At 63.6% G+C, this 114,978-nt stretch carries 102 protein-coding genes and 1 pseudogene (2 of these 103 cut by a window edge); 52 read left to right on the top strand and 51 right to left on the bottom strand.

The features are described 5' to 3' along the window. Together ACSQ23_RS11240 and ACSQ23_RS11245 are read left to right on the top strand one after the other, a co-directional pair. On the top strand, window positions 1-192 hold the final stretch of the coding sequence (locus tag ACSQ23_RS11240; protein WP_436090666.1) for a hypothetical protein. It extends 438 nt beyond the left edge of the window; the window shows 192 of its 630 coding nt (coding positions 439-630); its start codon lies off the left edge, out of view; the stop codon is at window positions 190-192. A 135-nt stretch (window positions 193-327) separates the two neighbouring features. After that, the gene (locus ACSQ23_RS11245) at window positions 328-1,188 is read left to right on the top strand and encodes a hypothetical protein (RefSeq protein WP_436090667.1); all 861 of its coding nucleotides are present in this window, start codon (window positions 328-330) and stop codon (window positions 1,186-1,188) included. Here the strand turns inward: ACSQ23_RS11245 and ACSQ23_RS11250 are convergent. The 9 genes from ACSQ23_RS11250 to ACSQ23_RS11290 form a co-directional block, all read right to left on the bottom strand. Continuing rightward, window positions 1,164-2,438: a DUF4238 domain-containing protein gene (locus tag ACSQ23_RS11250; RefSeq protein WP_436090668.1), complete on the bottom strand. Its 1,275-nt coding sequence runs from the start codon at window positions 2,436-2,438 to the stop codon at window positions 1,164-1,166. The two genes, ACSQ23_RS11245 and ACSQ23_RS11250, sit on opposite strands and share 25 nt — an antisense overlap. Window positions 2,439-2,594: 156 nt before the next feature. Further along, the gene (locus tag ACSQ23_RS11255) at window positions 2,595-2,945 is read right to left on the bottom strand and encodes a hypothetical protein (protein WP_436090669.1); all 351 of its coding nucleotides are present in this window, start codon (window positions 2,943-2,945) and stop codon (window positions 2,595-2,597) included. Continuing rightward, window positions 2,942-4,909: an AAA family ATPase gene (locus ACSQ23_RS11260; protein ID WP_436090670.1), complete on the bottom strand. Its 1,968-nt coding sequence runs from the start codon at window positions 4,907-4,909 to the stop codon at window positions 2,942-2,944. The genes ACSQ23_RS11255 and ACSQ23_RS11260 overlap by 4 nt, the downstream gene beginning before the upstream one ends. After that, window positions 4,910-5,098, bottom strand: a complete 189-nt coding sequence (locus tag ACSQ23_RS11265; protein WP_436090671.1) for a hypothetical protein — start codon at window positions 5,096-5,098, stop codon at window positions 4,910-4,912. Then, window positions 5,091-7,253, bottom strand: coding sequence for a DEAD/DEAH box helicase family protein (locus ACSQ23_RS11270; RefSeq protein WP_436090672.1), 2,163 nt, complete (start codon window positions 7,251-7,253; stop codon window positions 5,091-5,093). Before ACSQ23_RS11270 ends, ACSQ23_RS11265 begins: the two co-directional genes overlap by 8 nt. A gap of 3 nt (window positions 7,254-7,256) precedes the next feature. Then, on the bottom strand, window positions 7,257-8,051 hold the full coding sequence (locus tag ACSQ23_RS11275; protein ID WP_436090673.1) for a helix-turn-helix domain-containing protein: 795 nt from the start codon (window positions 8,049-8,051) through the stop codon (window positions 7,257-7,259). A 99-nt stretch (window positions 8,052-8,150) separates the two neighbouring features. Continuing rightward, the gene (locus ACSQ23_RS11280) at window positions 8,151-11,948 is read right to left on the bottom strand and encodes a DNA methyltransferase (RefSeq protein WP_436090674.1); all 3,798 of its coding nucleotides are present in this window, start codon (window positions 11,946-11,948) and stop codon (window positions 8,151-8,153) included. Between the two features lie 223 nt (window positions 11,949-12,171). Continuing rightward, complete coding sequence (locus tag ACSQ23_RS11285; protein ID WP_436090675.1) at window positions 12,172-14,496, bottom strand: hypothetical protein; 2,325 nt, start codon at window positions 14,494-14,496, stop codon at window positions 12,172-12,174. 408 nt (window positions 14,497-14,904) lie between these two features. Beyond that, window positions 14,905-15,762, bottom strand: a complete 858-nt coding sequence (locus tag ACSQ23_RS11290) for a DUF3883 domain-containing protein (protein WP_436090676.1) — start codon at window positions 15,760-15,762, stop codon at window positions 14,905-14,907. A 257-nt stretch (window positions 15,763-16,019) separates the two neighbouring features. Between ACSQ23_RS11290 and ACSQ23_RS11295 the strand changes: the two genes are divergently transcribed. From ACSQ23_RS11295 to ACSQ23_RS11315, 5 genes are all read left to right on the top strand, one after another. Then, the gene (locus ACSQ23_RS11295) at window positions 16,020-16,619 is read left to right on the top strand and encodes a hypothetical protein (protein WP_436090677.1); all 600 of its coding nucleotides are present in this window, start codon (window positions 16,020-16,022) and stop codon (window positions 16,617-16,619) included. 177 nt (window positions 16,620-16,796) lie between these two features. Next, the gene (locus ACSQ23_RS11300) at window positions 16,797-17,579 is read left to right on the top strand and encodes an SOS response-associated peptidase (RefSeq protein WP_436090678.1); all 783 of its coding nucleotides are present in this window, start codon (window positions 16,797-16,799) and stop codon (window positions 17,577-17,579) included. Window positions 17,580-17,706: 127 nt separating this feature from the next. Beyond that, the gene (locus ACSQ23_RS11305) at window positions 17,707-18,681 is read left to right on the top strand and encodes an HNH endonuclease (RefSeq protein WP_436090679.1); all 975 of its coding nucleotides are present in this window, start codon (window positions 17,707-17,709) and stop codon (window positions 18,679-18,681) included. Between the two features lie 102 nt (window positions 18,682-18,783). After that, a complete protein-coding gene (locus tag ACSQ23_RS11310) occupies window positions 18,784-22,092 on the top strand; it encodes an error-prone DNA polymerase (RefSeq protein WP_436090680.1) in 3,309 nt (1,102 codons plus the stop codon). Window positions 22,093-22,096: 4 nt separating this feature from the next. Next, a complete protein-coding gene (locus tag ACSQ23_RS11315; protein ID WP_436090681.1) occupies window positions 22,097-22,480 on the top strand; it encodes a hypothetical protein in 384 nt (127 codons plus the stop codon). 206 nt (window positions 22,481-22,686) lie between these two features. Here ACSQ23_RS11315 and ACSQ23_RS11320 read toward each other — a convergent pair whose 3' ends face one another. Both ACSQ23_RS11320 and ACSQ23_RS11325 read right to left on the bottom strand, forming a co-directional pair. Next, complete coding sequence (locus ACSQ23_RS11320) at window positions 22,687-26,361, bottom strand: calcium-binding protein (protein WP_436090682.1); 3,675 nt, start codon at window positions 26,359-26,361, stop codon at window positions 22,687-22,689. Further along, a complete protein-coding gene (locus ACSQ23_RS11325) occupies window positions 26,358-27,038 on the bottom strand; it encodes a hypothetical protein (protein WP_436090683.1) in 681 nt (226 codons plus the stop codon). Before ACSQ23_RS11325 ends, ACSQ23_RS11320 begins: the two co-directional genes overlap by 4 nt. A 91-nt stretch (window positions 27,039-27,129) precedes the next feature. On the opposite strand from ACSQ23_RS11325, the gene ACSQ23_RS11330 reads away from it, so the two are divergent. Further along, a complete protein-coding gene (locus tag ACSQ23_RS11330; RefSeq protein WP_436090684.1) occupies window positions 27,130-27,396 on the top strand; it encodes a hypothetical protein in 267 nt (88 codons plus the stop codon). On the opposite strand, the gene ACSQ23_RS11335 is transcribed toward ACSQ23_RS11330, so the two are convergent. Together ACSQ23_RS11335 and ACSQ23_RS11340 are read right to left on the bottom strand one after the other, a co-directional pair. Then, a complete protein-coding gene (locus ACSQ23_RS11335) occupies window positions 27,393-28,007 on the bottom strand; it encodes a hypothetical protein (RefSeq protein WP_436090685.1) in 615 nt (204 codons plus the stop codon). The genes ACSQ23_RS11330 and ACSQ23_RS11335 overlap by 4 nt on opposite strands. A 54-nt stretch (window positions 28,008-28,061) precedes the next feature. Beyond that, on the bottom strand, window positions 28,062-28,289 hold the full coding sequence (locus ACSQ23_RS11340) for a helix-turn-helix domain-containing protein (protein WP_436090686.1): 228 nt from the start codon (window positions 28,287-28,289) through the stop codon (window positions 28,062-28,064). A 282-nt stretch (window positions 28,290-28,571) separates the two neighbouring features. Between ACSQ23_RS11340 and ACSQ23_RS11345 the strand changes: the two genes are divergently transcribed. From ACSQ23_RS11345 to ACSQ23_RS11355, 3 genes are read left to right on the top strand one after another with little or no spacing between them, the layout of a single operon-like run. Further along, window positions 28,572-29,210 carry a hypothetical protein gene (locus ACSQ23_RS11345; RefSeq protein WP_436090687.1) on the top strand — a complete coding sequence of 213 codons (639 nt, stop codon included), beginning with the start codon at window positions 28,572-28,574 and terminating at the stop codon, window positions 29,208-29,210. A gap of 10 nt (window positions 29,211-29,220) precedes the next feature. Further along, window positions 29,221-29,541 carry a DUF6634 family protein gene (locus tag ACSQ23_RS11350; protein WP_436090688.1) on the top strand — a complete coding sequence of 107 codons (321 nt, stop codon included), beginning with the start codon at window positions 29,221-29,223 and terminating at the stop codon, window positions 29,539-29,541. Next, on the top strand, window positions 29,541-31,589 hold the full coding sequence (locus tag ACSQ23_RS11355; RefSeq protein WP_436090689.1) for an AAA family ATPase: 2,049 nt from the start codon (window positions 29,541-29,543) through the stop codon (window positions 31,587-31,589). The genes ACSQ23_RS11350 and ACSQ23_RS11355 overlap by 1 nt, the downstream gene beginning before the upstream one ends. A 6-nt stretch (window positions 31,590-31,595) precedes the next feature. Here ACSQ23_RS11355 and ACSQ23_RS11360 read toward each other — a convergent pair whose 3' ends face one another. Further along, a complete protein-coding gene (locus ACSQ23_RS11360; RefSeq protein ID WP_436090690.1) occupies window positions 31,596-31,949 on the bottom strand; it encodes a hypothetical protein in 354 nt (117 codons plus the stop codon). Between the two features lie 73 nt (window positions 31,950-32,022). On the opposite strand from ACSQ23_RS11360, the gene ACSQ23_RS11365 reads away from it, so the two are divergent. The 6 genes from ACSQ23_RS11365 to ACSQ23_RS11390 all read left to right on the top strand — a co-directional run bounded on the left by ACSQ23_RS11365 (window position 32,023) and on the right by ACSQ23_RS11390 (window position 38,939). Beyond that, window positions 32,023-32,454 (top strand): hypothetical protein, encoded by a 432-nt coding sequence (locus ACSQ23_RS11365; protein ID WP_436090691.1) that lies wholly within the window; start codon window positions 32,023-32,025, stop codon window positions 32,452-32,454. A gap of 25 nt (window positions 32,455-32,479) precedes the next feature. Beyond that, window positions 32,480-32,899 carry a hypothetical protein gene (locus tag ACSQ23_RS11370; RefSeq protein ID WP_436090692.1) on the top strand — a complete coding sequence of 140 codons (420 nt, stop codon included), beginning with the start codon at window positions 32,480-32,482 and terminating at the stop codon, window positions 32,897-32,899. Between the two features lie 219 nt (window positions 32,900-33,118). Then, on the top strand, window positions 33,119-33,850 hold the full coding sequence (locus tag ACSQ23_RS11375) for a TnsA endonuclease N-terminal domain-containing protein (RefSeq protein ID WP_436090693.1): 732 nt from the start codon (window positions 33,119-33,121) through the stop codon (window positions 33,848-33,850). A gap of 1 nt (window position 33,851) precedes the next feature. Continuing rightward, the gene (locus ACSQ23_RS11380; protein ID WP_436090694.1) at window positions 33,852-36,035 is read left to right on the top strand and encodes a Mu transposase C-terminal domain-containing protein; all 2,184 of its coding nucleotides are present in this window, start codon (window positions 33,852-33,854) and stop codon (window positions 36,033-36,035) included. Between the two features lies 1 nt (window position 36,036). Then, window positions 36,037-37,074, top strand: coding sequence for an AAA family ATPase (locus tag ACSQ23_RS11385; protein WP_436090695.1), 1,038 nt, complete (start codon window positions 36,037-36,039; stop codon window positions 37,072-37,074). After that, complete coding sequence (locus tag ACSQ23_RS11390) at window positions 37,074-38,939, top strand: TniQ family protein (protein WP_436090696.1); 1,866 nt, start codon at window positions 37,074-37,076, stop codon at window positions 38,937-38,939. The genes ACSQ23_RS11385 and ACSQ23_RS11390 overlap by 1 nt, the downstream gene beginning before the upstream one ends. Window positions 38,940-39,742: 803 nt before the next feature. Here the strand turns inward: ACSQ23_RS11390 and ACSQ23_RS11395 are convergent. Then, window positions 39,743-44,947: a sacsin N-terminal ATP-binding-like domain-containing protein gene (locus tag ACSQ23_RS11395; protein ID WP_436090697.1), complete on the bottom strand. Its 5,205-nt coding sequence runs from the start codon at window positions 44,945-44,947 to the stop codon at window positions 39,743-39,745. Between the two features lie 348 nt (window positions 44,948-45,295). On the opposite strand from ACSQ23_RS11395, the gene ACSQ23_RS11400 reads away from it, so the two are divergent. The 7 genes from ACSQ23_RS11400 (at window position 45,296) to ACSQ23_RS11430 (ending at window position 51,091) form a co-directional block, all read left to right on the top strand. After that, window positions 45,296-46,225: an aldo/keto reductase gene (locus ACSQ23_RS11400; protein ID WP_436090698.1), complete on the top strand. Its 930-nt coding sequence runs from the start codon at window positions 45,296-45,298 to the stop codon at window positions 46,223-46,225. Window positions 46,226-46,386: 161 nt separating this feature from the next. After that, on the top strand, window positions 46,387-48,462 hold the full coding sequence (locus ACSQ23_RS11405) for a mechanosensitive ion channel family protein (protein WP_436090699.1): 2,076 nt from the start codon (window positions 46,387-46,389) through the stop codon (window positions 48,460-48,462). A gap of 185 nt (window positions 48,463-48,647) precedes the next feature. Beyond that, window positions 48,648-48,983, top strand: a complete 336-nt coding sequence (locus ACSQ23_RS11410) for a hypothetical protein (protein WP_436090700.1) — start codon at window positions 48,648-48,650, stop codon at window positions 48,981-48,983. 215 nt (window positions 48,984-49,198) lie between these two features. Next, entirely contained in the window at window positions 49,199-49,585 is a 387-nt protein-coding gene (locus tag ACSQ23_RS11415) for a GFA family protein (RefSeq protein WP_436090701.1), read from the top strand. A gap of 281 nt (window positions 49,586-49,866) precedes the next feature. Beyond that, window positions 49,867-50,220 (top strand): DUF4189 domain-containing protein, encoded by a 354-nt coding sequence (locus tag ACSQ23_RS11420; RefSeq protein WP_436090702.1) that lies wholly within the window; start codon window positions 49,867-49,869, stop codon window positions 50,218-50,220. Between the two features lie 11 nt (window positions 50,221-50,231). Continuing rightward, on the top strand, window positions 50,232-50,648 hold the full coding sequence (locus tag ACSQ23_RS11425) for a hypothetical protein (RefSeq protein ID WP_436090703.1): 417 nt from the start codon (window positions 50,232-50,234) through the stop codon (window positions 50,646-50,648). 23 nt (window positions 50,649-50,671) lie between these two features. Continuing rightward, the gene (locus tag ACSQ23_RS11430; protein ID WP_436090704.1) at window positions 50,672-51,091 is read left to right on the top strand and encodes a hypothetical protein; all 420 of its coding nucleotides are present in this window, start codon (window positions 50,672-50,674) and stop codon (window positions 51,089-51,091) included. A gap of 10 nt (window positions 51,092-51,101) precedes the next feature. Here ACSQ23_RS11430 and ACSQ23_RS11435 read toward each other — a convergent pair whose 3' ends face one another. Genes ACSQ23_RS11435 through ACSQ23_RS11445 form a run of 3 tightly spaced genes read right to left on the bottom strand, consistent with a single transcriptional unit; the run spans window position 51,102 to window position 52,471 of the window. Next, a complete protein-coding gene (locus ACSQ23_RS11435; protein ID WP_436090705.1) occupies window positions 51,102-51,650 on the bottom strand; it encodes an AAA family ATPase in 549 nt (182 codons plus the stop codon). A 45-nt stretch (window positions 51,651-51,695) separates the two neighbouring features. Then, window positions 51,696-52,157, bottom strand: coding sequence for an NUDIX domain-containing protein (locus ACSQ23_RS11440; RefSeq protein WP_436090706.1), 462 nt, complete (start codon window positions 52,155-52,157; stop codon window positions 51,696-51,698). Between the two features lie 17 nt (window positions 52,158-52,174). Further along, window positions 52,175-52,471 (bottom strand): YciI family protein, encoded by a 297-nt coding sequence (locus tag ACSQ23_RS11445; protein WP_055878054.1) that lies wholly within the window; start codon window positions 52,469-52,471, stop codon window positions 52,175-52,177. A gap of 257 nt (window positions 52,472-52,728) precedes the next feature. Here ACSQ23_RS11445 and ACSQ23_RS11450 point away from each other — a divergent pair, with 257 nt between their 5' ends. Further along, window positions 52,729-53,436: a gamma-glutamylcyclotransferase gene (locus ACSQ23_RS11450; RefSeq protein ID WP_436090707.1), complete on the top strand. Its 708-nt coding sequence runs from the start codon at window positions 52,729-52,731 to the stop codon at window positions 53,434-53,436. 199 nt (window positions 53,437-53,635) lie between these two features. On the opposite strand, the gene ACSQ23_RS11455 is transcribed toward ACSQ23_RS11450, so the two are convergent. Beyond that, window positions 53,636-53,950 carry a DUF1905 domain-containing protein gene (locus ACSQ23_RS11455; protein ID WP_436090708.1) on the bottom strand — a complete coding sequence of 105 codons (315 nt, stop codon included), beginning with the start codon at window positions 53,948-53,950 and terminating at the stop codon, window positions 53,636-53,638. Between the two features lie 115 nt (window positions 53,951-54,065). Here ACSQ23_RS11455 and ACSQ23_RS11460 point away from each other — a divergent pair, with 115 nt between their 5' ends. Next, entirely contained in the window at window positions 54,066-54,485 is a 420-nt protein-coding gene (locus tag ACSQ23_RS11460; RefSeq protein WP_055878060.1) for a VOC family protein, read from the top strand. 40 nt (window positions 54,486-54,525) lie between these two features. Here ACSQ23_RS11460 and ACSQ23_RS11465 read toward each other — a convergent pair whose 3' ends face one another. After that, a complete protein-coding gene (locus tag ACSQ23_RS11465) occupies window positions 54,526-55,329 on the bottom strand; it encodes a phosphodiesterase (protein WP_436090709.1) in 804 nt (267 codons plus the stop codon). 132 nt (window positions 55,330-55,461) lie between these two features. Here ACSQ23_RS11465 and ACSQ23_RS11470 point away from each other — a divergent pair, with 132 nt between their 5' ends. Both ACSQ23_RS11470 and ACSQ23_RS11475 read left to right on the top strand, forming a co-directional pair. Continuing rightward, on the top strand, window positions 55,462-56,484 hold the full coding sequence (locus tag ACSQ23_RS11470) for an LLM class flavin-dependent oxidoreductase (protein WP_436090710.1): 1,023 nt from the start codon (window positions 55,462-55,464) through the stop codon (window positions 56,482-56,484). A gap of 25 nt (window positions 56,485-56,509) precedes the next feature. Beyond that, entirely contained in the window at window positions 56,510-57,085 is a 576-nt protein-coding gene (locus ACSQ23_RS11475; protein WP_055996192.1) for an SOS response-associated peptidase, read from the top strand. A gap of 195 nt (window positions 57,086-57,280) precedes the next feature. Here the strand turns inward: ACSQ23_RS11475 and ACSQ23_RS11480 are convergent, their stop codons facing one another. After that, complete coding sequence (locus ACSQ23_RS11480; protein ID WP_436090711.1) at window positions 57,281-58,300, bottom strand: TerC family protein; 1,020 nt, start codon at window positions 58,298-58,300, stop codon at window positions 57,281-57,283. A gap of 271 nt (window positions 58,301-58,571) precedes the next feature. On the opposite strand from ACSQ23_RS11480, the gene ACSQ23_RS11485 reads away from it, so the two are divergent. Further along, window positions 58,572-59,720, top strand: coding sequence for a diguanylate cyclase domain-containing protein (locus tag ACSQ23_RS11485; protein WP_436090712.1), 1,149 nt, complete (start codon window positions 58,572-58,574; stop codon window positions 59,718-59,720). Here the strand turns inward: ACSQ23_RS11485 and ACSQ23_RS11490 are convergent. Both ACSQ23_RS11490 and ACSQ23_RS11495 read right to left on the bottom strand, forming a co-directional pair. Further along, complete coding sequence (locus tag ACSQ23_RS11490) at window positions 59,717-60,964, bottom strand: NAD(P)/FAD-dependent oxidoreductase (RefSeq protein WP_055878071.1); 1,248 nt, start codon at window positions 60,962-60,964, stop codon at window positions 59,717-59,719. The genes ACSQ23_RS11485 and ACSQ23_RS11490 overlap by 4 nt on opposite strands. 61 nt (window positions 60,965-61,025) lie before the next feature. Beyond that, window positions 61,026-61,514 (bottom strand): Lrp/AsnC family transcriptional regulator, encoded by a 489-nt coding sequence (locus tag ACSQ23_RS11495; RefSeq protein WP_055878073.1) that lies wholly within the window; start codon window positions 61,512-61,514, stop codon window positions 61,026-61,028. A 102-nt stretch (window positions 61,515-61,616) separates the two neighbouring features. On the opposite strand from ACSQ23_RS11495, the gene ACSQ23_RS11500 reads away from it, so the two are divergent. From ACSQ23_RS11500 to ACSQ23_RS11535, 8 genes are all read left to right on the top strand, one after another. Continuing rightward, the gene (locus tag ACSQ23_RS11500) at window positions 61,617-63,983 is read left to right on the top strand and encodes a transketolase (RefSeq protein WP_436090713.1); all 2,367 of its coding nucleotides are present in this window, start codon (window positions 61,617-61,619) and stop codon (window positions 63,981-63,983) included. Between the two features lie 274 nt (window positions 63,984-64,257). Beyond that, entirely contained in the window at window positions 64,258-65,865 is a 1,608-nt protein-coding gene (locus ACSQ23_RS11505) for a peptide ABC transporter substrate-binding protein (RefSeq protein WP_436090714.1), read from the top strand. 188 nt (window positions 65,866-66,053) lie between these two features. Beyond that, window positions 66,054-67,649, top strand: a complete 1,596-nt coding sequence (locus ACSQ23_RS11510; protein ID WP_436090715.1) for a peptide ABC transporter substrate-binding protein — start codon at window positions 66,054-66,056, stop codon at window positions 67,647-67,649. Window positions 67,650-67,705: 56 nt separating this feature from the next. Further along, a complete protein-coding gene (locus ACSQ23_RS11515) occupies window positions 67,706-69,475 on the top strand; it encodes an ABC transporter ATP-binding protein (protein ID WP_436090716.1) in 1,770 nt (589 codons plus the stop codon). A 13-nt stretch (window positions 69,476-69,488) separates the two neighbouring features. Then, window positions 69,489-70,421, top strand: coding sequence for an ABC transporter permease (locus tag ACSQ23_RS11520; protein WP_436090717.1), 933 nt, complete (start codon window positions 69,489-69,491; stop codon window positions 70,419-70,421). After that, window positions 70,418-71,317 (top strand): ABC transporter permease, encoded by a 900-nt coding sequence (locus ACSQ23_RS11525; protein WP_055996170.1) that lies wholly within the window; start codon window positions 70,418-70,420, stop codon window positions 71,315-71,317. Before ACSQ23_RS11520 ends, ACSQ23_RS11525 begins: the two co-directional genes overlap by 4 nt. A 1-nt stretch (window position 71,318) precedes the next feature. Then, window positions 71,319-72,524 carry an aminotransferase class V-fold PLP-dependent enzyme gene (locus ACSQ23_RS11530; protein WP_436090718.1) on the top strand — a complete coding sequence of 402 codons (1,206 nt, stop codon included), beginning with the start codon at window positions 71,319-71,321 and terminating at the stop codon, window positions 72,522-72,524. 60 nt (window positions 72,525-72,584) lie between these two features. Next, entirely contained in the window at window positions 72,585-73,391 is an 807-nt protein-coding gene (locus tag ACSQ23_RS11535; protein ID WP_436090719.1) for a FadR/GntR family transcriptional regulator, read from the top strand. Window positions 73,392-73,422: 31 nt separating this feature from the next. Here the strand turns inward: ACSQ23_RS11535 and ACSQ23_RS11540 are convergent, their stop codons facing one another. After that, window positions 73,423-73,932, bottom strand: a complete 510-nt coding sequence (locus tag ACSQ23_RS11540; protein ID WP_055878088.1) for an HPP family protein — start codon at window positions 73,930-73,932, stop codon at window positions 73,423-73,425. 145 nt (window positions 73,933-74,077) lie between these two features. Further along, complete coding sequence (locus tag ACSQ23_RS11545) at window positions 74,078-74,539, bottom strand: YaiI/YqxD family protein (RefSeq protein WP_436090720.1); 462 nt, start codon at window positions 74,537-74,539, stop codon at window positions 74,078-74,080. Window positions 74,540-74,618: 79 nt separating this feature from the next. Here ACSQ23_RS11545 and ACSQ23_RS11550 point away from each other — a divergent pair, with 79 nt between their 5' ends. Next, a complete protein-coding gene (locus ACSQ23_RS11550) occupies window positions 74,619-75,056 on the top strand; it encodes a hypothetical protein (protein ID WP_436090721.1) in 438 nt (145 codons plus the stop codon). A gap of 9 nt (window positions 75,057-75,065) precedes the next feature. Here the strand turns inward: ACSQ23_RS11550 and ACSQ23_RS11555 are convergent, their stop codons facing one another. Further along, entirely contained in the window at window positions 75,066-75,440 is a 375-nt protein-coding gene (locus ACSQ23_RS11555; protein ID WP_055878093.1) for a VOC family protein, read from the bottom strand. 101 nt (window positions 75,441-75,541) lie between these two features. Between ACSQ23_RS11555 and ACSQ23_RS11560 the strand changes: the two genes are divergently transcribed. After that, a complete protein-coding gene (locus ACSQ23_RS11560; RefSeq protein WP_436090722.1) occupies window positions 75,542-75,991 on the top strand; it encodes an L-2-amino-thiazoline-4-carboxylic acid hydrolase in 450 nt (149 codons plus the stop codon). 10 nt (window positions 75,992-76,001) lie between these two features. Here the strand turns inward: ACSQ23_RS11560 and ACSQ23_RS11565 are convergent, their stop codons facing one another. The 3 genes from ACSQ23_RS11565 to ACSQ23_RS11575 form a co-directional block, all read right to left on the bottom strand. After that, a complete protein-coding gene (locus ACSQ23_RS11565) occupies window positions 76,002-76,358 on the bottom strand; it encodes a hypothetical protein (protein ID WP_436090723.1) in 357 nt (118 codons plus the stop codon). A gap of 26 nt (window positions 76,359-76,384) precedes the next feature. After that, entirely contained in the window at window positions 76,385-77,386 is a 1,002-nt protein-coding gene (locus tag ACSQ23_RS11570; RefSeq protein ID WP_436090724.1) for a P1 family peptidase, read from the bottom strand. 121 nt (window positions 77,387-77,507) lie between these two features. Then, complete coding sequence (locus ACSQ23_RS11575; RefSeq protein ID WP_436090725.1) at window positions 77,508-78,803, bottom strand: tetratricopeptide repeat protein; 1,296 nt, start codon at window positions 78,801-78,803, stop codon at window positions 77,508-77,510. A gap of 220 nt (window positions 78,804-79,023) precedes the next feature. On the opposite strand from ACSQ23_RS11575, the gene ACSQ23_RS11580 reads away from it, so the two are divergent. After that, on the top strand, window positions 79,024-79,800 hold the full coding sequence (locus ACSQ23_RS11580; RefSeq protein ID WP_436090726.1) for an alpha/beta fold hydrolase: 777 nt from the start codon (window positions 79,024-79,026) through the stop codon (window positions 79,798-79,800). Between the two features lie 133 nt (window positions 79,801-79,933). Here ACSQ23_RS11580 and ACSQ23_RS11585 read toward each other — a convergent pair whose 3' ends face one another. From ACSQ23_RS11585 to ACSQ23_RS11625, 9 genes are all read right to left on the bottom strand, one after another. Continuing rightward, window positions 79,934-80,674, bottom strand: a complete 741-nt coding sequence (locus ACSQ23_RS11585; RefSeq protein ID WP_055878103.1) for an SDR family oxidoreductase — start codon at window positions 80,672-80,674, stop codon at window positions 79,934-79,936. 4 nt (window positions 80,675-80,678) lie between these two features. Beyond that, window positions 80,679-82,133 (bottom strand): aldehyde dehydrogenase family protein, encoded by a 1,455-nt coding sequence (locus ACSQ23_RS11590; protein ID WP_436090727.1) that lies wholly within the window; start codon window positions 82,131-82,133, stop codon window positions 80,679-80,681. A gap of 28 nt (window positions 82,134-82,161) precedes the next feature. Next, on the bottom strand, window positions 82,162-83,781 hold the full coding sequence (locus ACSQ23_RS11595) for an ABC transporter ATP-binding protein (protein ID WP_436090728.1): 1,620 nt from the start codon (window positions 83,779-83,781) through the stop codon (window positions 82,162-82,164). After that, a complete protein-coding gene (locus ACSQ23_RS11600; RefSeq protein ID WP_436090729.1) occupies window positions 83,781-84,647 on the bottom strand; it encodes an ABC transporter permease in 867 nt (288 codons plus the stop codon). Before ACSQ23_RS11600 ends, ACSQ23_RS11595 begins: the two co-directional genes overlap by 1 nt. Next, window positions 84,644-85,591: an ABC transporter permease gene (locus ACSQ23_RS11605; RefSeq protein ID WP_436090730.1), complete on the bottom strand. Its 948-nt coding sequence runs from the start codon at window positions 85,589-85,591 to the stop codon at window positions 84,644-84,646. Before ACSQ23_RS11605 ends, ACSQ23_RS11600 begins: the two co-directional genes overlap by 4 nt. 204 nt (window positions 85,592-85,795) lie before the next feature. After that, window positions 85,796-87,286, bottom strand: a complete 1,491-nt coding sequence (locus ACSQ23_RS11610; RefSeq protein WP_436090731.1) for an ABC transporter substrate-binding protein — start codon at window positions 87,284-87,286, stop codon at window positions 85,796-85,798. 270 nt (window positions 87,287-87,556) lie between these two features. Further along, window positions 87,557-88,867: an acetylornithine deacetylase/succinyl-diaminopimelate desuccinylase family protein gene (locus tag ACSQ23_RS11615; RefSeq protein ID WP_436090732.1), complete on the bottom strand. Its 1,311-nt coding sequence runs from the start codon at window positions 88,865-88,867 to the stop codon at window positions 87,557-87,559. Next, window positions 88,839-89,015, bottom strand: coding sequence for a hypothetical protein (locus tag ACSQ23_RS11620; protein ID WP_436090733.1), 177 nt, complete (start codon window positions 89,013-89,015; stop codon window positions 88,839-88,841). The genes ACSQ23_RS11615 and ACSQ23_RS11620 overlap by 29 nt, the downstream gene beginning before the upstream one ends. Before the next feature lie 44 nt (window positions 89,016-89,059). Next, a complete protein-coding gene (locus ACSQ23_RS11625) occupies window positions 89,060-89,443 on the bottom strand; it encodes a VOC family protein (protein WP_055878116.1) in 384 nt (127 codons plus the stop codon). Between the two features lie 74 nt (window positions 89,444-89,517). Between ACSQ23_RS11625 and ACSQ23_RS11630 the strand changes: the two genes are divergently transcribed. Further along, the gene (locus ACSQ23_RS11630) at window positions 89,518-90,153 is read left to right on the top strand and encodes a 5'-methylthioadenosine/S-adenosylhomocysteine nucleosidase (protein ID WP_055996123.1); all 636 of its coding nucleotides are present in this window, start codon (window positions 89,518-89,520) and stop codon (window positions 90,151-90,153) included. On the opposite strand, the gene ACSQ23_RS11635 is transcribed toward ACSQ23_RS11630, so the two are convergent. After that, window positions 90,154-90,468, bottom strand: coding sequence for a hypothetical protein (locus ACSQ23_RS11635; protein ID WP_055996120.1), 315 nt, complete (start codon window positions 90,466-90,468; stop codon window positions 90,154-90,156). 255 nt (window positions 90,469-90,723) lie between these two features. Here ACSQ23_RS11635 and ACSQ23_RS11640 point away from each other — a divergent pair, with 255 nt between their 5' ends. From ACSQ23_RS11640 to ACSQ23_RS11650, 3 genes and pseudogenes are all read left to right on the top strand, one after another. Beyond that, window positions 90,724-91,527, top strand: coding sequence for a DUF2189 domain-containing protein (locus ACSQ23_RS11640; protein WP_055878122.1), 804 nt, complete (start codon window positions 90,724-90,726; stop codon window positions 91,525-91,527). 148 nt (window positions 91,528-91,675) lie between these two features. After that, window positions 91,676-92,011, top strand: coding sequence for a hypothetical protein (locus tag ACSQ23_RS11645; RefSeq protein WP_055878123.1), 336 nt, complete (start codon window positions 91,676-91,678; stop codon window positions 92,009-92,011). 133 nt (window positions 92,012-92,144) lie between these two features. Then, window positions 92,145-92,555, top strand: a pseudogene (locus tag ACSQ23_RS11650) (cell wall hydrolase); the annotation flags it as partial. 152 nt (window positions 92,556-92,707) lie between these two features. On the opposite strand, the gene ACSQ23_RS11655 reads toward ACSQ23_RS11650, so the two are convergent. After that, window positions 92,708-93,391, bottom strand: a complete 684-nt coding sequence (locus ACSQ23_RS11655) for an exopolysaccharide biosynthesis protein (protein WP_055996114.1) — start codon at window positions 93,389-93,391, stop codon at window positions 92,708-92,710. A gap of 53 nt (window positions 93,392-93,444) precedes the next feature. Next, window positions 93,445-94,101 carry a DUF2076 domain-containing protein gene (locus ACSQ23_RS11660; protein ID WP_436090734.1) on the bottom strand — a complete coding sequence of 219 codons (657 nt, stop codon included), beginning with the start codon at window positions 94,099-94,101 and terminating at the stop codon, window positions 93,445-93,447. A 175-nt stretch (window positions 94,102-94,276) separates the two neighbouring features. On the opposite strand from ACSQ23_RS11660, the gene ACSQ23_RS11665 reads away from it, so the two are divergent. After that, window positions 94,277-94,936 (top strand): sulfite oxidase-like oxidoreductase, encoded by a 660-nt coding sequence (locus ACSQ23_RS11665; RefSeq protein ID WP_436090735.1) that lies wholly within the window; start codon window positions 94,277-94,279, stop codon window positions 94,934-94,936. A gap of 61 nt (window positions 94,937-94,997) precedes the next feature. Here the strand turns inward: ACSQ23_RS11665 and ACSQ23_RS11670 are convergent, their stop codons facing one another. Together ACSQ23_RS11670 and ACSQ23_RS11675 are read right to left on the bottom strand one after the other, a co-directional pair. Next, window positions 94,998-95,501, bottom strand: coding sequence for a DUF1993 domain-containing protein (locus ACSQ23_RS11670; protein WP_436090736.1), 504 nt, complete (start codon window positions 95,499-95,501; stop codon window positions 94,998-95,000). Between the two features lie 31 nt (window positions 95,502-95,532). After that, a complete protein-coding gene (locus ACSQ23_RS11675; RefSeq protein ID WP_436090737.1) occupies window positions 95,533-96,066 on the bottom strand; it encodes a hypothetical protein in 534 nt (177 codons plus the stop codon). A gap of 124 nt (window positions 96,067-96,190) precedes the next feature. Between ACSQ23_RS11675 and ACSQ23_RS11680 the strand changes: the two genes are divergently transcribed. The 4 genes from ACSQ23_RS11680 (at window position 96,191) to ACSQ23_RS11695 (ending at window position 99,968) form a co-directional block, all read left to right on the top strand. Beyond that, entirely contained in the window at window positions 96,191-96,889 is a 699-nt protein-coding gene (locus tag ACSQ23_RS11680) for a hypothetical protein (RefSeq protein ID WP_436090738.1), read from the top strand. Window positions 96,890-97,046: 157 nt separating this feature from the next. Beyond that, window positions 97,047-97,529, top strand: coding sequence for a hypothetical protein (locus ACSQ23_RS11685; protein WP_436090739.1), 483 nt, complete (start codon window positions 97,047-97,049; stop codon window positions 97,527-97,529). 340 nt (window positions 97,530-97,869) lie between these two features. After that, window positions 97,870-99,345, top strand: coding sequence for an AMP nucleosidase (locus ACSQ23_RS11690; RefSeq protein ID WP_055878137.1), 1,476 nt, complete (start codon window positions 97,870-97,872; stop codon window positions 99,343-99,345). Window positions 99,346-99,359: 14 nt separating this feature from the next. Next, entirely contained in the window at window positions 99,360-99,968 is a 609-nt protein-coding gene (locus ACSQ23_RS11695; RefSeq protein ID WP_436090740.1) for a hypothetical protein, read from the top strand. Between the two features lie 11 nt (window positions 99,969-99,979). Here the strand turns inward: ACSQ23_RS11695 and ACSQ23_RS11700 are convergent, their stop codons facing one another. The 4 genes from ACSQ23_RS11700 to aspS form a co-directional block, all read right to left on the bottom strand. Further along, window positions 99,980-100,270, bottom strand: a complete 291-nt coding sequence (locus tag ACSQ23_RS11700) for a Dabb family protein (protein WP_436090741.1) — start codon at window positions 100,268-100,270, stop codon at window positions 99,980-99,982. Next, window positions 100,270-102,561, bottom strand: coding sequence for an NADP-dependent malic enzyme (locus ACSQ23_RS11705; RefSeq protein ID WP_055878144.1), 2,292 nt, complete (start codon window positions 102,559-102,561; stop codon window positions 100,270-100,272). Before ACSQ23_RS11705 ends, ACSQ23_RS11700 begins: the two co-directional genes overlap by 1 nt. 233 nt (window positions 102,562-102,794) lie before the next feature. Continuing rightward, window positions 102,795-104,384 carry an EAL domain-containing protein gene (locus ACSQ23_RS11710; protein WP_436090742.1) on the bottom strand — a complete coding sequence of 530 codons (1,590 nt, stop codon included), beginning with the start codon at window positions 104,382-104,384 and terminating at the stop codon, window positions 102,795-102,797. Between the two features lie 250 nt (window positions 104,385-104,634). Next, a complete protein-coding gene (aspS, locus tag ACSQ23_RS11715) occupies window positions 104,635-106,407 on the bottom strand; it encodes an aspartate--tRNA ligase (RefSeq protein WP_055996726.1) in 1,773 nt (590 codons plus the stop codon). 222 nt (window positions 106,408-106,629) lie between these two features. Here aspS and rnd point away from each other — a divergent pair, with 222 nt between their 5' ends. Then, on the top strand, window positions 106,630-107,796 hold the full coding sequence (gene rnd, locus ACSQ23_RS11720; RefSeq protein WP_055878149.1) for a ribonuclease D: 1,167 nt from the start codon (window positions 106,630-106,632) through the stop codon (window positions 107,794-107,796). A gap of 220 nt (window positions 107,797-108,016) precedes the next feature. On the opposite strand, the gene ACSQ23_RS11725 is transcribed toward rnd, so the two are convergent. The 4 genes from ACSQ23_RS11725 to ACSQ23_RS11740 are packed head-to-tail and all read right to left on the bottom strand — an operon-like array spanning window position 108,017 to window position 113,577. Then, a complete protein-coding gene (locus tag ACSQ23_RS11725; protein ID WP_055996087.1) occupies window positions 108,017-109,555 on the bottom strand; it encodes a Ppx/GppA phosphatase family protein in 1,539 nt (512 codons plus the stop codon). After that, window positions 109,552-111,765 carry an RNA degradosome polyphosphate kinase gene (locus tag ACSQ23_RS11730; protein WP_436090743.1) on the bottom strand — a complete coding sequence of 738 codons (2,214 nt, stop codon included), beginning with the start codon at window positions 111,763-111,765 and terminating at the stop codon, window positions 109,552-109,554. The genes ACSQ23_RS11725 and ACSQ23_RS11730 overlap by 4 nt, the downstream gene beginning before the upstream one ends. Then, window positions 111,719-112,459: a hypothetical protein gene (locus tag ACSQ23_RS11735; RefSeq protein WP_436090744.1), complete on the bottom strand. Its 741-nt coding sequence runs from the start codon at window positions 112,457-112,459 to the stop codon at window positions 111,719-111,721. Before ACSQ23_RS11735 ends, ACSQ23_RS11730 begins: the two co-directional genes overlap by 47 nt. Then, the gene (locus ACSQ23_RS11740; protein ID WP_436090745.1) at window positions 112,456-113,577 is read right to left on the bottom strand and encodes an AI-2E family transporter; all 1,122 of its coding nucleotides are present in this window, start codon (window positions 113,575-113,577) and stop codon (window positions 112,456-112,458) included. The genes ACSQ23_RS11735 and ACSQ23_RS11740 overlap by 4 nt, the downstream gene beginning before the upstream one ends. Window positions 113,578-113,685: 108 nt before the next feature. On the opposite strand from ACSQ23_RS11740, the gene purM reads away from it, so the two are divergent. Then, complete coding sequence (gene purM / locus ACSQ23_RS11745) at window positions 113,686-114,762, top strand: phosphoribosylformylglycinamidine cyclo-ligase (protein ID WP_436090746.1); 1,077 nt, start codon at window positions 113,686-113,688, stop codon at window positions 114,760-114,762. Beyond that, window positions 114,762-114,978, top strand: the start of a protein-coding gene (locus ACSQ23_RS11750; protein WP_436090747.1) for an AAA family ATPase. It continues 266 nt past the right edge of the window; 217 of the gene's 483 nt are visible here — the first part of the coding sequence; the start codon lies at window positions 114,762-114,764; its stop codon lies off the right edge, out of view. Before purM ends, ACSQ23_RS11750 begins: the two co-directional genes overlap by 1 nt.

Raw genomic sequence — 114,978 nt, forward strand, 5'->3', positions numbered from 1 at the left:
CTCGACAGGCGCGTCTACTACGGGTTCATCAGCGATGCCGAGATGGCAGCAAGCAAGCTCACCGAGGATGACCTGCGCGATGCCCCGTCGTTCGTTATGACGCCGCGGATCGACGGCGAATCCGATCGAACCGCGCAGATCATCAGCGTGCGGCTCAAGCGGATCGTCACCTTCAAGATCACGAAGGCGTAAGCGAATCGCCTTGAGCTTTCCACCCTTCTCGGCCAACCCCCGTATGTCTGAGGCCGGGAAGCTGGCATCACCACAAGGCAAGGCGCCACCAGAATGATATCGTACTCGGATACCGCACTCACAATTTCGGAGACGTTGCAGACCAACGCGATCATCTGGATCCACTCGCTGCCGGAACGCGAGATGGGTCCGAGCCGGCGTATCATCGAAGACCTTGAGGGCCTCGCTAGCGCCGGCGGTTTCCCCGTCTTCGCGTATGCGGTTACAGATCGTGCAGAACTGAGCAAGCTCTTCAGGCAGTTGACGACGCAGGCCGAGCAGGGTTTGAGGCCGGTGCTCCATGTCGACGCTCACGGAACGGTCGCCGAGGGACTCCTGCTTGCGCCGAGCGGCGAACGTGTCGGCTGGGTCGATGTCATCGAAGACCTCCGGGCCCTCAATGTTGCGACGGGCAACAATCTCACTTCAATCTTTGCTCTGTGTTTCGGGCTGCATCTCTACAAGCAGGTGAGCCTCAAGCGGCCCGTGCCGTCCTATCTCTTCTGCGCGCCGCCCGCAGAAATCAGCGTCGGCTTCCTCGAGGCGCAAACACTGGCCTTCTACCGGGAGATGAACCGCACCGGGAATGTGACAGCTGCCTTCGACGCGACCCTCGGCGCGGCCATGCAGTCGTTCCATTGCCAGGGGTTGTTCCTGCAATCGATACTGCGATACATTCGTACCTACTGCATCGGGCGGCCGCGGCAGGATCGCCTGGAGCGCATGGTCACGGCAGTTCTGCAGCGCGACGGCATCGTGAACCCTTCCAGCGCACAACTGAAACAGGCCCGTCGCAGGATACGCGAACCTCTCAAACCAGGGCAGCAGGTGATCGACGTCTTCGCGCCTTCGTTTCTGATCGGGCGCGCCCCGGCCTTCATCTACGCCGATCTCGACCGGATCCTGATGCGATCTGTCCCCTCCGGGCGATCTCAACGGCGCTCGGCATCGATCTGAACGCTGAGCGATCTCAGGCTCGGATCGCGATGGACGACACGAAACCAGCCGGATGCCGGTTCTCCAAAACGCTCTACCATTACCTGGTTCATTCCACGCCTCACCCGCCGGTCAACATAAAGGTCGGCCCGCAACATCCCCCTGTCGGCAGCGACCTGCGCGAGCAGATCGACCTGCCTAGTCCGTGCCGTCAGACCTTCACCCGCCTCGTCGATCTCTTCAATCGCCAGCGTGCAGTGATCGAGGGGGCCGAAGATGACGAGGTGCGTGCCCGCGGGCATGCCGGATCGCGGCGGGGGCGCATGCCCCATCTCTCCCAGCTCGGTATGCGTGTCGACGCTCCGCAGGTCGCCGTCCTCCCGCAGCATCTCGCGTGCGAAGTCGAACGCATCGGTCTCGGCATAAAGATAGCCGGCGCTTTGCGAGACCTGGAGACCGTTGAGGTAGCGCACCATGTCGCCGTCCACGCCGATCGGTTCGCCGGACCGCAGGCCATCCCGGTAGCGGATCATTCCTGCCTTGCGCTCAGGCTCGAGATTCGCGCTCGCCGCCAGTTCGTAGCGTTGGACGATCGTCGGACAGTGCAACGCAATCGTCAGGCCCGGTGAAACCGGCAGCATCACCACAACGCCAGGCGAGGCGAGCCCCAAATCCCCGTAGGGGAAAGCGTTGATGCGACTGACGGGATGGTCCGAGATGATGAAGCGATGCTCGCCTTCGCTCGCATAGAGGGCGGGATGAAGACCAAGCAGTGCGATGGTGTGACCTTCCCGTTCAAGGAACGCCTTGACGGCACCAAGCCTCACTGCGGCGTCTGAGGGCATGGCCATGCGCGGATCGGTGTCCGGATCGAAGCCAACCTCCCGCGTCATCTCCCGCAATTGGCTTGCCAGACGCTTTGGTCCCGTGCGGCTGAAATGCGTCCGCAGCATCTGGGTCGCGAAGAAATCGGCTAGTGCGATACGATCCTGCGCCGTCATCCACGCCAGCGACCGTCGCGAGACGATTTCTGAGACAAGGCGGGCGGAGCGCGCATCAACGTCCTGGAACAGATCTTCGAAATTCCATTTGCTCTCGCCCAGGCTCACCGTATTGAAGTCGTTCTCGGAGCCAGCGTTGGCAATCGACGTCAAAAAGGACCGGTCGGACCGCTTGGCGAAAACGAAGATGGAGCGCCGTTCTGAATCGGCGGCAAAGTGCCGAAGCTGCGCCTGAGGAACAAAGTGATGCTTCTTAGATGGTCGATTCATCGTTTCCCCGTGACGTTACCTCGGCGCTGTTGATGACTTGGCGCCAAAGCCTGTCAGCCTGGATGACTTGAAGTGTTGCGAATCAATCACACGCAAAGGTGCCCCAGCCGGAAGACCTTGGAGGCTGGGCGTTTCGGCGCCGCACTCCAGCGGCCGTTATCTAGCCGGCAGTAACTCCCCGAATACGTCAGGCGATACACCGTCGCCCTTGTCCAGCAATTCGAGTCCTCGGTTGATCAAGCATTCGATCAGCCGATACGGCTCCGGAGTGTCGTCGAACATTGCAGCCACGATCAAACGAAGGCTCTGGTCGCTATCGAACGAACCGGCTGCCCACTTGGTATCGGCCCCCTCCGCCGTTCCGACCGCGACTCCCCTCTTGGCGGCGAGGGCGAAGGCGAACTTCGCCGCGTCGTTCTCCGTGGCAAAGGTTCCCTCCGCTACCAACTTTTTCAAGACGGGTTGATTGCGGGGAATGATCCCAATCGTCTTCTTGTCCGTGCTCATGCGTCCACCTGTTGGGTCAGCTCGGTATGGCGAGAGGAAATGCGTTTCAGCTTGAACTCGGCCTTCATGTGCCCGGTCAATGCCTTGCGGGCGCGCGCGGGCGACATCTCGTCCTCGTAAACGAGCATAATAACCTGCGACGCGAAGGTCGGCAGAGCCTTCATGATGCTATCCTTGTGCCCCCCGTCCAGGCGGACGAAAGCCGAGTCCATCACGATGGGCCCCCGCAGCGGAGCATTGTTCTGAAGAGCGGCGATTAACGCGAACGCGACGATGTGCTCAGCGCCGGCAGAGCGCAACGGGATGTCGCTGCCGTCCTTATGAACGATACTCAGACCATAGCTGTCGTTGATCCGCAGCCCGACGTATTCCTCCTCGGTGGTCAGACTCAGAAAATGCTTGGTCGCGTCGGCTTGCACTCGATGCCGGAGCCGATCCCGATAGTGCGCAATCGCCTGGTCGAAGAGGTCGTGCAGGTCACTATTCATCCGCACGTAGTCCTGGGCGGCCACCACCGATGTGCCTGCCTGTTTCGCGAGCTTGCTCTGCAGCGACTCGCGCTGGGTCTCGTTCTCGGCCAGCCGATCTCGGGTCGCCTTTATCCCTTCTTCGACTACCTGCGTTTCGCGTATCGCAGCTTCATAATCGTGACGAACCTTCCGCAGGCCCTCTTCATCAACGCCGGAGAGTTGGTTGTTCAGATCCTTGATCTCTCCTCGTTTGGTATGGATGCTACGCCGCGTGTCTTCGAGATTGTCGATGAGCAGCTGCAGCGTCTTAGGGCTCGCGGTATCGATTTGGAGTTCGAGCGCTCCCATCTGGCGAGCGACTTCGGACATCTCCTGATCTAGGTCGCGCCCATCGCTGTCACTGTCACTTTCTGCGATCAAGCCTCGCAGGTGCACCAGCGCATCCTCCGCAACCCCTTGACCACAGGTGGGACAGGTCTCGATGTGCTTGTCCGCTAGGTCCTTCAGAACGCTGCGGCGCAATACGGCGTCGCGAAGATTCGCATGTCTCTCCCGAACCCGAACAAGCGTGTCCTTCATCTTGTCCCGGAGCACGACGGACCACGCCGCCGACATGCTGGCGCGAAGCGCGTCGCCATCCGCGGCAACCTTTTCTGTCAGGTCCGCGAGTTCACCCTCAAGGAATTCCTTACGATCGAGGATGGCCCGGATGCGTTCGTTCTTGCGCATCTGCTCCTCGAGAAGAGCTCGCTGGCCTCGAACGTCGGCAAGGTCACTCTCAAGCCTCGCCAGATCTTCCGTCATCACTTGGCTCTGCGCCAGCAGCTCGCTCAGCATGACGCCGAATTGGCGCGTGCGCTGGTCTCCTTGGGCCGCCGAGGCCTGTTCCTTCTGGGCCGCTTCCTTGGTTGCAGCCAAGGTGGCCCTGGCATTGGTGAGAATGGGCATTCCGAGCACGCGCTCGATCGCACGAGCAATATTGTCGCCAGCAGTGCTCTCGTCGAGAAGTAGCTCTTCATATTCCTGAAGCAGCTCACCGTCGAACAGGAAGAAGCGGGAGATCTGTTCGGGCAGAATTCGCTCAAGTTCGCGAGCGCCATCGCTGGTCCCTAGTATGACTCCGTCCTTCTCAAGGTAGTAGTTGACCACAAAGTCGTCATCCTCGGATGGCGCAGCCACGCCTACGCGCGGCTCGCACGACCGAGTCAGTCGATACTTAACCCCTTCGTACATCATCTCAAGCTTCACCTCGAAGCCATAGGTACCGACAGCCGCGGCCTCCCAGTTGCCGACCTTTGATAGTGGGATAGCTTTGCTACCGCGTCCCACGAACTTGCCGAAGAAGGCGAAGCGGATCGCGTTCAAGAGCGTGGTCTTGCCACGCATGTTCTCGCCGTAGAACATGATTACGCCGTCCTCGTCGGGGAAGGCGACGCGCTGCTTGCCCTTGTAAGGGCCGAAGTTCTCGACTTCCAATGACCTCAGTCTGAACATCTATTTCTCCTTGGTCACTCGCAGCCTGATCTCAGCGCCGACCTTGCTTGTGAGGGTCTTGGAGTCCTCGGTCAGATCGGCGTGCAGGCGGAGGATCTCGCGAACCAGCGCCTTGTCCAGGTGGGGGAATTTCTCGGCACGCAGCCTTTCGACGGTGTCCCCGAGGGTTTCGCTATCGGTTTCAGGCAACTGCTTCTCCTGTCTCTATGGCGGGGGTCTCGTCGACCTCGAAGCCCGCCGAAAGCTCGTCCCAGTCGATTTTCATTCGGGCCGCGATCCGCTTCAGGTCGGACACGGCGGCGGGATTGACTGCGTTGGTTCCGAATTCAATGGCCCGAAGGAGTTCTCCTCTCAACATGGAGTCGAACTCGCCATGGCCGTCATCCGCATCGGCGGGTGTGATGAGCACGTCGTGAATATGCGCCAGCAATTTTCCAGGGTGTCGCCGCAGAACCCGACCGCGACGTTGGATAAATTCGCGTGGATTCCTCGACGAGGCCAGGATCAGGGCGTGGCTGACCGAGGGTATGTCCACGCCTTCATCGAGGCATCTGATCGCCACCACGATTCCGCCGCTCCGCTGGAAGACGTTCAGCGTTGCCTTCGCATCCCCAATCATCGCCGAGTGGTACTCGTAGACGTCAGGCACGCCCGCGGATCGCAGGGTATCGGCGACTTCATTCAGCTGATCCTGGTCATCGCAGTACACGATCCATCGCTGGCCCGGCGAATACGCGGTTTGCAGAATCTCGAGAGCCTTCGCCGTCTTGCGGCGAGCGCCCTTCGCGATCCGAGCCCGGGCGATGAGCAGCATCTTGAACCGTGCCTCGGCGCCGTCGCCCCAGCCGCTGCCAGCGAGATGTCCCCTTGCGTAGGTTCGTTTGATCTGGGCGGTCAGTCTCGACCACTCGTCCTGCTCATCCGGCTCCAACTCCACAGAGTGCGGGTGATAGGCGTAGGGAGTGAGTGTCCCCGAGCGAATGGCATCCTCCAGGGTGAAGGGCGGCGGCACGATCCCACCGAAGTAGCCAATTATCGCGGCGGTGCCAGCAGGATCTCCAGCCCGCCGCGGTGTCGCACTCAGCCCCAGCCGAGGGCCGGTTTGAAGGGTGAGTACGTTCTGTGCCTCTGGTGCGCCCAGCCGATGGACTTCATCGCCGATTAGGAACAAGTGATCCCCTGACGCGCACAAGCCGATGAACTGGGGGCCCGAAGCCGTCTGCATCGTCGTCAACACGGCCCTGGGCGGCTTACCCGGGGATGGCGGTCGCGTCCAACTCCTCAGCAGCGCGGAGTGACGCCAGCCGTCGTTCCCTCCCCCGCAAACCAGAAGTTCGACTCCCGAAGCGGCGAAAGTCGTATGAATCTCGCGCTCCCATTGATCGAGGAGCAGGTCGCTCGGCACAGCTACGATAGGTATTTCATTGAGATGGAAGGCCGCCTGCATGGCGCAAAGAGCGGTGAAGGTCTTTCCGGAGCCGGTGGCGTGCTCGAGTATCCCGCGTCGCCCGGCATCGGTCCATGCGTTGAGCGCGGCTACCTGATGGGGACGAGGAAGCCGCCCGCCTGGCTGCGACGCCTCCGGGGACCACTGCGCGGCGGACTCGAGCTCTTCGCAGATTTCGTCCACCAGCGACGGCCAATCGGCGGAGCGAGACGCCGATATGATCTCGGATCGCGCGCTTTCCGGGAGCGGCTTCACGACGACCCCTGGCCAGCGCCCTTCCCACAGGTCCTCGAAATAGCGAGCTTCGTCGCGGATACGGCTCTTCTCGCCCTCGTCGCGCCAGCTCGCGAACACGTCGATGGATTCGATGTTGCCGTCCAGCGACAGAGCCGGCCACGTCTCGTTCATTGAACCCTTGAAGACCACGCGATCACCCGCATCGTCCTCGAGAAGTCCCATCTTGTCGTGGAAGATGCGTGACGTGCGACCTTCCGCAGCGTTGGACAGCCAGGCCACACGACAATCGATCACGCCGTTCGCCACGAGGCTTGCAAGAACAGTCACTGGCTTGGCCAAACCGGGGGACGCTAGAAGCTCTGCGAACTGTTTCTTGATTGTGTCACCGAGCTCGAGGTCCGCCTGCTCGGAGTAGCCCTGCCTCATCGCGAGTTCGTCCTGCTCGGAAAGGACCGGTGAGCAGATGAGCCGCATACGCCCACCATTGCTCACAAAACGCTTGAGGCTAGGCCAGGCGAGCAGGAAGATACTGCTGCTGAAGTAACCGACCGCGCGATCATAGCGACGCGCGGTCGCGATGGCCGGCAAGTAAAAGTCGGTGGCGATGTCGTCCTTGCCCTTGTGGTAGGCGCGTTGGACGTCGAGCTCGCGCAGCGCCATGCCCTAGTCCTCCTGCAACCTGGACACGGTCAGTTCGCTGCGACGAACCAATGCCTCGCCGAGATGGGATGTATCGGAGGCGAGGACGATCTCCGTGGTTGGGTCCGCGCCCTTGGGTCGAAGCATTCGCAATTGTTCGGCGACCGTTCCGATCGACGCGGCGGTTATCGTTTCGGCCTTAATCTGGACGTTCCTCGAGTAGGCGAAGTCGTCGTACAGGCCCGCGTCCCACAGCGCGAACACCTCGTCCTCGGCGGCGTAACCGGCAAGGATCACGAAACGCCCATCGTCGTGAGCGAATTTCCCGCGCGCTCCTCTCTTCTGATCCGGAAGGATCAGTTGGATCTTGTGCTCCCCGACAGGACGTCCACCGGCTGGTCGCGTCGCGTTGAAGAGGTATAGGCGAACGCGCCGAGGCAGGGGATGCGCCAGGTCAAGGTCGAGGGGTTTCTTCGCCAGGTCGGAGTGCGAAACGACCTGGTCGCCGAGCGCGCCAACGAATTTCCGGTGCATGTCCTCCACCGTGAGGCGGGGAGTCAGGAACGGTCGCTCCTCGGAGGTGGTTGCGATGGCCGGCTCCATAGGAGGAGCAGGTTTGACGAGGGAGACGGCAGGCGCGGGTGATGCACCCGACGAGGACAACGCATCCAGCCACGTCTCGAACGCCTCGCGCCGCAGGCGCCATTGTCCCCGGATCTTGAATCCCGGCATCTCCCCGGCAGCCAGCATCGCATAGACGGTCCGGTCGGCAACCTTAAGTCTGAGGGCAACCTCGGCGACGGTGAGGATATCGTCCATCATTACGATCCTTAAGCTGTCAGCTTATGTTATATGCGGTGGATTGCACAGCATAGTTAGCTGACAAGGATCGTAATGTCAAACCTGGCAACGTTTCGTTTACTTCTTTGCGCCCTCGTATGCCGCCCGCACTTCACTGAAGTCAGGAAATTCGGACACTCCCACGCTGGCGAGCTGCCTCATTATCTCGGCGTGAACACCTTGCACGCCGCGAGCGGCAACACCCGGGACTTCCTTGGCGGCATTGACCAACGCAAGCAAGTCGAAGGCCGAGCCAGCCGTGTCCGGGCGGGCCATTGTTGCGGCTTCCGTCATCGGCTTCCGCAGGTTCATCACCACATCATAGTGAGCAACGTCCTCGGCCCCGCTTCGCCCCTTGTACCCTTTATGACTTTGCTGCTTCCGGTCGAGCGATGAGGCCTCATGAAACTCGAGTCCTGCCGCTCTAGCGGCGTCGCTGAGCGCCCTCCAAACATCCTTGTCCGTGTTGTGGAACACCACCGTGGCCCACCCACCGGGTTTGAGAACGCGTACGATTTCCCTCATCGCCTGGTCCATCAGGTCGCCATAGTCATGGAGCGACTTGCCCCCCGCGGCCGATGGCAGCGACTTGTTCACCACGGCCTCAAGGGTCACGTCGGTGATCCGGCCGAGCCAAGCCTCCCACACTAGATTGCAGTCGGCGTAGAAGATGTTGGAACCGAACGGCGGATCCGTGAACACATAGTCCACGCTGCCGCTCTCGACCATCTTGAGATCGGTCGCGCTGCCCAGCGACAGAGATGGAGGAAGGTCGACCTTAGGCACGAACGCATCATAGTAGGTGCCCAGCTGATTGATCTTGTTCTTCATCACCTGGAGCACGTTCGCCTCCGATGACAACTGCGGCACATAGAGAGTGCCGGTCATCGGCCGATGGCCTCCTCGAGCATTAAAGCGCCGCATCCGGGTCCCGTGCCATGCGGTATTGGTGAACGCGAAGGACAAGGCCTTCCGGAGACGAAGATCCTGGACTGCTCCTATTTCGCGCCAGATCAGCCCCAATGCTTTCAGATTCCGCCGCGTGTAGAGGTCGGAGACGTCCCTGACGCCTTGCAAGTGCAAGGCGCAGCGCAGATACATTTCGCGGTCAGATCCAAGTGATTGCGACGGCACCCACAGATCACCCGGAACTTCCACCTGGGTGGCCTGATCGATGTCGGCCTGGGTCGTCGGTCTCTCCCCCATCGATCCATCTGCCCGCGTGAAGGCAAGCCATGCAGGAACATTGCCGACCACCTGAAAGTGGCGACGATCGGCTTCGTGCTTACAGGTCGGACACTGCGTTGATCGTCCGATCTTGCCGCTCTTCTGGTCAACGACGTCCCAAAGACTGAAGGCGGTGCTGCACGCGGGGCACTCGTGTCGAGTGCTCCACACGGTCCATCGGATTGTGGCTGGCGCACCATGCTCGTCGAGAGTCGAATAGAGGCTACCAATCTCATCGGCGAGCTTGGTCTCCAGCGTCGCAAACTCCTCCCTCAACTCTGCCGGATCGCACGCCCGAGTGTGGTTCCATGCCAGATGCATGGCGGCCGGCGAAAGATCGTTCAAAATTGCACGCCGACCAGCGAGCGACGCTGCAACGCCGGTCATGCCGGATCCACAGAAGGGATCGAGCACCACGTCGCCCGGTTTCGTAAAATGCTCGATGAACGGACGAATGGACTCAGGAGGGACCTTGGTATGGTAGCTGTGAGCCAGGTAGAACGGCGAACCCCGGCTTCCCTCGACCATTCTGCCGTCGAACGGCACGGACGTCGCAGGCGAATTCTTTGACTTCGGAATTGCTGCTGGACCAGACAGATATTCGGCCACAACGTCTTTGGCCCGTGCGCTCGGTGCTATCGCCAATCTGCCCTCGGCGGCCACTCTGAGACGCTCGATTTCGGGCATTGTTATCCCACTGACGGTGACATTCGACTGCAGGGCGTCCCTTAATACGGAAGCGTATATGTGGTCAGCGCGCTGCTCCCCGGCATCGACCGCGTTCCGCACCGAAGACTCAATGAATGCTGGCGTGGCGGTCGCCCTATCCTGCCTGGCAGTTGACGATTTCTTCTCGAGGTTAAGCGCGAGATCCAGGCGGGTGACAAACTCCTGCCCCAGCTGACCCTTGACCCCTTTTATCGATGGCTGCCCCTTGTCCAGAATGTGAACGCGCGACACAGCCATCCCCGCATCCGAGATCGCGTCCTGCAGTGCTTCCCAGACCTTATCGTTCGAGTTCGAGAAGGCGACAATAGCCCTACCACCCGGTCGAAGCACTCGATTCACCTCAGAGAATGCTTCGGTCAACAAGGAGCCATAGCCCTGAATATCCTTGCCACCGGCAGACGCTTGTCGGCGTTGATTGACAACGATCTCAAGCGTTTGATCTGAGCTCAAGCCGAGCCACGCATCCCACAGCAACGAGCTGTCCGCGTAGTAGATGTTCGAGCCAAACGGCGGATCGATAAAGGCCATGTCCACTGACTTGTCGTCGAGACACGAAAGATCGGTTGCCGACCGCTGATACACTTCGGAAGTGACGTCGACCTGTTTGAGCGTTCGATAATAGCGGATGACATCGGCCGCTTTGCGCTTGAACAGGCTCCAGACATTCCACTCGTATCGCAGAGATGAGATGTAGAGCGTGCCCGTCATCACATTGGTAGGCCGCTTCTCGTTCCATTGATATCGGCGCGATGCTCTGTTCACGCAGGCCGTGAACGCAAACATCAACGCCTCCCGGAGACGGGTATCTGGCTCCTGAGCGATAGAGTGGCGCAGCGCGGCCAAGCCATGAAGGTTTCGCTTGGTGTAGAAATCGGACGCCAGCTTGATGCCCATAGCCGTATGGGAGGCCCGCCACATTTCGCGGTCGGCGCCGAATGACATATGCGGCGTCCAATGAAGGATAGAGGCATCCTCTATCTCCTCGATAAGATCCATCTCGGCGCGCGTTGGCCGATGGACACCCATGCGGCTGCCTGGCTTCGAGACATGCGTCTCGACCGGTACCTCTCCGACCCACTGCATTTGGGACTTTGTGGCCCTTGCCCCACAATGGGAGCACTCGATCGTGTCGGCTGCCGCGCCCCGCACGTCCCAGTACACGACCTGCTTCTCGCAATGAGTGCAGCGGAAAACGTCGCTCCAGGTCGTGTACTCGACGAGTTCGTCGTCCTGACCCAGCGGCTTATAGAGCCACGCCATCGTGGGCCGGACAGACGCAGCAACGCGACCCACTGCAGCCTCGAGATGGTCTGGATCGCAATAAGTGTTGTAGTTCCGCGCGATATGGACTGCCGCCGGAGACAGGTCGGACAGCAGGCTGTGTCGGTTAATTGCACGAGCGGCCACGCCGGTCATTCCAGACCCACAGAAGGAATCCAGCACGACGTCACCCTCGTTGGTGAACGCCTCAATGAACGGCGTTATCGCCGCAGGTGGCACCTTCGTATGGTAGCTGTGCGCCCGATATGAGCTCGTGGACTTGGTCACGTGGATCAAGGCTGGGATTTCGCCACCGTCCCGGACCGTTCGCCGGCGACTCTTGCTCAACGGAACGGTGTTGGGTGCCGTGGGATAGACCACAGGAGTCTGTTCGGTCGCGGTGCGGATTGCAGTCGTCGCCGTAGCGGCATCGATAACCTCCACGTCGGGTGGACGCTTGTTCCCGCTGACCATCACCAAGTCAGACGGGATGTCCAACAAGGTCGCCAAAGCCGTCGCCTGGTCAGGCGTCAAAGCCTTTCGACCGTGCTCAACCTGGCTGACGTAGGATTTTGACACGCCCAGATGTGCTGCTATCACGTCCTGCGACAGCCCTTTGGCTTCGCGACGCTTCTTAATTTGATCTGCAGCATGCCACACGATGAATCTCCTTCACATGAAGGGTCGTCCGGTTAACCGCATGAGTCAACTCACGTTGGCCGGAATAATGCTATCCAGGATTAACGCTCAATTCGCGCGACCGAAGCTGGCTGAGCGTTCAACCAAGGACCGTTTGCTGGGAGTTCGGGGCGATATGTGCCGATAAAACGTGCAAATTCAGTGTCTTACCAGACTGCCGAGGGTGGCAATCACTTTCCTAAGTCTATGCATCGTCCCACACCCTGTTCAGCACCTGCGCCGCGATCGCTGCCTTGTCCTGGGGTAGAAACCGGCCATAGTGCTGCTGCACCATGTCCGGCGTGTCCTGGATGGCGTAACTCGCCTGCTCATAGCTTCCGGTCTTCTTGAGGATATGGGTGGCCAGCACATCGCGGACGTTGTGCGGGCCATGCGGTAGCAAGCCTTTGACGGCTCCGCGACCAGTGTACGGATTGTAGATCCCATAGCGCTGGATGATCAGTCGCCAGGCATCGTAGAACGTCGTCTGGTCATAGCGGGCCGTGCTGCTCCGCTGCTTGACGCTCTTGACGAAGAAGGTCCCGGGATCCTCGGCGCTGGCCAGCAGTCGCGCCCGATGCCGGTCGACATAGGCGTCGATCATCTCGTACAGGCCGGCCATGTCGGGCAGGACCAGGCGGAAGGGTTTCTGGCCGAAGAACGACGAGTTGGCGTTCTTGAAAGCCACGGAGGGGATCAGGATCTCCCACCCCTGCTCCCGCGTGCTCCAGCGCAGTTCCCCGCACTTCATATCCTCGAGGTTCCGCTCCGAGGTCGGCACGCGTCCGGGCGGGCAGATGAGCAGCTCACGCAGGTTCTTCTGCCGCAGGCCGGTGTGCAGACCAATCCGCAGCATCAGGAACGATCGCACCGCCTCAGCCGCCGGTCGCGGGTATAGCCGCTCGTCAGGCATGTACCGGATGATCTCCTCGGTGATGCGCCGGTATTCTCCAACTGGGCTGTCGGCTTCGAGGATGGGCAGGATGGGTTCGAACGGATCCCGATGCACACGGGCGACGCGCTCGATCTCCTTGAGTCGTTGCCGGGCATGGCGGTACATCTTATCGCATGCCCCATGCCAGTCGCCGCGCACGCGGACGATGTCCTCCTCGGTGAACAGGCCGTTGATCGGGAGCAGCCGGTCGGCCAGCGCCGGTGTCTGCCTGACCCAGCCCGTGTCCGTCTTCAGGATCGACGTCAGCAATGCCAGCATGCCGACCTCCCACTTCGTGAAGAAGCCCCTCCTCTGCTCGCGCCACTGCAGGTACCAGTCCCAAACCGGGGGAAAGACCAGCATGGCGAAGCACAGGGATTCCAGCGGAGCGCCATAGCCCCGAACCGGTCCATCGGCAGCAGCAGTCAGGGAACCGAACATCAATCCCAGGTGCTCGACCTTCTGGCTGGCCGTCTCCTCGCCCCAAACTCCGCTGCGCTGGAAACCAAACTGGGTTAGCGTGGACGTCTTGAACCTAAGCAGCCCTGCCATCTCGCGCTCGAGCTCGGCTGGCGCGTCCACGACGCTTGAGACCAGTTCCTGGTCGACGTCGTCCGATGCCGGCTGCTTCTTCGAAAATCCCTTGCCCTGGAAGGCACGGAAGCGGACCGCGTACCGGTTCTTGATGGCGGCCGCCTGGAACGCCCTGTAGTCGGTCGAGCCGGCGATGATGACCCGGTTCACCCAGTCGAGGATCTCGTCCTGATCGGCGGCGGAGCGGGTGTTGAAGTCGTCCGGCAGATGCCATGCCAACCGGCGGCGCTCTGACGGCGTGAAGTCCTCGAGCATGTGCCCGGTGCGGGCGCGCACCAGGTAGGGCAGCTTCGCCTTGAAGTACCCTTCTGGAAGCCGATACCTGCGCTCGATCCTGGCCAGCACCTCCAAGCTCTGGATGGACCGAGGAGTCAGTTCCCCAGTGGCCCATTTCATCAGGGTCCTATGGTTCGTCGCCTTGTCGTCCCGGGCCACCGCATGGAACAGGTGCCGGACGCTGTCACCGTGGCGCCGGATATGCAGGTTCAACGCATCGGCGAAACCATCGACGTCCTCCCACTCGGTCCAGAGCGGCTCCGGGAATTCGACGATCGGTCGGCGTTGATACGGACGCTTCGCTCTGGTCGGCTTAGCGGTCTCGGACTTCGGCTCGGTCGCTCCGGAGAGGACCCGATTGGCACGATCGGTTACGTCCAGGCTGCGCCGGGGCGCGAGTTCGGCCTTGACCGCCGTGGGTCTGGCCGGCGCAGGATGCCTTGCGGATCGCTTGGCTTTCCCGACAATCGACCGTCCGATGGCATCGAGCAGGGGCACGATGTGGCGCCCTGCCCCGACCAGCCTGTCGGCGGGCACATTGGTCAGCATGCCCATGGCCGTCCAATCGTACTTGCCGGCATACCTCGGGATCCCGACGCCAGCATCGACCGACGAGAGCAAGAACTTCCGAAGCGCCTCGGTGTGCACCGGCGGCAGGTGTGGAGCGATGCGCTTCCGACAGAAATCGGAAATCATGCGTTCGGTGATCGGGGAACTGGTCGGCATTGTGGTCTCCGGCACGAGGGCCGGCTGACATAGAGCTTTGTTGGCTGACATCTACCCGGACAGATGTCCGGGTTTCCTCCGTCTAGGAGATTTGACCTGGCCGATTCCAGCGAGTGATCGCCGACTGCCTATCTCCGTTGGCCGATCCTGATGCCGCCGCCCGGCGCCCCGCAATCCGGGCAGATGAAGGAACGCTTCAGGGCATAGTCGATCTCGACATCAGGACCATGCTCAGTAATCAGCCCCACGAGATCCACCGAATGACTGTGGCCCCTGCCACCCGAGCAGAATGATCGAACGTCTAGACCGGCGTCGACATAGTCCTGCAAGGTGCGTATGGGCCTGGCCGAATGTGGCGGATGGTCTGGGACCCGACTCAAGGGATCCACCACCGGTTTGTCGCGCCGGTCATGTGGACACCGCATCGGGGGTTGAGGCCGGTGCCGCTCGCCAAGTTTCGGTGTTCAACCTCAGCACGCTCTCGAGCGGCGGCCTGACGGTGTAGATCCTCGGCTGCTGGGCGAACAGGTGAACCCGATAGAGGTGCCAATGCTCGCGCCGTTCCGCCGCGACTGCCATCTCGTTCCTGGTCAGGTAGAAGGGCGTGACCGCGGCACCGTTCGTGGTTTTTACCTCGATGAGGCGTTCGTGGCCGGCTGTGTCGAAAGACAGTACGTCGAAGCCGGCGCCATCGCCGTCCTCCATGGCGACCCATCGAACCTTTCGAGCCAGGTCCGGGCGATCCTCCCTGGATAGGCGATCTCTCTCCAGGTCGACGACGAACTCCTCGCCTGCCTTGCCGAGCTGACGATTCCGGAAATCCCGCACGACCGGGTCGAACTTCCGCACAAGGCGCTCCAGGCCCTCCTTCCGGGGACGCGCAATCGCCACCGGCATCGCCGTGAAGACGTCCTGCAGCTCTACCGCCGCCTTGGGCAATATGATGGGTTGGAGATCGAGAACGTGGCGATGGCCGGACAGATATCGGTCCACGGCGTCGAACAGCGCGTCCTGGTAGTTCAAGGCGGGCTTGTATCCCCAGATCCAGGGGAGCCCCAGTTCCTGCAGGACGGCCGAGACATTCCGATGCTTGAATTCGATCGACGGAGCCGACCTTCCGATCAGATGCATCAGGGCGACGCGATGTTGGGCCTTCACGAAGGGCTTTTGCGCCAACTCATCGCCCAGCATGGCGAAGTAGTCGGCGATGATGGCATCGAGCTCACCAGCATCCCAGTCTTCGCCACTTCGTTCGAGCGCAGCCATTCACTTCCCCCGGCGCGCAACATGCTAGACTTATCTGGGGAAGTGAATGGCTGCCAGTTTCCCCCCGGGAGCAGTGGCGGCGATCGGCGCCCCTAGAACGTCGGCATCGAGACCGCTCTTCCGAAATAGCAAGTCACGCTCGGCGTTGGCGTTGCCCTTGCGAAGCATCCTCGTCGCGCATATCTTGGACAGCAGCTGGGGCCGAAATCCCGGTCAGAGGCGGAAGCCTCGATGACATCCACGAAATGGAGTTGGCTATGGCCATTCAAGCGCCGGCGTATTCACGCCTATTTTCCTGCATCCACGACGAACCCGGACCGGTTGGGAATATCGGTCGCGGAACCCACTACTCTATCTTCCGCGCCGCTGAGTGGCACGACGTCATGCGTCGGCCGCTTCCTGTCGCACAGGTTCACGACTTCGCGGTGATCTGGGACGAGGACCACGACACAAGGGTCATCGAGGCGATCGAGAAGCTATACATGAGGTCCTTGCTGTCCCCGGTTCAGTTCATCGGCGAGCGGAAGGGCGGGTTGAGCGTAATCCTGGCCGCGAAGTTCTACTACGGCATCGACGACGCTGATCTGCGCGCCTATCAGGCCGCGGTCGAGACAGAAGTATCGTTGGTCGGCGGCGACTATTGGAGCGTCGAGATCGGCTCGTTCGATCGGTCCGAGATCGACCACCAAACGGATGTCGGCACGATCATCCAGGATACCGACTTCAGGGCCAAGACCTATCTGCGCAACATAGACGCCTTGTGGCATCTTGGAACACGCAACTACGTCCCGCCGCCGGTGGTCGAGACCGTTCACTTCCCCACCGAGTCGCTATTCGCGGCAAACCGCGCGACTTGATCGGACAGCTTGCTGGGTCGGGGCAGAACCGCCCCGACCCAGCCTAATATACTGGTAGCCACGCTGGTCGAGTAGGCACTGGTCCTAGACCGTTTCGGTCCGCCGCCGAAATAGCTCGCTGGTGCGAGACCGGCATCACCTTGGGCGCGAGCGAAGCGTAGTCCGTACGAGAGCAGCATGTGCCACGCCTATTCCATCACGACGAACCTCGAAGCGCTACGACGCCTCCGCTTCACGTTCGACATCGCGGTCAATATCGGGAACCTGCCGCCGCAGACCGGCATCTATCCCGATATGCTGGCGCCGATCATCCGAAACGCGCCCGGCGGATACCGCGAGCTCGTCAAGGTGCGCTGGGGCATGCCCAGCTCGTCGAGGGCTCTCTACCTGGCTGCCAAGGAGCGCGCGAAGAAGCTCATCGAACGAGAGGGCCGATCGATCAGTCCCGACGAGTTCGACGAGATGGTGCGTCTGGAACCCGACCGCGGCACCCACAACGTCAGGAACACCGACAGTGGGCACTGGAAGCGATGGCTGCGGCCGGAGTTCCGCTGCATCGTTCCATTCACCAGCTTCGCCGAATTCAGTTCGGCCATCGGTCCCAACGGCAAGAAACGGGGCAACACTTGGTTCGCCTACGACGCCGACCGACCCTTGGGGTGGTTCGCTGGCATCTACGCACCCCAGTGGACGAGTGTTCGGAAAACCTCAGAAGGCCTGATCTCGACAGACCTGTTCGCCTTCCTGACGACAGAACCCAACGATGTCGTCGCCAGCGCCAATCCGGATTCAATGCCGGTGATCCTGACGACCCCGGAGGAGATCGAGACGTGGCTGACGGCGCCCTGGGAGGAGGCGAAGGCGCTTCAACGCCCCCTGCCCCCAAGCGCGCTGCGGGTGGTGTCGGTTGGGCCGAAGGAAGACCCAGAGCCGGTGCCGGATCAAAGTAGCCTGTTTTGACGGTGGGCCGAACAGCCACCCAGGGGGCGCCGGCCCTACTCAATGAAAACTCTAGCGCGCCCCGTTGGACTCGGGCCTTGTTCGAACATATCTGTCCGTCTGCTGAGTGAGCGCTTGAGGAGATCCAATGGCAACGCGTGACGAGGTGCAGCAGTTCTACGTCGACAACTATGATTTTCTCGGACAGTGGATCGTGCGCCCGGGCGACAAACTGGAGCTCGGCGAAAAGAGCGACCGGGTTTGCAGGTTCTGCGGCAAGAAGGAGCCAGAGGTCACCTTCAGAAAGGTCGCGCACGCCATACCGGAGTCGCTCGGGAACAAGAGCATCACGAGCTACTACGAGTGTGACCCTTGCAACGAGCTCTTTGGAATGGGGATCGAGAACGACCTAGGCAACTGGTCGAAGCCGATGCGAACGATGGCGCGTATCCGCGGCAAGAGCGGCGTGCCCACACTTAAGAAGGGAGGTGACGGCCCGGGCTGGCGCATCGAGTTCGTGGATGGCGGGTTCGAAATCAAGTCCTACGAAGACGATCCCGTTTTCGAGATGGATGAGGCCAACAGCCGTGTCACCTTCAAGCTCAAGCGTGACCCGTACACGCCAGTGGCCGTGCTGAAGGCCTTTATGAAGATCGGATTGACCTTGATGCCCGCCGGGGAGATGCGCAACTTTGAACACCTCCTCGCCTGGATACGGGACGCCGACCATTCGCGCCCCTTCGCCGACAAGTGCCCCATAATGTACACGTTCTCGCCGGGGCCACGACCCAACGACTCGATCGGGGCAATGATCCTTCGGAGAAAGCCGGCGATCGTCGACCAACCCTATGCCTATCTGATCCTGACGTACGGCAACGAGCAGTTTCAGGTCCAACTGCCTTCGGAGGAACACGACGGCACGAACGCTCAGTATTCCATCCACCCGTTTCCGCCGCCACGCTCGGCCGACCCGCAATTCGATAGGGCTGGTCGGGCCCTCCTGGACCTGACCAGCCGAGAAGTCGTTCGCGGCGAAGTCTTCCCCGTTACCATGGGCTTCACCCGTCTGGAGAAGAAAGAAGCGGTCGGTGGAACGCCAGGGGACGCCCCGGAGACACCATAGCTCCGGGGATGGTGAAAGACCTGTGCTGGGCCACCATCCCTAGCGGCTTGCGTTCTTGTTTCGTTCTTGCTTTGCTAGGCAGCCTGTCCTCAAGGATACGGCATGCCTTACGTCGAACTCGTTTCGGCCAGCAACTTTAGCTTTCTCCGCGGCGCCTCCCATCCGGGGGAACTGGTGCAGCAGGCGGCTGCGCTGGGCTTGGGCGGCATCGGCATGTGCGACCGCAACAGCTTCGCCGGCGTCGTTCGCGGGCACATCGCCGCCCGCGACGTCTGGAAGGACAACCCTGATTTCCGCTACCTGGTCGGCGTACGCCTGGTCTTCACGGACGGCACACCCGACATCGTCGCCTACCCCACCGATCGCGGCGCCTATGGCCGCCTATGCGCCCTGCTCACCACCGGCAACCGGCGAGCTCCCAAGGGTGAGTGCCATCTACGCTTCGACGACCTGAAGTGGTTCGCCGAGGGCCAGCTCTTCATCCTTTCGCCAGAGCGCTACGACGAGGGCGACGAGGAGGCGCTACGCCGTCTCGCAGCCATAGCGTCCGGTCGCGTCTGGTTCGCGGCACGCTGCGAGTTCAAGGGCAACGATAGAGCGACGCTCAATTGGATACGGCATGTATGCGGCCTGGTCGGCGTGCCCATGCTGGCCGTGAACGACGTCCAGTTCCATCACGCCGAGCGGAAGATACTCCACGACGTCGTCACCTGCATCCGTGAGCACGTCACCATCCATGAGGCAGGTCGCCGGCTGCGGCAGAATGCCGAGGCCCACATCAAGCCCGGTATCGAGATGCGCCGGCTCTTCATGGAGCACCCCGAGGCAATCGCCGAGACGGAGCGCTTCGCCGACCTGATCCACTTCTCCCTCGACGAGCTGAAATACAACTATCCCGAGGAGACCATCGGCAACGGCGAGACCGCCCAGGAGACCCTGGAACGGCTGTCTTGGGCAGGCGCCAGACGCCGGTATCCCGATGGCGTTCCGGACCGAGTAAGGAAGGGACTGGAGCACGAACTGCAGCTCATCGACCAGATGAAGTACGCCGCCTACTTCCTTACGGTGCATGACCTTGTTCGCTTCGCGAGGGAGGAGCGGGGCATCCTGTGTCAGGGGCGCGGCTCGGCGGCAAACTCGGTTGTCTGCTTCTGCCTTGGCGTCACCGAGGTCGACCCCATGCTGGTCGATCTGCTGTTCGAGCGCTTCGTCTCGACCGAGCGCGACGAGCCGCCCGACATCGACGTCGACTTCGAGCACGAGCGCCGCGAGGAGGTGATGCAGTACCTCTACGAGAAGTACGGTCGGCACCGCTGCGCCCTGACGGCCACCGTCACCACCTATAGAGCCAAGGGTGCCATCCGCGAGGTCTGCAAGGTCTTCGGTATCTCCGACGACATGATCCAGCGGCTCAACGGAATGAACTGGGGCTGGAACGACACCGGCATCACCCCCGAGCGCCTCCGCGAAAACGGCTTCGATCCCTCGGACGTCACCCTGATGAACGTCATGACCGTGGTCGGCGAGCTCATGGGCTTCCCGCGCCACCTCGGCCAGCATGTCGGCGGCTTCGTCATCACCAGGGACAGGCTCGACAACCTGGTGCCTGTCATGAACGCGGCCATGGCCGACCGCACCACGGTCGAGTGGGACAAGGACGACCTCGACGCCTTGGGCATCCTCAAGGTCGATGTGCTGGCCCTTGGCATGCTGAGCTGCATCCGCCGCGCCTTCGAACTCATGCACGTCCACTACGGCACGGACCTGACGCTGTCCTCGGTGCCGGCCGAGGATCCGCGCACTTACGCCATGATCCAGCGGGCCGATACGATCGGCGTCTTCCAGATAGAGAGCCGGGCGCAGATGTCCATGCTGCCGCGGCTCAAGCCGGCGAAGTTTTACGACCTGATCATCGAAGTCGCCATCGTGCGCCCGGGGCCGATCCAGGGCGGGATGGTCCATCCGTACCTGAAGCGGCGCTTAGGCCTGGAGCCAGTGAGCTACCCCAGTCCGGAACTCGAGGCCGTGCTCAAGAAGACCTACGGGGTGCCGCTCTTCCAGGAACAGGCGATGAAGATTGCCATCGTCGGCGCCGGCTTCTCCCCCGGCGAGGCCGACCAATTGCGGCGATCCATGGCGACGTTCAAGCGCACGGGCGGTGTGGGCAAGTTCAGGGACGCCTTCATCGGCGGCATGCTGAAGAACGGCTACCAGGCCAACTTCGCCGAGGCCTGCTTCAAGCAGCTCGAGGGTTTCGGTAGCTACGGCTTCCCGGAGAGCCACGCGGCTTCATTCGCCTTGCTGGTCTACGTCTCCTGCTGGCTCAAGTGCCACTATCCGGATGCGTTCGCCTGCGCCCTGCTCAACAGCCAACCCATGGGTTTCTACGCGCCGTCCCAGATCGTTCGCGACGCCCAGGAGCATGGCGTGGAGGTCCGAAACGTGGACATCAACCGCTCGGATCTCGTCTCCGTGCTGGAGCCGGGAACGTCGGGCGAGGACCGCGTCTGGCAGCAGCACGCCACAATGCGCGAGGATATCCGATCGACTAACGCCATTCGGCTCGGCCTTGGGTTCGTGAAGGGACTGAGCGACGGCGACGCCAACCTGATCGTGGCCCGTCGTGGCACGGGTTACGATAGCGTTCGGGATCTCTGGCTGCGCACCGGGATGAACCCAGCGACCCTGGTCAAGTTGGCCGAAGCCGATGCCTTCAGGTCATTGGGCCTCGATCGCCGCGATGCGCTTTGGGCAGTCGGTGGTCTCCAAGGTGGCGACGGAGCCGAGAACTTGCCGCTCTTCGTCGCGGCCGGCAGGCCCGAGGCGCATCCGGAGATGGACGCCTCGCTGCCGCCCATGCCGATCGGTGAGCAGATCATCCACGACTTCCGCACCCTGAGCCTGTCGTTGAAGGGGCATCCGTTGAGCTTCCTGCGGGATCGGCTGACGGCGAAACGCATCGTCTCGGCGGTATCGTTGCGCGATGTCTCAGCGGGCCGGATCGTGACGGTCGCCGGACTGGTCCTGGTGCGTCAACGCCCCGGCACGGCCAGTGGCGTCATCTTCGCGAGCCTCGAGGACGAGACCGGCTTGGCCAACATCATCGTCTGGCCCAAGGTCTTCGAGGCGAACCGTGGCGTTGTGCTGGGAGCGCGCATGATGGCGGTGACCGGCGAGGTGCAGAAGGAGGGTCTTGTCATCCACGTCATCGCCCGGACGGTGGCGGACCTCACCCCGATGCTGCTCGATCTGGCCGGTGGCACCGATATGGGGAACGCGATCATAGCCAATGCCGACGAGGGCAAGAGCGGCCCCCACGGCAGCGCCCGCGGCGGCAACAAGCACCAAGACCTGGAGGCCGAGCGGAGGCGCATCCGGGATGCCCTGCCCTCTGGCCGCAACTTCCATTGATGCCATGGCCACGCTCGAAGTCCGTACCCTGCGCCAGTTCCTGGAGAGCGATCAGGTTATCGATTGCGACTGCTCGAACCATTGGGTCTGCTCGCATACGGGTCCGCTGCGCATTGAGATAGCCATCCAGCGCTTGGGCTGGGATTTCGACTTCTACCAGCGTCGTGCCGAGCTTGCCTCGCATGTGTATTGCTCGCTGTGCGGCAAGTTCCACCCGACCTTCCGCCTCGGATGGAAGACGCGACCCGAGACCTACACGGGCACCCACGGAGCTGGATCAGTGATCCGCTCCGTGCTGGATGCCCCGAAGCCGATGCCCCGATGGGATGAACCGGATGACTGGCTCGCCGGCGGCGGGAACATCAGGAAGTTCGGCCCGCGTCGATGATCGGTAACACATATCGAAACTGTCCAATCATCCTAGGGGATGATTGTCGCGCTTTGGATGCCACCGGAGAGTGAGGCCGAGGGGCCCCGCTCGACGTCAAGGTGACCGGGTGAGAGGCTCATCGCATCATGGCTGATGCCATCAATGCCCTTCTATGATCCAAGTAGGCGGCAACGTGCGTGTCGCCAGGCCGGCACTTGATCAGACTAGGCGAACTCCCAATCCAGTGCGAGCACCGTGCTGATGCTCTGCTGGAAGAACCTGATGCTGCCGATGTATTCATGCGGCGCGTTCGGGCCATAGATTTCCGGGTAGTCGTCCTTGTAGCCCATCTCGAGGTAAGCGCTGCCGTAGTTGAAGCCCATATGGGCAGCAACGTCTTCCATTGAATCGAACGCAGCGATGCCCACTAGCTGGACGACATCGTGGCTTTCCGCGCCGAACAGGCTGTCCCTGCCGTGGCCGGTCTTGAAGATGAACTTGTCGAAACCACCCGTTCCAAAATTGATCGTGTCGTCGCCGCCAGCACTGTCGATGATGTCGTCGCCATCGCCTCCGATTTGAACGCCGTTGTAGTTGTCGCCAATGATCACGTCGTTTCCAGTGCCGCCGTCGAGCGTGCCTCCTCCGATCAACGTGTCATTGCCTTCGGCTCCGAACGTCTGGCCGAACATCGACAACGACGTGATGTGATCATCCCCGGATTCGCCATACAATTGGGAGCTGTTGCTGTTGTGCCAGACGATGACCGTGTCATTCCCGGCCCCAGCCCAAAGCTTGGCGTTGTTCTGCATGGTTACTGCGAAATTGTCGGCGTAGGTGGTGCCTTCAATGTTCAGGATGCCGCTGAACACGTCACCTGCGGCATCGCCTCCACTCCCCGAGCCAGATCCGTTCACCGACGTCAGCGTGACACCCGTGGTGCCCGTGGAGTATCCGAGGAAGGACGTGCCGGTGCCGATCATTGTGTCAGCGCCCGCACCGCCGATGAGCCAGACCGATGCTGCGGCAGCGGTCAGCATATCGTCGCCTGCTCCACCAACGAGGACACCGCCACTGACCGTAGCCCTGAGGATGTCAGCCCCCTCGTCACCCCACGCGACGCCATTGCTCGTCAGGACAAGTGTATCGGTTCCTGTGTTGCCGTGTAGCGTTCCGCCACCTTCGATATCGTCGTCGCCATCACGGCCAACCAGGGTGTCGGTGCCACCCCCGCCATAGATGCGGTCGTTGCCGGACGTGCCGTAGATGGTGTCGTTGTAGTTCGATCCCGTGATCTTATCGTAGTCACCTACCACCGTCAGATTGTGGACGACCGTGCTTCCCGACAGCCTCTGGTACGCGCCCAGATCCATGTCGACAAAATACCGCTGGGTGCTGTCGGCCAGCTTGAGCGCGCCACCTCCTGTGCCGAAATCGACGTAGTCGGTGTAGCTGGTCACGTTGACGGTATCGTACCCGTCGCCGGCATGGACGATCTTGGAGCCGGTGATGATGTCGTCACCGCCGCCTGCGAACACCTCATAGGCGTAGAAGATCTCGTCTTTGTGGGTGCTACCTATGATGTCGTAGCGGGAGGACGTCGTCCCCAGAGTGACGATGTCGCCTTCGGCGTGCCCCCCATAGCCCTCGAAGACCCGATCCGTCGTCCCGCTGCGTGCAAGGCGCACGCCAGCATTGGACGCAGAGTAGTCCAGGGCCACCCAGTCCGGATCATTGATCTGATCAGCACCACCCAAGCCTGCGATGACGCTTCTACCTGTGCCACCTTGCAGCACGTCGTTTCCAGGCGTGCCGAACAGCGTGTAGTCGCCATCCTGCAGGAACAGGTAGATGTCCTTCTCTATCGCATCACCGTTTGCATCGGTAACCTTGACGGTGATGCCGTACTGAGTGCCAAGCAATGCAGCAAAATCCGTGAGATCACCCGCCTGCCATTCCTCGAAAGTGACGTCGCCGACCTGCTGGCGCCAGTACGCGTAGTCGTACGTGAGGCTGGTACTGGTCCTGAGAACGCCATTTGAGTCGATGGTGTAGAAGCCTGCCCCCGGACCGACGATTTCCCAGGTGAACCTGTCATGCTCGTTGCCGTCGATGGCGCCAAGGTCGGCAATCACGGCGCCTGCTAGATACAAGCCGCGGTGAATCCCAGCGTGGTCAACCTCGCCAGCCATAGATTCGATGATGATGTCATCCGGCTCGACATTCAGGATGTTGCCGGCGTGGAAGTCCTTATTGTCGAGCTTGAAGAACTCCATGTTGTCGAGCACGTGGATGCGGGGATCCGCTCCCGACGCCCGGAGCGCGAAGTAGTAGCGGTTGTCGATGGCATCGACGGTGATCTCGTAGTCCGCCCATGCGAAATCGTCGATAAACGTGTCGTCATTGTCTCCGCCGTCGATCCAGTTGACGCCGCCGTTGGCCTTGACCGTGTCGTTGCCGGCACCCAGCAGAATCTGCTCATCGCCATCGGTGCCGATGATGGTGTCCATCGTGCCGGTGCCGACCGCCTTCACCGTGTAGATGTCGGATTCGTAGCCGACCTGGCCGTGCCAGCCTCCGACAGCGTTGGAGTAGAACTCGTACTCGATGCGACCGGGACCGCTGTCCAAGCTCGCGCGTTCGCTAAGGCTAAGCCGGTTGTCGTCCAGGTAGGTCGAGAAGTCTTTTGCTACGCCATCTATCAGGGTGGAGTTACCGTCGAACGTCCACTTATTCGTGGTCAGGTCCACGCCCAGAAGCCAATTGCCGGCGTCATAGGACAGTGCACCAGGATTGCTGACCTCGGAGATGGCGTGCTTCGCCTGTAGAGCGGCGAACCGAACGACCATCTCGGCCACTGACGCATGGTCCCCACCGGTGAGGAGCGCCCTGCCGAGATCCTGCATGTCGTCGACGAGCGACTTTGCGGCGCTACTGCCGAATGGATTGTCGGTTCCGGGCAGGATGGTGGAGGCAATCATGTCCTTCATCACACCGCTGCGGGGATTGCCGTTTGCTTCCAGGATTCCAACGTCATCGGCGATTGCGTCGCTGGAGAGATGAGTGAATACGGCGTTGGCGGCATGCAGCCAGTCCCCATCCTCATCATGCAGCTCCCGGGCGTAGAGAGCGAGCACCAGCAAGCTTTGGATATGAGCAGAAATGGAATCCAGCGGTTCGCCAATATCGACCGTATCCACGTTAGGGTCAGAACGACGAAATACGCCTGCGATATCGCCTTCCAGGGCGATCTTCGTGATCGTCCCCTGCCTGAAGTCGGTCCACGGATTTTCGGCGCCGTAGAAGACCTTGGCTTTCAGGTCGGTGTAAGCATCGGGGCTCGCGGTCATCACGTGCTGGATGATCGTCGAACTAACGGCTTGGTAGGTCGTATTGTCGAAAACGACAGCATTCGCATTTTTGACCTCTGCCACCGTTGCCGCCAACGCGCCACCGAGGGAGTGACCGGTCAGAGTAATGGGTAGGTCTAGGTCCAGGCTTTGGACATGATTGAAAAACTCCAAGGCGAGCTCGACTTGGTCGGCGATAAGTCCTTGCAACATAGCGTAGACGTCGCCACCGTCCGCGCCCATCAGAGGAAGCTCGTCAATGTTCTCCGGACCGAATGGCTGCTCCCAATTGAGATGGTCGGACCCACGATATGAGATGACGATCTCGCCATTGATCAGGTAGGCGACCGCATAGAAGTCGGCGGCTACGTCAACTCCTGGTCCGAGGACCGAGGAGTTGGCGATGATCGTTCCTCCAGCGACAGAAGTGCCGATCTGCGATCCCAAGCCATCGTCCTGAACTAGTAAGTCAGGCATGCCGGAAAAATAGCCGCGCTGGTATGAATCGAGCGCGAGCGCCGCAATTTCGTAGCTTTCAAGACCGCTCATCGGAAGTCCTCCGACTCGAAAGAAAGTAGACTCATGATGTCGGTCAGCCCGTCGTATTTGAGGTAGATAAGGCCCTTTGGATCAGTGGGCATGTCCGAAGGGATGTTCCCCTCAGTGATCGGGTCTTCGGTTCGATCGAAGGTCATGCTCACAAAGCGGTAACCGTTTCGATCCTGTCGGGCAGCGTGAACTGCCAGTACGCTTGAGTGGCTTTCACCAGCAAAGCGTATGGCTGTGGGATAGAAGTCGACGTCACAATGCTCGATGCCTAACAGGCTTTTCCGAAGCTCATCCTGCCCCTGGGAACGCACGGCACAGTTGTTGAACACTGTTCCTGACGCCAGTTGGACATAGATCGGCTCGGCGTTCGGCACGTCCACGCGGATGCCCTCACCCTTGACCAGCAGACGCCACGCGCCGTTGTTGCCGATCTGCGGCTGGTAGTTCCACTCCAGGCCATATTCCTGGACCGATGATCCCGTGCGCTCGACTCCGTCCACGAGAAAAGTCGCCGTCGCCTTCAACCGAAAGGTGGTGGGGCCTTCGTCGGCGAAGCCAAGCACAGCCATGACACCAGCAGCCGCGAGTGCGAGAACTGTTGTTGCGGCAGCCACAATCTTAAGCCTCATGATTGTGCCCTTGCTGCCGGCGACGATAAGGAATGGTCTGTCGAACAAGGAAGCCCCCAAAACGAATCGAATACACGAAACCAGTATCGTGCATTCGAAATGATATGGAAGGTTTCGTGTATTCGATAGTTAATTTCGCATGCACGATATCGTTGACGACTCATCGTGGGCCGGGCACACCTTCGCCATGGGCCGACCAAAACAGTTCGATGAACGAATTCAGCTGACGCTGGTCGAAGGCACCACCGGCCGTATCGACGCCCTGCTCGAGGAGGGCGAATACCGGCTCGATTTCATCCGGACCGCGATCGAGGCCGAGATCGACAAGCGATCGACGAAGCCGGTCGGAGCCAAGGATCGGCTCAGACGGCTTATGGATGCCGCTTCGAGACCGAAAAGGTCCTAAGTGGACAACTGGCCGGACGCGACGATATCAGTCACTTCGCCTTTTCTGCCTACCAGGGCGATCTCTATGCCGGCTTGGGCACACCGGGGCGCCATGCGCTTGGCCAGGCGCAGCGTTCCTTCCGTGTAGGGCACGACGGCGACCTGGCGGCCAGGCGTTTCGCTGGCCATAAGCAGACCGATCGTTTCGCAGAGCCCCCGATAGAGGCGTGAGACCTGACCGGCATGTCGGGTGTTGATCACACCGCCCTTGCACTCTGCCGAGAGCACGGCATTGCCCAGATCAGCGACCACATCGCCCTGCCCCGACTTCGGGTTCACGGTGATCTCCCAGCCGTCTGCGGTGCGATAAAGTCCGCCGTAGCTGGTGGTGCCCATGGAGGAGACCTTCTCGAAGCCGCGGCGAAGCAGCCAACCTGTGAAGTCGAACTGCTTTCCATGCTCGCCGTCAGGATGGATGCGGACATGCGTGGCCGATGTGGTGCGCAAGAGGTGCATGGCATAGGCCACCATGACCGCGCCCTCGTAGAGCCGGTGCTCCATTCCGCCCTCGGCCTTGCCGGCACGCTTCTCGGGCGGAAGCACCTCGGCCACCAGATCATCGAAGTCCACAACATCCCCCAATCTGCATCCCGCGACGCTAGCCAAGCAGTCGGGCAGCCAATGCTATTCGCGCAGGATCACGCCGGCGCCGTTGTCGGTCTCGATGAACACCACCCCCACCGACTCCAGCGCGGCCTGGAGCTTCTCGACGGTGGCCCCTCGGGGCGCCCTGCCCTCGGCCTCGAAGGTGGCGATGGTCTTGGTCGCCACCTCAGCCGCGGTCGCCAGATCGTCCTGGGTCATGTTGATCAGTGCGCGGGCGGCGCGCAGCTGTGCCGCTGTGATGGCCATGGTCGTCGTCCTAAGGAATCGCTCGATACCGCTCGTTAACCATCCCTAGCACGAGTTACCGATTTTATGTAACTCGATCTTGTGTTCCAATCCTTCGCGGACTATCTCGGTCCTCACACGAACGGAACAAATCCATCGTGCACCTGCGGCGCCGTCATCCGGTGTCCGTTTCCCGCGCAGAGCGACGGTCACGTCAGCAGCATCCGCGCGTCGGCATAGTCATCGCTAATCCATCGCATCCCGCGAAACCGCCTGGAACCTGTTCCGGGCAAAGGAGAGACTTTGTCCAACGCGACCACTTCCACCGTTGCCGCCACCCCGATCATGTCCCACAGGGACTTCCGCCGCACCCGCCACATCAAGCGCAACGTGCGGCTCCATGACCAGATCCGCGACCTGATCACCGCCAACGCCGCCTGCCGTTACATCGGCGGCAATTCCGCGGTCGAGGCCATCGCCGCCCGCCTGGGCTTCCAGCCCCATGACCTGGCCATCGCCGACGTCAGGGTTGGGCGGCGCATCGTCACCCTGATCTGCGTGCCGCATCGGATCTGGGACCGCGCTTTCCCCTCTGCCAAGGCCATCGACCTGCGCTTCCAGGCGCGGGAATCCGGCCATGCGGCCATTCTGGTGCCGCAGTCCGTCATCGAGCGTGAGCCCCGGCTGGGCAATTCGCAGCTGCTGGCCCGCACCGCCACCATCAAGGTCGACGCCACCTCCAGGATGATGATCCTGGCGCACCTCATCGAGAATGGGGCCAGTTGCCTCTCCGAACTTGCCGGCTTGATCCAGCACCCGGACCCGATCGGAGCCATTCTGCATCTCGTCACCATCGGCGTCGTCGCCATCGATCTTGGGCAGTGCATCACGCCCTACACGATGGCTGACATCGCCGCGCCCCAGACCGGTTCCCGCCACTAAGGACATGGACATGAGCATTATTTACCCGTGCGGCGTCGATCCCGCCGCGGCGGTGAGGTACCTGCGCGCCCTCGCCGACGATCTCGAAGCCATGACGGTTTTCGCACCGCGCGAGGAGCTTGAAGACGCTCCTCGCCTCGAGAACTGGAAGTTCGCCACCAGGCCGGTGGCGGCCCTGGAGGGAACGGTAATCGGCCATCCCCTGCTGGGGGACCACCGGCAGGTGGTGACGTCGGAAGTCTACGCCCTCGATGGCAGCGCAGGCTGGGTCAGGACCCTTTCCCGCTTCTATGCCCTCGGCGCTCGCGCCAACGACCAGGAGATGAACTGATGTCAGACCAAAATATCGACAGCGATACCGATATCGACACCTTCGAGCCCCTTGAGGATCTCGACGACGAAGGCCCTGCGCCCGAAGGCTCGCGAAGGGCGCTGGTCCGGCTCGCCCTGGCGCACGCCATCCCATCGCGACTCCTAAAAGGGCTGAAGTCGGGAAAGATCAAGGCGCTGATCGTGACGGTGCCGGATCCGTCGTGGACCACTCCGGTTTCCGCAGGGATCGTCGAGCTGGCACATGAGACGGTGCTCTGCGTCGCGCGGCAGAAGTCGCCCGGGAAGGACCGCACGGTGATCGATCTTGCACGACAGCTGTCGATGGGTCGGCAGGTCATCGGCATCTCGCCGGATCCCGACGCGTGGCTGCCCGAGTTGCTGGTTGCGACCGCCCAGGAGCGCATCGAGATCCCGCCTTTGGACGCCGAGATGGTCAAGCTGCTTCTGCTTGAATGCCAGAAAGGCGCCATGCCGGCGGAGGCGGACGCGCTTCGCCCGGAGACGATGACCTTCGATGAGCTCACTTCCATCGTCGTTCCCGGCGCGGGCATCGCCGAGACCGTGAAGCGTTTGTCGGCCATTCTGGCCCAGGTCGTGAAGGTGGGCGCCCGGGAGGACCGGCTGCCTCGTCTTGAGGAGGCGCACGAATATGGAGCAGCCCGGAAGTGGGCGCTCGATCTCCGCGATGATCTTGTCGACGTCCGCGCCGGCCGCATGGATGCCAGTCAAGTCGATAGGGGATGCGTGTTCTGGGGTCCTCCGGGGACGGGCAAGACCCTTTTGGCCAGGATGATCGGCGAGGAACTCGGCATTCCCACAGTGATCACAAGCGTCGGGAATTGGTTCGCCTCGGGCGGCGGATACCTGTCTGAAATCCTCAAGGCTCAACGCGCAGCGTTCGAGGAGGCACTGGCTCAAGCGCCGGCAGTTCTACTGCTGGACGAGATCAACGCCCTGCCCAACATCGACCATCTAGGTGACTCGAGGAACAGGGACTATTGGTCCCCGGTCATCCTGGATTTCTACCAGCTCCTCGATGGCGCCATGCAGGGTCGCGATGGTCTCATCGTCATTGGAACGACCAATCGCATCGAGGACCTGAACCCCGCAATTCTGCGGCCAGGCCGGCTCGAGCGGGCGGTCCACATCGGACCGCCCGATGCCAGGGGAGTCGAGAACATCATGCGGCACCACCTTTCCGGCGACTTGCTGGGCGAGGACCTGACGGTGCTTGCGCAGGTCAATGCGGGCTACCGCCGAACCGGCGCTGAGATCATGGAGCAGGTGCGTGCGGCAAGAAGGCTGGCAAGGCGTGCCGGCCGAGATCTGACGGTGGGGGATCTGAAATCCCGTATCCTCGGAGACCGGGTGAGATCTGATGAGGATGTGCGGCGAGCCGCCGTGCATGAGGCGGGACACGTCATTGCAACGCGAGGACAAGCGGCCGCTAAATTGGCGTTCGTCACCATCGCGACCAGCGGGGATAGCGGTGGCGGTACGATGTTCGCCCCAGATGACCGCGCCTTTCGCACCAGGTCCGACTTCGAGGACATCGTCGTCAGCCTGCTTGGAGGACGTGCTGCCGAACAGGTGATGCTGCGTGAACCGTCGCAGGGCTCTGGGCTCCACCCCGACAGCGACTTGGCGAAAGCGACGAGATTGATGGCGCTCATGCACAGCGGCACCGGCCTGGGTGATACCCTGTCCTATCTCGCCGGCGAGAAGGATGTAGAACGGCTGCTGACCATTGATCCGGATCTCAGGAACAAGGTCGAGACGTCACTCCGTGCCCTTTATGACCGAAGTGTTGGGTTGATCACCACGGCCAAGCATGAGGTTGCAGCGCTGGCCGATGCACTTGTTACGCGGGTTTTTCTATCCGCCGAAGAGGTCGAATCGATCATTTCGGGCCACGAATCGAAAGGAGAACCTGGCCAGAAGACGCCCGATCTCGCTCCCGCCGCAGTGCCGAACACCGCCGTCGAGCAGTCGGTCGAGGGCAAAAGCGTTGCAGCTCTGCCACAAGGTAAAATGCAAGGTATCTAGCGTATCCTATTGATTTTGCTCATGAAAGCAATAGGAACCGCTCATAATGGTTAACTCCGGAGTCTCCGGGACGTCCGGGCTTTTCTGGCGGTCGACATCTCGAAGTCGTCCAAAATCGCCCTCGGTGCACGAAATCGCAAAAGCCGTCATTTTCGGACCGATGCCATCCGACCGGTCTGAAAAATCGACATACCCCTCCTCGACGGCGGGCGAAAGATCGGCATTTTGAGGATCGTCGCCACCCAACCGGGGCGGCACAAAAACGAAGCGCCCGGTCGTGGTGACCGGGCGCTGATCGATCCGAACGCCCAGCTCCGTGGAAAGTGCAAGGGCGGTCGGGACACAACGAGTGAACGTCATGTTTGCTCAGGGTACGGATTGACCAGGCGCTGGTCAAGCGACGGATCCTGAGCGGCATGGCGAGGAGAAAGCCATGCCTGAAACCCACCCCCTCAACTACCGCGGCCTTTCCCCGTTCGAGCAGGGCTACGCCGATGCGCTCATCGACAATGAGAGCAACGGCGACCATCCCGAGCTTTGGGAAGGCATCGGCGTCGATGATTTCTCGCAGGAGGCCTTGGATCGCATCGGCCAGGACTGCAGGAAGTTCATGCGCGCCGCTGTCCGCGCCTGGCCCCTTAGCGAGGAGGAGATGTTCTCGCTCATCGATGCCTACGATCTCGGCCGGCACTTCTATCTGGAGCGCCAGTGCACCGGGGTCGGCATCAACGAGATGGCGCTCGACGATCTCGGCGATCGCCTCATCCGGGCAGCGGCCGTCTTTGATTGGGTCGTGGTCGAAATTGACGGGGATCGGAAGATCCGCTTCGTCGGCCAGAAGCTCAGTGAAGACCCCGCAATCTGACTCCCGCACATCGAGGACAATGTTCATGCGTACCCACAGTGCCCGCCTTCGCCTTCCCACTGCCCTGGCCGTTCGTCCGCGCCTGGAAGCCCGCCCGTTCGATGTGAACGGCTGGCTGGACCAGAAGGACGCCGCGGCTCCGCGCTCCGATCATTCTCCGACCGCACCCCCGGTCGAGAACAAGGAAAAGTTGCCCGAATACGCCGACCACAATACCGGCCTCATCCTCCGTAGCCGCAAGCTCCGCAACGAGCCGGACGTGACCGCGATGCGCAAGGTGGCCAGCCTGACCCCAGGAGTGTTCCATCTCGGCCACCTGCTCCGCAGGTGCCGCCCTGACGCTCGCGGGTTCACCGCGGCAGTCAACCTTATCGATGACGGCTTCCTCGTTCCCATCGAGCACGGCCGCATCAGGCCCGAGCTTCGGGTCCGCTGCTCGGCCTAACCTCAACAGTCATCCACCAAGAGCGATCTGCGCGCAGCCCCAGCTGCCGGCGCGTGGATCTGCTCGCGCCAACGAAAGAAAATCGCATGCCCAGGAACAAAACGACCATCGAATACAGCGAGCTCAGCGCTTTGGAGCAGGGCTTCGCCGACTGCCGGGCGGCCATCCGGGACATCCATTCAAGCCCCACCATCGCGCGCCGAATCTGGAGCACCGATCATGCTTGATCGCCTCCAGAGGTCGCTTCGGCCTCATGCCCCGTGGCAGCCCCCTGCCATCGATCTCACGCCGATGCCGGTCCGGCTGCCTGCCAGGAAGAATGGTTCGCGTCGCGTATCGATGGGCACGCGCGGGCACAATTCCAGCATTGTGGTCGATCCGAACGATTTCCTGGCCAAGGAGCTCGAATCCGGCATCGAGCACGACGCCTATCTGGTGCTGACCGCGGATCCGAAGGTGGTCGATATCGCCTGCCAGGCGCCTCCCATCGAGTGGGCGGATCGCGACGGGGTCATCCACGAGCACACCTTCGACTTCCTGGTGACGCTGGAGGACGGCATGCGGTCGGCCGTCATGGTGAAGTCCGCGGACAAGGTCAGGAGGGCTCAGTTGGATTCCTTCGCGGCCGAACTGGCCCGCCAGATCCCCGACGACTTCGCGGATGCGGTTCTGCTCATCACGCGGGAGGATTTGCCCGAGTGGCTGGTCTCCAATGCACGACTGATCCGCTCGGCCCGACTGGACAAGCCCTGTACGCGCGACGCCAGCATTCTTGAGCGGGCAAGGTCTCTGTTCGGTCCGGTTTCCATCGAAGAGCTCTGCCGGCCCTTTGCGCCGTTCGGGGCCCGTTCTGTCGCGCGGCTTCTGTATTCCAGGCAGCTGCGTCAGGTGGAACCCGGCCTGATCGGGCCCGAGACCGTGGTCGTCGCCACGTCGACCGCCGAGCACTGACATGACCAAGACCAACCCGTTGTGGGCCGATCCCCTTGGCCCCTACGCACTCGTTCAGATGGAGGGCGCCAGTTATAAAGTGCTCCGCCCGACGAGCTTAGGTTGGGATATCGAATCGACCGGGACTCCGAAGAAGAAGCGCTTCCTGTCGCACGATGAACTCCATCGAGGCGAGGCAGATCGCTCGATCGTCGTGACGCGCCCCAAGGGAGAGGACCCGAGCCTTCAAGCCATGAGCCTCAAGGCAAGGCGAGATATCTTCATCAAGAACTGGTGGCTCGTCCGCGTTGTGGAGGCGCTGCGCAACGGCTCCCTCGCCAGTACCGGCGACGTAGCACTGGCCACATTCTTTTCGGGTCTTCTTACCGACATCAAGAAGGATCTCGAGATCTGGGAGAAGGACTCGGGCTACGACCATTCTGCCGTAGGCCGGAAGAAACCGCGCAAAGCCAATGTCGGCTCGGAGAAAACGGTCGCGGAGCCGGTGCTGACGCCGCGCAGCATCCGCGGTTTGCTGCCGAAGTTCCTGCACCGGCACAAGAACCCCTTGTCGCTGCGGAAGCGCACGGAAAACTGCCGTTCGGGCGGGAAGCGCGTCGACGAGCGCGTGCTCGATATCGTGCGGGAAGAGGTTGCGAAGTACGCCGGCGAGGCCAACCCGACCGTCGAGGGACTTCGTAAGCTCGTAGCGGCACGGATTGTTCTGCGGAACAGCACGTGCACCAAGGAACTGGCGCTTTCGACGCCATCATGGGGCACGTTGAACCGGGTAAAGGAGGACATTCCCGAGGGCCGAAAGATCGGTGCACGCAAGGGGGCACGAGCCGTCAATGTTGCGCTCGGTCCTTTCGGCGAAGGGCCGACCTACCATCGCGTCGGCGAGCGCTGCGAGATCGACTGTTGGAACATTCCCGTGTTCGTCCTGCTGAAGAGGGCTGGCGTGATCTCGGAAGTTCCAACCAACATCGTTGATGAACTGGTCGAGAAGGCCAAGCGCATCCACGTTGCCGCTGTGGGGGAGAAGTCGACGGGTTACATCACCGGCATGAAGTTCGGCCTGGCCGAATCCGCCGAGCTCACCACGGCCGCCCTCAAGATGTCCTTGATGGACAAGACCAAGTACTCGAACTGGGCTGGTTGCGAGCAACGGTGGAACATGTTCACCGGTATCGAGGAATGCAGCACCGATGCTGGACCGGGGTTCATTGGCGACCGGTTTCTCTCTGCGGTCATTCCAGCCACCTCGAGCCACGTCTATGCCGCGAGCGGCCTGCCCCATCTGCGTGGGCTCATCGAGTCCATCTTCTCGACGCTCCACAAGGGCTTCATCGCGAAGATGGTGGCGCGCGCGTTCGAGAACGTGGTCGCGAAAGGCAAATACGAAGCCGAGAAACGAGCCGTGCTGCAGCTGGAGGAATTTCTCCAGCTCCTGGTTCGATACGTCGTCGACGTCTATCACAACCTGCCGCGGGACGGCGGTCTGCGCCGCAGTCCCCATCGTGAGTTCGAAGCCAAGGCCTCCACAATGGAGACCAAGCCGCCGCCCACTCCCGACGAGATCCGGGTGTGGTTCGGCTTTGAAGCGAGGCGGAAGCTAGGCCCCCGGGGCGTGCGCTTCATGCACATCCACTACGACAGCGACTGGCTGGTGAAGTACCGCACCCACTACGGTCTCGAGGAAGTGCTGATCCGCGTCGACGAGGACGACCTCGGCGCCATCTCGGTTCTACTGGACGGCGACTGGCTCCCGGTGCCCGCGCGAGATTTCGAGTTCCAAGGCGTGTGCCTCGAGGATTGGGTCGACCTGTTGGCGGATCTGCGCATGCGATTTGGCCCGGAAGCCGAGATCGATTTCGAGCGTTATGTGGCACCGGCCCTGATCGAGATCGAGCGCGCCAATCGCGCGGCCGAGAAGGCCATGGGCCTCCAGGATGTGTTCTGGAGCGAACAGCGGTTCCAGCAGTTCGAAGACCGCAACCAGATCAACATGGTCAACCGTGCCCGCCCCGAAGCGGGAAAGCCAGCGCCTTCCTTCGGCGAGGGCACGATTGGGCGCCGCTTCGATCGACCGGCCGAACCGAAACTCCCCCAGCCCGAAACATCTCCGTCGCCCAAGGAGGCGGAAATGACCCCACTTGCCGACACCCCGCCGCGCAGGCGGAGCCTGAAGTATCGCGAGGACTAGAATGGAAGACAGCAAATACCTCCCGGACGACGAGCTGAGGGCTCTTCGCAACGAACTGGTGGCCAAGCCCTTCCTGACCGACGACGTCGAGAGGGTCGAGGAGGCCGTTTTGCGTCGCCATCAGGCGCTGCTCGACGTCAAGGATCCGAAGAAGCCATGGAGGGGAGAGAACCGTGCTCCGGTCCGCGCTCTGGTCGTCGCCGGGAACTTCCGCGCTGGCAAGTCTCGCGCCGTACGGGAAGCAATTGCGCGGATGAAAGAACTCACTTTGCCCGATGCCAGTACCCTGCCCTTGCGCCCGCTGCTGGTGAACGCGCCCGAGCACTTCACCATCGAGGGCCTCGGCCGCACCATGCTCGACGAGATGAAGCTCCTCCCCGCTCGTGCTCTGGGGCCGTCCCGCACGATCGAGCGGCTCCACACCCGGATCGGCATTAAACACCCGACCATCATTCACATCGATGAAGCCCAGCGCATGCTCACGCCCGACCGGGTGGCTCAGCACCGGCGGCTCGAGGAGCAGGTGAAGATCTTCGGCCAGCTCCGGGCACTGATCGACTTCAGCAAATGGCCGTGCGTCCTGGTCCTCAGCGGCACCCCCGACTTGGTTCGGGCACTTGAAGGTGAGCAGTTCGGCTTCTTCAGAGAGGTCACCGATTTCATCCCGATCACGCAGATGACCATCGGAAATGAGCAGGATCGGCAAGACCTCGAGGACGCGCTCGGTGTCGCTGCCGAGAAGGTGGGAATGGCGGTGGACGTGGCAGGGTGCGAGGATTTTTTCGACCGCCTCATCCTGGCGGCGAACCGCGCCCGGGGTCTGGCATTCGACATTTGCCACGAAGCGATCCTCCTGGCTGCGCGGGAACGGCGTAAGACGGTCAATGTCGAGGACTTCGCCGCCTTCTATGCACGGAAGGCCGGCTGTTACCGGGCGGCCAATCCCTTCGTCGCCAGCGACTGGCACCGCATTGATCCGAAGACCCTCCTTGCGGCCATGGCGGGCGAGATGGCGACCAAGGTTTGGGGGACGAAATGATGGAGACGAGTATCCAACCACTGGCCGAGACCCTGCCCCTCCTCCCCTTCGAGCCGGCAACGAGCCACGCTTCTCGGCTGGCAGCAATGAACGGCGCAGGAAACGCGCGGCAGTTCTGCTGGGACCACTACTTGCGCTTCGAGCGAATCGTGGCTGGCGACCCGCGGGAGATTGCCCGGTACAGCCAATTCGCCGGTGCCGATTTCGAGCACCTGCTCAAATGGACCCCAAAGCGTATTGCCGCGAGCACCTTCAGCATCAACGGCGAGGTCCTCACCACCTTTCGGCTCAGGCACCTCCGGCTTCGTGTTTGTCCCGGATGCGTCGAGGACGACATGGCGACTTCGCCGCAGGTGCTGGCGGACGCCGCTGTAGCCTGTAGGGTCTTCACGCTCGTTGATGCCATCCGCACCTGCGCGATCCACAACCTCTCCCTTGTTCAGGTAGCGGACAAGACGACATTCGGCGAGCACGAGAAGGACTACTCCATCGCCATCGGCGAGGCACTGGAGGACTTCGACGACCTTCGCGCCCTTTCAGTCGAGCGAAAGCCGACCGAGTTCGAAGCTTATCTTCTGGGCCGTCTTGGCGTCCTGAAGAGGCGGACGGTGCCTTTCCTCGACCGGATGGACATCTCCCAGGTCACGACCGTCTGCGAACGACTGGGCGTGTTCGACTTGCATGGGAGGGGAGCCCAGATCAAAGACTTTGATGACGACGGCGCGCTGGCCTGCGCCCAGGCAGGTTTCAAGTGGTGCGTGAGGGGAGATACCGGCATTCGCGACTTCGTCACGATGGCGCACGAACGCGCTGTACATGACGGAACCACGGGGATGTCGAACACGATCTTCGGACGCTTCCACTACTTCCTCAACTCTGAGACGCACCGCTCGAACTTCGGGTCACTGAAGCAGGTCATTGTGGATCGTCTGAGCGAGCTGCTGCCCTATGGGCCAGACGACCCGCCCGTTTTCGGCTTTCTGCCCGCTCGTCGTCATTGGCACACGCTGGTCAGTGCCGAGCGCCAATACGGGCTTCCCTACAGGACCATCAAGAAGCGGGTGGAAAGGGCCGGCATCCATACCCGCCTGAATTTGGCCTTCGACAAGACCCGCTTCGCCATCGGCGTCGACGAACTTCACGCGGTGCTGACCTCACCGGAAGGAACGATGTCGCGCGCCGAGGTCATCGAGCAAACCGGAGCGCATGCCCATGACTTCGTAGCGTTCGAGGCGGCCGGCATCCTCGAGCCGGTGAGCGGAGGATCCAATGCGTCGCAGTCCATGTTTCGACGGGGAGATATCGAAGACTTGGAGCGCATGTTGCTCGCCAATGCGACCGAGATGGACGGCGAGGCGCCGAACTGGGTGACCGTCTATCAGGCCTACTTGGCGACGTCCTGGTCGCGTTCCGAGGTGTTGGAGCACATTGCGCGCGGAACGGTTCCCACCGGATCGGTTTCCGGACTGAAGTCGATCGCCTCACTCCGTGTCGATCTGGACGCCCTGCGGCGCATCCACCCCCTTTTCGGTCGTGAGGTCATGACGATGGAAGAGGCGGCAGCCCATCTGGAGGTCAGCGAGAGCGTGGTGAACCGTCTTGTCGAGTTCGAGTGGATCGAGGCCCACAACGCGCGGAGTGCTGAAAGCGGAAAGCTCAAGACGGCGCTGTGCGAGGATGACGTCATCGCTTTCCAGCGAACCTACATCCCGATCTCCGAGGTGTGGCGCCGTCGTGGAGGACGAATGGCCACGATCAACCCTGTGCTCCAAGCTCACGGCCTGAAGCCTTGCTTTCCTTCGGATAAACTTCGTTGCACGTTTTATCTTCGGGCAGAGGTCGACAGGATCTTCCCTCCGCCCTGACGACGTGCCTCGCGCATAGACCACCACACGCGAACACCCTCAGCCCCTGCCATCGGCGGGGGCTTTTCGTTGGCAGCAGCAGGGCAGCAGAACCGCCCGCCTTGACCGGGAAATTCCGAACGCTCGATCAGGAAAAGCCGAACGCGAACAGCACGAAATTACCCATATGATTCAACAGGCATCAGGAAAGATCATATGGTGTCGTACAGTTGTGTGATCGCCCACAAAGCATAGGCATATACCATCCACATGTTGCTCAATGACAAGCAACAGTGTGCCTCAGTCATCTGACAGACAGAAAGGCCCCGGATTCCGGGGCCTTTGCTTTGCGAGGTACACCAGAGCTTCCTGGCGCAGGTTCCGACCGGGAAAGTACCGATCCCAGCTGTTGCTCTTGTCTACCCAGCCGCTGCTGTGCGCCACAAGCGGACGCCCAAGCGTCGCAAATATTTGGTCCCGCAGAGCAGAAAATCCGCGGCGGGCCTGCGTTGTCTCAGAGGACGTGAACTCTGAAATAGCGGCTCTTGGCCTTCATCTCGCTTGAAGACGTATGCGACGGTGCCTTGGCCCTCAAGAGCCTCGCAACTGACATCTTGCCGCCCCGCTTCATCATGGATGCCACCGAGTGGGGAAACCTGCGCCGCCGGCGAATATGCTCGAGCGATGGTTCGTGGATCGTTTTTCTGCACCAGATGCAGGGAGCGGGATCAAACGTCGGTCGCTGCACTCGCTCGGCGCCGTCGCCGTCGGTCCTCGCCATCGTGATCCTCGGCAAGCCTGACACGCGATCGAATCGCATCCAGTCAGTCTGGCTCAAACTCCATGCGGGTCGAACTGCGGCCAATGATCTTGAACTTCCCGCGCTGAGATCCAGCCGGGTTCGGAAGCTCCAGGATTCTGCACAGCTTGAGATCGAATGCCTGCTGCACCATGAGTATCCGGTAGCGTCGCCCCTTATCTGCTGCAGAGGCCGCGGCCGTACGATATTCGTTTTCCGTGAGTTCGAACTCGCATGCATCTCCCGGTGTTGCCTTAACTTCGTAGAGCCATTCGGTCTCGCTGGTGTTCACGGCGAAGTCGTATCCAAGAAGCGAGTCGCCGTCTTCAGGGAATAGGCTGCGGCGGTTCTCGGATCGCCAGCACCCGTCGTGAAATAAGTCTCGATGTTTCGCTTTGAGGTAGTGGTAGGCGAGCAGCTCGCCTGCGAGGCCGATAGCTAATCGAATGCTCTCGGGGGGGCGTGGCCTTCTCCTGTTGCTGCCTGGACCGCCGCCGCCGCCCGGCCCGGTCGGTTGCTGCATGTCCTTAAGGGCCACCGTCCTTATGCTGCTTCGCGCTCGCCAATCGCTCGCCGCGTACTGATCGATCGCGACCGCTGCAAAGTGCTCTTCAAATTCCTCGCCGGCCGTGTCGAAGCTGATGCCGCCGAACTCGATGCTGTCGCGTTGCCGCCTTTGCTCAGCGGCTGCCGCAGCAGCGACCTTGGCTTCCCTATCCAAGTCGTCATCGGTCAGCCCAAGGGTCGCAAGATCAAGAGTCGGCAGCATTCCAGCTGGCCACTCCCCCGCCAACTCCAGCAGCGGTATCACCTCCTCGGGTGAGATCCGCACAAAGTCGAGTGCGCCGCTGCGATCGGTGGCGGCCGCTACTTCGTTTGGACCCGCCTGCCAACTTGCCGGCAGCAGCTTGGCGGCCGCCTTCACGATTTTGATTGCCTCTTCGGCGAACTTGGAGACGGTTTTTCGGTTCGCGGCACGCAACGGGTCCAAGCTCGGCATCTCCGCCGCGCGGTCTGCACCAACCAACTGGCTCAGCCGTCGATCGGCCTCATCCGCGACAAGCTTGCGATCAATCGACTCCCTTGTCTCCGCCCACTCATCATTGAAACCGAGGAAGCTCAGGTCCCTGAGTTCCCGGTACTTGGCGAGCTCCCCTGCCTCCCGCCACACCGGCTGAAAATACCGACGAAGACGATCCAGGAGTTCGTCGCGGAGTTCCCCTTTCCAAAGCTCGAATAGTCGATGAAGTTCCGGGACGTTGGCAAGCGACGTCAGGCCGACGCTGATCAGCGCTGCATTGAACCTGGCATAGTCGAGGCCCAATTCGCGACGTAGGCCGGCGAGGTCCGCTTTTGCGGACGTGAGGGCCAAGAGCCTCGGGACAAACTCACTGTCGCCGAGTGCGAGAAGCAGATCGGGCCAGCGATCATAGTGGGCTTCCAAGAGCTGATCGCGCAGGTCCAACGCCTTGGTCGATCCCAGCATGTAGGCGGCGACGGGCAGAATAAGCCGCGCCTGACCGGTGCGATCCGTAAGGCGGTACTGGAGCATCTCTTCCACCAGGTGCGCGTCGCATTCGACGGCGAAGGCGAGGTCTTCTACCGATGGTGATAGCATCTCCTCCGCTGGTATGTCGGCCGGCAGTCGCACGGACAGCCTGAGCAGCATCGGCTGGAATGTGCGCAAGTTTGCATGAATGAAAGGGCCAAGCAGACTGGCACAGTCACGAAGTTGACCGGCGTCGAGGTCGCCAACCAGGAGCAGCGTCGGACTCGCCTCGTCTCTGGCAAGATGTCGATCGAGGGACCGCTTTCCGCCGGTGGCAGACTGAAGTTGGATTTCCTGGCACGAGCGGACGCGGACGCGGGAGAGCTGAGACTCGAGAGTGGAACTCAGTATTACACGCTCCAGTTCTCGTGCCCCTAGCTCGTGCGCGACAACCATCGCATCCAAAAGCCAAGGAGCCAGGTCGACCAAAAGGGGATCTTCTGGTGCGGGTCCGAACGGATCGCCATTGACGAAAAGTTGGACATCACTGCTCTCGACTGGAGCCGCATGAAATTGACCGCTTTCGTTGATCAAGGCGACGATTGCTTCGCCCGGAGCATCTTCACCAGTCAGCAGCACCGGATCGCCGGTATCGATAAGCAATTTGGAGAGAGCGCGATCGCGGCCGGTCCTGACAAAGACCGTGGGCTTCCCGGGTGTGCCCTTGATCGTTGAAAATCCGGTTGTGTTCTCAAGGACAAGGGGAGCGTCGACCGGCACTTTGGCCTTGATCTCGAGCAGGTCTCTAAACGCCGCGTCGTACTGCCGTCGAAACGGCGCGCGATCGTGGACCTCGAGCTGACTGCTGACCTGCGAAAGCGTGACCAGGCGCGCCTGTGCGGTTGAAGGCTCTTTCCACAGCTTCACCCCGAATGGCGATACCGAAATGGTCTTGTACGCCTGACCATCAGTTGTCAGTTGCTCAGAAAGCTCGTCAATGATCCTGCTTACGAAGCGCGGATCATTGCGTCTATCGGTCATCAACCAGGCCCGATCCGCGCTGACGAAACTCTCTTCGCTCCTTGAAGCCACCGGTACCCACGCTTCCGTCGCAAGGAGTGTTCGAAGTGGTGTTGCGACCGCAACTACAGCGTGGTCGCGCTGAGGGCGATCAAACCTCCCGAGGCGAAAGGTCAGAAACTTGGAGCCATTCTCGTTCAGGTGCCGGATGACTAAGCGGGCAAACCCCCTTCGGGACTCGTCGGTCAGCTTTGACACAACTGCCTGGCCCGGAAGGCGCCATAGCCCACCCTCCCGCGTATAGTCGGTCCAGGGATGGTCGGTCTTTAGCCTTCCAACTTCCTCCTTCCATCGTGCCTCAGACGCTCGGGCTAAGCCCGCTAGAACATCGGCCCACACTTGTCCCTGCCGCGGCCCCGTCGGACAGTCCCCCTCAAAGGGTACGAAGCCGTCGGTCACACCGGCGTCGGTCAAGAAACGCATCCAGTCGGCACGACCAGCCCGATGCGCGCCGACCCAATGGTTCCAAGGCTCGATCAGGTGACCGAGAGCCTCTGTCGCGTCGAGGTCTCCCGCATTGGCGGCTTCGGTGAGATATAGGGCAAGAGTAGCGCCCGTCGCACCCCAGCCCTCGGAAAAGGAAGCCTCGGTGGCTCTCACCCATCCAGATCGGCAAGGCACGTGCAACTGCGCCTGTTTCAGTGCAGACTTGGCGGTCGCCGTCTCGTGCTGCCAGACTGCGAATGCCCATGCGAGTGCGGATGCTCGGCGGCCCGGTGCGGGCTTGTCGCCAAAGAAAGTTGGCAAGCGTCGAAGCACCTCTACCGCGTTGTATCTCTTACAAAGCTCAGCCCGCTCAAATGCTGCAAACGCCTCAGGTGCCAACCGAACTCCCTCAGCCAGCAACGCGACCTTTCGTGCTATCTCGTGCGGAGGAAGTGGCGCGGCTTGTCCGTCCTTGCTGCGGCTAGCCGCATCCTGGCGCACGTAAAAGGTCGCGGACGCTGGATGGACCTTCTCGTCCTCCCCAAGCAGCAAGCGTTTTCCGCGACATGCCTTGAGCGCTTCCTGATTTGGGAAAGCAACTGCGATGTCAGCGTAGAAATCGGTCCACTGCCTCCTCGCCGCGATGCGCGTTGGCAAGGACGCAGCGATCTTTTCCGCCCACAGCGCCAAATCGGCGGATGAGGCCTTCAGAGACAGACCTGCGCCTTCGGCCAACGCCGCTATGCTCTCCACGCGCTCGCGCCCCAAGCGCGTTGAAAGCAGCGTCGCCCCCGCCGCAAGGGTCGCTTGCATCGGAGCGAGCACCTTGAAAGCGCCAGCCGGCCATGATCGAAGGTTGCGTGCTGTTGCATGCCTCCCATCGATCGTCGGCCAGATAGGCGCATCCTGCCAAGCCACACGCATCGCGGAAAACGCCTTAGAGAGACGCGGAAGCTCGGCACGCTGCCACGCCGCGAGGTCGACACAAATACGCTCGTCCGCGTCAGGACGACTGCTCGTCAGATGCAGCACCGCAGCTGCAGCGGCCTCCGCGGCGGCATCAAGGAGTTCTGCGTTGAGTGGTAAGTCTAGCTTAGCGCGCCGTCGATCGATCGAGGTATAGAACGGCGCATCGAGGTGCGCACGCAACGGCGCAACCGACTCCGCGGCCATTGGCAAGAAGGTGTACAGCCGGCCCTGCGATAGCGATACGTCACCCAGAGGTACCGCGAGACTGACAACTGCCTCGCCTTTCCAGTCGAGCCACTGTCTGAGGAGTTTGTCCTGCGGGATGCTCCTCGTCACCGCGTCAAGGATCCTGGCTGGCTGGACGATACGGCATATCAGCTGCCAGGTGCGTGCACCGGGATTGAGCGTGACGGTTTCAAGCCAACACCCCTTCAGGCCCGGTACCTCTTCGTGGCCGGCCCTCGAACGTTGAAGGACAGTCTGAGTAGGTTCGGCATCAGGCAGGTTGAGCTCGAACGTCAGCGACCCGATCCGGTCTAGGAAGAGCAGAATGGGCGCTTCAGAGCCGATCAGCTCGTCGAATTGGTCGCGAGCTAGCGATACCGCCTCGGATGAGGCCAGAGGAAGTTCCACCGCCGTTGCGTAGCCAGCCTTCGCAAGCTCCTGGATAGTCGTGGGGACGAGGTCCATCGGGACAGCGCCGAGGTATCTTGGCAACGACGCCGCCACGATCGCAGCGTCCTCGTTCGAATGACCGAGTTCCTGTGCGCGTGCCTCGACCTCTTCCCTTGTCGCGAACCGAAAACAGTACCCGTCAAAATCGCCGCTCCCTACATCGCCAACGCGAGAGTATATTCTGACGTCCTCGGTCAGAGCCTCGACGCTGCGGAAGCCGACGCCCTTATTGCCGATGCCCTCGCCGATTTCTTTCGTGCTTGTGGCTATGTTTCGGATGGCTTGCACATTTTCGAGGGTGAACCCTGACCCGCCATTGGCCACGATCAGTGTACCGTTTGATGGGTCCCTGATGCTAAGCCGGACGAGAATGCGCCCTGGATTGGCGGCGGTTTGAGCGTCGTGTGCATTTTGGATGAGCTCATAGAGGACGCGATCCCCGTACTCACCGCCTATCAGCTGACTTAGCTTTTGGAGACTGCGATAGATACTTTGCCCACGACTGGCAGCGATCGACGCCGTGTCGATTTCATCATCGAAAATGCGCCTAAGATCGTCGGCGGGCCCCATCGCCAGAAATTCCTTAAGCATCCGTTCCCCCTAGACGCCATGGATCGCAAATTCCTCAAATAAAAGTCGGGGCACACTACCATTGATTCACCTGGGCTTTTCAAGTTCGCCTGTGATGGAGACTCGATGCGCACGGGCCGTTCTGCTTCGCGCCATGACAGGTCATTGCTGGAGATGAGCGGACTACCGCGCGGGGCAAACGCCTCGCCGGCACGTAGCTTCGCTCTCTCTCATGCTCCGGGGCCCATGGTCGCCGGATGCATCGGCACGTCCCTTTCGGCCCGCCCCACAACGAGCTTCGAACTGCCGACGCCACCCTCGGCTTGTGATACACAGCGTCTCCATCCATCCGCCAGCACGGGCCCCGCCATGAAGACCTTCACCGTCCCCCATACCGATGTCACCGTGTCGAGCGTTGTGCTGGGCCTGATGCGCATCGCCAAGATGAGCGATGCCGAGGTTCGCGCGCTCTACGACGCGGCGGTCGAGATCGGCGTCACCATGATGGACCACGCCGATATCTATGGCGGAGCGCCGCATGTCTGCGAGGCGCGGTTCGGCGACGCCCTGAAACTCTCGGCGTCCGACCGGGCGAAGATCCAGATCCAGAGCAAGGTCGGCATCCGCCGCGGCTATTTCGACTTTTCCTCCGAGCACATCCTGCAATCGGTCGATGGCTCGCTGAAGGCGCTGCGTACCGACTATCTCGACGTGCTGCTGTTGCACCGGCCCGATACGCTGGTCGAACCCGACGATGTGGCGAAAGCCTTCGACACGCTCCACGCCAGCGGCAAGGTCCGCCATTTCGGTGTGTCGAACCACACCCCGGGCCAGATCGAGCTGCTGAAATCTGCGGTGAAGCAGCCGCTGCTGTTCAACCAGGTGCAGCTCTCGATCGCCCACGCCAACCTCTTCGCCCAAGGCGTCGCCGCCAACATGGGTGGGCTCGAGCAGTCGGTCTCCCGCGATATCGGGCTCCTCGACTATTCGCGCCTGAAGGGCATGACGCTGCAGGCCTGGTCGCCGGTGCAGAAAGGCTTCTTCGAGGGCGTGTTCATCGGCGATCGCGAGCACTATGCCGAGCTCAACGACGTGATGGATGAGCTGGCCAAGAAATACGCCGTCACCCCGATGGGCATCGCCATCGCCTGGATCACCCGGCACCCGGCCAACCTGCAGGTCGTCCTCGGCACCACCAAGCCCGGGCGGGTCCGCGAGAGCGCCGCCGGCTCGGACATCACTCTCACGCGCGAGGAATGGTACCGCCTGTTCCGCGCCGCCGGGCACACCCTCCCGTAACCGGCACCGGGCATGCAGTTTTGGATACTGGATGGCCACCGCGATCTCATCGGGTCGCGTGAGCGGCACGATGCCGCCAACTTATTTGTCTAATCGCAAAGCACATTGCCTTTCGATTCCAAGGATCTGCCGCCCGGATCCGGACCAAGCGAGACCCACCCGTGAAGCAGCTGATTGCCGTTCTCTTTGTCATGCTGTCGATCGGCAGTGCCCATGCCCAGCAGAGCACCCCTACCCCCGCCGCATCGTCCGAGGCCGTCGATCGGCTCATCGTCGTGCTGGAGGACCCGGTGCTGCGGGAGCAGTTGCTCGAGCATCTGCGCTCGACGCCGAACGAGGCCGCACCGGCGGCAGCCGGCGCTGAGGAGGCCGATAGCGGTGGTGGCAGCGGGCTGGTTGGGGCGCTTTACCGCTGGTCCGACGAACTCGTCACCTCGCTGCCGACCGCGACCTTTGGCGTGCCGATCGATCGGAAGCTGGCGCAGGCGGGGACACAGATCGGGAGCCGGGTGCAGAGTGGGGTCAGCAGTGGGCAGTTACTGCAGTTCCTCGCCTGGGCCCTGCCCGGCCTCGCCATCGTTGCCGGCATCGGAATTGGCATGCGTCGGGTTGGCCGTGGCCTGGTGCAGCCCACCAAGCCGGTTCGGAAACGGAAGCTGGCGATGGGGTTGATGCTGAAGGTGGTGCTGGCGGCGGCGGCGCTGTTCGTGGTCGCCGTGCTGGTCAGCTTCTTGCCTGTGCCGAAGGTGGCGAGCACCAGTTTCACCAGCCTCGCGGTCGGCATCCTCCTTGCCATGCTGACGGCGGATCTTGCGACGTCGGCGCTGTCGGGCTTTGGCAGCGTGCGCAGCGTGCGGCTGATCCGCTATGGGCAGCGCCGGTTTTACCCGTGGTGGCTGGCGGTCGCGAGTTTTGCGACGTTTGCGGCGCTCAGCGCCGACCCGTCGCTGCGGCAGGTGCTCGGCTGGTCGGCGGCCGATTTTGCCGGGCTGATCCTCAACTGCATCGCGGCGCTCACCATGCTGGGGTTCGTATCGCGCCACCGGATGGCGCTTGGCCGGCTGATCTTCGGCGCCGCGGCTCGCGCCCCGGTTTCGGACAATCCGATCCGCAACGCCACCCGGCGCCTCGCGCGACACTGGCACCTCATCGCCTATGGCTTTCTGATCCTCAGCATTTTCAGCCTGCTGGCCGGGCAGCGCGACAATGATGTGCTGAGCCAGATGCTGTGGTCGTTCGCCGTGGTGCTGGTCGGCATGGTGACCATCGCCGGGCTGCACCGGCTCACCACGTCGACGCCGCCGCGCTATCGCTATCAAAGGCATACCCTGCGCCAGATCGTGGCCGGCAAGATCCTGAAACTGTTGCGGGTCGCCGCCGACGCGCTGACGCTTTTCGCCATGGCCATGACCATTGCCGGCGTCTGGGGCTTCAACATCTGGGGCTGGCTGACCACGGATGGCCGGGTCATCGTCGGGCCGCTGTTGGCCGCCGCGACCGTTGTTGCGGTGGCCTGGCTGATCTGGGTGACGCTCGATGCCTGGATCGCCACGACCCTCGCGCCCGACAAGGGCACCCGCCCGGGAGCGCAGCGCTCGAGCCGGCTGCAGACGCTGTTGCCGCTGATGCGCAATGGCGTGCTGATCCTCCTGGTGGTGCTGGGCGGCATTGCGGTGCTGGCCAATATCGGGGTCGACGTGACGCCGCTGATCGCCGGCGCCGGGGTGTTCGGCCTCGCTTTGAGCTTTGGCTCGCAGCAGCTGGTGCAGGATGTCATCACCGGCTTCTTCATCCTCGCCGAGGACACCATTGCGGTCGGCGACACCATCAGCACCGGCGATCGCACCGGAGTGGTCGAGAGCCTGTCGCTGCGCAGCATGCGGCTGCGCGACAGCGATGGGGCGTTGCACTCCATTCCGTTCTCGACGGTCAAGGCGCTGAAGAACAGTTCGCGGAACTTTGGCGTGCTCCGCCCGCGCTTCACCGTGCCCAGCGGCACCGATCCGCTGGCGGTGATCGACGAGATGCGGACGGCGGCCACCGAACTCAGGGCCGACCCGAAATTCGCCAAAGCGATTACCAGCGACATGCATGACCTGGGGATCGACGAGATCAATGCCGGATCGGTGGTGGTGAGCGGCTCGCTCCGCACCAGCCCGGTGCGTCAGCCCGAGATTGCCCGGGCCTTCAACGGCCGGATGCTGGCCGGGCTCGCCGAGAAGGGGATCCGGCTCTAACGCCAGGACCGCGTACTGCGTGCCGCGCTGTGATCGCCGCGTCGGCCAAATGGCGGGGCCGCGTCGCCAACCTTGCGCGGATGTAAGGCGGCGGACAGGGCAGTGTAAGCGCGCGAACCTACGATCCTTTCGGCCGTGAAAGGTCGACGATTGGTCGGCCGGGCCGTAACCCGATTGGAGTTGTCATGCGCAAACTTGTCCTCCCGCTTCTGCTCGTTGCTGCCCTCGGCGCCTCGTCCGGCGCAATGGCTGCCGGCTATGGTGGCGGCGGCACCATGGTCGCACCCGTCGCCCCCGCCGCACACGCGCCAGTGGTCGCGGCCCCGATGCATTTCAGGACCGCCCGCGGCACCATCAAGCTGATCGACGCCAAGGCTTGCCTCGTCACCCTTACCAGCAGGAACGTCTATCAGTTCGGACCCAGGTGCGACTTCTCCAAGCTGAAGGCCGGCGAGAGGGTCTGGATCAAATGGGCGCCGAAGGGCAAGATTCGCGACGCTATGTCGATCGCCTCCCGTTGACGCCCGCGCGACTGAGAGCGGGCGGAGGACGGTTCGAGGAGCTTCGGCGTTCTCCGCCCGCGTTGCACTAGCCCGACCCGGCCGACGTCATCGACGCGATCAATGTCGCCGGCGCGTTAGACCGCCGGATGCTGGCCGGGCTCGCCGCGAGGGGCGTTTGGCTCTAACCATAGGGCGTCGCGACGTCGAGCGCTGCCAGCTACCGGAGCCCTGCCGTGCCAACTGCCTCCTGCCTTTGCGGCGACATCCGCCTCACCACCTCGGGCGACCCGTATCGCACCGGGATCTGTCACTGCCTCGATTGCCGCAAGCACTCCGGGTCGCTGTTTGGAGTGTTTGCGATCTTCCCGACTGAGGCGGTAAGCATCGAAGGCACGACGCATGAGTATGCCGGGCGGCATTTCTGTCCGCGCTGCGGGTCGTCGGTGTTTTCGGTGAGCGATGACGAGGTCGAAGTGCATGTCGGGGCGTTCGATGCGCCGAACCAGGCGCGGCCGAGCTATGAGCTCTGGACCATCCGGCGCGAAGCCTGGCTGCCGCCCTTCCCGCTGAAGCACAGCTACACGCGCAACCGCGAGGGCGGCGGACGCAGCGAGGATTAGGGTGCGGGAGCTCCTGGGAGGCGAGGCATGCGCATCGGCTCACTAAGGGCATCTCAGGATGGGCCCCGGCCTTCGCCGGGGTGACACCGTGGATAGGGGTGGGTCGGCGCCTGAGCGCTGCAGATCAAGATCTGGGTCTGGACGGGATGACACCCCCCGCCACTGCCTGATCGATATTTCCCGCCGGAATTTACCCTATCCGCAGGCTGCACTGGCGGCGCGAAGTCTTACCCAATAGCGATACTTCGCATGTAAATCATAATTACGCTTTGGGGGATAATGTGAAGCATTTGATACTGGCGGTTGCCTGCAGCCTGTCGCTGCTGGCGCCGGTTCCGGCCATGGCCGATTGGGCCGTGGCGCAGGCGGCGCCGGGCGGCAAGCCGTTTGTGCAGCGCTTCCGCTCGATCTCGTGGGCCAGCGACATCACGCTCGAGGCCTGCCGCAAGCAATACCAGAACTGCAAGGTCGTCGCCTCTGGCGCCGGTGGGTGCCTCGCCATTGCGACCACCGGCAGCAAATGGGGTGTCGGCAAGGCGGGGAGCAAGCCGCGGGCCCATGCCGCCGCGCTCAAGGCGTGCGACGCGCTCGGCGCCGGCGCCTGCCGCGTCGAAGACGATTTCTGCGGTCAATGAGGAAGCCCGCCATGCGATTGATCCTTGCTACCCTCATCGTCCTCGCCGGAATTGGCGTGGCGCTCGCGGCGCCGAAGCTCGCCAACCAGACCATCATGACCTACAGCCCCGGCCACGGCACGCAGGTCGAATATTACGACAAGCAAGGCGGCACCTGGCTCTGGTACCCCGGCAACAAGGTGGTGCTGCCCGGCCGCTGGAAGACCGAGCGCGGCAATATCTGCTTCGGCTACACGCCCAACAGCTACAACCCGGTCACCGGCCATAGCGGCGCGGGCTGGGAATGCCAGCCGCTGAAAATCTTCGAAAGCGTCGTGGTGGAGCGCGCCGCAGGCGATGTGTTCGGGCTTGCAAAGCGTGCCAAGCCGCCATTCTCGCTGCCGAAGCGCCGCACCAGCATCGAAGCGCTGAGCAAGCGCCTGAAGTAACCCCGAACACCGGAGCATCCACCATGCGACGTAATTCACGCCTGTCCGTAGTTCTCGCTGCCCTGCTCTTCGCGACGAGCGTGGGCATCGCCACCGAGGTCGTCGCCAAGGGCGGCGCGCAACTGCTGCCCAAGAGCTCGCTTTACACCAAGGTGAGCACCGCCTCGAGCAAGGACGAAATCAAGGCGATCTGTGCCGAGATCGTGGCGCGCCAGGATGCCTCGGCGGTCGGCCAGACCGATGCATCGCACCTCTACATGCACGGCATGATCATGGGCGTCAGCTGCCTCAAGGTCGATTACTTCAAGGCCCTGGTGCTGGCCCGGGAATCCGGCGACGCCTTCACCCTCAAGGCGGCCCTGACCTATATCCGCGACCGTGCCGCCGGCGGCAACGCCAAGGCCATTCGCGCGCTGGAGAAATACGAGAAGGCTTACGACTAGGAGCAACGGCTCAGCCAGCCAGCTCCCCGGTCAGCTGCTGCACCCGTTGCTCGCGCGTCCCGGTCACCTCGACAACGCGCGTCCCATCGCCGAGCAGCCCGAGATCGTCCTCGCGCAGCATGGTTTTGAGCCGCGCATCCACCCGTTTCCTGAGCTTGGGGTATTCGATCGCTACCGCGATCTCGTCCGGACTCTTCAGCGGCACGAAGACGACGAGATCGAGCGTCGCCAGCGCATCCTCGATGCGTTTCAGCAGCTTACCGTCGGGGCTCCACTCAAAGCCTTCGGCAGCGCTCAGCACCTCGAGATAACCGAGGAAATCGAGCGGGCAGCGGTCGAAGATCACGTTCGCTTCGCTGGTCGCAAGCAGCAGCGCGCAGCTCTGCTTCAGCTGCTCCTCGAGATCGGCGACCGATGGCCCGTCGGCGAACACCACGCCCTGCTGCACCAGCAGCCAGTAAGGCCCCGGCACCGCCTCGTAACCCGGCGTCGCTGCAACGAAATCCTCGACGAGTGTGGTCTTGCCACTGCCGTGCGTGCCGGTCACCGCGATGCGCATGGGCCTTCTCCTTTTGGCCTCCCTGCCATCACTTGCGCCAGAAGTCTACGGCCCGGTATGTGCCAGCAACACATCGACCAGCACGCGCTGGCCGAGGTGCAGTTTGGTCCGCGCCGCGTCGAGGCTGAACCACCCTGCCCGGTCCACTTCAGGAAAGCTCTGTCGCTGCCCCGAGCGCGGCGGCCATTCCATCTCGAAACTGTTCGAGATGAGGGTCTTAGGGTCGAAATCTCCCTCCAGCGCAAACACCACCAGTTGCTTGCCGCTCGACAGCTTGAACTCGCCGAGCGGCGCCAGCGCGCCCTCCGGCACTGTTCCAACCTCCTCGGCAAACTCCCGACGCGCCGCCGCTTCCAGTGCCTCGTTGGGGTCGATCAGCCCCTTCGGGATCGACCAGGCCGCTTCATCCTTTCGGGCCCAGAACGGGCCGCCGGGATGCACCAGCAGCAGCTCGCGCCCGTTCGGGCCATGCCGATGCAGCAGGATTCCGGCTGAGATTTCGGGCACTCGCCCCCTCCCGAGCTTCAGATGCGGTCCAGGTCCTCGACGCCGGTCTTCACGTCCCAAGGCAGCAGTTCGTACTGCGCCAGCTTGTGCCGGGTGAACGGATCGCCCTCCCGGACGCGATCAAGCGCACCGTTGGGGTCAGAGTCGGGGACGCGCAGCAGGAAGGCGCCGCCCACATGTGGTCGGAACGGACCAGATGCGATCAGCACACCCTGCCTGTTCAACTCGCGCAGGTACTCGCGGTGTGCCTCCCGGTGGGTCTCGGCAATTTCCGCCAATGGAAGTCGATAGCGAACGATGGCCAGGGCGTACATTCTATGCTCTCCGCTCATTGCGACGTGGGCCGGCAGTCGCGCTTAGGTAAGCGTTTCCCCGCCGGCATCCAAGTTGCGGCCGGTGTCGAAACCGGGTCGCCCGCCCGAGGGCGGTTCCGTACCACCGGTACACTTGATCCCCCGCGCCGCTCTCGGCATATCCCGTTCAATGTTTTTTCGTCGCGCTCTCGAACCGGAAAAGTCTGCAACTTTTCCTGAGAGCGCTCCAGCGGGGGGCGACTGCTTGGAGTTGGACGATGTCCTTACGCCGCTCCGCCATGGAGCTGACTGCTGAACTGGTTGCGCGGGTCGAGCGCACCGAGCCCGATCCGGGCCCGATGCCCGGCCAGCCCGACCCTACCGAAGCCGACCTCGAGGCCACGGCCGCCGCGCTGCTGACCAGCCGTCCGGATGGCCCGTTGTGGCTCTTTGCCTATGGCTCGCTGATCTGGAAGCCCGAGCTCGAGCATCTCGAAGCCCGCCAGGCCGTGGCGCATGGCTGGCATCGCCGCTTCTGCATGCGGCTCACCCGCTGGCGCGGCACCCGCGAGGTGCCGGGGCTGATGATGGCGCTCGATCGCGGCGGCTCCTGCGCCGGGCTCGCATACCGGCTGCCCGATGCCGATCCGCATGGCCAGCTGGTGCGCCTGCTGGTCCGCGAGACCGATAGCCGGCGGCCGACCAATGTGCCGCGCTGGATGCGGCTCGCGACACCCAACGGGCCACTCCATGCGCTGGCCTTCGTTGCTTCGCCGGAGGGCGCCAACTATGCCGGCCGGCTGCCGCAGCGCGTGGTGGCGCGCACCCTGGCGCGCGCCGCCGGGCACTGGGGATCTGGAGCGCAGTACCTCTACAACACGGTGACGCAGCTCGAGGCGCACGGCATCCGCGACCGGAACCTGTGGGCGCTGCAGGCGCGGGTTGCGAAGGAGATCCGGGCGCTCGCGCTGCCGGTGGCGGCGTGAGGCTGGTGGCGAGGCGTCCTGATCGATCGCTTTTCACCGGGGCCGAACCACCCACGATGTCATCCCAGCGAAAAGCTGGGACCCATTTCACAGCCCGCGCCAGAGGAGAGCTGGGTCCCAGCTTTCGCTGGGATGACAGCCGGTGGTCGGGGCAAGGATCGAAGCCAACCACGATGCCAGTGCAGCCTCGTAGCGAGCTCTAATCCCTAAACTGCAGCGGCACGTAGCCGCCGCCGATGGTCATTTCGACATCGACCTCGTCGTCGGCGGTGACGCCCAGTCTGTTGCGCACCACCTGCTTCAGCGGCAGCAAGTAGGTGTCGTCCTTGGGGAACAGCGAGGTGGTGAAAGTGATGCCGTTAATGGTCGCCTCCACCGGGATGACGCCCCAGCCATAGCTCGCAGCCTTCTTCACCTTGCCGATCTCGGCGCCGATTTCCGTGGGGATGCGGGCATAAAAGAACGGCGCGGGCCCGCGCCAATAGATCACCGTCGCCCTGAACTGCAGTTCCATCCCGGCCTCCTCAGCCGGCAAGTAGAGCGGACGGCCTAAGCGGTCGCAAGCCCGCGCGTCTTGTTCTCGTCACGGCCGCCGACTAGCGTCGGCGAAGGCAGCACGGGAGGACACCATGCCGACGCGCCTCAACCCCTATCTCAACTTCGACGGCAACGCCCGAGCGGCGATCGAGTTCTACCAGACGGTGTTCGGCGGCGAGCTGACCATCAGCACCTATGCCGAAGGCGGCATGCCGCATGATCCGGCCGACAAGGACAAGATCATGCACGGCCAGTTGATCTCCTCGAGCGGCTACTGGCTGATGGCAGCCGACACCCCGCCCGGCATGCCGCACACCCCAGGCAACAACATCAGCGTGTCGCTCAGCGGCGACAATGATGCGGAGCTGCGCGGTTACTGGGAGAAACTCCTGGCCGGCGGTAACGTGATGATGCCGCTCGAGAAGGCGCCGTGGGGCGACAGTTTTGGCATGCTCTCCGACAAGTTCGGCATTTCCTGGCTGGTCAACATCACCGGCCCCGGCAACGCCTGACGGGTCGGCGGCGGGGCGGTGCGAACCGCCCCGCGCAGTATCACTCGGCGGCAGCCGCCAGCACGATTTCCTCGTTGCCGTCGACGAAGTCTTCGAACAGCACGGTGGTGCGGTCCTCGGTGCCGATCACCACCGCCAGCTGGCCGGGGCCGGTGAGGCGGCGGATCGGCTTGCCGGGCTGATCGACGTTGAAGCTCACCGAATAGTGGCCACCGGCCAGCGTCGTGAACGGGATGCCGCGATAGGTGGCGGTCGAGGTGACATGCACGTGGCCGGCGATCACCTGGCGGATGTCATTGTGCGTCGCCAGCGCCTCGAGGAACGGGCCATCCTCGAGGATGCGGATGGTGTCGGATGCGATATGCAGCGCGTTGGCGTTGTGGTGGAGGATGACGATCACCGGCTTATCGGCGGCTTCCGCCAGGCGGGCCTTCAGCCAGTCGATCTGCTGCGCCTCGAGCACGCCATCGACGCGGCCCGGCTCGGACGAATCGAGCAGCACGATGCGGTAGCCCTTGATATCGAGCACCTTGTCGACATGGCCGGTCTCGCCGGCGAAAGCGTCACCGAACACGGCGAGGAAGGTCGGGCGGTCGTCGTGGTTGCCGAGCGTGATGTGCACCGGAATGGTGAGCCTCGCGAGGATCGCCTGCAGCCGGCGATAGGCCGCGGCCTGGCCGAGATCGGCGAGGTCGCCGGCGAGGATGCAGAAATCGGCATCGGCATAGCGGGCATTGATGGTGTCGACGGCGATCTCCAGTCGGGCGGCGGTATCAAGCGTCATCGACAGCTCGCCCTCCGGCACCAGGTGCAGGTCGCTCATCACGATGAATTTCAGTGTCACAGCAGTGGCCCCATGGTTGATGGCGGGCCTCCTAACCGCCCCCGATGACCGGCGCGTGACAGACGCCGTCGACGTTGATCCCACTCCCTTGCCGTGACATCTAGGAGGTCCGGCAACGCTAAGGCCAATACCATGAAGAAGATCGGTTTCCTCTCGTTCGGGCACTGGACGCCCTCGTCGCAATCGCAGACCCGTTCGGCGGCCGATGCGCTGCTGCAATCGATCGAGCTGGCCGTGGCGGCCGAGGAACTGGGCGCGGACGGCGCCTATTTCCGCGTCCACCACTTCGCGCGCCAGCTCGCCTCGCCGTTCCCGCTGCTGGCTGCTGCTGGCGCCAGGACCAGCCGGATCGAGCTCGGGACCGCCGTCATCGATATGCGCTACGAGAACCCGCTCTATATGGCCGAGGACGCCGGCGCCGCCGACCTGATTGCCGGTGGCCGGCTGCAGCTCGGCATCAGCCGCGGCTCGCCCGAGCAGGTGATCGATGGCTACCGGCATTTCGGCTATGTGCCGGCCGAAGGCCAGACCGATGCCGACATGGCGCGCGGCCATGCCGAAGTGTTCCTCGACGTGCTCGGCGGCGAGGGCTTTGCCCAGCCCAATCCGCGCCCGATGTTCCCCAATCCGCCCGGGCTCTTGCGGCTCGAGCCGCATTCGCCGGGGCTCAGGGACCGGATCTGGTGGGGCGCCGCGACGACGCCGACGGCGCAGTGGACCGGCAAGATGGGGATGAACCTGCAGAGTTCGACCCTGGTGATGGCCGAATCCGACAAGCCCTTCCACATCCAGCAGGCCGAGCAGATCGCGGCGTTCCGCGCCGCCTGGGCGGAAGCAGGTCACACGCGGACGCCGCGCGTCTCGGTCAGCCGCAGTATCTTCCCGCTGGTCACCGATATGGATCGCGCCTATTTCGGCGGTGACGCCCGCAGCCAGGATCACTTCGGCTATATCGAGCCGGGCAAGCAAGCTGTGTTCGGCCGCAGCTACGCGGCGGAGCCGGATCAGCTGGTCAAGGAGCTGGCCGAGGACGAGGCGATCAAGAGCGCCGATACGCTGCTGCTGACGGTGCCCAACCAGCTCGGCGTCGCCTACAATGCGCATGTTATCGAGGCAATGCTCACCCACGTCGCGCCGGCGCTCGGCTGGCGCTGATCGATCCTGAGGCGCGGAGGGCCCGATGTGTAACGATTACGAACAGCACGTCACCCACCAGCAGTATCTCGAGGCGATCAAGGGGCTGGAACTCGACAGCAGCGATGCTGCGGCCGAGTTGCCGGAGGCCGACGATATCCGCATCGGCGACATGGGGCCGGTGCTCAGGGCGGCCGGCAACGGCGTCGAGGTGGTCTCGATGCGCTTCGGCTGGCCACCGCCGCGGCCCAAGGCGCCGCCGGTGTTCAACTTCAAATCCGACGGGCGGCACTTCGACAAATCGAAGCGCTGCCTCGTCATCCTCTCGGGCTTCTTCGAGTTCACCGGCACCAAGTCACCCAAGACCAAGCACCGCTTCAGCGTGAAGGGCTCGCCGATCATGGCGATTGCGGGCCTCTGGAGTGAGGACGCGGATGGCGCGCTGAGCTTCACCATGCTCACCACCGAGCCCGGGCCGGATATCGCGCCCTATCACGACCGGCAGGTCTGCGTAATCCTGCCGGAAGATTGGGCGCACTGGCTGTTTCTCACCAAGCCCGAGGAGGAGCTGCTGAAGCCGCTGCCCGAGGGAACGCTCGATGTGGTGACGGTGCGGCCTTAGGGCGGCGCCAACCGCGGGCAGCTCGGTCCCTTCTCCCCTCAGGGGAGAAGGTGGCCGAAGGCCGGTTGAGGGGTGAGGCGGCGCAACGAGCGCTCGTTGAGAAGCTGAACCCCTCACCCAAGTTCTGCTACGGACCTTCGGTCCTAGCTGCACTACCCTCTCCCCTGAGGGGAGAGGGGGCTCCGTTCGCCCCCCTTACGGCTCGAGCCTGCCCTGCTCCGGCTGTGCGTCCGCCGAAACGCTCTGCTCGTTGCGGGTCTTCCACAGCGAGTACAGCACGCCGCCGGCCAGCACGCCGAGGGTGACCGCGAGCGACAGGAAGGTGTCGATCTTCACGTCGAACGGCACCAGCGCCACCTTGATACCGATCAGCACCAGGACGATCGCCAGCGAGACCTGCAGGTAACGGAAGCGGTTCATCGCCGCGGCGAGCGCGAAGTAGAGCGCACGAAGCCCCAGGATGGCGAAGATGTTGGAGGTGTAGACGATGAAGGTGTCCTGCGTGACGGCGAACACCGCCGGCACCGAGTCGACGGCAAAGATCAGGTCGACGGTCTCGACCATGATCAGCGCCACGCCGAGCGGGGTGAGGAAGGTCACGAGCTTGCCGGTCTTGCTATCGGGGAGCCTGGTCAGGAAGTTCTTGCCGTCGAGGTTCTGCGAAATCCGGAAATGCCTGCGCAGGAATTTGAGGATCGGGTTGGCCTCGATGTCCGGCTCCTTGTCCTGATGCGAGAACAGCCGGACGCCGGTGAAGATCAGGAAGGCGCCGAACAGCACCAGCACCCAGCTGAACGAGTGCACCAGAGCCGCGCCGAGGCCGATCAGCAGCGCGCGGAAGACGATGACGCCGAGAATGCCCCAGAACAGCACGCGGTGCTGGTAGAGGCGGGGGATGGCGAGGAAGCCGAAGATGGTCGCGATGACGAACATGTTGTCCATCGCGAGGCTCTGCTCGATCAGGTAGCCGGTGTAGAATTCGAGCCCGGCTTCCGCGCCGCGGCTGAACCACACCCAGATGCCGAACAGCACCGCGACGAACACGTAGCCGGCATAGAGCGTCAGGCTCTCGCGGGCAGAAATCTCGTGCGCGTTGCGGTTGAGAATGCCCAGGTCGAAGACCAACAGGCCAATGACGATGGCGAGGAACGCCACCCAGAAATAGACGGGAGTACCAAGGAAATCGCCCATAAGGGCGCTGAGCAGCATATCCATGCCGGACCTCTCCATGTGAACGTTGGAGCAGTTCCGACATCACGGAGCGTAGAAGTGCTGCCGTCAGAGGGGCCCGGTACCGCCCGCAGAACGTAGCGAGCCGTTCGCCGAGTTCAACCCCTGCCCCAGCGGCAAAATGCGGCATCTGCAAGGGCCCGCAACGGTGCCTTAACGATCCGGATCGGGTGCTCGCGCGGTGAAGTCCCCCGTTAACCGGCCCGTTTTAGTAATGCTCAGGACGCAACGGGACGGGCGGCGTGAGATGGGGACGATGGTTGGTCTGGACCTGGTGACCGTCTCGATCTTTGCCGCGCTCACCGTGCTTTGCCTCGCCATCCTGATCGGGCTGCGCCGCCAGTCGGCGCTCGCGTGGCTCGTCACCGCCCTGGCTTGCGGCACGCTGCAGACGCTGACGATGGTCTTCACCCGCGGTACGGCGGTCGAACTCCTGCTCGCCTCGATCCTCGTGCCGGCGGCCTATCTCTGCTTTGGCCAGGCGGTGCGCATTGTCAGCGGGCAGCAGCACCAGCATTGGCGGCTGCTGGCAACGGTCGGCGGGCTGGTTGTTGCATCGCTGGTTTTGCTGGCATTCGACGCACCATTCATCGTGCAGACGGCGCCGTTTCAGCTGGCCGCGGCGCTCGCGCTCGGCGACAGCGTCATCCGGCTTTATCGCGCCAACAATCGCGGCGTGCTCGATATCCTGTTGATGCTCAACCTGGTCGCCGTGGCGCTGATCTTCGTTGTCCGCATCCCGCTTCTCGTCGTGATGTTCGACGCATCTACCGAGTATCTGACCGCGCGCACCTCCGGAGTGGAGCGCACGCTCCTGACTTTCTCGGCGCTGCTGACGCCGCCGGCGGTGTTCCTGCTGCTGGCCAAGCTGATCAGCCGGGTGATCGGCACCTATCGCACCCGCTCGGAGCATGATGGGCTCACCGGCCTGCTCAACCGGCGCGCCATCGACGAGGCCGCGGCCGTCATCGAGCCGCAGGGCGGCGCGGTGATCTTCTGCGATCTCGATCACTTCAAGCTGATCAACGACCTCTACGGGCACCGGGTCGGCGACGATGTGATCTGCGCCTTCGCCGATCTGCTCCGCCGCACCGGCACGCGCGCTGCCCGCATCGGCGGCGAGGAGTTTGCGCTGCTGCTGCCGCACAAGAGCGTCGCCGAAGCGCAGGAAGTGGCGGAGATGATCCGGACGCGTTTCAACGACGTCGTGCATCCAGCCCTCGGGCCGAGCCACAGGCCCAGCGCCAGCTTCGGCGTCGCGCCCTACGGTCCAGGTGCCTGCGCTGCGGATGCGTTCAACCTTGCCGATGCGGCTCTCTATCGGGCCAAGGCTTTGGGACGGAACCGCGTTGTGATCTTTGCCGAAGAACCGGCCCACGAACAGCCGACGGCGCAGGCCGCCTAGAGGAAGCGCTTGGCCGAGAAGGCGGTGGGGTCGACGAACGGCGCCTCGCCGGTGATCATCTCGGCAATCAGCCGACCGGTGACCGGACCCAGCGTGATGCCGTGGTGGGCGTGGCCGAAGGCGAACCACAGCCCCTGGTGACTGGGCGCCGGGCCAATGATCGGCATCATATCAGGCGTCGCCGGCCGCGCGCCGCGCCAGGGCTGGGCTTCGAGCCGCTGGCCGAGGCCCGGGAACAGTTCGCGGGCATAGGGTTCGTCGCGATCGACCTGCACCGGGGTCGAGGGGGCATCGCGCAGCGCGAACTCGGCGCCGCTGGTGAGGCGAATGCCACGCGCCATCGGGGTCAGCAGATAGCCGTAGCTGGTATCGAGGATCCAGTTGCTCAGCGGCTGCGCCGCGGGCTGGCCAAAATGCATGTGATAACCACGCTTCACCCCCAGCGGCAGGCGATAGCCGAGCCGGCTGGTGAGATCACCGGCCCAGGGCCCCAGCGCGATCACCGCGTCGCGGGCCTCGAGCACGCCGTCCGCCACCGGCAGGCGCCAGCCGCTGGTGCCCTGCTGCAGCTTCAGCGCATCGCCAGTGACTACCACACCGCCCAGCTGCTCGAACAGCTCGCGATATTTCACCACCAGCCCGCCGGGATCGCGGATGCTCCATGGGTCGGTCCAGTGCAGCGCCCCCTCGAGCGGGATGCCGAGGCCGGGTTCGACCCGGTGCATCTCGTCGCTACTGAGCTCGGCGCTGCCGATACCGAAATCGCGGCGTAGCCCCTCGGCCTTGAGGTAGCCTTCGTCCTGCTTGGCCTTGTCGCGATAGAGCAGGTACCAGCCCTTCTTTTCAATGAGGTGGCTCGCCCCTGCCCGCTCGATCAGCGGCGCGTGCTCGTTGATCGACTGGGCGATCAGCGGCGCATAGGTCTCGACGATGCGGCGGTACTGCTCCGGCCGCGAGTTCCACCAGTAGCGCGCGAGGAACGGCGCGATGCGCGGCAGCGCGCTGAGGTGGTAGTGCATGTCGGTGCGGTTGTTCAGCCCGTAGCGGAACAGTTCGTCCAGGCCTTGCGGAAAGGCGTGCGGCATCACTGCTTCGCGCTGGATCAGGCCGGCATTGCCGTAGGAGGTTTCCTCGCCGGCGCCGCGCCGGTCGACCAGCACGGTCGCCCTGCCCCGCATCTGCAGGTGCACCGCGATGCTGACGCCCACCATACCCGCGCCAAGAACGATGCTGTCGGCCTGCATGACTCACCCGAAGAAAACGATCGGCTCGCTTTTAGCGACGTTTGGCGCCGCCGTAACTGCGTCAGATGGGCAGCACGCGGGAGTATTTCACCTGGCCGAGCGAGAAGCTCGATTCGATCGAGCTGACCCCGGCGACCTGGGTCAACTTCTCGCGCAGGAACGCTTCATAGGCGGCGAGGTCGGCGCAGACGACACGCAGCAGGAAATCGAACTGGCCGGTCATCAGGTAGCACTCCATCACCTCGGGCCAGCCGGCAATGGCGGCGCCGAAGCGATCGAGCTCCTCGGCCCGTTGCCGCTCCAGCTTGATCGAGATGAACACCGAGACCGGCAGGCCGACCGCCTTCTGGTCGACCACCGCGCTATAGGCGGCGATGATCCCCGCCTCCTCCATCTGGCGGATGCGGCGGAGGCATGGCGAGGCCGAGAGCCCGACGCGGTCGGCGATCGCCTGGATGGTCATACGGCCATCTTCCTGCAGCGCCCTGAGGATGCGTCGGTCGATTCCGGTCAGCTCGGTTTTGGCGGAATTCACCGGCTTGGGCGGCATTTCGTGGCAAATCCTGCGCAATGGGATGACAGGGCAGTCACAATAGGCAGGAAACACCCAACCGGCTAGTGCACCGTTAATGTCAGACATTTGGGAGGGAACATGTCGACGGAGCGTATCGCCCTGATTGAGGCGCTGGCTGGCAAGGCCTTGTGGTTATCCAACTGGATGATCCACCATGCCAACCATCTCCGCCCCAACCCGGACGGGGTGAAGGTGGGTGGCCACCAGGCCTCCTCCGCCTCGATGACGGCGATCCTGTCGGCGCTGTATTTCGGCATTCTCAAACCCGAGGATCGCGTGGCGGTGAAGCCACACGCCGCGCCGGTGTTCCACGCCATCCAGTATCTGTTCGGCAAGCAGAGCCTCGACAAGCTCAAGGCGTTCCGCGGCTATGGCGGGGCGCAATCCTATCCGTCGCGCACCAAGGATACCGACGACGTCGATATCTCCACCGGCTCGGTCGGGCTCGGTGTCGCCTTCACCGCCTTCGCCTCGATGATCCAGGATTATGTGCGCGCCAAGCCATGGGCGAAAAAGCGCGCCGAGGGCAGGATGATCGCCCTGGTCGGCGATGCCGAGCTCGACGAGGGCAACGTCTACGAGTGCCTGCTCGAGGGCTGGAAGCACAGCCTCCGCAACACCTGGTGGATCATCGACTACAATCGCCAAAGCCTCGACGGCGTGGTGCGCGAGGGGCTCTACGACCGGATCGAGGCGATCTTCCGCGCCTTCGAGTGGAACGTCGTGACGCTCAAATATGGCGCCAAGCAACGCCGCGCCTTCGCCGAGCCCGGCGGCGAGCGGCTGCGCGACTGGATCGACGCCTGCCCCAATGCGCTCTACTCGGCGCTGATGTTCCGCGGCGGCGCCGCCTGGCGCGAGCGGCTCACCGACGAGATCGGCGATCAGGGCCCGGTCACCGCCCTGCTGGAGCGGCGCAGCGATGCCGAGCTGGCCGACCTGATGGCTAACCTCGGCGGCCACTGCATCGAGAGCCTGCTCGAGCAGTTCGAGGGCCAGACCACCGACAAGCCAACGGTGTTCATCGCCTATACCGTCAAGGGCTGGGGCACGCCACTGGCCGGCCACAAGGACAACCATGCCGGGCAGATGACCGGTGCCCAGATCGAGAGCCTCAAGGCCTCGATGCGGGTTCGCGATGGCCACGAGTGGGACCGCTTCGAGGGGCTGAAGCCGTCCGAGCGCCAGCTGCAGACCTTTCTCGATAACGTCCCCTTCAACACCACCAAGTCTCGACGGCTTTCCTCCCCAGCCGTCCCGGCGCTGGGACCGCAGTTCGTCGGTCCCGGCGCCACTTCTACGCAGACAGCATTCGGCAAGATCCTCGACGCCATCGCCAAGACCGACAGCGAGCTGGCGCGCCGCATCGTCACCACCTCGCCCGACGTCACCGTCTCGACCAACCTCGGCACCTGGGTGAACCGGCGGCACCTGTTCGCCAACCGGGAGATGGCCGACATCTTCCAGAAAGAACGCATCCCGAGCGCGCAGAAGTGGCAGTTCACGCCCGATGGCCAGCACATCGAGCTGGGCATCGCCGAAATGAACCTGTTCCTGCTGCTCGGCGCTGCGGGCCTCAGCCACTCATTGTTCGGCGAGCGGCTGCTGCCGATCGGCACGCTCTACGACCCGTTCATCGCCCGTGGCCTCGATGCGCTGAACTATGCCTGTTACCAGGATGCGCGGTTCCTGCTGGTCGCGACGCCCTCGGGCGTATCGCTGGCCGGTGAAGGCGGGGCGCACCAATCGGTCGGCACGCCCCTGATCGGCATGGCGCAGGATGGGCTGGCTTCGTTTGAACCGGCCTTTGCCGACGAGCTCTCGGTGATCATCGACTGGGGCTTTGACTATATGCAGCGCGATGGCAGCGACCGGGCTGATCTCGCCGACTGGCCGCGCGACGTCTCCGGTGGCTCGGTCTACCTCCGGCTCTCCACCCGCGCCATCGAGCAGCCGCCGCGCGAGGTGACGCCCGGGCTCGCCAGCGACATCATTCGCGGCGCCTATTGGCTGGTGCCGCCGACGCCGAATTGCGAGGCGATCATCGCCTACCAGGGTGTGCTGGCCAGCGAAGCGATTACCGCAGCCGGGATGATCGGCGGCGAGCGGCGCAACGTCGCCGTGCTGGCCGTCACCTCGGCCGATCGGCTCAATGCCGGCTGGCATGGCGCGCAGCGGGCGCGCCTGCATGGCGATCGCGACGCCACCTGCCATATCGAGAATTTGCTCGCCGACGCGCCGGATAGCGCGGCTCTGGTCACCGCCATCGACGGGCATCCGGCGACGCTGGGCTGGCTGGGCAGCGTGCGGGGTCACCGCGCCATTACGCTGGGGGTCGAGCACTTCGGCCAGACCGGCACGGTGACCGATCTCTACCGACATTTCGGCATCGACGCGGCGGCCATCGCCAACGCGGCACAAAGCCTGTTCGGGGGCCGGAGATGAGCCCGTTCGGCATGCTGAACGGCATCACGGCAAAACTATGCCAACCTTGTCATTGGCGGGCCACAAACGGCTTGCCAAGCCAATCTGGAGTTGTCAGACATATGTCATAAGGCCGATTGCGAGGGGAAATGCAGTCGGCCAATGAACCGGTTCCGGGCGGGGCGTCTATGCCCGGAAACCGCTCATGCGAGGCCCGTTCGGACAGCGGTTCGCCGAGGTTCGGCCGGGGCACAGGGGACGTCAAGCAGTAGCTCTGCAACAAGGAGGGAGCTCTATGAACGCGTTGCTGAAATTTGTCGGCGCGGTCGCGCTGGCCGCGGGATTGACCGCCGTGCCAGCGTTGGCGCAGACAAAACTCACCGTACCGGGTGGATCCACCACCGGCACGTATATGGACTACATGAAGACGGTCTACGCGCGCGCTTCCGGCGCCGAGCTGCTGCAGGAGCCGCTGACCAGCTTCGACAACGAATACCAGCTCACGCCGCTGGCCGCGACCAGCTGGGAGCAGTCTACCGATGGCCTGACCTGGACCTTCCACCTGCGTGACGGCATGAAGTGGAGCGACGGGGCTCCGGTCACCGCGAACGACTACATCTTCGCCCTGCAGCGCGCCGCCACCACCGGCTACGATTTCGCCTGGTACTGGAGCTTTGCCTCGGGGATCAAGAACTGGGACGACGTGTCGGCCGGCAAGGCAGACGTTTCGACCCTCGGCCTCAAGGCCGTCGACGACAAGACTATCGAAGTCACCACCGCGGCGCCCAAGCCCTACCTGCCGGGCGTGGTTTCGCTGTGGTACCCGGTGCCCAAACACCAGTTCGACAAGTTCGGCGATGACTGGGCGAGCAACGTCGCCAATGTCCTCTCGTCGGGTCCGTTCCTGCTCAAGTCCTGGGAGAAGTCGAACAACTCGGTCGTCCTCGTCAAGAACCCCGACTATAACGGTCCGTGGGTGGCGCAGGTCGACGAGCTGACCGTCGATCCGTCGGTGGGCCTGCCGGAAGTCGGCATGCCGGCCTTCCTCGCCGGCGATCTCGCCTATACCACGCTCAATGCCGGCCAGATCCCGGTGGTGAAGCAGCGCTTCCCGGACTCGATCCGCACCGAGGCGGTGTTTGCCACGTCCTACCTCGCCTTCGATCTCGAAAAGGCGCCGTTCGACAATGCCGACGTCCGCAAGGCGCTCTACTACGCCGTCAACCGCGACGAGCTGACCGCCACCGTGCTCAAGGACATCGCCATCCCGGCGCACTCGATCCTGGCGCCCGGCTACCCTGGCTACAGCGACAAGGTCGCGGCGCAGGCCGTGTTCGACCCCGCCAAGGCCAAGGAACTGCTGGCCAAGGCCGGCTACCCGAACGGCGAGGGCTTCCCGACCATCGAAGTCTGGTTCCGCGAGGAAGGCGGCTATAACGGCGCGATCCTCCCCGCCATGGCTCAGTACCTGCAGGCCCAGTTCAAGGACATTCTCGGAATCACCATGAATATCAAGGTGATGCCGGGCAAGGACTGGATGGAGGGCATGCTCGCCCGCAAGAACAACATCTACCTGGCGCCCTACGAGTACGACTATCTCGACCCGTCGAACTTCTATGGCCTGTTCTACAATGGTGGCCGTCACAGCTACCACGTGGCCGAATACGACAAGCTCGTCGCCGAGGCCGACAAGAACCCGGTCTGGGAGGAGCGCTTCAAGCTCTACGAGCAGGCTGAACAGGTGATGATCGATCAGGGGCTCATCGTGCCGCTGGTGCACCCGGTCATCACTGCCGCCGTCAGCGAGGACATCACCGGTCCGGGCGTCACGCCCAACTCGCGCGGCTTCACCCCGCTGGGGCGTATCGGTAACTTCCTCTACTCGCACATCTCGGTGAAGTAGCAGAACTCGCGTTCCCCGGCTTCGGCCGGGGAACGTCTCGGGCCCCGTACCCGCGACGCGAGAGGACCTGTGACATCCCACAACGGGAGCGCAGGAGGACGTCGCAAGAAGCACTCCGAGGGCCGCCGCACGGGGCGTGCACGCCCTGGCTCATCGGATCCTGTGCACAAATACTTGAGGAGAGTGGATTGAATTTGCTGCTGAAATTGGCAGGATCGATAGCGCTGGCGGCAAGTATGGCCGTGCCGGCGCTGGCCCAGACCGTGACTGTCCCCGGACAGTCCACGACGGCCACCTATATGGATTACATGAAAACTGTTTATGCCCGCGCCGCCGGCTCGGACATGATCCAGATCGGCCTGACCGCCTTCGACAAGGACTTCAACCTTACCCCGATCGCGGCGGAGAGCTGGTCGCAGTCGGCCGATGGCCTGACCTGGACGTTCAAGATCCGGCCCGAGCTCAACTGGAGCGACGGCGAACCGCTGACGGCTGAAGATTTCGTCTTCGCGCTGCAGCATGCGGCCACCACCGGCTACGACTTTGCCTGGTACTGGAGCTTTGCCGGCGGCATCAAGAACTGGGACGACGTGACGGCCGGCAAGGCTGACGTAACGACCCTCGGCCTCAAGGCCGTCGATGACAAGACGCTCGAAGTCACCACCACGGCGCCGAAGCCCTACCTGCCGAGCGTCGTATCGCTCTGGTACCCGGTGCCCAAGCACCAGTTCGACAAGTTCGGCGAAGAATGGTCGACCAATGTCGAGACTATCGTCTCGTCGGGTCCCTGGGTGGTGAAGGAGTGGGTGAAGTCCAACAACACCGTCACGCTCGCCAGGAACCCCGACTACAAGGGCCCCTGGATGCCCGAGATCGATGAAGTCGTGCTCGACTCCTCGCTCGGCCTGCCGGAGGTGGGCGTGCCCGCCTTCCTCGCCGGGGACGTCGACATGACCTCGCTGAATACCGGCCAGGTGGCGATGATGCGGCAGCGTTATGCCGACCAGATCCACACCAACCCGGTGTTCTCGACCAACTATATCTCGTTCGATCTCGACAAGGCGCCGTTCGACAATGTCGACGTCCGCAAGGCGCTCTACTACGCCATCAACCGTGACGAGCTGACCTCGACCGTCCTCAAGGATATCGCCATCCCTGCCCATTCGATCCTGCCGCCCGGCTTCCCCGGCTACAGCGAGAATGTCGCCAAGCAAGCGGTATTCGACCCTGAGAAGGCCAAGGAATTGCTGGCCAAGGCCGGCTACCCTGATGGCAAAGGCTTCCCTGACATCGAGATCTGGTTCCGCGAGGAAGGCGGCTATAACGGCGCGATCCTGCCGCCGATGGCGCAGTACCTGCAGTCGCAGTTCAAGCAGATCCTCGGGATCACCATGAACATCAAGGTGATGCCGGGCAAGGACTGGATGGAAGGCATGCTGGCGCGCAAGAACAATATCTATCTGGCGCCCTACGAGTACGACTACCTCGACCCGTCGAACTTCTATGGCCTGTTCTACAATGGCGGCCGGCACAGCTACCACATCGCGGCCTATGACGACCTAGTCAAGCAGGCCGACTCCGCCCCGACCTGGGACGAGCGCGTGAAGCTCTACGAACAGGCCGAGCAGGTGATGATCGACCAGGGGCTGATCGTGCCGCTGACCCATCCAATCACCATGAACGTCGTGTCCGCCAAGCTCGGTGGCGATGCCATGACGCCCAACAAGCAGGGCTTCTACCCCAACTGGTCGGGTTACGTTTACACCCACCTGACCAAGAACTAGTCGCGAAAACCAGTGCTCCCGGCCGGTGGCCGGGGGCACCCAGTTCGGAACAGCGCATGACTCTCGTAAATATCAAAGGCCTGAAGGTCAGCTTCCGTCAGCATGGCGGCCAGATCGACGCGGTACGCGGCGTCGATATCCAGCTTGCGGAAGGCGAAAGCCTGGGCATCGTCGGAGAGTCCGGTTCGGGCAAGTCCGTCTCGTGCCTGGCGCTGATGCGGCTGTTGCCCAACACGGCGACCATCACTGCCGACCGGCTCGAGCTCGATGGGGTCGACGTGCTGAAAGCCAAGCCGCGCCAGATGTCGGCGCTGCGCGGCAAGATTGCCGCGCTGATCTTCCAGGATCCGGCCACGGCGTTCGATCCGGTGTTCACCATCGGCCACCAGATGGTCGAAACGATCCGCACGCATCGCGATGTCACCAAGGAGACGGCGCTGGCCGAGGCCGAGCAGCTGCTGCTCAAGGTCGAGATCAAGAACGCCAGGGATGTGCTGAACTATTACCCGCACCAGCTTTCCGGCGGCATGCTGCAGCGCGCGATGATCGCCATGGCGCTCAGCTGCCGGCCCAAGGTGCTGATTGCGGACGAGCCGACCACGGCGCTCGACGTCACCATCCAGGCGCAGATCCTGCAGCTCATCAAGGGCCTGCAGGCCGAGATGGGCATGGCGCTGATCATGATCACCCATGACCTCGGCGTCGTCGCCGAAACCGTCGAGCGCGTCGTCGTCATGTACGGTGGGCGGGTGATGGAAGAAGGTACCGTCGACCAGATCTTCGACACCCCCAAGCACAGCTACACCCAGTCGCTGCTGGCGAGCCTCAGGGCCGGCGAATCGCGGCGGGCCGAGCCGGGCACCGGCGAGCCGATCGCCCCTGCCCTCGAGCTGCGCAATCTCTCCAAGGTCTATGCGCTCCGTCGCCGCGGCCGGATCTTTTCGACCTATGTCGACTTCCCGGCGGTGCGCGGGGTCAATCTCGTCTTGCCGCGCAACAAGATCGTCGGCCTCGTCGGCGAGTCCGGTTCGGGCAAGTCGACCACCGGCATGATGGCGATGCGGCTGCTGGAGCCGACCGCCGGACAGATCTTCGTCGATGGCACCGATATCTCGAAGCTCGACGTCACCGCGCTCAAGGCGTTCCGCCGGCGCATGCAGGTGGTGTTCCAGGACAGCTACTCGGCCCTTGATCCGATGATGACGCTGAGCCAGATCATCGCCGAGCCGCTCAACATCCACGGCGTGAAGAGCTCGCGCGAGCAAACCGAGGAAGCGCTGAGCTGGCTGGAGCGCGTCGGCATGGACCGCAGCTTCGGCAACCGCTACCCGCACGAGCTGTCGGGTGGCCAGCGGCAGCGCGTCGCCATTGCCCGGGCGCTGATCCTCGGGCCCTCGGTGCTGGTCGCGGACGAGCCGACCTCGGCGCTCGACGTTACCGTCAAGGCCCAGATCATCGGGCTGCTCAAAAGCCTGCAGAAGCAGATGGGCCTCTCGATGCTGTTCATCAGCCATGACCTCAGCGTCGTGCGCTCGCTGACCGACAGCGTGGTGGTGATGTACAAGGGCCGGGTGGTCGAACAGGCGCCGACGGCCAATATCTTCGCCAACCCGCGCCACCCCTACACGCGCTCGCTGCTCGATGCGATCCCGGTCACCAACCCGAGGGATCGCCGCGAGCGTTCTTTCGTCACCGCCGACGACATCGCCGCTGGCACGCCGCGCCTGGCGCGCTCCAGCCTCGCGGCGGAAGCGACGGCCGGCGACATTCCGCAGCTCGTGAGCGTGGCCCCAGGCCACCTCGTCGAAGCCATCGTCACCAACTGATGGAGGTCCGGGCATGATTGTCTATCTCATCAAACGCCTGCTCTCGGTCGCCGTGACCTTCTTCATCGTTTCGCTGGTCATCTTCCTGATGATGCACGCGGTGCCGGGCGGTCCGTTCACCGAAAAGGACATGCCGCTCTCCGCGGCGGTCAAGGCTGCGCTCAATGCCAGGCTGGGCCTCGATCAGCCGCTCTGGGTCCAGTACACCAACTACATGGCCGGCGTGCTGCAGGGAAACTGGGGTGTTCCCTACCAGTCGCCGGGCGAGACCGTGATCAGCCTGTTGCAGCAGGCCTGGGTGCCCAGCCTGATCCTTGGCGGTTCCGGCGTCATCATCGGCGCCGCCCTCGGTATCCTGATCGGGATGGCGGCGGCGCTGAAGCGCAACAGCTGGATCGACTACCTCGCCTCGACGCTGTCGGTGCTCGGCCTAACCATCCCGGTGTTCGTCATCTCGATGCTGCTGATCCTGATCTTTGCGGTCTGGCTCAACTGGCTGCCGGCCAGCGGCTGGGGCAAACCAGAACGGTGGATCCTGCCGATCATCGCTTACGCCGCGATCCCGCTCGCCACCTATGCCCGCTATACGCGCTCGGCCATGCTCGACACGCTCAACCGGCCGTTCGTTACGGCACTCCGTGCCAAGGGGCTGAGCGAGCGGCGGATCATCTTCCAGCACGTCCTGCGCAACTCGGCCATCCCGATGGTCACGGTGTTCCTGCCGATGTTCATGGGTACGGCCACCGGCTCGATCTTCGTCGAGGCGATGTTCCGTATCCCCGGGCTCGGCAGCTACTTCGTCTCCTCCATCGAGAACCGCGACTATCCGCTCGAGATGGCGCTGGTGCTGATGTTCACCATCGGAATCTGTTTCGCCTACCTGATTTCCGATATCGCCTACGCGTGGCTCAATCCGCGCATCCGTCTCGGAGATGACGCGAAATGACCACCGACATCGAAACCGGCGCGCTCGCCGTACCCCCCGCGCACACCCAGCATAGCCCGGCCTACTTCGCCTGGCGGCGCTTTGCCGCCAACAAGGCGGCGGTGACCGGCGGCATCGTGCTCGGGATCATCATCCTCGCCGCGATCTTTGCGCCGCTGTTCACCAAGAGCGCTCCAGACGCCCAGCTCTACCTGACGCAGTCGCTGGCTTTCCCGTCGGCCGAGTTCTGGTTCGGCGTCGACGATCTCGGACGCGACTTCTTCACCCGTATCGTCTACGGCGCCCGGGTGTCGCTGCTGATCGGCTTTGCCGCCGCCACCTGTAGCCTGTTGATCGGGATCCCGATCGGCGCCATCGCCGGCTATTTCGGCGGCCGCGTCGACTGGTTCATCATGCGCGTCATCGAGATCTTCTCGGTGGTGCCGCCGCTGCTGGCAGCCATGCTGCTGGGGGCGCTGGCCGGCGGTGGCTTCTTCACCATCATCGTGGTGGCCTCGCTGTTCGGCTGGTTCGGCGTCTGCCTCCTGGTCCGGGCCCAGGTGAAGTCGTTCCGCGAGAAGGAGTTCGTGCGGGCGGCGCAGGCGCTTGGCGCCTCGCCCTGGTACATCCTCCGCCGCCACGTGATCCCCAACTCGCTGTCGCCGATCATCGTCGGGTTCGTGCTGTCGGTGCCGGGCGCCATGATGCTCGAGGCCAGCCTCAGCTTCCTCGGCATCGGCGTGGCGCCGCCAACCCCGAGCTGGGGCCAGATGATCAATGTCGGTATCAACTTCATGTTCTTTTACTGGCACATGGCCGTGTTCCCCACGGCTGCCCTCGCCATCACCGTGCTCGCCACGACGCTGTTCGGCGACGGTCTGCGCGATGCACTCGATCCCACACTGAAAGGCCGCTGACTTGTCCTCCAATCTCGCGCGACACTTCCTCCTCCGGGACGATGTCGTTTTCCTGAACCATGGCTCTTTCGGCGCCTGCCCGCGTCCGGTGTTCGAGACCTACCAGGCCTGGCAGCTCGAGCTGGAACGGCAGCCGGTGGCCTTCCTCGGCCGCGACCTCAGCGAACGCACCAAGGTGCCCCGCGTGGCGCTCTCGGCATTTCTCGGCACGACCTCGGAGAACATCGTCGGGCTGGTCAACGCCACCGAAGGGCTCAACATCGTCGCCCAGTCGCTCGACCTAAGGGAAGGCGACGAGATCCTGACGACCGATCACGAGTATTCGGCGCTGGAAAAGACCTGGGCCTATGTGGCGCGCCGCACCGGCGCCAAGATCGTCACGGTCAAGGTGCCGATGCCACTGGTGTCGGAAGCGGCGTTCACCAACACGCTGGTCGAGGCGATGAACGAGCGCACCAAGGTGCTGTTCCTCAGCCACATCACCTCGCCGACGGCGCTGCGCTTCCCGATCGAGCGGCCGATTGCCGAAGCCCGCAAGCGCGGCATCTGGACGGTGATCGACGGCGCCCACACCCCTGGCCATATCCCGCTGAACCTCGATGCGATGGGCGTCGATTTCTACTCGGGCAATTGCCACAAGTGGCTGATGACGCCCAAAGGCTCGGCGTTCCTCTATGTCCGGCCGGAGCTGCAGGGCCTGATCAATCCGCTGGTGATCAGCCACGGCTGGACCGCCGAGTCAAAACTCCCCGACGCCAAGGGCGCCTTCGGCAACTCGCCGTTCATCGACGAGCTGGAGATGCAAGGAACGCGCGACCCAGCGGCCTGGTTGAGCGTGCCGTCGGCGATCAAGTTCCGTGAGGACCATGACTGGACCCGCGTGGCGGCAGACTGCCGCGAGCTGGCGCAGGAAACGGCGCGGCGCCTGCAAGCGCTGACGGGTCTAGAACCGCTCAGCAGCCCGGAGTTCTGCGCGCCGCAGATGGTGGCGATGCCGGTCCCCGAGTTCGAACCGGCGGAGTTCTCCAAGGAGCTGATGGCGCGATACGCGATCGAGATCCCGGTATTCAAGTGGCAGGACCACCACATCGTCCGGGTTTCGGTGCAGGGCTACAACTCGAAGGCGCAGATGGACATCCTCATCGGCGCATTGACGGAGATGCTGGATTTGCAGGGCAAACCGGAGCTGGCACGTCAGCATGGCTGACAAAACCGCCGAATTGTGATGGTGGTGCCGGCACGGCCATTCGGGCCGGGAGGAACAGGCGTGGCGCAGGACGGAGTACTGAGCTACCTCGAACCGCTGGAGACGCGGACGCGCGGCGTTGCCGTGCTGGATGCGCTCGCCGAAATGATCGAGCGGGCCGGGCTGAGCGTCGGCGATCGGCTGCCGCCGGAAGTCTCGCTGGCGACCACCCTCGGGGTCGGCCGTTCCACCATCCGCGAGGCGCTGAACCGCTGGGAGGGCCTCGGCATCATCCGCCGTCGGCGTGGCGATGGCACCTACCTCGCGGCCAAGGTGCGCACCTCACGCGGGCTCGCGCCGACGATGATCCGCTTCGAGGGCGAGGCCCTGCTCCGCCTGGTCGAGGTCCGCCGGGCGCTCGAGAACGAGGTGGTGCGTAAGGCGACGGTCAACGCCACCAAGGCGCAGCGGGCGGAAATCTCGCGGCTCTGCGACGTGCTGCTGGCCGATGTCGCGGCGCGCCGCAACTGGCACAAGGCGGACGCCGCTTTCCACGGCGCCATCTACGAGGCGTCCGGGAACCCGATGTTCGGCGAGATCCTGCACAAGCTCGACGAGGCGTTGGAGCGATCCAACGAGTCGCCGTTCGGCCGTGACGATTTCGGCCTCGACTCGTTCCCGCCGCATCGCGACCTCGCCGATGCGATCGTCGCCGCCGACCCGGCCCAGGCCGTGGCAGCAATCAATGATGTGCTGGACAAGGTGCGCGACGAGATCGAGATGATCATCGACACCGGAGCGTTTTCAGGAAAAGTTGCAGACTTTTCCGGTTCGAAAGCGCGACAAATCAATGGGTTGAAGCACATTACCGCTTCAACGAAGCGGTAATGTGCTTCGGGTTGTTGGGGGTTGAGGCGGCTCAGCCCGGCCGGGTCGGACGGCGCGGGTAAGTCACCCGCGGCGGCAGCTGGTGGTGCACCACGGCCACCGCGACGAGGCAGGCGGCGCCCGCCACGACCACGAGGAACAGCGTATCCATCGGCATGTGGGTAGAGAACGCCACCAGCGGCACCGCACCCGCCGGCGGATGTGTGACGCGCAGCAGCAGCATCGCAGCGATCACCAGACCAACGGCGATGGTGGCCACCCACCAGGCTGACGGCAGCAGCGCGAAGATCGCCACGCTGATCACGGCTGCCACCAGATAGCCACCGAAAATGTTGGCGGGCTGCGCCAGCGGGCTCTCGGCCTGCCCGAACAGCAGCACGGCGGTCGCGCCGAACGGCGCCAACAGCATCGGCAGCCCGGTCCAGGCGGCCAGCCCACCCACCAGGGTCATCGCCACCACAGCGCCGGTGCCGGATTTCAAGTGCGCCAAAGTCTGGCCGCGCGGCTCGTGCCGGTGGATGAAATCGAGAAGACGGCTCAAGTGAGAATACTCGGGCAGGAAAACGGTGCACGTTTGAAGCGCAGTTTGCTGCTCAATTCAAGGGCATACCGCCCAAACTTAAGGCTGATATGGGAACTTCTATCTCAGGCGCGGCCATAGCAGTCCAGCGAAAGCTGGTCCTGCCTCACTCACCCTGCCGCTTGGCGCGCTGCACCGCGGCATCGAACGCATGGAGGAAGTTGGAGCGATCCTTGGCGGTAAAGCCGGCATTGTAACCCTTGCTCTCGCCGGTCTCGCGCAGATGCTGGTTCAGCTCACGCATCGCCAGCGCCATGCCAATCGAGTGCTCGGTGAATGGCTTGCCGGTCGGCCCGAGCACCACTGCGCCTTTTTTCAGCGCCCGGCTGGCCAGCGGAATGTCCGACGTGATCACCAGGTCGCCGGCGCCCGCATGCTCGACGATCCAATCGTCCGCGGCATCGGCGCCCTGTGGCACCATGACGTTGCGCACCATGGGGTCGCGCGATGGCCGCAGCCCGAAATTGGCGACGAAAGTGGTCACCATGCCGTGCCGCTCGGCGACGCGCAGCACCTCGTCCTTCACCGGACAGGCATCGGCATCCACAAAGATCTGCGCTACAGCCAAACTTGACGACTCCGCTGCAATCGCGCCGCAATGACGGCGCACCCATGCCATGACAATAGCAACGACACCGGATTCGCCGATGCGCCTTTTGCCGCTCTCTCTCCTCCTCGTCCTGCCCCTGTTGGCCGCCTGCAACAACGACAGCACGCCCAAGGCGCCTTCGGCCGAAGCGCCTGCCGCTGCTGTCACGCCCGCCAAAGCGCCGGCCACGGGCAAGACACCCGCCGGACCGGCCGCCACAGCGAAACTTCCGCCCGGCGCTCGCCCGCTGATCGGCAGTTGGGCGGCGCTCGATTGCACCGACAAGACCGGCCTGACGGTGGTGTCGGCAAGCAAGTTCTCGGCCGGCGGCAAGAGCTGCGACATCGCGCTCAACGACAACAAGGACGGCACCTTCAGCGCCACCTGCAACAAACAGGACCTGAAGCTGACGCCGATCTTCGGGCCGGCCGGCGAAGGCATCCGCATCGCCGTGGGCGACGCCAAGTCGAGCACGGTGTTCCGCTGCTCGAAATAGCCTGACGCTCTACATGCCCTGAACGAAGCCGAGAATGTTGCCCTCGCTGTCCTTGGCCCAGGCGTTTTTCACGGGGCCAAAGCTGGCGACGCCGTTCTCGGTCTTCAAATCCGGCAAGTCGTAGTCGAGGAACGTGACCCCCTTGCCGCGCATGTCCCGCATGTCGGCGTCGAGATCGACCGTGTCGAACGACAGCATGGTGTGCTCGGCCGTGCCGGCAAAATCCGACTTGTAGAGGAAGGCCTGGACACCGTTGAGCTCATAGTTGGCGCCGTTCTCATCCTGCCTGGCAGGCGCGATCCCCAGCTTGTCCCGATACCAGGCCACTGCCCGCTCGACGTTGTGGGCGGGGATCATGGCGGTTGCTCTGCTTTGCGCGTTCATCGCGTCCTCCATCGTTGTCGAAGTGGCAAACGCATCAGACCGGCCGGGGTTTCCTGCTCCGGACGATCCTGCCATCATCGCATGACGCCGGAGAGCTGCCCATGACCCCATTCGAACGCATCACCACCGAGGTCCGGGCCCAGATTCCACTGGTCCGCGCCATGGAGGCCGCGCTCGGCAAGGAACGGGCGCATGCGTTGGTGCGGGGCGCGCTCGATAAGGCCAACCGCGCCATCGTCGCGCAGCGCGGCTCCTTGCTCGATATCCCCACCCTCGCCACAGAGTTTGCCGGCTTCGGCGAAGGGGTGCGCTACGAGTTCGAAACACTGGAGCAGACCGATACGCTGCTGCGTAACCAGGTCAACCACTGCGACTACGCCGAGTTCATGGAACAGATCGGCGCCCGCGACCTCGGTGAGCTGTTGATCTGCAACGGCGATTTCGCCATGGCCGACGAGCTCGGGCTGAAGCTCGAACGCAGTAAGACCTGCATGAACGGCGATGGCATGTGCGATTTCTGCTACCACGTGAAGGCAGCGCCGGCGGCATGAGCCTCGTGGCTCAGCGCACCTGTTCGACGTCCACCCAGATGTAACCGCGAGCCTGCAGCTTCACCAGACCAATGCGGGCATACTCCATGCCCTGGTTGGCCTTGGCTTCGAGGTCTTGGAGCAGCCCGTTGATAGAGTCTCGAGCGCCGGCCTTGGCATAGAGTTCGAAAGCGCGGACATAGTCCCGCTTCACGCATTTCACGCCAGGCCAGCCACCGCGGCTATAGAGGTTTCCGGCAGCGACCATCTGCTTGGGGCCTTTCTCAGCCTCGGCAATGATGCGTTCGCACTGTTGCTTGGGTGTTTCTTCCGCGAAGGCGGGCCCAGCGAGCGCCGACAAGATCAGCGCAGCAAACAGATATTTCATGTCCAACAAGCCCCACGCGCCGGATGTTATCCCCAGCGCTCCCGCCAAGTGGGTACCACATCATTTTCGGCTGCGCTCGCGGAATAGATGGCCCGCGCCATGGCTCTACTGAGGCAGACCGCCGCCGCGTGGCCGAGTTGCAGAGCATTCAGCACCGGCGTGGTAATCGGCTTTGCGCCGGTCGATACGGAAAAGATCAGGTCGCCGTCGACCTGGGTGTGAGCCGGGCTGGCGCCGCGGGCGATGCCGTCCTGGGCCGCCACGGCGAGGCGCTTCAGCTGCGCCTTGCTGAGGTCGGCATCGGTCGCGACGATGGCGATGGTGGTGTTGGAGATCGGTGTCACCCAGTCGCGCTTCGAGCGTGCGGTTTGTTCGAATGGCAGCGGCCCGGGCAGCGGGCCGAGGCCGCCGAACTCTCCATCCACCTCGAACGGCGCGGCCCAGAAATGCTTGCTGTCGCCCATGGTGACGCTGCCCGTCGGGTTCGCCACCACCAGCGCCCCGACGGTGAAACCGCCGGGGATCACCAGCGACGCTGACCCGAGCCCGCCCTTGAGGTTGGCCGTCAGTGCCCCAACGCCGGCGCCGACGGTGCCCAGGGCGAAGTCCTCGCCGGCATTGGCGAGCGCCTGAGCGCCAAGCGCCCGATAGGGGTTCTCGTCCCAGTCCTTGTCGCCATTGTTGAGCAGGTCGAAGATGATGGCGCCAGGAACGATCGGCACCGTCGCTTTCTCCACCCGGAAACCGCGACCGAGCTTGCGCAGCCCATCGGTGACGCCGGATGCGGCGTCGAGCCCGAAGGCCGAGCCGCCCGAAAGCACAAGCGCGTCGATGTCCTCGACCAGCTTGTCCGGGGCCAGCAGTTCCGTCTCGCGCGAGCCGGGCGAGCCACCCATCACATCGACCGAGGCGCGGAACGGTTTGTCCGCCACCAGCACGGTGGTGCCGGTCTTGATCCGATGGTCTTCGGAATTGCCGACCCGCAGGCCGGCGACGTCAGTGATCAGGTTGCGCGGTCCGGGTTGCATCCGGGCTCCTTCAGGGATTCTGGGTTGACTCACCTTACCCAACCCGATCGGCCGGGTCATTCCCGTGCTCGTTGGAGTTTCCGCTTCCCCTCGCTCGGTATGCGCTGGGCGCACGGGTCGGTCAGGCGGCCGTGCCCAGCCGTTCGTTGACCAGCGCCAGCGCCTGGTTGAGCGGCACGCCGTCCGGGTCCCAGGTGCGGCGCATCTCCAGCATCTGCTGGGCGATCACCCAATTGCCGAGCTTCAGATGCGCATCGAGCAGCAGCTGCCCGAACAGGTCGCGCTGCGCGTGGCTGCCGCCGATCTCGGTCATCCGCGGGTTGGCGACCGAAAGCCACTTCGCCGCTGCTGCGTAGTCGCCTCGCGCATGCGCCAGGACGCCCCGCGCCGCCGGCAGCGCCACTTCCCACCAGACCACCCGATCGAAAGCCGACGAGGTCGCGGCCTTCTCCTCAACGGCGCGCATCAGCTCGTCGGCTTCGACGCGCTCGGCTCGCGCCAGCCCATAGAGATATTGCAGCGTCAGGAAGGGCTGGATGGTGTCGCGCCCCCTGCCCCGCATATGGTCCGCCACATCCTCCCAGCGGTTGCCGACATCCATGCCGGCGACCTCCATACGAGCCAGCAGCGACACGGCGCTCACCTGGTCCTGCGAATAGCCCGGCTCGATGCCCCAGACATGGTTGTCATAGGCATCGAACACCGCGGCGTGGTCGCCCTGGCTGATGTGGAACAGCGCCTTGTGCCACCAGTTGTGGGTGTACATGAAGGAGTTGAGATCGACCCAGGTCCGCTGCGCCTCGGCAAGGAACTGCACGCCCTCCTCGACGCGCCCGGTGCCCAGCATCACGTGCGCCAGCGCATGCTGCGCCCAGGGCTCCTTGGTCTTCAGTTTCAGCGCCAGCCGCGCCTCGCGCTCGGCCGTCTCGAGATCGTGCAGTTGCTCGTAGCCGAAGGCCAGCATGCCGTGAATATGCGGGTTGTCGGCATTCGCCGCCTCCGCCGCCTTGGCGATGCGCAGCATGTTGGCGGCATCGCCACGGTTGAAGCTGAAATACTGGTGCAGCTTCACCGAGGTGAGGTCGCGCGGATGGCGGGCGACGATCTCGTCGCCAATCGCCTGCACGGCAGGAATGTCGTCGGCGATCCAGCGCTCCAGCTGCGCGATCAGCATCCGCTCGCGTTCGTTGGCGCCGGCGGCGGCAGCCTGCGCTCGCGCCAGGTACTTGCCCGCCATGGCCTTGGCGCCCTCGGCCTCGAGAAACATCCAGGTGAAGCCGGCATAGGTGTTGGCAAGCACCGCATCCGGCTCGCCGTCGGCTGCGGCAATGATGTTGGCAGCCTTCTTCTCGTAGCCGAGGAAGCCGGTGACGAAATCGTCGATCCCCTGCAGCGTCACCGCGGAGGCGCGGCTCACTTCATTTCCGAGGGCGTCCTGTGCCATGCTCGCACTGGGCAGGATTGCGTTTCTTTGAACCGCACTCCTGCTCCAGGTCCTTGTTTTGTCGCGAGATCGAACCGGAAAGGTCTGCAACCTTTCCTGATCACGCTCCAGCCATTTGTCCAACCGGTCAAATATAGACCTCGCGTCAGACCTGTCCACGCCACGGCCGAGCAAAAACAATCGAGATGGCCCCATGCCTGAGTTCCAGAACGGCGCCGCCACGGTGCACTACGAAATCCTCGGCGAGGGCAAGCCGCTGTTGCTGATTGCGGGCACGGCGAGCGATGGCGCCAGCTGGGGACCGCTGTTGCCGTTGCTGCCCGGCCGGCAGCTGATTCTGATCGATAATCGCGGCTCCGGCCGGACGCGGGTCGAAGGCCCGATCGAACTCGCCGAGATGGTCGCCGATTGCCTGGGGCTGCTCGACCACCTCGGGCTCGAGCGGGTCGAGGTGATCGGACATTCGCTCGGCGGCTTCCTTGGCCTGGCACTTGCAGCCACCCATCCCACCCGGGTCAGCCGACTGGTAACGATGGGCGCTGGCACCATCAACCCGAAGGCACGAGTGCTGTTCCGCGACCTGTCGCGGCTCTACTTCACGGTCCCGGCGCCCGATTGGTTCCGGTTGCTCTACCAGTGGTTGTTCTCGACGCCGTTCTTTGCCGACGAGGCGAACGTCGCCGCAGCAGCAGCGGCGTCGAGCACCTACCCGCACCGCCAATCGCCCGGCGATTTCGCCCGACAGGTCGCGGCGATCGATCGCGGCATGATCGTCGATCTCTCGATGGTCGCCTGCGAGGTGCTGGCGCTCTCAGGCGATCTCGATCTGCTGGCGCCGTTTGGTGCTGTCGAGGAACTGCACGGCAAGGTGCCGCGCTTCACCCAAGCACCGATCGCCAACGCCGCCCACTCGCTGCATTGGGAAACCCCCGCGGCGGTGGCGCGGGAGATCAACGGCTTTCTCCGCTGACGTGACAGGACCGTGCGCTTGGCGCCCCTCACCCTAACCCTCTCCCCAGAGGGGCGAGGGGACGCACTTTGCACCGCCAGTGCCACAACGCCCCTTCGCCCCTCTGGGGAGAGGGACGGGGTGAGGGGCGCGCCTAAATCACCCGGCCGCCATCAACCTCCAGCGCCACGCCGGTGATCATCGAGGCTTCGTCCGAGCAGAGGAAGCAGGCGGCATTGCCCATGTCCTCGGGGGTCGAGAAGCGGCCGAGTGGGATGGTCGAGAGGAACTTGGCCCGGATCTCGGGCGTATCCTCGCCCATGAAGGTCTTGAGCAAAGGCGTTTCGCCGGCCACCGGGTTGATGGCGTTGACCCTGATACCCAGCGGCGCCAGTTCGACCGCCATGGATTTGGTCGCCGTCACCATCCAGCCCTTCGACGCATTATACCAGCTGAGCCTGGGGCGTGGGCTCACGGCGGCGGTCGAGGCGACGTTGAGGATCGCGCCGGTCTTCCGCGCCTTGAAATGCGGCACGAGATGCCGCGCGGTCAGGTAGACCGACTTCATGTTGACGTTGAACACCCGGTCGAAATCGGCCTCGGAAATCTCGTCCAACGCCGCCGGCAGGTGCGAGACGCCGGCATTGTTGACGAGGATATCAACCTTGCCGAAGGCCATCAGCGCCGCCGCCGCCAGCTGATTGACGCTCGCATCCTTGCTGACGTCGACATGGCCTGCCTTCTGGCCGAGTTCTCTTGCCAGCGCCTCGGCGCCGTCGAGGTTGATATCGGCGATCAGCACTTTTGCGCCCTCGGCCGCGAACTTCCGCACGATGCCGGCGCCAAACCCCGATGCGCCGCCGGTAACGATGGCGACCTTGCCTTCCAGTCTCATGAAATCACCCGTGCCATGCGGCCACTGTCTTCAACACCGAGAAGCCGTAGAGCGCCTCGAAACCCTTTTCGCGGCCGTGGCCGGACTTGCCGATGCCGCCAAACGGCAGCTCGACGCCGCCGCCCGCGCCATAATTGTTCAGGAATACCTGGCCGGTTTTGATCGCCTTGGCCATCCGCATCTGCCGCCCGCCATCGCGGGTCCAGACGCCGGCCACTAGGCCGAAATCCGTGCCGTTGGCGATGGCTATCGCTTCAGCCTCATCCTCGAACGGGATCACCACCTGGACCGGGCCGAAGATCTCGTCCTGCGCCAGCCGGTTGTCCGGGGAGACGCGGGAGAGCAGTGTCGGCGCCTGGTAGTGTCCACCCTGCGGCGCGTCGCCTACGACAGTACCCTCTGCCGCGATCTCGGCGCCGCCGAGGTCGGTAAGAAACCCGCCAACGATCTCCTTCTGCCGCTCCGACACCAGCGGGCCGAGATCGAGATCGGCGATGGCCGGCCCGACCCTCAGCGCCTGGTAGCGCCCGGCCATCCGCTGCAGCACCTCGTCATGGATCGACCGGTGCACCAGGATGCGCGAGCTGGCCGAACAGGTCTGGCCGGCATTCTGGATACCGGCATTGATCAGGAAGGGCAGTGCGCGATCGAGGTCGGCATCTTCGAACACCAGTTGCGGTGACTTGCCGCCCAGCTCCAGCGTTACCGGCACGACATTGTTGGCCGCCGCGTGCTGGATCAGCTTGCCGACGCCGACCGAGCCGGTGAACGAGATGTGGTTGACGCCCGGATGGGCCGTCAGCGCAGCGCCGGCTTCCTCGCCCAGCCCCGGCACGACGTTCAGCGCGCCGGCTGGCAGCCCGGCCTCCTCGGCGATCTTGGCGAAAGCGATGGCGGTGAGGCAAGCCTCCTCCGCCGGTTTCAGCACCGCGGCATTGCCCATCGCCAGGGCACCGGTCACCGAGCGGCCGATGATCTGCATGGGGTAGTTCCAGGGGATGATGTGCGCTGTCACCCCATGCGGCTCGCGCAGGGTGTAGACAGTGTAGCCATCGAGATAGGGGATGGTCTCGCCGTGGATCTTGTCACAGGCGCCGCCGTAGAACTCGAGATAGCGCGCCAGCGCCAGCGCATCGGCCCTGGCCTGCTTCAGGGGCTTGCCGACATCCAGCGCCTCGATGCGCGCCAGGTCGTCGACCCGCTCCAGCACCTTCTGCCCGATGCGGCTGAGGATCCGGCCGCGCTCCGCCGCCGGTGTCCGCCCCCACTCGCCGGCCAGCGCCGCCTGCGCAGCCGCGACTGCCGCATCGACGTCGGCGGCCTTGCCGCGGGCGATCTGGCCGATGGTCTCGCCGGTCGAGGGGTTCTCGATCGGCAGATAGTCGCCACCCTGCGGCGCGATCCAGCGGCCGCCGATGAAGCACTTGGTGGGATCGAAGAACAGGTTGAGGTCGGTCATCTTAAACTCGTATCTGCCGCGGCCGTGGCTATGCGCCCGCGGCCTCGCGCTTGGCAAGCGCGGCCTCGAGGTTAGGTGTCGCCGCCAGCAGCTCCTGCGTGTAGGGATGCTTTGGCGCCCGGAACACTTCCTCAGTCGCGCCCTCCTCGACGATCTTGCCGGCCCGCATCACCAGCACCCGGTCGGTGATGGAGCGGACCACGGCAAGGTCGTGCGAGATGAACAGGTAGCTGAGCTGCAGCCGGTCAGAGAGCTCGGCCAGGAGGTCCAGCACCTGGGCTCGCACCGAGACGTCGAGCGCCGACACCGCCTCATCGAGAATGATCAGGCTCGGCTCGATGATCAGCGCCCGGGCAATGGCGATGCGCTGCCGCTGGCCGCCGGAGAATTCGTGCACGTATTTCTCGCCATCGGCGGCCGAGAGCCCGACCTCGTCCAGCGCTCGGGCGATGCGCTTGTCACGCTCAGCGCCTGATGGAGCGGCTGAGCCGAGCAGATGGAACGGCTCGCTGACCAGCCGATCGACCCGATGGCGCGGGTTGAAGCTGCCATAGGGATCCTGGAACACCACCTGCAGGTGCCGGCGCGTGGCGAAACTGGCGCCTTTCTTCGGATCGATCGGCTCGCCTGATATGGCGATGCGACCGCCCTGGGTTGGCTCCAGCGCCATGATGGCGCGGGCCAGCGTAGACTTGCCGCAGCCGCTCTCGCCCACCAGCCCGACATTTTCGCCCTTCTCGATCCTGAGGCTCACGCCGTCGACGGCGCGCAACACCTTGCGCTTTTCGAACAGCCCGCGACGTGGCAGCGGGTATTCGCGCACCACGTTGTCCACGGCCAGCACGGGGGTGCCGCCAACCACGGCCGGCGGGATGCGTGGCGGGACATGCGAGGAGGCTTCGAACAGCGCCTTCGAGTAGGGATGCTGCAGGGCGCGGAACAGCTGGACGGTCGGCCCTGCCTCCACCACCTCGCCCTGCCGCATGATCGACACCTTATCGGCGAGCCCGGCGATCACCCCGAGATCGTGGGTGATGAACATGAGCCCCATGCCGTCTTCATCGACCAGCTTCTGCAGCAGCTTCAGGATCGCCGCCTGCGTGGTCACGTCGAGCGCGGTGGTCGGCTCATCGGCGATCAGCAGTTTTGGCCGCATGGCGATGGCCATGGCGATCACCACACGCTGCCGCTGGCCGCCGCTCAGCTCGTGCGGGTAGCGATCGAGTGGGAAGCGCGAGGTGGGCAGTTCGACCCGTTCGAGGGTCTGCCGCGCTACTTCAAGCGCGTCGCGTCGCGCCATACCGCCATGCACCATGGCAGTTTCGGCCACCTGGTCGCCGATGGTTTTGACCGGGTTCAGCGCCGTCATCGGCTCCTGGAACACCATGCCGACCGTGCCGCCGCGGATCCTCCGCATCTCGGCATCCGGCAGCCCCAGGACTTCGCGGCCATCGAGCTTCACCGAACCCGATGTCGTCGCGCCGAACGGCAGCAGCTGCATGACGCTCAGCGCCGTCATCGACTTGCCGGAGCCGCTCTCGCCGATGACCCCGAGGATTTCTCCCGCATCGACCGACAGGTCGATATCGCGCAGGATCGGGAACTTGCCGATCGACAGCTGCAGGTCCTTGACGTCGAGCAGCGCCATCAGCGGTTCCGCCTCAGGCGCGGATCGAAGATATCGCGCAGGCCGTCACCGAGCAGGTTCACGCCCAGCACCATCAGCACGATGGTCAACCCGGGCACCAGCGCGACGTGCGGCGCGAGACTGATCATGGTCTGGCTGTCGGCCAGCATCTTGCCCCAGCTTGGAGTTGGCGGCTGTACGCCGAGCCCGACATAGGCCAGCGCCGCCTCGGCGAGGATGCCGAGGGCGAACTGGATGGTCGCCTGTACCACCAGGGTGTTGAGGATGTTGGGCAGGATATGCTCGAACGAGATCCGCGCCGCGCCCTTCCCCGAAACCCGCGCCGCCATGATGAATTCGCGCTGCCACAGGCTCAGTGCCCCTGCCCGCGCCAGGCGAGCGAACACCGGCATATTGTAGAGCCCGACCGCGATAATGGCGTTGATCGCGCCCGGCCCGAACACCGCAGTGATCAGGATGGCGATCAGCAGCGCCGGGAAGGCGAACACCAGGTCGTTGGCGCGCATCAGCACGTCATCGAGCAGCGTGCCACGCTGCGCCGCGGCCCAAAGGCCGATCGGCACGCCGATCACCATGGCGACCGTCACTGCGATGAAGGCCACGGCGATCGAGGTGCGGGCGCCCACCATGATCATTGAGAAGATATCGCGGCCGAAATGATCGGTGCCGAACCAATGCTCGGCCGAGGGCGGCTTCAGCTTGTTGGGGATGTTCTGGAGGAGATAGTCGTATGGCGTCCAGACGAACGAGAGCAGCGCCGCTATGACGAAGACCAGGGTGATCGCCGCACCGATGAGGAAGTTCGGCGAGCGGAGCGCCGCCTTCAGCAGGCTGTCGCGGGTGGCGGGTGCGGCAATAGCGCTCATCGCGTCGCCCTCCTGAGGCGCGGGTCGACGAGCGCATAGGTGATATCGACGAGGAAGGTGACGAGGATCACCGCAAACACCAGCAGCATCACCACCGATTTCACCACGATCAGGTCGCGCGAGGTGATGCCCTGGAACACCAGCCGGCCGAGGCCGGGCAGGAAGAACACGTTCTCGATGATGATCGCCCCGGCGAGGAGGAACGAAAACTGCAGCCCGATGATGGTCAGCACCGGGATCAGCGCGTTGCGCAGCGCATGCCGCCACAGCGTCTGCCCCTGGCTCAGGCCCTTGGCGCGAGCCGAGCGGATATAGTCCTCACCCAGGGTGTCCAGCAGGGAGGAACGCATGACGCGCGCCAGGATCGAGGCCTGCGGCAGCGCCAGCGCCACGGCCGGCAGGGTCAGTGCCTTCAGCGCCAGGAGCGGATCCTGCCAGCCGGGAAAGCCGCCGGCGGAGAACCATCTGAGGGTGATAGAGAACAGCAGCACCAGCAGCATGGCGAACCAGAAGTTCGGCACCGCAAGGCCGACCTGCGTCGCTCCCATGATGCCGACATCAGTGGCCGAGTTACGCCTGACGGCGGCGAGAATGCCGACGGGAAAGGCGATCAGCGTCGACAGCGCCAGTGCATAGATAGCCAGCGGGAGCGAAATCCAGATGCGGTCGGCGATCAACCCGGAGACCGGCACCTTGTAGGTGTAGCTGATGCCGAAATCGCCATGCAGCAGCCCCAGCACCCAGGTGAAATAGCGCTCGAGCAGCGGCCCATCGAGGCCGAGCGCGGTGCGGAGCGCCGCTGTCGCCTCAGGCGTGGCGTTGAGCCCGAGCATGAACTGCGCCGGATCACCCGGCACCACCTCGAGCACGAGGAAGATGACGATCGAAGCAGCGATCAGACTGAGGATGAGCGAGACCAGGCGGCCGAGGATGAAGGAAGGCATTAGCTGGCGCCCTCGCTCGTGCAGTCGGCAACGATTGCCGTTTCCCCACAGATGTCATCCCAGCGAAAGCTGGGACCCATTTCTCCCGCCGAGCAGGCGGTGAGTAGGGTCCCAGCTTCCGCTGGGATGACATCGCGGCTGTGGGAGGGGCTGGTGATCAAACGCATCAGAGTGGGAGGCGGGCATTGCCCGCCTCCCAAGCACTCACTCTTCCCAGGACACGCCGGTGAGGTCGGTCGCCTGGGTGGGCGCGTTCTCCCACATGCCCTTGAGCTTGGCGTTCTCGACCCCGACCTTGGCCAGTTCGAACAGGAAGCCGACGGCGTAGTTGTCGGCGAGGTTCTTTTCGGCGGCCTTGGTCAGCTCCGAGCGCTTGGCCGGGTCTGATGTCACGGCGAGGTCGGCGATGAGCTTGTTGAAGTCGGCATTGTTGTACTGGAAGTAGTACCCGTCGCGCGCAAAAATCCCGATATCGTTGGGCTCGGTGTGCGAGATGATGGTCAGGTCGTAGTTCTTGTCAGTGAACACTTCGCTGAGCCACTGCGCCCATTCGAGGTTGGTCACTTCGGTCTTGATGCCGACCGCCGCCAGCTGGCTGGCGATGATCTCACCGCCGCGGCGGGCATAGCCCTCGACCGGCGGCAGCTTCAGCGACAGCGTCAGATCGGTGACGCCGGCTTCGGCCAGCAGTGCCTTCGACTTTTCCGGGTCGTAGTTCGACTGCGCGGTCAGGTCGATATAGTCGGGGTTGGCCGGCGACAGGAAGGTGCCGATCGGGGTGCCGTAGCCGAACATGGCGCCATCGATGATCGCCTGGCGGTCAATGGCATGGGCGATGGCTTCGCGGACCTTGACGTTGTCCAGCGGCGCCTTGCCGTTGTTCATGGTCAGGATGGTCTCGCCTTCGGTCGAGCCGATCACCACGCGGAAGCGCGGATCGCTCTGGAACTGTGCGACGGTCTCGGGAGCCGGGAAGTTCGGGAAGGTGTCAACGTCGCCGGCCTGCAGCGCCGCAAAGGCAGCGGTCGGATCGGCGATGAACTTGAAGGTCGCGCCTTCGAGCTTCACCGGGGTGCCCCAATAGGCCTGGTTCTTTTCGAGCGTGATGCTGTCGCCCTCGACCCGGTCCTTGAAGCTGAACGGGCCGGTGCCGATCGGGTTGGTCTTGTTGGCGTCGGCGCTTTCCGGCGCCACGATCACCGCATCGCCCCAGGCGAGGTTGTAGATCAGGTTGCCGTCGGGCTGTTTCAGCGTGACCTTGACGGTCGCCGGATCGACCACCTCCACCGAGGCGATCGAGGCGTAGAGCGCCTTCTGGGCGTTCAGCGAGCCCTCGGCATTGATGCGGTCGAGCGAGAATTTCACGTCATCGGCGTTGAAATCGGTGCCGTCGTGGAACTTGGCGCCCTCGACCAGGTGGAAGGTGTAAGTCAGGCCATCCTCGGAAATCTCCCAGGATTTCGCCAGCGCCGGCACGACACTGCCGTCGGCGATGATGCGGGTCAGGCCCTCGAAGACGTTGGAATAGAGCACTTCGTCGACGGCGGCCGCGGCCTCGGCAGTCGGGTCAAGGCTGGGCGGCTCGAGCACGAGGCCGACCTTCACGTCGGTCCGCGCCTGGGCGAATGCCGGCGTCATCGCGGTGGTCATTGCCAATGCGCCGGCGAGAGCCAGCACGACCAGTGATCTGCGCATGATTATCCCTTCTGTTTCCGACCGCTTACCCCCGCGGTCTTGAGGCGATCCTAGGATGCTTCCGGCTTCAGGTGAACCGGCTGCACGGCGCGATTTGCGCGTAGCGCATAGCTTGCGGGAAACAACATTCTTCCGATAGCCACCACCGTACATGCCTCCTTTCACCGGGTCATTCCCGCGAAAGCGGGAATCTCCGTTCTGGGGCGCGCCGAGAGCGCGGCAAACAGAGGTTCCCGCTTTCGCGGGAATGACTCCGTGGGCACAGCACGATCACGACTTGGGTCCCAACAAATCGAGCAGCGCCAGCGCCATGACCTTGGCCGAATCCAGCATGTCGTCGACGCCGACCCACTCGTCCGGCTGGTGCGCCAGGTCGAGAATGCCGGGGCCATAGGCAATGCAGTTCTTCAGCCGGCCGATCCGGTCGATGTGCTTCTGGTCGTAAGTGCCGGGCGAGACCACATATTCCGGCGACACGCCGATCACCTCGGCAATTGCCTTGGCGACAGAGCGCACCACCGGAGCGTCCTTCTCGGTCATGGTCGGCGAAATTGTCCAGAGGTCGCGGATCTCGTAGCTGAAACCCTGCCGCTCTGCCTTGAGCTTTTCGAGCAGGTCGATCACCTCCTGCCGCACCGCGACGGGGCTTTCCTCGATCAGGTAGCGACGATCGATGACGATGCGGGCCGAATGCGCCACCACCGGCGCCGGAAAGCCGGTGAAACCGCCCTCGGGCTCAGCCTGTCCGCCGTGGATCGAGTTGATGTTCATGGTCGATTGCCGCGCCCCGGGCGGCACCACCGGCATGGCGGTGCGCTTCTGGCTCAGCGCCGGGTAGAGCACATCCTCGAACTGCCGCAGCACCTCGGCCATATGGCGGATGGCGCTGTCGCCGAGGAACGGCATGGAGCCATGGGCGATCCGGCCGAAGGTTTCGATCTCGGCCCACCAGACACCACGGTGGCCCAGACAGATCCGATCCTTGTTCAGCGGCTCGGGAATGATGACGTGCTGCACACGCGCTGGGGAGAAATAGCCGTGCTCGGCAAGATAGGCGACACCGCCGAAGCCGCCGGTCTCTTCGTCAGCGGTGCCGGAAATCTCGATGGCGCCGCGATAGTCGGGCACAACGTCGGCAAACGCCTCGGCGGCGATGATCGAGGCGGCGAGGCCGCCCTTCATGTCGCAGGTGCCGCGACCATAGATTCGGCCATCTTTCAGTTCGCCACCGAAGGGGTCGAAGGTCCAGCCGCGGCCGACCTCCACCACGTCATGGTGCGAGTTGAAGTGCACCGTGTCGCCCGGCCCGGCGCCCTCACGACGCGCCACCACATTCCAGCGCGGGTACTTGTCGCTGTCGCCGGGCTTACCATCGGCACGAACCAATTCAACGGCATAGCCGCGTTTGCTCAAGCGACTTGCGAGGTAGTCGCAGATCTCGCGGTAGTTATTGCCCGGCGGATTGATCGTGGGGATGCGGATCAGGTCCTGCGTCAAGGCGATCAGGTCGTCGCGCCGGGAGTCAATTTCGGCAGTGAGGCGCGGCTTCACGTCAGCCGGCGGCGAAGGTGCAATCGTCATGGCGCGGCAGACTGTTGTCCGCCGCGCGTCCTGTCAATGCGGAGTCCACGCCGAACTTCACCCGTTCGTCGAACGGCTGAAGCTCCAGTTCTCCGGTTGGTCGCGCTTTCGATCCCCGGATCAAGTCCGAGGAGGAAAAAGTCTGCAATCCCCGCCTTCGCGGGGACAGGCTTTCTCCTGAAAGCGCTCCGGTCAGTTCGGCTCGTCGCCGATGGCGAGGATGTTGCCCTCGGAATCCTTGAACCAGGCGCCGTGGTACGGGCCCATTTTGGCCATGCCGTTCTCAGTCTTCAGCCCGGGAAAGTCATATTCCTCGAACTTCACGCCGCGCGCCCTCAGCATCTGCATGTCGGCTGCGACATCCTTGGAACTGAACGCCATGGCGGTATTCTGCGCGGTGCCGGCGAACTGGGTCTCGTAGAGCTGGAAGCCGGTGCCGTCAGCGAGGCGGTAGACGATGCCGATCGGCAGCTCCTCGGCCGGCTCGAGGCCGAGCTTGTCGCGATACCAGGCCTTGGCCCGGGCGAGGTTGGAGGCCGGGATGGTCGAGTAGGCACGATGATCGGACAGAAGCATGTTCTCCTCCGTTGCATGAGCCGCTTTTCGAGCTTACGCCTCCGGCTCCAGGCTGAAAATCCGGACGAGTCCTCATGCCCTTTGCTTCCCGCACGCCCGGCGCGGCCGACATCCTGTATGTCATGGCGCTCGACAACGAGTACGGCCCGCACCTGCGCTCGCGCATCACGCCGCTGATGACGGGTGTGGGTCCGGTGGAAGCGGCGATCGTGGTCACGCACGCGCTCGCCAAGCTCGACGCCCAAGGCAAACTTCCGGCGCTGGTAGTGTCACTGGGTTCAGGAGGGTCGGCGAAGCTGGAGCAGACCGGGGTCTACCAGGCGACTTCGGTCGATTATCGCGACATGGACGCCTCGCCGCTCGGGTTCGAGCGGGGCGTGACGCCGCTCAGCGACCAACCGGCGGTCATTCCGCTCGGGCCGTTCGTCCCTGGCATCGCCAAGGCGACGCTGTCGACCGGCGCCAATGTGGTGTCGGGCGCGGCGTACCAAGGGATCGGTGCTGACATGGTGGATATGGAGACCTACGCCGTGCTGCGGGCTTGCCAGCGCTTCAAGGTACCGCTCATCGCACTGCGCGGTATCTCCGATGGCAACGAGGAGTTGGGCCATCTAGACGACTGGACGCGCTACCTGCACGTGGTCGACGAGAAGCTGGCGCATGCGGTCGACCTGCTGGAAGCAGCGATCGCCAGCGGAGCGCTCGAGTAGCTAGCGCTGCTTGTTCTTCCGGCTGCGCTGCCAGTTGGTCCACTTGCGCTGCACCCAGAAGCTCAGCCGGTTGAGCGGGCCCTGCAGGAACGGCAGGTCGAGCGCCAGGAGGAACAGGCCAAGCGGCAGCATCCAGACGCCAAGCAGCGGCAGGAAGCTGAACACGCCGCCCAGAATCAGCAGGATGCCGAGCGGGATGCGGACGATCCGCGAGGATGGCTTGCGGATCCACGCGAGAAAGCCGGTTGAGGCGGGTACAGCGCGGCCGATCCTGTCGAACTGCCGGTGCAGCCTCGCACCTTCCTTGCCTGTCATCGTGGTCCCCTTTTTCCCTGTGGTGGCAATGCATTTGGGCATCGGAGCCCGCGCATCAAACCGGCGACGGTCGCTTTTTGTCCGGTTCAGGACCTTGAAATCGAGGGTTCGTCCACCGCAGCACACGAAAGGCTTACTTCGACAGGATCGAAAAACCGGGCTAGGATGGTGTTCGAGACGCAGTGGCGGTTACCGCCGGGCGTAGCACACGCCAAGCGGCGACCGTCCTGGCTCCCCATTTCGAGGAGGATGGAGATGGTCGGCTTTCACGTGCTCACCAATGCGGAACGGCTCGATGTTCCCGAGATCCGCCGCATCGGCTTCGACGACCTCACGGGCGCCCTGGCCGAAGGCTGGCGCGATTTCTGGCAACGACCCTCGCACCTGGCCTTCCTGGGCCTGATCTATCCGCTGGTCGGCGCGATGCTGGCGGTCTGGACCTCCGGCAACAATTCCTGGCCATTGCTGTTCCCGTTGATTTCCGGCTTTGCGCTGGTCGGCCCCTTCCTGGCGCTGCCGATCTACGAGATGAGCCGGCGACAGGAGCAGGGTCTCGATACGCATTGGCGCGCCGCGTTCGAAGTGTTCCGGACCCCGGCCTTCGCCTCGATCGCCGCGCTCGGGGTGATGATGCTGATCGTCTTCACCGTCTGGCTGATGACGGCGCAGTTCATCTACGAGACCTTCTTCGGCCCGGGGTCGCCGCCGACACTGATGGCTTTCGTCAACGAGGTGCTCACCACATCGGCGGGCCAGCAGCTGATGATCTGGGGCAACCTGATCGGCTTCGTGTTCGCGGCCTTCGTGCTCGCGACCATGGTGGTTTCGATCCCGCTGCTGCTCGATCGCGACCTCGGCACCGCCATCGCCGTGCAGACCTCGCTGCGGGTGACGCTGAAGAACCCGCTGCAGATCGCGGCCTGGGGCTTCATCGTTGCCGCGCTCCTGGTCATCGGCACGATTCCGCTGCTGGTCGGGCTCAGTATCGTGGTGCCGGTGCTCGGCCACGCCACGTGGCACCTCTACCGGCGTGCAGTGGTTCCGGCCGGCGCACGTTAACTATTCGTTAACGGATTGCGCTCAAGTTTATCGAGCTTAAGTAGAGGGCAGGACGACGCTACCGACTGGTAGCCCTGCCCTCGCCCAGTTTCCGGAACCCCGAAAGCCGCTGTCGCGTTAGCATCTCACACATTGAGGAGCTTCAGCCATGGCCCATTCCCGCGGTTTCGACCTGTCCCACTTCACCGACGATGCCCAGGAACGCTTCGGCCGCCAATTCTCCAGCCTGGCGCGGGATGCGAGCCACCTGTCCGATGCGCTCAGTCGCTACAGCGCCGGCGCCCGGCACGATGTCGGCCACTTCGCTCACGACCTCGCGGATGGCGCGATGCATCAGGGTGCCGTCGCGGCACGGGTGCTCGGCAAGCAGGCGTGGAGGGCCGGCAAGGCGGTGCGCCGCGATCCGGCGCCCACCATGGCAGCGCTGGTCGGGCTCGCCTGCCTCGTCAGCCTGGTGATGGCATCGGGCAGCCGCCGGCGCTGATATCCTCAACGCACTCTTAACTCCACTACGTGCATTCTAGGGAGCACGGGCAGCGTCAGCCCGGCTCCTTAGTTGTGTTTGCGTTCTGGAGTCATCGTTGGCAGGGTCACTCAAGCTGCTGTTCGCGGCGCCGATGCTGTTGAGCCTCGTCGCCGGCTGCGCCACTTTCTCTCTTGGCGGTCTTTCCTCGCGCGATTGCCTGGCGCGCGCCATGTACTTCGAATCCAACCGCTCGAGCGAAGACGGCATGCTGGCCGTCGGCACGGTGGTGATGAACCGCGTCGCTGACAAGCGCTACCCCCAGTCGGTCTGTGGTGTCGTCGGGCAGAAAAACCAGTTCGCCCCGGGCGTGCTGAACAAGAAGATGACCGAGAAGCGCTCCGCCGCGCTCGCCTACAGCGTTGCCGACCGGGTGCTGCGCGGCGCCCGCCATCCGACGCTGTCGCGCGACGTGAAGCACTTCCACACCGCCGGCTACCGCTTCTCGTACAACAACATGTTCTACGTGCTGGAAGCGGGCGGGAACAATTTCTACGAGAAGCGCAAAGCCGGAACCTTCACCAACGATCCGTTCTCGGCGCTGGCTTACTGGTGAGCGCCCTTGAGCATTTCACCCTTGGGTTGCGCTCGGTGATAGGCTGAGACAGTGTGCCTCGCCGGATGGCGCCTACTGCTGCATCTCGAAGATGAAACGCTCTAAACAGCCGGCACAGGCGGCGGCGCGCCCAGCCCGAAGAAGCTGAGCACGACGCCGACCGTCCAGCTGATCAGCACCCAGTAGATGCCGCCCACTACTATCGTCGAGACGATCCCCACCAGGGCGCCAAGCACGATCCAGATGCCGTCGCGCTCGAGCAGGCCAAGGGCGATGATGCAGATGGCGATCGACGGGGCCATGTTGGCGCCCGGGATCGGCAGCAGCACCAGCAGCGCCATGACGAAGGCCACGAAGCCCGCGAAATAGACCGCCGGGCGCTTCGCCAGAAACTCGAAGCGCGGCTTCATGATGCCTTCGGCGCGGGCCAGCCAAGGCGAGGCCGCTTTCATCACACGGTGGAAATCGACGCGGCTCAGCGACCGATCTGTGATGATGCGCGGCAACCAGGCGTTCATCCCCAGCATCAGTTGGGCGGTGAGAAACACCAGCGGTGCGCCAACGACCGCCGAGACGCCGGGCGGCATCGGCAGAGCAGTGATGATGGCGAAGATGAACATCAGCGCGCCGAGCGCGCGACGTTTCAGCGCTTCGAGGAGATCGCCGATGGAGATCCGGTCCCGGTCCTCCGCCGTCGCAATTGCCATCAGGATGGCCGAGAGGCGATCCGCTCCCTCGGCCTTGTCTACCTTCGATAGGTCGATCTCAACATGCGGTTCTGTCATCGGCCGCGATCATGCCCAACGATTCCCCAATGCGGCAACCCCATGGGGCTGCGTCAGAAATCCCCGCCCATGTCGAAGCCGCCGCCATCGCCACCACCGAAATCGCCCCAATCCCCGCCGGACTGATCGCCGCTGTCCTGGGCTGCGCCCTGATCCTGGTCGTTGACATTGTCGTTACCGGCGTCGGTGGCGGGCTGGTCGTTGGCCGAACTCTCGGCGGCATGCGCGCCGCCGGCGCCGAACAGCGAACCGATGGCGCTGCCGAGCAGCACACCGCCGGCGACGCCAAGCGCGGTCTGCGCTGCGCCGGCAAGGAACCCACCGCCCTGCCCCACCTGGCCGCGCTGATAGCGGGTGTCGGCCGGATCGTCCTGGCGATCCCAGGGGCTGCGGCTGCGCTGCACCTGCTGGTTGTCGTCGTAGCGGTTCTGGCGGCCACGACCATCGTCGAACAGGCCACCGAACATGCCGCCGCGGCCTTTTTCCTCGACCTCGCGTTCAAGCTCCTGAATACGCCGCTCAGCGACCTCCAGGGCGTGCTGCTGCACCAGAATGGTCTGTGCCATGTAGTAGGGCGCACCCGGCTGCCGGACGATCTCGCGATCGATCAGGTCCTGTGCCTCGGGGTCGCGCTGAGGGTTCTTGCGCTCGACATCGGCAAGCCGATCGAACAGGCCTTCGATGGCGCGGCGGTCTTCGGGGTTCAGCATCTTCACTCTCCAATGTTGAACGATCCCGGAAAACATGGGGACCATTGCCGGGCCTCACAATGGGTAAGGCGGCCATAATTGGACATGAGGGCGGTGCGGGGCTGCTAAGCGCAGGAATGTCCATTGACTTGCCGCACCGGTCGGCCAAGCTTTTAGCGAGAACAGAGAGGCCAGCATGTCCAGCGACGACGATCTCCCCGAAGACAGCAAGCTCACCAAAACCAAGTCGCGTTGGGCCGAACTCGGCAAATTTCTCACCGGGCAGCTGTCGCGGCCCGAAGATGCCCGCCTGCCGCCGGGTCAGCATCTGGTGAAGAACTGGCCCATCCTCGACCTCGGGCAAACCCCGAACGTCGCCAAGGAGGTCTGGCGCCTCGATATCGCCGGTCAGGTCGAGCGCCCACAAACCTGGTCATTCGACGATTTGATGGCGCAGCCGCAGGCCGACAAGCTCAGCGATATCCACTGCGTCACCAGTTGGTCGCGCTACGACAACCACTGGAAGGGCGTCACCACCCACCAGTTGATGGATGCGGTTGGAGTGAAGCCGGAGGCGCGCTTCGTGCTGTTCACCTCGAACGACGGCTACACCACCAACATGGCGATCGAGGACTTCGCCTCCGGGGACGCGCTGATCGCCCATACCTGGGAGAACGAGCCGCTCAGTCGCGACCATGGCGGCCCGGTGCGGCTGGTGGTCCCGCACCTCTATTTCTGGAAGAGCCCGAAATGGCTCAAGCGCATCGAGTTCGCCGAGCGCGACCACCGCGGCTTCTGGGAGGTGCGCGGCTATCACAACCACGCCGACCCGTGGAAGGAAGAGCGTTACTCCTGAGATCGGCAGTCGGCAGTCGCACGGAACGAAACCCGGTACTGCCGACTGCCTATTCCCTACCTCAGCCGCCGGTGAAATCGCGCTTGCCGATCGGCACGCCGTTGTGGCGCAGGATCGCGTAGGCGGAGGTGATGTGGAAGAAGATTTGCGGCACCGCATTGAGCGTCACATGCTCGATCGCCGGAACCTGAGTGTCCTCGCCGCGCACCTTCAGCGTCAGCGTCTTGCCCTCACTGCCGGCGAGATCGGCCTCAGAGAAGCTCGCGACGAACTCGAGTGCCTTCTTCACGCGAGCGCGCAGGTCCGCCAGCGTCGCCTCATTGTCTTCCCAGCTCGGCGGGGTGCGGCCGGTCAGCCGCGCCAGCGTGAACTTGATGCGGTCGGTGGTCGACTGCACCTGGAATGACAGCGGGTGCATGTCGGGCGCCAGCCGCGCCGACACCAGCACCTCCGGCTTGATCTTGCGCTCGGCGGCGTTGACCTCTGCCTTCACCAGGATGGCGTCGAGGTTGTTCAGGTAGCGCGTGAACACCGGAACGGTGATCGCGTACATGGAAAGCGACATAAGTAGTCCTCAGGGGTTGGTAGGCAGATGATCACCAGCTGTGGTCGACGCTACGCTCGCGGGGCGTGGGCTGGACGATGGAAGGCCAGTAATAGTCCTCGGGCAGGACCACCTGGAAGTCATAGGTAACCAGTTTATCGCCATCCACGGCGATAGCAATCGAGTGGGCGCCGACCGGATCGCCCGGCGCAACGCACCAGCTGTGGCTGAACCAGCCCTCCCCATCGAGTTCGGGCATAAAGGTGCGCGTCGCCACCTTGGCGTCGGCAGAAATATCGATGCCGTCATCGGGATCGGTGGCGAGGGTGCCCCAATCCTCAAGCGGCATCGGCAGGCTCAGGGTTTCGGTGGCGGTTTTGGGCGCAGTGCCCTCAGCCAGCCGCACATACCAGTTGTAGCAGGCGTTTCCCGGCAGCAGGGGCACGACCGTATCGTTCAGGACCTCGTCTTCGCCGGCATAGCGGAAGGTGACCTGAAACACCGAATCGATCATCTCGGCCGCCAAGGATGGGCCCGCGGCGAGCAGCGCAAGCAGCAGTGCAGAGGTTGAAACCGGCAGACGCATAATCCCTCCTCGCGTGCCGGGCGAAACATAGCGACAAGCCGCTGAGGCCGGAAGCGATTTTGTGACGCCCACTCGCCTCGCCGCGCGACCGCTGACATAGTCCGGCGCACAAATGGAGGCCGACATGCGCCGTCTGATGACCATACTCGCCGCCCTGACCGTGACGTCTACAGCCTTCGCCCAGGCCGACGCAGGAACCGGGAGCTATGACGACTTCGTGCCGACCACCGAACTCAGTACGGGCACCGAAAACCCGCCCGACACTGCGCTCGTCCGCCGGCTGTTCACCCTCGCCTTTACCGAGCCCTGCAATGCGGCAATCGACGGCGGTTATGGAGGTACCGAACCGCGGGTGTTCGACCTTGCGTACCAGGGCAGCTACGACGAACCCGGAGCGCCGGCGCACAAATTTCGTCTCTATCAGTTCAACTGCAATGGCGGCGCCTACAATTTCAGCTCGGTGTTCTATGGCTGGGACGAGATCGACGGGCTGCAGCCGCTGAGCCTTGCATCGCCCAGCACTAAGCCGAGCTACGACGAAGCCGCCGGCGATGGCGACGGCAAGCTGATCAAGCTCGAGCTCACCGGAATGACCGCCAGCTTTCTCGTCACCAATGCCGACGTCGATGACAAATCGGGAACCATTGCCGCCACGGCTTACTGGCGCGGCATCGGTGATGCCTCGAGTATCGGCGTGTGGACGCTGGCCGACGGCGAGTACCGATTGGTCAGCTATGACGTCGATGCTTCCTATTACGGTGAGGTGAACCCGATCCGGGTATTCGACCGTTCCGAGCCCGAGGACATTGCCTTGCCGAACTAGCCAGCATTGGCCGGCGAGGACTACGCGCAGATATGCGAACCCTTCGGTAAGCATTGAAGCAATGTGAGCGCGTCGGTCATATTGTCCTCCGTTTCAAGGTGTTAGCCTCGCAACCGCGGACGCTGCCGACCTCCGGCAGCGCATTGGAGAAAGCCTCATGAGCGTCGTTCGGTATCTTGCCGGCGTGGTCGCCGGCCTCATCATCATACTTGCCAGCTTCACCCCGACTTACGCGCAGGACATGGAAACACGGGTGATCGTGCCCGACGTGCCCGGCGGCGCCCTGTTTACCGGCTGCTACCAGGTGCAGCAGCGCCTCTACGGTCCCTATCGCATGACGTTCTGCCTCGAGCAGCGCGGCACTTACACGGTGCGTGGCGGCGGCGTGCGGTGCGACGGTCGCCTGACCTGGAACGCCCGTGGCCGTGACATCAACATTCAGCTCAAGCGCACCTCGTGCGGCAATGGCGTCGCCTGGAGCGCCGATCGCATGACCTGCCGCGGCGGCAACCTGCTGCCGGCCTTCCTCGCTCGGATCATCGTTCCCGACCTGCCGGTGCTGCAGACGCTGCGCTGCACCTATACGCCGTCGGTTTCGAGCGAGCGTCCGATGCAGATCACGGCCCGTCGCATGGACTGACATCGCCCGCGTGTCTTCTGACATCGCGCCGTCATCGGCACAAAATAAGAGGGCCACGAACCATCTCTGGTTCGTGGCCCTGAGAAGCGCCGGCCGCACTGTTGAGGGCTTGGGGGCAGCGGCGGGCAACTTCTCCTGCGTTCACCGGTGCATGGGTCGTTTGCAGTAGTCCGATGAACTCCACTCTAAGATGGGTGTGCTTTGCGGCATGAAAAGTGCCTTCACCGGAAGGTGAAGAACATGAACAGCTCGTAAGGTGCGCCGATTGCCGAAGCGCCCCGAAACTCCTAAGGATGGGCTGCAAAGCGGTGCCGAGCATCGTCTTGCCAACGAGAAGAACATGGACACCATCACTCCGCCGGGCCTGCCGCAGAAGGCGTTCACCGATCCGCACGCCGCCTGGGCTTATGTCGCCGAGATCTACCACCGCAATACCGGCTTCATCCGCGAGCAGTTGCTCGGCCTGACGCGCGGGCGCGTCCCCAAAGGCCGGGTGCGGGCGTTCTATCCGGAAGTGCAGGTCACCTCGCGCAGCTACGGCAAGACCGACAGCACCCTCCCCTATGGGTACCTCCACACGCCGGGCATCTATCGCACCACGATCACCGCGCCCGACCTGTTCAAGAACTACCTGATCGAGCAGTTCGAGGTGATCCTCAGGAACCATGGCGGCGCCATCGAGGTCGGCGAATCCTCGACCCGCATTCCGCTGCATTTCGCCATTCCCTCGACCGAGCGGATCGATGGCGAGGCGATCAACGCCCTGCCGATCCCGCTGCGCGACCTGTTCGACGTGCCGGACCTGCAGGACACCGACGACGAGATCGCCAACGGCACGTTCGTGCCGCCGCCCGGCGGCCCCTATCCGCTGGCACATTTCACCGCGCCGCGGGTCGACTATTCGCTGCAGCGGCTCAGCCACTACACCGGCACCGAAGCCGAGCATTTCCAGAACTTCGTGATCTTCACGAACTACGGCTTCTACATGGATGAGTTCGCCCGCGTGGCCGAACGCTACATGCAGGAGGGTCACCCGGAATATGACAGCTTCGTCGAACCCGGCGGCTTCGCCACCTTGAACCAGCGCCTCGGCGGCGGCACGTCGGGGCTGCGGGCCACGCGTACCCCGCAGATGCCGGCGCTGCACCTGACCATGCCGCGCAACCGCGGCATCACCATCGTCAACATCGGCGTCGGGCCCTCCAACGCCAAGACCATCACCGACCACATCGCGGTGCTGCGGCCGCATGCCTGGATCATGCTCGGCCACTGCGCGGGCCTCCGCAACTCGCAGGAGCTGGGCGACTACGTGCTGGCCCACGCCTACCTCCGCGAAGACCATGTGCTCGACGCCGACCTGCCGGTGACGGTGCCGATCCCGGCGCTCGCCGAAGTGCAGGTGGCGCTCGAAAAGGCAGTGGCCGAGATCACCCATCTCGAAGGCATCGAGACCAAGCGGATCATGCGCACCGGCACGGTGGCCACCTTCGACAACCGCAACTGGGAGCTGCGCGACCAGGCCTCGATCACCCGGCAGCTGTCGCAGTCCCGCGCCGTCGCCCTCGACATGGAATCGGCCACCATCGCCGCCAACGGCTTCCGCTTCCGTGTCCCCTACGGCACGCTGCTGTGCGTTTCGGACAAGCCACTGCACGGCGAACTGAAACTCCCCGGCATGGCCTCGGATTTCTACCGTACCCAGGTGAACCGCCACTTCCAGATCGGCCTGAGGGCCATGGAGATTCTGCGCGATCAGCCGCCGGAGCGGCTGCATTCGCGCAAGCTCAGGAGTTTTGCCGAGACGGCGTTCCAGTAAAGGACGAGCACGAGGTGGCGCCCGACATTGCCTATCTCGAGTTGATGAGAGTCATCCGCGCGCGCCTTCTTTTGGGCGCGGCAGTGTCACCCGACGAGCACCCGCTTTTCAGAGCAGAGCGACTGGCACTGCAAGTTCGCAAGGTGGTTGAGGGAGTCACATTTGCCGCCCTAAGCGGTGTTGAAGCTCGAAACGGACAAGGCCTGGCTGCCTTGCGAACCAAAGACGCAGATCAGTTACTCACCTGGCTCGAGAAGAAGCGGTTGTTGCATCTTCCAGCAGCTCAACGCCTAGTCAAGCCGGTGGAGGGCTACAAGATGGTGCTTGAGGGTGGCGCCGGCGCTGCCGCTGGATACGACATCGACTCCACCGAACTGAAGCAGATGTTCTCTAGAGCTAGCGGCCTCGTACATGAACGGCATCCTGAGCGGACGACCGCTGCCAGCTTGGCCGCAGAGACCGACACGCTTGAGGAGGACTTACGCAGACTCAGAGAATGGCTTTGGCTTCACATCATGTTTCTTCGGGGCGAGGGGTACCTAATTCAGATGGGGCAATACGGCACCCCGTCATTTATGGTGCCGCTCTCAAAGCAAAGTGATCTACCGCCTGAACTCGCCTAGGCTCCAGCACCTCACACCGGCTCGTAGTCGATCTCCAGGAACTTCTCGACTTCGCGGTCCCAGCGCTCTTTCACGAACTTCACGTGCTTGGGGTGCTCGTTGTAGGCGGTGTAGGCAGCCTGGTCGGCGAACTCCATGGAGAAGCCGAACTCGTAGTCGTTCTTCTTCGAGGTCTGTCGCAGCTGCTCGAATTTCTTTACGCCCGGGATTTCCTTCAGCACCAGCGCGTCACGCAGAAACGCCTTCTCCATCAATGAACCGTGGGCGTGCTTCAAATTGAATACGACAGTATGCCGGATCATCAGGTCCTCTCCCCCAACGCTACCGCTTCGCTGGCGGCAATTGCCGTCATATTGACGATTCCGCGGCTGGTGGTCGAGGGGGCAAGAATATGGGCCGGTGCCCGCGGCCCCATCAGGATCGGACCGACGGCCAGCGCGTTGTTCATTTCCTTGAGCAGCGTCATCGACAGGTTGGCGCTGTCGAGGTTGGGGAACAGCAAGAGGTTCGCTTCGCCCTTCAGCACCGATTCCGGGATGTAGCGGCTGCGCAGCTCATCGTTGAGCGCCAGGTCACCCTGCATTTCGCCCTCGATGATCATCTCGGGGGCCACGGCTTTCAGCTTCTGGTAGGCCTCACGCATCTTGTAGGCAGTGTCGCCGTCGCGCGAACCGAAGTTCGAGTAACTGAGCAGCGCCGCCTTGGCCTCGATGTTGAAGCGCTTGAGATGGTCGCGCGCCTGGAGGGCAATGGCCACCAGCTCATCCGGGGTCGGGTCCATGTTGACGTAGGTGTCGGCGAGGAAGAACACGCCGCGCGGCATGATCAGCATCGACAGCGCCGAGACGTCCTTCACGCCATCCTGCAGCCCGATGATCGAGCGGATGTCGCGCACGTGCTTGATGAAGCGGCCCTGGAAGCCGCAGAGCATGGCATCGGCGTCGCCGCGCTTCACTGACAGCGCCGCAATCACCGTGGTGTTGGTGCGAACGATCGTCTTGGCGATATCAGGGGTCACGCCGTTGCGGCCGACCAGCGAGTGGAACAGCTCGACATAATCACGATAGCGCGGGTCATCCTCGGGGTTCACCACCTCGAAATCGCGGCCCGGCTTGATGGTCAGCCCGAAGCGCTGCAGCCGGCTTTCGATCACCTGCGGGCGGCCGATCAGGATCGGCAGCGCCATGCGGTCTTCGATCATCACCTGCGCGGCGCGCAGCACGCGCTCGTCTTCGCCGTCGGCAAAGGCGATGCGCTTCTGCTGGCCGATCACCTTGTCGATCACCGGCTTCATCACCAGGCCGGAGCGGAAGACGAAGCGGTTGAGGCTGTCGTGATAGGCTTGGAAATCGGTGATCGGGCGCTTGGCGACGCCCGACTCCATTGCCGCCCGCGCCACTGCCGGCGCAATGCGGAGGATCAGCCGCTGGTCGAACGGGTTCGGGATGATGTGCTCGGGTCCGTAGACCGCAGGCTGGCCGGAGGGCGACACTTCCAGCCCGGGGTCATGCGCCAGCTTGGCGATCGCCTGCGCCGCCGCGAGCTTCATTTCCTCGTTGATGGTGGTGGCGCCGACGTCGAGCGCGCCGCGGAAGATGAAGGGGAAGCAGAGGACGTTGTTGACCTGATTGGGATAGTCCGAGCGCCCGGTGCACACCATGGCGTCGGGGCGGATTTCCTTCGCCACCTCGGGCATGATCTCGGGGTTCGGGTTGGCCAGCGCCAAGATCAGCGGGTTCGGCCCCATTTTCTGCAGCATCTCTGGCTTCAGCGCGCCGGCCGCCGACAGGCCGAGGAAGATGTCGGCGCCGTCGATCACCTCGGCCAGCGTCGTGGCGTTCGACTGCCGGCAGAAGCGGCCGCGCCACTTGTCGTTGACGTCGTCTCGCTTGTCGGTGAGCAGCCCGTCCTTGTCGGCCACCCAGATGTTCTCGAGCTTTGCACCCAACGCGACGAGGATGTTGAGGCAGGCGATGGCCGCCGCCCCTGCCCCGGAGGTGCAGATCTTCACCTCCTCGATCTTCTTGCCGCTGAGCTCCAGCCCATTCAGCACCGCGGCGCCGACGATGATCGCCGTGCCGTGCTGATCGTCGTGGAACACCGGGATCTTCATGCGCTCGCGCAGCGCTTCCTCGATGGCGAAGCACTCGGGCGCCTTGATGTCCTCGAGGTTGATGCCGCCAAAGGTCGGTTCCAGCGGGCGCACCACCTCGATGAATTTCTGCGGGTCGGTCTCGTCGATCTCGATATCGAACACGTCGATGCCGGCGAATTTCTTGAAGAGCACCGCCTTGCCCTCCATCACCGGCTTACTGGCCAGCGCACCGATATTGCCGAGCCCGAGCACGGCGGTGCCATTCGAGATCACTGCGACGAGGTTGCCGCGCGAAGTGTACTTGGTCACCGCCTCGGGATCGGCGGCAATTTCCTCGCAGGGCGCGGCGACACCGGGGGAATAGGCCAGAGACAGGTCGCGCTGGTTGCCGAGCGGCTTGGTCGCCTGAATCTCAAGCTTTCCGGGCTTGGGGAACTGGTGGAAATGCAGCGCCGCTTCACGCAGCGCTTTCTTCTGTTCGGTCACGTCGGCAGACATAAACACCCTCCCGGAAACTCAGGAGTGAGTGCCACTAATCGAGGGCGATGAAAAGGCGGGGATAGCGGGAAACTGACGGGAAGGAGTTTCCTCGCCCGGTGGCTGTGGACCCCCACCCCTGTCCCCTCCCCGCAAGGGGGAGGGCGACCAAAACACTGATGCCGGTGTCGGCGTCTCCCTCCCCCTTGCGGGGAGGGATTAAGGGTGGGGGTCAGCTTGCGCCGGACCTTCGGCTAAGCCGCGCTCACCTGCACCAGCCCCGGCAGCACCACCGGGGCATTCAGAGCCCGTGCCAGGTCGCGGAAGGCGCCAGCCTTGAGCGCCGGAGCAAAGAGGTAGCCCTGCGCCTGCACCACGCCACGCGCCCTCAGGTACAGCGCCTGGGCTTCGGTCTCGACGCCCTCGGCAACGATCTCGGTGCCGAGGTCGCGCGCCATGGCGATTAACCCGTCGAGCACCGGCACCGGCGCGCCCTCGGGCTTGATCATGTCGACGAACACGCGGTCGATCTTCACCACGTCGACGCCGAGCGTCTGCAGGTACGCGAGGTTCGAGTGGCCGGTGCCGGCGTCGACCATCGCCAGCTTGCAGCCCAGCGCGTGCAGCCCGGCGATGACACTCTGCGCCTGTGCCATTTTCTCGAGCGGCTTCCGCTCGGTGATCTCGAACACCAGTTGCCGGAAGCTGATCGCCGAGTTGGAAAAGATGGTGTGGACGTCGTCGACGACCGTGCCGTCGCGGAAATGCCCCTCGAACAGGTTGATCGAGATCTTCAGTTCCGGCATGTCCCCACAAAGCGCGCTCAGGTCGGCTTTCACCTGCTGCATCAGACTGACCGTCATCGGCAGCGCCAGCCCCGTCACCTCCGCATAGTCGATGAAGGCGCCGGGCGGCACCACTTCGCCGCTCTTTTTCTCCCACCGGCACAGCACCTCACAGCCGGCGAGCGCACCGGTCCTCAAGTTGATCACCGGCTGGTAGTAGGGCTTCAACTCCCCTGCAGCGATCGCCCGCTCGAGGTCGAAGGCCGGCAGGTCGGACCGGCGTACATATTGCAGCGCGAGGATCAGGAACGCTCCGCACATCAGCGCCGCCACCACGGTGAAGCTTGCGTCGAGATCGCCGTAATCGGCTCGTACCATGGCGAACGGCACCGCCGCCGTCACTCGGATCGGCAGTTCGCCGGCAAAGCTCTCGGCCGTGACGAACTCGATATCGCCGCGGTTATCATAGGCCTTGGGGTCGCCGACAGTGACGATCTCAGCGCCGTCAGTCAGCGACACCCGCATCATCGAGGTCGGCCTCAACCCGTTCAACAGGCTGTCCGGCTCGGCCGCCAGAATCGGCACGAAGGCCGATACCTTTCGCGTCGTGCCAAACGCTTGCGTCACCTTCAGCGCGGGGATTCGGAGGTCGGCGTACTTCGCTACCTCGATGGTCTCGGTCTGGTTGGGCACCGACAGCGGGCGCGACAGCGGCGAGTATTTCACGTCCTTGCCGAGTGCGTCGCAGTACTGCACCCCGTCGGCATTCTCGACCAGCACCTGCTTCAGATAGAGGCTCAGCTCCATCTGCCGATGCACGTTGGCGATGAAGCTGGGGGTGCAGAGCGAGGGACTCTCGGCGAGGATGCGGCGCAACGACGAGATCGCGTCATAGGCGGTCGCCTGCACCCGGCTTGCGACCGCATCCACCGATTGCTGCAGCAGCACCCGCTCACGCACCCGCACGTAGGAATCGAGCACGAAATCCACGGCCATGACCGGCAGGAACGCGGCAAAGGCCGCGAGTAGCATCAGCACATGGGCATACTTGGACTTCAAGCGAATCCGCCCCCGACGGAGATAGGCAACAAATGCCTAGCGGGCGGACTTTAAGAGAGTGTTAACGGTGATTAACCGACCGTGCCGGAATGGGACGCCGGTGATTGATAGCCGCCATCGCGAATGGAGGTTCCCGCTTTCGCGGGAATGACCCCGGTGGTTGGGACGGACATCGGAACGACTACGCGAACCTGCGTTCATACTCCCGCCGCTTCCTCGGAAACGGAAAGGGCGCCCGAAGGCGCCCCACTCACTTGGTGTCGGCGATCACCCGCACGTGCAGCTCGCGCAGCTGCTTGGGCTCGGCCGGGCTCGGAGCGCCCATCAGCAGATCTTCGGCCTGCTGGTTCATCGGGAACAGCGTGATCTCGCGCAGGTTCTGCGCACCGCAGATCAGCATGACGATGCGGTCGATGCCGAAGGCGGCTCCGCCATGCGGCGGGGCACCGTACTGGAAGGCGCGATAGAGGCCGCCGAACTGCTCCTCGACCTCGGTGCGCGACTTGCCGGTCAGCTCGAACGCCTTGACCATGGTCTCGGGCAGCTGGTTACGGATCGAACCCGAGGCGATCTCAAAGCCGTTGCACACCGCATCGTACTGGAACGCCTTGATGCTCAGCGGGTCCTCGGTGTTCAGCGCGTCGATGCCGCCCCGCGGCATTGAGAACGGATTGTGCGCGAAGTCGAGGCGCTTTTCTTCCTCGCTCCACTCGTAGAACGGGAAGTCGACGATCCAGCACAGCTTGAACTGGTCGAGCTGGGTGAGGTTGAGGTCGAGACCGATCTTCACCCGCGCTTCGCCGGCGAACTTGTACATCTTGTCCGGGCGGCCGAGCACGAAGAACACCGCGTCGCCGTCGGCGAGGCCGAGCTGGGTGCGGATCGCCGCGGTGCGCTCTTCGCCGATGTTCTTGGCCACCGGGCCCGAGCCTGCCCCGTCCTTGAAGAAGATGTAGCCGAGGCCCGGCTGACCCTGCCCCTGGGCCCAGGCGTTCATGCGATCGCAGAAGGCGCGGCTGCCGCCGGTCCTCGCCGGAATGGCCCAGACTTCTACCTTGGCGTCGCTGGCGATCTGGTTGGCGAACACACCGAAGCCCGAGCCGCGGAAGTGCTCGGTGACGTCCTGCATTTCGATCGGGTTGCGCAGGTCGGGCTTGTCCGAGCCGTACTTGCGGATCGCCGTGTCATAGGGGATGCGCGGCCATTCCGTCGTCACGGGCTTCCCGTCGGCGAACTCCTCGAACAGCCCGGTGATGACCGGCTGCATGGTGTCCCAGATTTCTTCCTGGGTAACGAAGCTCATCTCGAGGTCGAGCTGGTAGAACTCGCCCGGCAGGCGGTCGGCGCGCGGGTCCTCGTCGCGGAAGCACGGCGCGATCTGGAAGTAGCGGTCGAAACCGGCCACCATCAGCAGCTGCTTATACTGCTGCGGTGCCTGCGGCAGGGCGAAGAACTTGCCAGGATGGATGCGGCTCGGCACCAGGAAGTCGCGGGCGCCTTCGGGCGACGACGCGGTAAGGATCGGCGTCGAGTACTCGGCAAAGCCGATATCGCCCATGCGGCGGCGCATCGACGAGATCACCTTGGTGCGCTTGACGATGTTGGCATGCAGCGTCTCGCGGCGCAGGTCGAGGAAGCGGTATTTTAGGCGGATGTCTTCCGGATAATCCGGCTCGGCGAACACCGGCAGCGGCAGCTCGGTGGCTTCACTCAGCACTTCGAGCTCGCGGATGAACACTTCGACCTGGCCGGTCGGCTGCTTGCCGTTGACCGTTTCGGGCGTACGCTGCTTCACCTCGCCATCAACCCGGATCACCCACTCGGAGCGCACCGTCTCGGCCAGCTTGAACGCCTTGGAATCGGGATCGATCACCAGCTGGGTCAGCCCATAATGGTCGCGCAGGTCGATGAACAGCAGGCCGCCGTGATCGCGGACGCGATGCACCCAACCGCTGAGGCGCACATTATTGCCCACGTCACCCTGGCGAAGGGCGGCGCAGGTGTGGGTGCGGTAGCGGTGCATTTCACTCATCTCTTGTCTCTGAGGCAGGCGGATTTCGGGGCCGGACAAGCGCATGCGAGGGCGCAATTGTCAAGTTGAGCGGCCCTGACCGAAAGCGCAGAGAACGCACGGGAACCCAGATGACCACGCCGCGAGACCGTGACTTATTCGCCACTCTGTGCTCGCCATTCGCGTGTCCCACTGTTATTCAGGATTGGTAAGCCTTGTGACGAAAGAGTCTTGATGGAGCTCATTACTTCGACCGACGTGCTCGCCGCCTTTTCGAAGCGCGCCGCCGGTTATGATTTCGTGACGGTCGATACCGAGTTCCTGCGCGAAACAACCTACTGGCCGAAGCTCTGCCTGCTGCAGGCGGCAACCCTCGACGAAGCGGTTCTCATCGATCCGCTCGCCCCCGGCCTCGATTTGTCGCCGTTCTTCAAGCTCCTCGCCAACGACAAGGTCCGCAAGGTCTTCCACGCGGCCCGGCAGGACATCGAAATCTTCGTCAAGCTGACCGGCAAAGTGCCCGCCAACATTTTCGACACCCAGGTCGCCGCTTCCGTTTGCGGCTTCGGTGACAGCGTCAGCTACGACAACCTGGTCCGTTCGATCACCAAGGTCGAACTCGACAAATCTTCCCGCTTCACCGACTGGTCGGCCCGGCCGCTGACCGAAAAGCAGAAGGTCTACGCCCTCGCCGACGTCACCCATCTGCGTGACGTCTATGCAGCGCTGGTCAAGCAGGTCGATGATACCGGCCGCTGGGACTGGGTGGAGGACGAACTGGCAGTGCTCGAATCGATCCACACCTATGTGGTGCAGCCCGAGCATGCCTGGGAGCGGCTCAAGGCCCGCCTCGCCAAGCCGCGCGATGTCGCCGCGCTGAAGGCGCTGGCGGCCTGGCGCGAGCAGCGCGCCCAGGATACCGACCAGCCGCGCAGCCGCATCCTCAAAGACGACGCGCTGATCGAATTGGCGATGCAGCGCCCGCTCAATCCCGAGAGCTTCGACAAGCTGCGCGCCGTGCAGCGCGGCTATGGACGCTCCTCAGCTGCCGGCGAGATTGTCTCGATCCTTAGGGATGTCGAAGCGCTGGGGAAATCCGACCTGCCCAAGCTGCCCGACCGCCACCGTGGTCCCTCGCCCAAGGGCGCCGTCGGCGACCTGCTCCGCGTACTGCTGAAATCGGTGGCTGAGGATAACGGTGTTGCCTCGCGCATCATCGCCACCTCCGACGATATCGATGCGCTGGTGCTCGATGACGATGCGGACGTGCCGGCACTGAAAGGCTGGCGCCGCAAGCTGTTCGGCGACAAGGCGCTTGCCATCAAGCACGGCAAGCTCGGCCTCGCGGCGAGCAAGAAGGGCGTCATCGAAATCGAGATCATCGACGACGACGAAGAGTAGGCGCGCTCAAGCCTGTTGCCGAGGCGCCGCGGCCGAATGGAAGCCGTGGTTGAGTAACCCACTGCTATCACCCAGCCCACGATGTCGTCCCAGCGAAAGCTGGGACCCATTTGTCCGCTGGTGCAGATGGTGAATTGGGTCCCAGCTTTCGCTGGGATGACAGCCGGTGGGTGGATCAACAGTGAGCCTAGCCAGCTTCCCGGCCGGCGGGCGATGCGCCCTACCCCGCCACCACATCCGTAAGCTTGATCCCGACGACGCCGGCCAGCTGATCCAGCCGGCCGCGCAGGTGTTCGCCGTCGAGGAAAGCCAGGTCGCTTGGCAAGTCGAGTTTCAGGATGCCCTTGTCGATGAAGAAGCCGACGCGCGGCAGCACGCCGGGCATGGCCGCCGACATCGGATAGGCAACGCGGAACGCCGCGCCCAGCAGGCGCGCCCGGGCGCTCATCGCCGGGCCGGAGAGCGCCAAGAGGCTCTGGCTCATCGATTTCTGCTTCAGCCCCATGTAGCGGACCGCCAGCACCTCGGCGAGGAAAGCGCGACCGGGATGGTCGACGCCGGTGGCCGAGCCGTAGGCGACCATGTCGACGGCCTGCTCGCCGCGATAATCCGGGTGGCCGCGCCAGCCGATATCGGCGAGGTAACAGGCGACCTTGCGCAGCCTGGCCTCCTCTGCCGTCTCGGTGATACCGAGGGTGGTCAACAGTTCGGCGGTGAAATCGATTAGGTCCTCGGCATGCGCCGGCGAACGGGAGCGCAGCACGCTCATCTGCTCGGCGGTCTGCATTAGCGGATCGACGGCGCGCTCGTCCTCATCGAGCAGTCCGTAAAGGTAGCCCTCGCGCACCCCCAGCGCCGAGAACACCACGGTCTCGAACTTGCCGGCCTTCAGCACTTCGATCAGCACCGCGGCGCCATAAGGCACCAGGTCCCGCCGGCCGGAGCTGACATGCTCCGAACCGGTATAGGGTTTGTTCGCCGCCGTCGCCGTGACGATGTCTTCGCACAGCTTCAGCATGTCGCTGGCCTTGACGGCATAGTGCTGCACCATGTGCAGTGGGTAGTCGCGCAGCACCTGGTGCACCTTGGCGAGCGACCGCCAAGTGCCGCCGATGGCGCAGAAGCTACCGCCCTGCCCGTCCATCAGTTTGGATTTCTTCAGCCGCTGTTTGGCAATCGCCTGTGCCTTGGATGGCGACACATCGGAATCGTCCTGCAGGCGGATAACGCCAAGTTCATGCGTCTCGCCGGTGGAATCGGTGCCGCCCGCAATGGACGACAGCTCGAGGCTGCCGCCACCGAGGTCGCCGACCACACCGACAAAACCGGGCATGCCGGAGATGGCGCCGAGCGCGGCGAAGTGCGCTTCCTCAGCGCCCGAGAGCACGGTCACCTTGGCGCCCATGATCTCTTCGACGGCGTCGACGAAGGCCTTGGAATTGGAAGCCTCGCGCACCGCCGAGGTGGCAAGGATGTGGGTGGTCCCCGCCCGCATCAGTTTAGACACCAGGGCAAAGCGCTGGATCGCGGTCAGCGCGCGATCGATGTTCTCGTAGGCGATCTTGCCGGTCTGGGCGAGGCCTCGGCCGAGGGCGCAGGCGGTCTTCTCGTTGTAGAGCGGGGTCAGTGAACGGGCGTGCCGCTCATAGACCACCAGGCGGACCGAGTTGGACCCGATATCGAGCACGGCAACAGGTCGCGCGCCCTTGAGGCGGCCCTGCGCGGTGGGGTCGGCGTCGACGCCCCAGTATTGGTTCACTGGCTTCTCTCTTCGTTGTCGCGCTTCAGCGCCGTACCGCGGCCCGACAGGCTCGCATGCGTCATGAAGTAGTCGTGCGCATTGTAGGGCTCTTCGCCCTCCTTGGGCCTGATCCTATCGGAACTGCCGTCCGGAAGCACCTCCCAGCTTTGCTGGTTATCCTTCAAATATGCGACCATGGTGCGGTCGAGGATCTGCTCGTGCACCGTGGTGTTGAGAATCGGCACCATCACCTCGACGCGCCAGTCGAGGTTGCGCAGCATAATGTCAGCCGAACTCATATAGACCTTGGCCTTGCGCGAGGGCAGCGGCGCCCCTTGCCCGAAACAGAAGATGCGGCTGTGTTCGAGGAAGCGGCCAACCAGCGACTTCACCCGGATATTGTCCGAGAAGCCCGGGATTCCCGGCCGCAGGCAGCAGATGCCGCGCACGATCAGCTCGATCTTCACGCCCCTGCGGCTGGCGTCGTAGAGCGCGTCGATGATCTCGGGATCGACCAGCGCGTTCATCTTCAGCCAGATATTGGCCGGCTCGTTCCGCTCGGCGAACTCGACCTCGCGGGCGATGTGGTCGAGCAGCGTCTGCCTGAGCGTCACCGGTGAGAAGGCGATCGCCTCCATCTCGGCCGGCCGGGCATAACCGGTGATGAAGTTGAAGACGCGGGCGACGTCACGGGTAATCGATGGCTCGGTCGTGAAGTAGCTGAGGTCGGTGTAGATTTTGGCAGTAATCGGGTGGTAGTTGCCGGTCCCGAGGTGGCAATAGCTCACCAGCTTCCCACCCTCGCGGCGTACCACCTGGCTCATCTTGGCGTGTGTTTTCAGTTCGATAAAGCCGAACACCACCTGCGCGCCAGCTCGTTCCAGGTCTCGGGCCCAGCGGATGTTGGCTTCTTCGTCGAACCGCGCCTTGAGTTCCACCAGCGCGGTCACGGTCTTGCCCGCTTCCGCCGCCTGCACCAGCGCCTTGACGATCGGGCTGTCGCGCGAGGTGCGGTAGAGCGTCTGCTTGATCGCCACAACGTCTGGATCGCGCGCCGCCTGCATCAGGAACTGCGCCACCACGTCGAAGCTCTCGAAGGGATGGTGGACCAACAGGTCCTTGGCGCGGATGGCAGCGAAGATATCGCCATTGTAGTCGCGGATGCGCTCGGGGAAGCGCGGCAGGTAGGGCGTGAACTTGAGGTCCGGCCGGTCGACGTCGCAGATCTTCGATGCGTCGGCGAGGCCGAGGAAGCCCTCGACCTCGAACGTATCAGTGGCGCCGACCCCCAGCCGCTCCGAGATGTGGCGGCGCAGGGCGCGCGGCATCTTCTTTTCGATCTCGAGGCGGATCACCATGCCGCGGCGGCGCTGGCGCAGGGCGGATTCGAACTCCACCACCAGGTCGGCGGCTTCGTCGTCGATTTCGATTTCGCTGTCGCGGATGATGCGGAAAGCGCCCGAGCCCGACACCTGATAGCCCGGGAACATCTTGTCGATGAAGCGGTTGATCAGCGTGTCGATGGTCACCACTTCGACCCGGTTCGGCGCCGCCAGTTCATTGGGCAGCGTGACGAAGCGATCGAGGTTCGAGGGCACGCGCACCAGGGCGGTCAGCGTCTGGGTCGTCCCCTCGCGCACCATCTCGAAGGCCAGGGTGAAGCCGAGATTGGGGATGAACGGGAACGGGTGCGCCGGATCGACCGCGATCGGCGTCAGCACCGGGAAGATCTCTTCGCGGAACAGTTTCTGCAGGTACTTTACCTGCTCCGGCGTCAGGTCGTCGGCCTCATGGATCACCACGTCCTTGGCGAACAGTTCCTCGCGCAGCTGCTGCCAGTGATCCTGCTGCTCGAGATGCAGGTGCTGGGCCAGCGTCGCGATCTCTTCGAGTTGTTCGGCCGGCGACAGCCCGTCGGCGCTCTGCTTGGTGAGGCCGGCGCGCAGCTGGCCCTTCAGCCCGGCGACGCGCACCATGAAGAACTCGTCGAGATTGTTGGCCGAGATCGAGACGAACCGCAGGCGCTCGAGCAGCGGGTGATTGACGTTACCGGCCTCCTCCAGCACGCGCATGTTGAACTGCAGCCAGCTGACCTCGCGGTTGACGAAGCGCGCCGGGCTCTGGCGCAGTTCGGCGACGTCGGGCGCCTCCTGCTGCGGCTGTTCGGCGATTTCGCTCATCTCATTCATCGTCGTCGGCTCCGAGATCGAGGGCCAGCTGTCGGTCATCACGCGCTGCGCTCCGCTGCCTGAGCGCTTCGCCGGCAATCGCACGAGTGATGGCAGTGCCACGCTCGAGCGCCATGCGATCCATCATTGACGCAAGGGCAACCGCCTCTTCCGACGATCGTTCCATGCGCGCCACCAGATAGGCGATGATCCTGGGTTCAACGGCCACCTGACGATCGTCGAACAGCTTCACGAACATCTGTGACAATTGGATATCGTCGCTCAGTGACACGGTGAAATGCGCCGCGAGTCGAGCCCGCGATTTCAGATCATCGGTTGCGAACGGCCAGTTTGCAACGGGCTGACGTGCCGTCAGCAGCAGCGGGCGGCGGTCGCGCATCGACTGGTTGAGCAGGTGGAACAACTCGGCCTCGGCGTAGCCTGCCCGGTCGGCATCTTCGACCACCAGCGGCTGCGTGCCGCCGTCGCGCGACAGCGCCTCGGCGGTCTCGGGCGTGGCATGCTCGGCCCCTGCCCGTTCGGCCCAGATACGCGACAGATGCGACTTGCCGGAACTCGCGGGCCCTTCGAACAGCGTCAACGGACCAGGCCAGTGCGGAAAGGCCAGCACATGCGCATGCGCCAGCCGGTTGCCCTCGCCGACGATGAAATCGTCCTCGGCATGCGAGGCCTCGTGTCCGAGGTCCAGCGCCAGCTGGCCGGGGCGAGGCGCGACAAACTCCGGCGAGGTCATTTCTCCGCCGGAGCGCGCAGCTTCCGCGCCGGCTTTGGCGACGCGGGCTCGGGCGCCGGTGGTGGCGCGGGCACGTCCTCCGAGCCGAGATAGAGGCTCGATTGCTGGTACTTGGTCAGCGCAAAGCGCGTCAGCACGCCCGAGATCGCCGCCAGCGGCACCGCCAGCAGCAGCCCGACGAAGCCGAACAGCAGGGCGAAGGCGAACAAGGCGAACATCAGCCAGACCGGGTTGATGTTGATGCTCTGCCCGACCAGCTTGGGATAGAGGATGTTGCCCTCGAGGAACTGGCCGACGATGTAGATCATCAGCACGATCAGCACGAACACCCACTGATCGGGCCAGAACTGCACCAGCGCCACCGTCATCGACAGCGCGAAGCCCACGAGAAAGCCGACATAGGGCACGAAGCTCAACAGCCCACCAATCAGGCCAATCGCGAGGCCATAGTTGAGCCCCGCCAGCGTCAGCGCCGTGCAGTAGTAGACGCACAGCACCAGGATTACCGAGCCCTGCCCGCGGATCACGCCCGCCATGGCGCCGTCGATATCGGCGAGCACGCCGCGAATCTCGCCGCGGTAGCGGCGCGGCAGCAGGTCATCGACCTTCTGGACCATGCCTTCCCAGTCGACCAGCAGGTAGAACGCCACTACTGGGGTGATGAACAGCACGGCGATGGTGTTGATCACCGTGAGCCCGCTCTGCGCCAGCGTGCCGGTGACGATACCGGCGAACTCGACGCCGCGCCCGATCAGGTCGGTGAGGCTGCCTTCGAGCTGCGCCGTGCGCTCCGGCCCCAGCCATTCAGTGAACTGCGGCATCCATTGGCGCAGCAGGTCCTGCAGATCGGCAACATATCCGGGCAGACCCGCGATGAGCCCGCCGATCTGCACAGCAATCAGCGGCACCAGTGCCAACAGCAGCCCGAGCAGCAGGATCAGCACCAGCAGCAGCACCAGCATGGAGCCCCAGGACCGGCCAATCCCAAGCTTTTGCAACCAGTTGACCACTGGATTGAGCAGATAGGCGAGCGTCAGGCCGACCACGAACGGCAAGAGGATCGAGCGGAACACCCAGAGCAGCAGGATGGCCGCAACAAACAGCCCAGCCCAGATCATTACCTGATATCTTAGGCTCAAGGTCCCGGGCGTCTCTTGCGTGACTGAGGTGGAGCGGTTATCAGCGCTCGGCAATTCCGCTACCCCTGAAAATCTGGCGAACAGCCCATGTCCGACGCGCAAAACGTGCCATCAAACGGGCTCTCGTACAAGCAGGCCGGCGTCGACATAGACGCAGGCAACGCGCTTGTCGAGGCCATCAAGCCCGCAGTCCGCTCCACTCGCCGCCCGGGCGCCGATGCAGAAATCGGTGGCTTTGGCGGATTGTTCGACCTCAAGGCAGCCGGCTTCACCGATCCGATCCTCGTCGCAGCCAATGACGGGGTGGGCACCAAGCTCAAGATCGCCATCGAAACCGGCAATAATGGCAGCATCGGCATCGACCTCGTCGCCATGTGCGTCAACGACATCATCGTGCAGGGCGCCGAGCCGCTGTTCTTTCTCGACTACTTTGCCACCGGCAAGCTGGATGTCGCGACCGGCGCCGCCATCGTCGAGGGCATCGCCGAGGGCTGCCGCATCGCCGGCTGTGCGCTGATCGGCGGCGAGACGGCCGAGATGCCGGGGATGTATTCGGGCAAGGACTATGACCTCGCAGGCTTTGCGGTCGGCGCCGCCGAGCGCGGTACGCTGCTGCCGCGAGAGGATGTCGAGGCCGGCGACGTGCTCGTCGCCATCGCGTCGTCGGGCGTCCATTCCAACGGCTATTCGCTGGTGCGCAAGATCGTCGAGGTCTCGGGCATCGACTGGTACCTGCCTGCCCCGTTCGAGCCAGGCAAATCGCTCAGCGACGCCCTGCTGGTGCCCACCCGCATCTACGTCAAACCGTTGCTCTCGGCGCTGAAGGCTGGCATCGCCATCAAGGCGCTGGCCCACATCACCGGCGGCGGCTTCATCGACAACATCCCGCGCGTTCTGCCCGACAGCCTTTCGGCCCATGTCGAACTCGACAAGGTCACCGTGCCGAAAGTGTTCGGCTGGCTGGCCCGGGTCGGCGGCATGAACGAGCGCGAGATGCTCCGTACCTTCAACTGCGGCGTGGGTATGCTTTGCGCCGTGTCGAAGCAGGACGCGAGCAAACTGGTCGAACATCTTGCTGCAGCTGGTGAAACTGCCGCGATCGTCGGCGAGCTGCGGTCGCGCACCGGTGAACCGGTGACGTTCGAAGGCGCGCTCGCGCTCTGATGGCTGCAACCTGCGGTCGCCTGATCATCGTCTGCGGCCTGCCCGGCGCGGGCAAGACCACCGCCGCGACCGAACTGGCCGAGCGCCACGCTGGCGTCCGCTATTCGCCCGACGACTGGATGGATGCGCTCGGCATCAATCTCTGGGATGAGGCGAAGCGTGCCGGCATCGAGCAGCTGCAATGGCAGCAGGCGCAGAGCCTTTTGGCACTCGGCG

The sequence above is a fragment of the Devosia sp. LjRoot16 genome (assembly GCF_964252795.1).
Lineage (GTDB): Bacteria > Pseudomonadota > Alphaproteobacteria > Rhizobiales > Devosiaceae > Devosia_A.

Coding starts and splice junctions, on each gene's coding strand:
- ACSQ23_RS11585 (WP_055878103.1), bottom strand. CDS start 80,674: ATGAGACTGGAAGGCAAGGTCGCCATCGTTACCGGCGGCGCATCGGGG.
- ACSQ23_RS11285 (WP_436090675.1), bottom strand. CDS start 14,496: ATGCCGACCAGTTCCCCGATCACCGAACGCATGATTTCCGATTTCTGT.
- ACSQ23_RS11665 (WP_436090735.1), top strand. CDS start 94,277: ATGTCCAGCGACGACGATCTCCCCGAAGACAGCAAGCTCACCAAAACC.
- ACSQ23_RS11295 (WP_436090677.1), top strand. CDS start 16,020: ATGGCCATTCAAGCGCCGGCGTATTCACGCCTATTTTCCTGCATCCAC.
- ACSQ23_RS11460 (WP_055878060.1), top strand. CDS start 54,066: ATGCCGACGCGCCTCAACCCCTATCTCAACTTCGACGGCAACGCCCGA.
- ACSQ23_RS11595 (WP_436090728.1), bottom strand. CDS start 83,781: ATGGCGCTGCTCGACGTCAAGGACCTGCAGCTGTCGATCGGCAAGTTC.
- ACSQ23_RS11425 (WP_436090703.1), top strand. CDS start 50,232: ATGCGATTGATCCTTGCTACCCTCATCGTCCTCGCCGGAATTGGCGTG.
- ACSQ23_RS11515 (WP_436090716.1), top strand. CDS start 67,706: ATGACTCTCGTAAATATCAAAGGCCTGAAGGTCAGCTTCCGTCAGCAT.
- ACSQ23_RS11635 (WP_055996120.1), bottom strand. CDS start 90,468: ATGACAGGCAAGGAAGGTGCGAGGCTGCACCGGCAGTTCGACAGGATC.
- ACSQ23_RS11660 (WP_436090734.1), bottom strand. CDS start 94,101: ATGCTGAACCCCGAAGACCGCCGCGCCATCGAAGGCCTGTTCGATCGG.
- ACSQ23_RS11495 (WP_055878073.1), bottom strand. CDS start 61,514: ATGCCGCCCAAGCCGGTGAATTCCGCCAAAACCGAGCTGACCGGAATC.
- ACSQ23_RS11260 (WP_436090670.1), bottom strand. CDS start 4,909: ATGTTCAGACTGAGGTCATTGGAAGTCGAGAACTTCGGCCCTTACAAG.
- ACSQ23_RS11390 (WP_436090696.1), top strand. CDS start 37,074: ATGGAGACGAGTATCCAACCACTGGCCGAGACCCTGCCCCTCCTCCCC.
- ACSQ23_RS11395 (WP_436090697.1), bottom strand. CDS start 44,947: ATGCTTAAGGAATTTCTGGCGATGGGGCCCGCCGACGATCTTAGGCGC.
- aspS (WP_055996726.1), bottom strand. CDS start 106,407: ATGCACCGCTACCGCACCCACACCTGCGCCGCCCTTCGCCAGGGTGAC.
- ACSQ23_RS11570 (WP_436090724.1), bottom strand. CDS start 77,386: ATGCAACCCGGACCGCGCAACCTGATCACTGACGTCGCCGGCCTGCGG.
- ACSQ23_RS11435 (WP_436090705.1), bottom strand. CDS start 51,650: ATGCGCATCGCGGTGACCGGCACGCACGGCAGTGGCAAGACCACACTC.
- ACSQ23_RS11380 (WP_436090694.1), top strand. CDS start 33,852: ATGACCAAGACCAACCCGTTGTGGGCCGATCCCCTTGGCCCCTACGCA.
- ACSQ23_RS11730 (WP_436090743.1), bottom strand. CDS start 111,765: ATGACCGACAGCTGGCCCTCGATCTCGGAGCCGACGACGATGAATGAG.
- ACSQ23_RS11615 (WP_436090732.1), bottom strand. CDS start 88,867: ATGACGATTGCACCTTCGCCGCCGGCTGACGTGAAGCCGCGCCTCACT.
- ACSQ23_RS11315 (WP_436090681.1), top strand. CDS start 22,097: ATGGCCACGCTCGAAGTCCGTACCCTGCGCCAGTTCCTGGAGAGCGAT.
- ACSQ23_RS11580 (WP_436090726.1), top strand. CDS start 79,024: ATGCCTGAGTTCCAGAACGGCGCCGCCACGGTGCACTACGAAATCCTC.
- ACSQ23_RS11485 (WP_436090712.1), top strand. CDS start 58,572: ATGGTTGGTCTGGACCTGGTGACCGTCTCGATCTTTGCCGCGCTCACC.
- ACSQ23_RS11550 (WP_436090721.1), top strand. CDS start 74,619: ATGCGCCTTTTGCCGCTCTCTCTCCTCCTCGTCCTGCCCCTGTTGGCC.
- ACSQ23_RS11740 (WP_436090745.1), bottom strand. CDS start 113,577: ATGATCTGGGCTGGGCTGTTTGTTGCGGCCATCCTGCTGCTCTGGGTG.
- ACSQ23_RS11385 (WP_436090695.1), top strand. CDS start 36,037: ATGGAAGACAGCAAATACCTCCCGGACGACGAGCTGAGGGCTCTTCGC.
- ACSQ23_RS11370 (WP_436090692.1), top strand. CDS start 32,480: ATGCGTACCCACAGTGCCCGCCTTCGCCTTCCCACTGCCCTGGCCGTT.
- ACSQ23_RS11300 (WP_436090678.1), top strand. CDS start 16,797: ATGTGCCACGCCTATTCCATCACGACGAACCTCGAAGCGCTACGACGC.
- ACSQ23_RS11525 (WP_055996170.1), top strand. CDS start 70,418: ATGACCACCGACATCGAAACCGGCGCGCTCGCCGTACCCCCCGCGCAC.
- ACSQ23_RS11560 (WP_436090722.1), top strand. CDS start 75,542: ATGACCCCATTCGAACGCATCACCACCGAGGTCCGGGCCCAGATTCCA.
- ACSQ23_RS11340 (WP_436090686.1), bottom strand. CDS start 28,289: ATGGCCATCACAGCGGCACAGCTGCGCGCCGCCCGCGCACTGATCAAC.
- ACSQ23_RS11350 (WP_436090688.1), top strand. CDS start 29,221: ATGAGCATTATTTACCCGTGCGGCGTCGATCCCGCCGCGGCGGTGAGG.
- ACSQ23_RS11270 (WP_436090672.1), bottom strand. CDS start 7,253: ATGGCGCTGCGCGAGCTCGACGTCCAACGCGCCTACCACAAGGGCAAG.
- ACSQ23_RS11605 (WP_436090730.1), bottom strand. CDS start 85,591: ATGCCTTCCTTCATCCTCGGCCGCCTGGTCTCGCTCATCCTCAGTCTG.
- ACSQ23_RS11670 (WP_436090736.1), bottom strand. CDS start 95,501: ATGTCGCTTTCCATGTACGCGATCACCGTTCCGGTGTTCACGCGCTAC.
- ACSQ23_RS11625 (WP_055878116.1), bottom strand. CDS start 89,443: ATGCTTCTGTCCGATCATCGTGCCTACTCGACCATCCCGGCCTCCAAC.
- ACSQ23_RS11640 (WP_055878122.1), top strand. CDS start 90,724: ATGGTCGGCTTTCACGTGCTCACCAATGCGGAACGGCTCGATGTTCCC.
- ACSQ23_RS11705 (WP_055878144.1), bottom strand. CDS start 102,561: ATGTCTGCCGACGTGACCGAACAGAAGAAAGCGCTGCGTGAAGCGGCG.
- ACSQ23_RS11450 (WP_436090707.1), top strand. CDS start 52,729: ATGTCCTTACGCCGCTCCGCCATGGAGCTGACTGCTGAACTGGTTGCG.
- ACSQ23_RS11630 (WP_055996123.1), top strand. CDS start 89,518: ATGCCCTTTGCTTCCCGCACGCCCGGCGCGGCCGACATCCTGTATGTC.
- ACSQ23_RS11470 (WP_436090710.1), top strand. CDS start 55,462: ATGAAGAAGATCGGTTTCCTCTCGTTCGGGCACTGGACGCCCTCGTCG.
- ACSQ23_RS11365 (WP_436090691.1), top strand. CDS start 32,023: ATGCCTGAAACCCACCCCCTCAACTACCGCGGCCTTTCCCCGTTCGAG.
- ACSQ23_RS11330 (WP_436090684.1), top strand. CDS start 27,130: ATGCACGATATCGTTGACGACTCATCGTGGGCCGGGCACACCTTCGCC.
- ACSQ23_RS11360 (WP_436090690.1), bottom strand. CDS start 31,949: ATGACGTTCACTCGTTGTGTCCCGACCGCCCTTGCACTTTCCACGGAG.
- ACSQ23_RS11610 (WP_436090731.1), bottom strand. CDS start 87,286: ATGCGCAGATCACTGGTCGTGCTGGCTCTCGCCGGCGCATTGGCAATG.
- ACSQ23_RS11275 (WP_436090673.1), bottom strand. CDS start 8,051: ATGGACGATATCCTCACCGTCGCCGAGGTTGCCCTCAGACTTAAGGTT.
- ACSQ23_RS11690 (WP_055878137.1), top strand. CDS start 97,870: ATGGACACCATCACTCCGCCGGGCCTGCCGCAGAAGGCGTTCACCGAT.
- ACSQ23_RS11700 (WP_436090741.1), bottom strand. CDS start 100,270: ATGATCCGGCATACTGTCGTATTCAATTTGAAGCACGCCCACGGTTCA.
- ACSQ23_RS11735 (WP_436090744.1), bottom strand. CDS start 112,459: ATGACCTCGCCGGAGTTTGTCGCGCCTCGCCCCGGCCAGCTGGCGCTG.
- ACSQ23_RS11565 (WP_436090723.1), bottom strand. CDS start 76,358: ATGAAATATCTGTTTGCTGCGCTGATCTTGTCGGCGCTCGCTGGGCCC.
- ACSQ23_RS11475 (WP_055996192.1), top strand. CDS start 56,510: ATGTGTAACGATTACGAACAGCACGTCACCCACCAGCAGTATCTCGAG.
- ACSQ23_RS11505 (WP_436090714.1), top strand. CDS start 64,258: ATGAACGCGTTGCTGAAATTTGTCGGCGCGGTCGCGCTGGCCGCGGGA.
- ACSQ23_RS11520 (WP_436090717.1), top strand. CDS start 69,489: ATGATTGTCTATCTCATCAAACGCCTGCTCTCGGTCGCCGTGACCTTC.
- ACSQ23_RS11500 (WP_436090713.1), top strand. CDS start 61,617: ATGTCGACGGAGCGTATCGCCCTGATTGAGGCGCTGGCTGGCAAGGCC.
- ACSQ23_RS11590 (WP_436090727.1), bottom strand. CDS start 82,133: ATGACCGACCTCAACCTGTTCTTCGATCCCACCAAGTGCTTCATCGGC.
- ACSQ23_RS11410 (WP_436090700.1), top strand. CDS start 48,648: ATGCGCAAACTTGTCCTCCCGCTTCTGCTCGTTGCTGCCCTCGGCGCC.
- ACSQ23_RS11645 (WP_055878123.1), top strand. CDS start 91,676: ATGGCCCATTCCCGCGGTTTCGACCTGTCCCACTTCACCGACGATGCC.
- ACSQ23_RS11675 (WP_436090737.1), bottom strand. CDS start 96,066: ATGCGTCTGCCGGTTTCAACCTCTGCACTGCTGCTTGCGCTGCTCGCC.
- ACSQ23_RS11655 (WP_055996114.1), bottom strand. CDS start 93,391: ATGACAGAACCGCATGTTGAGATCGACCTATCGAAGGTAGACAAGGCC.
- ACSQ23_RS11455 (WP_436090708.1), bottom strand. CDS start 53,950: ATGGAACTGCAGTTCAGGGCGACGGTGATCTATTGGCGCGGGCCCGCG.
- ACSQ23_RS11255 (WP_436090669.1), bottom strand. CDS start 2,945: ATGAGCACGGACAAGAAGACGATTGGGATCATTCCCCGCAATCAACCC.
- ACSQ23_RS11685 (WP_436090739.1), top strand. CDS start 97,047: ATGAGCGTCGTTCGGTATCTTGCCGGCGTGGTCGCCGGCCTCATCATC.
- ACSQ23_RS11355 (WP_436090689.1), top strand. CDS start 29,541: ATGTCAGACCAAAATATCGACAGCGATACCGATATCGACACCTTCGAG.
- ACSQ23_RS11310 (WP_436090680.1), top strand. CDS start 18,784: ATGCCTTACGTCGAACTCGTTTCGGCCAGCAACTTTAGCTTTCTCCGC.
- ACSQ23_RS11555 (WP_055878093.1), bottom strand. CDS start 75,440: ATGAACGCGCAAAGCAGAGCAACCGCCATGATCCCCGCCCACAACGTC.
- ACSQ23_RS11430 (WP_436090704.1), top strand. CDS start 50,672: ATGCGACGTAATTCACGCCTGTCCGTAGTTCTCGCTGCCCTGCTCTTC.
- ACSQ23_RS11490 (WP_055878071.1), bottom strand. CDS start 60,964: ATGCAGGCCGACAGCATCGTTCTTGGCGCGGGTATGGTGGGCGTCAGC.
- ACSQ23_RS11305 (WP_436090679.1), top strand. CDS start 17,707: ATGGCAACGCGTGACGAGGTGCAGCAGTTCTACGTCGACAACTATGAT.
- rnd (WP_055878149.1), top strand. CDS start 106,630: ATGGAGCTCATTACTTCGACCGACGTGCTCGCCGCCTTTTCGAAGCGC.
- ACSQ23_RS11375 (WP_436090693.1), top strand. CDS start 33,119: ATGCTTGATCGCCTCCAGAGGTCGCTTCGGCCTCATGCCCCGTGGCAG.
- ACSQ23_RS11680 (WP_436090738.1), top strand. CDS start 96,191: ATGCGCCGTCTGATGACCATACTCGCCGCCCTGACCGTGACGTCTACA.
- ACSQ23_RS11400 (WP_436090698.1), top strand. CDS start 45,296: ATGAAGACCTTCACCGTCCCCCATACCGATGTCACCGTGTCGAGCGTT.
- ACSQ23_RS11600 (WP_436090729.1), bottom strand. CDS start 84,647: ATGAGCGCTATTGCCGCACCCGCCACCCGCGACAGCCTGCTGAAGGCG.
- ACSQ23_RS11320 (WP_436090682.1), bottom strand. CDS start 26,361: ATGAGCGGTCTTGAAAGCTACGAAATTGCGGCGCTCGCGCTCGATTCA.
- purM (WP_436090746.1), top strand. CDS start 113,686: ATGTCCGACGCGCAAAACGTGCCATCAAACGGGCTCTCGTACAAGCAG.
- ACSQ23_RS11250 (WP_436090668.1), bottom strand. CDS start 2,438: ATGAATCGACCATCTAAGAAGCATCACTTTGTTCCTCAGGCGCAGCTT.
- ACSQ23_RS11445 (WP_055878054.1), bottom strand. CDS start 52,471: ATGTACGCCCTGGCCATCGTTCGCTATCGACTTCCATTGGCGGAAATT.
- ACSQ23_RS11290 (WP_436090676.1), bottom strand. CDS start 15,762: ATGGCTGCGCTCGAACGAAGTGGCGAAGACTGGGATGCTGGTGAGCTC.
- ACSQ23_RS11480 (WP_436090711.1), bottom strand. CDS start 58,300: ATGGATATGCTGCTCAGCGCCCTTATGGGCGATTTCCTTGGTACTCCC.